The sequence below is a fragment of the Acidovorax sp. AC410 genome (assembly GCF_979253235.1).
The window spans coordinates 2,165,521-2,277,842 of sequence record NZ_CEEDCG010000001.1 but is presented as its reverse complement, the minus strand read 5'-3'; the positions used below and the strand labels follow the sequence as shown (position 1 = coordinate 2,277,842).

Below are 112,322 nucleotides of genomic sequence, written 5' to 3'. Positions count from 1 at the left end.
CCACAAGGCGGACAGCAGTGCCCCCAGCAGTGCCAATGCGGCAACGGCCACGAACAGGCGTTCGCGCCATGACGGGACGGGGCGTCGCGCCCTGGGCATGAATCGAGAGGCTTTTCGCATGGCACTTCTCTTCCAATGCTTGCTGATGAAGACGGTCCATTCTGCCAGCTCGGGTGCACTTCACACCCGCCTCACAAACTTCATCGCCCCCTCACACCCACCGCCAACACTGCCTGCACATTCATCACCTGTGGAGGATTTCTTGAAACACCCCTTGTTCATCAAACTGCTGGGGCTTGCGGCCATCGTGCTGCTGCTCATGGTCGGCCTGGGCCTGATCGAGGACGTGGTGCGCGACCGGCAGCGCTACCGCAGCATGACGGCGCAGAGCGTGGCCGACAGCCTGGCCGGTCCGCAGACACTGATGGGCCCGATGATCCACAGCGCCTGTGTGGAAAGCTGGGACGTGGAGACCGGCAAGGGCGAGGAGCGCCGCACGGTGGAGCAGCGCCGTGAGTTCCTGCTCACGGCCATGCCCGATCAGCTCAAGCTGCGCACCGGCGCCGCGATGGAAGAACGCGCGCGCGGGCTGCACAAGGTCAACACCTTCAACCTCAAGTCGCACATCACCGCGCAGTGGGGCGCGCTCGGCAGCCTGCAGCCGCAAAGCACCATGAAGGGCTCGCGCATGCACTGCGGCGCACCGATCCTGATGGTGGCTGTGGGCGACGCCCGCGGCATCCGCATGGCCCAGGTCACGCTGGGCGAGCAGGCGCTGCCGCTCAAACCCGGCACCTTCCACCCCACCTACACGCGCGGCCTGCACGCCAGCCTGCCCGAGTCGGTGCGCGGCCGGGCCGAGGGCCTGACCGCGACGCTGGACCTGGAACTGGTAGGCACCGAGCGCCTGTCCATCGTGCCCCTGGGCGGCAGCACCGAGGTGCAGATGACCAGCGGCTGGCCACACCCCTCGTTCTCGGGGCGGTTTCTTCCCTCCGAGCGCGAGGTGACGAAAGAGGGGTTCACCGCGCAGTGGCGCCTGTCGTCCCTCGCCACCACGGCCCAGCAGGACATCGCCAACAGCAAGCGCATCTGCGTGAATGGCCAGGACAGCCCGAACGAGTACGCGGCACCGGGCGGCGGCACCGCCAGCGACTGCGCCGACAGCTTCAGCGTGGCCTTCGTCGACCCGGTCAACCCCTACACGCTGGCCGACCGGGCCACCAAGTACGGCGTGCTGTTCATCGCGCTGACCTTTGTGGCCGTGGGCCTGTTCGAGCTCATGAAGAAGCTGCGCGTACACCCGGTGCAGTACCTGCTCGTGGGCAGCGCACTGTGCAGCTTCTTTTTGCTGCTGGTGAGCCTGTCGGAGCACCTGCCCTTTGGCATGGCCTACGGCATCGCGGCCACCGCCTGCGTGCTGCTGCTGGCCTACTACGCGAGCCACATGCTGGGCAGCCTGGCGCGCGGCATTCCGCTGGGCGCGGCCATCGCCCTGCTGTATGGCCTGCTCTACGTGCTGCTGCAGCTGGAGCAGACCGCGCTGGCGGTGGGCGCTATCGCGCTCTTCCTGGTGCTGGCGGCCGTGATGGTGCTGACCCGCAAGGTCAACTGGTATGGGCTGACCCCGCCCGCCAGCACGCCCCGCCCACCCGCCCAACCGGGACTGGCCACCGCCACCCAGCCGGGGAGCCCTTCGTGAACACGTCCGCCACACAGCCTCCCTCGGCCTGGGAGCAACACCTGGCAGCGCCTGTCGCAGAGCCGGCACGGCCTTTGTCGGGCGCTGAAGCCCTGCGTGTCCAACGCTACCGCGACCAGTTGCTGGCCGCCCTGCAGGCACACGACCGGGCCGCGCTGCAATGCGCCAAGCAGGCCGTGCTGCGGGCGGCCTACGGCCCCCAGGGCACATCCGGCCCACCGGCCTCGGCCGCACTGCGCGCGGCGCTGCGCGACCTGTCGTGGCACATGGCGATCCTGTTGCTGCCGCGCCATCCGGCGGGCCGGCTGGCGCACTGAGACAGGCGCAGCCGGCCGCTCAGGCAGCCACCGGCTGTGCCGAAGGCGTTGCAGGTACCGCAGGCGAGCAGCCCGCTGCGCCACAGCCATGCACCAGCCCGCCGGGCAGCGCCTCGGGTGCGTTCACCACGCCGGTGGACGCATCGAAGCCCACGCGGCGCAGGTGCAGCGCCAACGCCGCATCCATGGTCTGCGCATGCTGGGGAAACCACAGCGCCAGCTCGGCGGCCATCATGCGCAGTACCTGCAGGTCACCCTGCACGGCACGCAGCGCACCCTCTCGCATGACCTGCAGCACCACCTTGTGCTGCATGCTGTGGCAGTTGCCCGAAGCAAAGCGCGTGGAGGCCATCCACTGGTCCTCCATGCCGAAGTGCTGTTCGGTGTGGGCGACGAGTGCCTGCCAGCAGGCGAGCAACTGCGCGTCGTCCGAGCGCTCCACCCGGGCCAGGAGCGCGACGAACTCCTCATGGGTTTCATCCATCAACGGCAGGTCCAGTGCCAGTGCGTCCGACCATTCCAGTGCTGCCATGTGCCGTTCCGTTCTTGCAAGCCAATCGAGTGGCCAGCTTAGGCGGGTGCGGGCCGCAAGACTTTGATGCAGGTCAGCTCGCCGCGCAACGTGGCGCTGCCCATGAAAAAGCCCCGCACAGTGCGGGGCTCGGTGGCGCACCATCAGCACAGAGGCCGTGATGCAGGGGCGGGACCGATTTAGCTCTGGCCGTACATGCGCTTGGCGTCGTCCACACACTTGGACTTGGCGTCACCGCTCATGGCGTCGCAGCGCTCCTTGGCGGCCTTGTAGTTGGCTTCGTTCTTCTCGGCCGTGGCGTCCTTGCGGGCTTCGGCGACCTGGGCGCCCTTTTCGGCGGCGTTGTCGGCAGGCTTGGCTGCGGCCTTTGCCACCTTGGCGTTTTCCTTGGCGCTGGTATGGGCTGCCTTGGCATCCTTCACACACACGTCCTTGGCGTTGCCCTTGAGGTCATCGCACTTTTCCTTGGCCACGTCGTAGTCGGCATCGGCACGTGCCATGCGGGCCTTGTTCGTGGCCTTGTCGGAAGGCTTGTGCTGGGCGTCCAGTTCGGCCTTGGCGACGTTTTCGGCGCCCTTGGCTTCCTTGACGCAGATGTCCTTGGCATTGTCCTTCAGGGTGTCGCAGTTGGTCTTGGCGGCTTTGTAGTCGGCCGAGATCTTGTCCTTGGCCGTCTTGTACTCGGCGTCGGTCATGGCCATGGCGGAAGTAGCCAGCAGGCCGGCTGCGATGGAAGCGATCAGGGTACGGGCGAATTTCATGGTTATCTCCTCGGGTCTCAGGGTTGTCTTTTAGGGGGTGTTGAAAGCGCTATGGGCATCCGGTGGCCCGCCAACTGCAGGGCCGGGAGCCCTGGAGGGTTCTGGCAACCGGTGCGCCACGGACTTGTCAGTCGTTGAAGCGGAAGTCAGGATGGCGGCTCTGCCAGTCGCTGAGCTGCTTTTCGGCAGCATCGCGGGCAATGCCCTGGCGTTCCTGCAGCTTGCCCAGGAACTGTTCGCGCTTGCCATCGATGACGTCCAGGTCATCGTTGGTGAGCTTGCCCCACTGCTCGGTGATCTTGCCTTTGAACTGCTTCCAGTTGCCCTTGATGGTGTCTTCGTTCATGGTGTGCATCCTCGAAAAAATTCGCTTCAGCCATCCACTCGGATTGCGTGGAACACTTGCGTGATGCGATGGAGAGACTGTAAGAACGAGTCCGCCTGCAGCGCGTAGTCCGCACCGTGGAACCCACGTCGGCGCACGCCTACGGGCCTGCCGGACAAGCACCCGCTGGAGCGCTCAGGCCGTTTTTGATCGCCGGAAAAGCGGGTGTTGCGGCAATGCATCGAAAAAACGCCGGCTGCTCTCTGTGGCGGCATCTGCGCGTTTCTTTTGGTAACGCTTACTAGCATGTAGGGAATGCAACTTTTGTAGGAGGCTGCCTACACTTCTCTACAAATCTTCACAAAAGTCGCTATGACACACGCCCACGAAGCTTCCGATGCGGCGCTGGCAGCACCGTTGCCCGCCCACGCACCCTCTTCCTTGCCGCCTACCGATGCAGCGCACACGGCATCGGACCCCGTGGGTTCCCCCTGGCTCAAGCTGTCGGCGGCAGCCGCCGCCAGCGCCGCCCTCGCCGCTTGCGGCGGCGGTGAGGCTGAAGCCGAGGCGCCCCAGGCGCTACGGCAGGCGGACAACGCTCCCCACATGCCCTTGCTGGGCGACATGGGCGGCTCGGGCTCTTTCCGGTCGGACCAGGCGGCCAGCCGCACGCCCACACCCGACGAGCTGATGGACTGGGCGGAGATGGTGTTCCCGCAGTACTTCGACTCGCACCAGGCCAGCATCACCAACGGCGCGCTCGTCTTTCGCTACTACGGCGGCACACGCAACTACCTGGGGGTGTACCAGGGCAATGTCGTGGTGCTGGGCCCGCCCACCAACAACGCCGTGGTCAATGTCGGCACGCTGGCCAGCTTTGGCGACGCGGTCTTCTCCAGTGGTCGGCCGTTCAACGACCCGGAGGCGGCGCGCTTTCTGCTGCAGGCGGGCTTTGCAGCCACCACGCAGGACATCGCCACCGTTCGCTCCATCGGGTTCGACGCCTGGCTGAACGCGCAGTTCAACGCCCCCATCGGCATCTCCGGCTGGGAGTGGCTCAACCAGCGCGGGTACGCGACGGTCGACAACTCCACGGCCTACTACGACAACACCTACCCCGGCGATTGCATGATCTGGTCGCAGCTCATGACATCGCCCGACAGCCTGCGCAAGCGGGTGGCGCTGGCGCTGTCGGAGATCTTCGTGGTCTCGCTCTCGGGGCTGGACTTCAACTGGCGCAGCCACGCCATCGCGCACTACTGGGACACGCTGGTCTTTCATTCGTTCGGCAACTTCCGCAACCTGCTGCAGGATGTGTCGCTGAACCCGGCCATGGGCTACTACCTCAACACCCGCGGCAATCAGAAGGAGAACGCCGCCACGGGCCGCCAGCCCGATGAGAACTACGCGCGCGAGGTCATGCAGCTCATGTCCATCGGGCTGGTCATGCTCAACATTGACGGCACCGTGCGCCGCGACGGCGCGGGCCAGCCCATCGAAAGCTACAGCCAGTCCGACGTGACCAACCTGGCGCGCGTGTTCACGGGTTACGACTACAACCAGTCGCTCAACCAGCAGGGCACCGTGCCAGGCACCACCCGCACGGTGCCCAACACCGCCTTCACGCGGCTGCCCATGTCGCTCAATGCCTCGCTGCACTCCAGTCTGGCGGTGAATTTCCTGGGTACCAGCATCCCGGCCAATGCGCCCGGTGCTGCGGCCCTGGCCACGGCGATGGACACCTTGTTCTACCACGGCAACGTGGCGCCTTTCATTTGCAAGCAGCTGATCCAGAGGCTGGTGACCAGCAACCCCTCGCCGGCCTACGTGGCGCGCGTGGCCACGGTGTTCAACAACAACGGCGCCAGCGTACGCGGTGACATGAAGGCGGTGGTCCGCGCCATCCTGCTCGATGACGAGGCACGTTCCTCCGCCGGCCTCACGCAGCCGGGCTTCGGCAAGCTGCGCGAGCCCATGCTGCGCCTGGTACAGTGGGGGCGCACCTTCAACATCAGCTCCAGCTTCGGCAGCTGGAAGATCGGGGACACCAGTTCCGCCAGTTCGCGGCTGGGCCAGAGCCCGCTGCGTTCACCCTCGGTGTTCAACTTCTTTCGGCCCGGCTATGTGCCGCCGTCCACGGCCCTGGCCCAAAGCGGCGCCGTGGCGCCCGAGTTCCAGCTGGTCAACGAAAGCAGCGTGGGTGGCTACCTGAACTACATCCAGGGCGTGATCCGCAACGGCATCTACGTGAATGCACCAGATGTTCCCTTCAACAGCAGCAACGGCACCAACGGCTACGACATCAAGGCGCTGTACACCCATGAGATGGTGCTGGTCACCGACCCCGATGCCCTGGTCGCACGCATCAACCTGCTGATGTGCGCAGGCCAGCTGTCGGCCGCCACCGTGAAATTGATCTCCGACGCGATCAAGGCCACGCCGGTCACGGCCGCCAGCACCGACAACGTCAAGCTCAACCGCATCGCGGCAGTGATCTTCCTGGTCATGGCCTCGGCCGAGTACCTCATCCAGAAATAAGAGGACGCGCTGCCATGCACCTGCTCCAACCCGAACTCCACACCCGCCGGGCCTTCCTGCGCCGCTCCACGCAACTGGGCCTGGCCGGCACCGCCCTGCCCTTTGCGCTGAACCTGGCCGCCATGGGCGAGGCCGCCGCCTTCACCGCCACCGACTACAAGGCCCTGGTCTGCGTCTTCCTCTACGGCGGCAACGACTATGCCAACACCGTGGTCACCTACGACGACCCGAGCTACCTCAAGTACAGCGCCATCCGGGGCGGCAACGGCCTGGGGGGCGGCGGCATCGCCATCCCCAAGGACGCACTGGGTGCCACCCTGCTCAACCCCACGGCCGCCCTGCCCGGGGGGCGCCAGTACGCGCTGCACCCGGCCATGTCGGGCCTCACGGGCCTGTTCAACAACGGCAAGGCCGCCGTGCAGCTCAACGTCGGCCCGCTGGTGGTGCCGCTGACCCGCGCCCAGTACAACGGCTCCAACCGCAGCCTGTACCCGCTGCCGCCCAAGCTGTTCTCGCACAACGACCAGCAGTCGGTATGGCAGTCGTCCTCGCCCGAAGGCTCGACCATCGGCTGGGGCGGCAACATCGGCGACCTGGCCCTGTCGTCCAACGCCAACTCGCTGTTCACCTGCATCTCGGTCACGGGCAATGCGGTGTTCCTCTCGGGCGACTCGGCCCTGCAGTACCAGGTGAGCACCAGCGGTGCGATCCCGATCAACGGCGTCAAGAACAGCGTCTATGGCTCCACGGCCGTGCGCTCGGCGCTGACCAGCCTGATCCAGCAGACCAGCAGCCAGACGCTGGAGAACGAGTACAACCGGGTGACGACGCGCGCCGTGACGTCCGAGTCGCTGGTCACCACCGGCATCGCCGGCGTGAACCTGGCCACGCCCTTCCCCGCCAACAACGGCCTGGCGGACCAGCTCAGGATGGTCGCCCGCCTGATCGGCGCACGCGGCACCATGGGCACCAAGCGCCAGGTGTTCATGGTCTCGATGGGCGGCTTCGACCTGCACGACAACCTGATCTCCCAGCAGCCCGGCCTGATGCAGCGCCTGAGCGATGCGATGACCGCCTTCCACAGCGCCACGGTGGAGCTGGGCATCGCCGACAAGGTGACGGCCTTCACCGCCTCCGACTTCGGCCGTACGCTCAACTCCAACGGCGATGGCTCGGACCACGGCTGGGGCAGCCACCACCTGATGGTGGGTGGCGCCGTCAAGGGCAAGGCCTTCTATGGCTCGGCCCCGCCGGTCAGCAACACCAACACCGCCGCACCCGACGACCAGTGGCACGTAGGCCAGGGCCGCCTGCTGCCCAGCACCTCGGTGGACCAGTACGCCGCCACGCTGGCCAAGTGGTTCGGCGTGAGCAGCACCGAAATCGCCGGCGTGCTGCCCAACCTGAGCCACTTCGGCGGTGCCGAGTACCCCTTGGACCTGGGCTTCATGAACGCTTGAGCGGCCACGCCGCCACAACGCCCCGCACGCTGCAAAGCCTGCGGGGCGTGCCTTTCCGGGACCCCGCTGCAGACTGCCCATAATGCAGCCATGAGCAGCATTCCCAACACACCCATCCGCCCCCGGGTCGTCATCATCGGTTGCGGATTCGGTGGGCTCGAAGCGGCGCGCGCGCTGCACGGCAGCGCCATCGATGTCACGGTGGTCGACAAGACCAACCACCACCTCTTCCAGCCCCTGCTGTACCAGGTGGCCACCGCCGGGCTCTCGGCGCCGGCGATTGCCGCGCCCGTGCGCCACCTGTTTCGCAAGCAGCCCAACGTGACCACACTGCTCGGCGAGGTGGAGCGCATCGACGTCGCGGCACGCAGCGTGCTGCTGCAGGGTGGCGATGCCCTGCCCTACGACCACCTGATCGTGGCAGCTGGCGCCACCCACAGCTACTTCGGCCGCGACGACTGGGCACCCTTCGCGCCCGGCCTCAAGACCCTGGACGACGCCTTCGAGATTCGCCGCCGCATCCTGCTGGCCTTCGAAGCGGCGGAGCGCGAGGGCGATCCCGCCCGGCGCGCCGCCTGGCTCAACTTCGTGGTGGTGGGCGGCGGCCCCACGGGCGTGGAGATGGCCGGCACCCTGGCCGAGATCGCGCGCCACACGCTGCCCGGCGAGTTCCGCCGCATCGACCCGGCCAGCGCGAAGATCATCCTGCTCGAAGGCGGCACACGCGTGCTGCAGGCCATGCCCGAGGCCCTGAGCCAGCGCGCCAAGGAACAGCTGGAAAAGCTGGGCGTGGAAGTGCGGGTGAATGCGCGGGTGACGGCCATCGATGCCATCGGCCTCACGGTGGCAGGCCCCGCCCCGGGCGCTGACCCTACGGCCACCAGCTACACAATTCCCAGCCAGTGCATCGTCTGGGCTGCCGGAGTGGCTGCATCGCCCCTGGGCCGGTTGCTGGCCGAGGCCACCGGCTGCACCACCGACCGCGCAGGCCGTGTGGTGGTCGAGCCCGACCTCACGCTGCCCGGCCATCCCGAGATCAGCGTGGTGGGTGACCTGGCTGCCGCCAGGAGCCATGTGCCGGGCCAGGAGCCCACGCCCGTGCCCGGCGTCTCGCCCGGCGCCAAGCAGATGGGCCGCGCCGCCGCCGCCAACGTACTGCGCCGCCTGGCCCAGCAACCCGCCCAGCCGTTCCGCTACCGCGACTACGGCAACCTGGCCACCATCGGCCGCAATGCCGCCGTGGTGGACCTGACCTCTCCGATCGGCCCGGTGCGCTTTTCAGGCTACTTCGCCTGGCTGTTCTGGCTCTTCGCCCACGTCTACTTCCTGATCGGCTTTCGCAACCGCCTGGTCGTGCTCATGGACTGGGGCTGGGCCTACTGGAGCTTTGCGCGCTATGCGCGTGTGGTGACGGGCATCGAGGGCGCAGCGAAAAGAGTCCGTGAATGACAAACGGGCCCCAAGGCCCGCTCATGCAAACCAGCCTCGCCAGGCGGTACCTTTGCGCAGGAGCCTACCCTGCGCTGGTCGACGCCGCCTGGCGATGCCGGAACCGGATGCTCAGTATCCGGCGCCGGTGGCCAGCGGCAGGAAAGTGTCCACCGCCCCCAGCACAGCAGGCGCGCCGCCCACCTGGGTGTAGCTCAGCTGGCCATTGCTGATCGACAGGATGGTGCCCGTGTCGCGGTAGAAACGGTAGTACTGGTTGCCGTAGGTCAGCGAAGGCGAGAACGAGGGCTTGAACAGCGTGGGGAAGGTGTCTTCCGCGTAGTTGAACAGCCGGTCTTCCGAACGCGTGACCACCGCCTTGAACGGCGCCAGGCCGCCAGCTTGCCCCAGGCCCGTGAAGTCCATCACGTAGCTGATGGAGCCGGTCGACGGATCGACCTTGAACAGCTTGGTGAATGCCGCTCCATACAGGGTGTTGCTGTCGCCTTCGGCCAGGCCATAGACCGAGGTCGCCAGGCCGAAGCTGCCGACGTTGGCCGACTGCTGGTTGTTGCGCAGGTTGACGATGCCGAGCGAGTCGTTCTCGCCTGCAAAGAACAGACGGCCATTGAGGTAGGCCAGGTCACCCGCCGATTGTGCGGGCAGCGTGCCGACCACCGTGGACTGCGCGTTGGCGGGGTTGAGCTGGTAGAGGTTCTTGTTGACGGCGGACGCAGCGAACAGCTTGCCGCTGCCGTCGAAGGTCAGTGCATTGGCGGTGCTGATGCCGTGCTTGCCGAGCAGCACGGCACTGCCGTCGGCGGCCAGGCGGTACAGCGAGTTGAAGGTCAGCACGTACAGGGTGCCTGCGGCATCGGTGGCGATGTCGGTGATGGAGCCGTCCACCGTGGGGCGGGACACCAGGGTCAGGGACTTGGCGTCCACATCGACCAGCATGATCTTGCCGCTGTCCTGTACATAGAGCTTGTCACCGGCCCAGGCGGTGGTGGTGGCTGTGGCGGCGAGGGCGATGGTGGCGGCGCAGGCGGAGCGCAGCAGCGATGGCTTGAAGAACATACAGAAAATGACCTCGGCAATGAACGTGGATCGGAGCCTGTGGTGGCAGTACAGCGCAAGGTGCGCCGCCCAGCCACACGCACACAGGGCGGGAAAGAAAAAAGACAGACAGCTTCTCGCTGCGGCGAGCACGGGGCTGACCACAGCAGCGGGCACCGGCGCCTGTGCGCGCCGGGAACGTACTGACGACCCATGCGAAGCCGTGTCGGGCAGCGCCTGCGGTTGCTGCCCGACAAGGGACTTGCGCGGCCCCGAACAGATCGTCAACACGGTCCGGGCCATTATGGGAGAGGGTTGCGCACCGGGGCACCCTACCAAAGTAGGGTTTGGGCCGAATACACAAAGTGTTTCAATCGCGGCAGACCGCCCGCTGCGGGGGCTGGCGCCTCAACGCGCCTGCACCACCTGCTCCAGCCACTCGTCGATCTCGCGCGCGGCCTGCTGGGCCGCCTCGGCAAGCGCGCGGGTTCCCCCGGCCGCATCGGCCGTGGTGGCCGGCCGTTGCACGATGAAGACACGCTGGCCCACCAGGTTTTCGCCCAACTGGGTGGGCTCCGCAACGGTGGCACGCAGGCGCACCAGGCCGGCGCTTTCGGTTGCGCTGTTGAACACCTGGCTGAACTCTTCGAGCTCCAGGCGCAACACGGTGGGCCGCTTGTTCGCCACCCGGGCCTGCACCGCCGCATCGCTGGTGTTCAGGATGGCCCGGCGCAGGCCCAGGTGCTCGCGGATGCGCTGCTGCACCAGCACGGCCGGGGGCTGGCTCCAGCGCGCCGCGGCATAGGGGCGTGGCTGCTGCGCATCGGCGTAGGCCAGCCGGTAAAGCACCGAGGTGCTGCTCTCGGGCATGCCGGTGGCTTCCACGTCGGCCAGCGCCAGCGGCGGCAGCGGAGCGCGGCGGTCGCTCGGTGCCGTCGCCATGGCGCCAGGGCCGAAGTCATACTGCACCGCGCGCGTGGGTGGGCCAGGCAGGGCCGAACAACCGGCCAGCACGGCGGCGGCGCATGCCAGGGCGGCAACCTGGCGCCCCGGACGTCCCGGGACAATGCGTTGGATATCCAGCATGGCGATGTACTCCTTGAATTCGTCGGGCAGCGCCATCAGCGCGCGGCGCCGGGTGCGGCGAAACCCTCTTCGCCCGGCCCGGGCGGGATGCGGCCCGAGCCGTAGATGAAGGACTGCGGGTTGTCGCTCACGCTGTTGGCAGCCCGGCCGATCTGGCGCGCCGTGCGCGACAGTTCATCGGCCGCACGGGTGACGCGCGGCAGGGTGTTGCTGCCCAGCGCATCGGCCGCGCGCGTGAGCGCCTGGGTGCCCTGGGTGATCTGGTCGATGGGGCCGCCCTCGATGGTCAGGCGCTGGTTGGTGGCATTGATGCCCGCCGCCATGTCCGACACGCTGGTGCCAGCCTTCTGCAGTGACTGCAGCGTCTGGCGCGCATCGCCGGCCAGTGCGGGCAGCGACGCCAGGGCCGGATCGAGCCGGGTCTGCACCGTGGTGTCCAGCCGCTTGGTGAGGGCGTTGACGCTGCCCGCCGCCTCGCCGATGTTGCCGATGGCCTCGGTGAGCAGCTTCTGGTTGGTGTCCCCCAGCAGCTGGTTGATGCGGCGCGTGGCCTCCTCCACCTGGCCCAGGATGGCCGGCGCCTGCTCGGCCAGGCGGCCAAACGGCGAAGGCTTGAGCGGCAGGCGCGGCAGGCCGCTCGGGCCCGGGGGCAGCTCGGGGTACGGTGCGGCCGCATCGTCGAGCTGCACATGGGCCAGGCCGGTGACGCCCTGGTAGCCCAGCACGGCGAAGGTGTTGGGGCTGATGGGGGCCTGCTCGTTCACGGCAATGCGGATCAGCACATTGCCATTCACCTGGGGATCGAAGCCGATGCGCGTGACCTTGCCCACGGCCACGCCCTTGTAGCGCACGGTGGCCTGGGGCTGCAGGCCGCTCACGCCGTCCTTGGTGGACAGCTCGTACTGCTCGTAGTTGGCGTTGTCGCGCGTGAGCCAGATGGCCAGCCCCGCCAGCATGGCGGCCACCACGATGACGAAGATGCCGGCGGCGAGTGCGTGGGATTTGTTTTCCATCAGGCGTCCTTGGAAGTCTGCGTTGGGGCCGCGGGCGCTTGCCCGGGCAAGCCCGCCAGGGGGGCCATGGCGCGCTGGCCACGTTCACCCATGAAGAATTGCTCGACGAAGGGGTGTTTGAAACGCGCCACGTCAACAGGCGGGCCGGTGACGATGACCTTCTTGTCGGCCAGCACGGCCACCCGGGTGGACAGGGCAAACAGGGTGTCGAGGTCGTGCGTGACCATGACCATGGTGAGGCCCAGCGCCGCGTGCAGCTCGCGCAGCAATGCGCAGAACTCGTCGGCACTGCTCGGGTCCAGCCCTGCGGTGGGCTCGTCGAGCAGCAACAGCGGCGGGTCCATGATCAGCGCGCGCGCCAGGGCCACGCGTTTGACCATGCCGCCCGACAGGTCGGCCGGCATGCGGGTGGCGTGCTCGGGCTTGAGGCCCACCATCTGCAGCTTGACCAGCGCGGCATCGCGCACCAGATCGTCGGGCAGGGTGCCCTGCTCGCGCAGCGCGAAGGCCACGTTGTCGAGCACGTTGAAAGCCGAGAACAGGGCACCGTGCTGGAACAGCATGCCCACCCGACTGGCGGCCCCTTCACGCCCCATTTCGGAGGCCGGACGGCCGAGCACGGTGACCGTGCCACGCGCAGGCCGGGCCAGGCCCAGGATCTGGCGCAGCAGCACCGTCTTGCCGGTGCCCGAGCCCCCCACGAGCGACAGCATCTCGCCGCGCTGCACGGTGAACTCCAGGTCCTGGTGCACGGCAAAGGCTTCGCTGCCTTTGCCGAACACGCTCCACAGGCCCCGGACCTCGACCACGGGCGGCGTGCCCGGCGGGAGGGCCAGCGCCTGGGGCGCATTGCTGCCGGCGGTGGTGGGAGGCGTGGAAATGTCGGCGGTGCTCACGGCGTCAGATCCCGATGCTCTTGAAAGCGATGGCAAACAGCGCATCCACGATGATGACCATGGTGATCGAGGTGACCACCGAGGCCGTGGTGCCCTCGCCCAGGCTCTGGGTGTTGGGCTTGACGCGCAGGCCCCAGTGGCAGCCGATGAGCGCGATGCAGGCACCGAACACCACCGACTTGGTCATGGCCAGGGTGAGGTTGCCCACCTTCACGGCAGAGGGCAGGGCCTGCACGAAATACGCAGGCGAGATGTCCATGGCCACGTCGGCCGCGAGCATGCCGCCGGCCAGCGCAGCCAGCGTCGTCCACACGCTGATCAGCGGCATGGCCAGCGCCAGCGCAAGCGTGCGCGGCATCACCAGCCGAAAGCCGTGCGGGATTCCCATGACGCGCATGGCATCGAGCTCTTCGGTCACGCGCATCACGCCGATCTGCGCGGTGATGGACGAGCCCGAACGGCCCGCCACCAGGATGGCGGCCAGCATGGGCCCGAGTTCGCGGATGAGGGAGATACCCAGGATGTTGACGATGAACGACTCGGCACCGAACTGGCGCAACTGCAGCGACATCAGGTAGGCCAGCACCACACCGATCAGGAAGCCGACCAACGCCGTGATGGGCAGCGCCGTGGCGCCCATGCGGTACAGGTGGCCCGACACGTCGCGCCAGGGGCCGCGCTGGGGGGCACGCGCCAGGCGCAGCAGGTCGAGCACCAGTTGCCCCACCATCTGCAGCATGTGGCGTGCATGGTCCACGCCATGCAGCACCAGCAGGCCCAGGTGATCCACCTCCTTGGCCAGGCTCCAGGGCTCGGGCGGCGGCGGCTCGGCCACGGTGAACTCGGCCACGCGCTCCAGGATGTCGCGCTGGATGTCGGTGAGCGCCAGGCGCTCGGGCCAGGCACGGCCCCAGTGGTTCCACAGCAACTGTGCGCCCACGTGGTCCAGCCACTGCAGTTGGCGCAGGTCCCAGCCCAGCCCGGCGCCGCTGTGCTGCGCCTGGAACTGGGCCGACAGGGACTTCCACTGCCTGCGGGTACCCAGCTCTGCAGCACCCCAGCGGCCATGCAGCAGCACCCCCGGGCCTTCGGGGGTGTCGGTGCGGGCAATGCGCGGGGAAGGGTCGGTCATGAAACGGGCGGCGCAAGCCACCGGTAAGGGAGTAGGGGAAGCATGGTAGCGGAGCCGATGGCCCCCAGGTAGGACAAGCCCTTGCGTGCAAGCACGACACGGGCCCGAATGCTTGCAATTATTATCAAATTGCTTGCAGTCGCAAATCCTGCAAGCCATGCAAGCTACAAACTTGCTAGCAAGCCGCGTTTACCCCCTCGACACCACCAGCGCGGTCCGCACAATGGCGCCGACCCTTCCGATCAACCTGCGCCACCCTGCTTTGCCACACCGTACTTCCCATGAGCGACACCACGTTTGACCACATCATCATCGGCGGCGGCACGGCGGGTGCCCTGCTGTGCAACCGCCTGAGCGCCGACGGCCGCAAGCGCGTGCTGCTCATCGAAGCGGGCCGCAAGGATGATTACCACTGGATACACATTCCCGTGGGCTATCTGTATTGCATTGGCAACCCGCGCACCGACTGGCTCTACAACACCGAGCCCGATGCCGGCCTGAACGGCCGTACCCTGCGTTACCCGCGCGGCAAGACGCTGGGCGGCTGCAGCAGCATCAACGGCATGATCTACATGCGCGGCCAGGCGCGCGACTACGACCAGTGGGCCGAGCTCACCGGGGATGCCAGCTGGCGCTGGGACAACGCCCTGCCCTACTTTCGCCGCCATGAGGACCACTGGCGCCTGGACCAGCCCGGCGAGGTGAACGAGAACTTCAAGCGCCTGCACGGCAACAAGTCCACCGGCAGCACGGGCGAGTGGCGCGTGGAAAAGCAGCGCCTGCGCTGGGATGTGCTGGACGCCTTTTCCAAGGCCGCGCAGCAGGCCGGCATCCCGGCCACCGAGGACTTCAACGGTGGCAGCAACGAGGGCGTGGGCTACTTCGAGGTCAACCAGAAGAGCGGCTGGCGCTGGAACACGGCCAAGGCCTTCCTGCGGCCCACCTGCTACGGCCGGCCCAACTTCGAGATGTGGACCAACGCGCATGCCACAGAACTCCTCATCGAGACCCAGCCCGATGGCACGCGCCGCTGCACCGGTGTGAAGGTGTGGGATGGGCACGAGATGGTCACGGCCCACGCCACCGGCGAAGTGATCCTGAGTGCCGGGGCCATCAACTCGCCCCAGCTGCTGCAGCTGTCGGGCATCGGCCCGGCCGACCTGCTCCGACAGCACGGCATCGGCGTGGTGCAGGACCTGCCGGGCGTGGGCGCCAACCTGCAGGACCACCTGCAGATCCGCGCGGTGTTCAAGGTCAACGGCGTGCCCACGCTCAACACCATGGCCAGTTCGCTCTGGGGCAAGGCCAAGATCGGCATGGAGTACGCGATGAAACGCAGCGGCCCGATGAGCATGGCGCCGTCCCAGCTCGGCGCCTTCACGCGCAGCGATCCCGGCCAGCCCTGGCCCAACATCGAGTACCACGTGCAGCCCCTGTCGCTCGATGCCTTCGGCGAGCCCCTGCACAGCTTCCCGGCCTTCACGGCCAGCGTCTGCAACCTCAACCCCACGAGCCGGGGCACGGTGCAGATCAAGAGCGCGGACTTCAAGGCCGCGCCGGCCATTGCGCCCAACTACCTGAGCACCCCCGAAGACCGGCAGGTGGCCGCCGACAGCCTGCGCGTCACGCGCCGCATCGTCGCCCAGCCGGCGCTGGCGGGCTACCAGCCCGAAGAGTGGAAGCCCGGCGTGCAGTTTGAAAGCGACGAAGACCTGGCGCGCCTGGCCGGCGACATCGCCACTACCATCTTCCACCCCGTGGGCACGACGCGCATGGGCCGGGCCGACGACCCGATGGCCGTGCTCGATTCGCAGCTGCGCGTGCGCGGCATTGCCGGTCTGCGCGTGGTGGATGCCGGCGCCATGCCCACCATCACCAGCGGCAACACCAACTCGCCCACGCTGATGCTGGCCGAGAAGGCGGCCGAGTGGATCCTGGCGGCTCAGAAAGCGTGACGGCCGCTCGGCATCAACGGATACCGCCGACGTAGCGGGGCACCTCGACCACCGGAGCAGGCACCAGGCGCTGGCGCACCGCCTGGCTGGCGGTCTCCAGCAAGGGGCGGCGCTGCGGCGCGGGCGCCGGTTCATGCACGGCACGGTCGAGCCGGTCGGCCCATTCGGCCAGCTCGGGCACCCCGTCCTCCAGCGCATGCTGGCGTGCGAAGCGCACGATCTCCAGCGCGTACTCGGCGTTGACCGCCATCCACTCGGTGTCGGTCACGCGGCCGGTCTTGCGGCGCAGCAGCACGTGCAGGTGCGCTGCGATGGCGAGTTTGTCGCTGTCCTGCATGATGGTGAACTCCTCAGAACATTGGGAGGCCTACTGACCCAGGCGTTCCCGGTGCTGTGCAATATCCAGGCCCACTTGCTCGCTTTGCTCGTCCACGCGCAGGCCGAGCACGAGGTTGGTGATCCACAGCAGCAGTGCGGTGCCCACCAGGCTGAACGCCATCACGGCCCCCACGCCGATGGCCTGGGTCCAGAGGCTGCCTGCGACACCACCGACCGTGCGGCTGGCCAGCACACCTGTGAGCAGCGAACCCACGATGCCGCCGATGCCATGCACGCCAAACACGTCCAGCGAATCGTCGGCTCGCAGCAGGCGCTTGAGCCCCGTCGCGCCCCAGTAGCAGGCCAAGCCCGCCACCAGCCCGATGACCACGGCCGAACGCAGGGTGACAAAGCCGGCGGCGGGCGTAATGGCCACCAGCCCGGCCACCAGGCCCGAGCACAGGCCCAGCAAGGAGGGGCGCCCGCGCATGACCGCTTCGCCCAGCATCCAGGACAGCGCCCCTGCTGCTGCTGCCACGTGGGTGACGGCCATGGCCAGGCCGGCCCGGCCATCGGCCGCCACGGCCGAGCCCGCATTGAAGCCGAACCAGCCCACCCAGAGCATGCCCGCGCCCACCATGGTCAGCGCCAGGCTGTAGGGCTCGAAGGGTTCGCGGCCATAGCCGCTGCGCCGTCCGAGGAACCAGGCGCACACCAGGCCCGCCACGCCGGCATTCACATGCACCACGGAGCCCCCGGCAAAGTCGAGCGCCCCCATCTGCGCCAGCCAGCCGCCCGGCTCCCAGACCCAGTGCGCCACGGGCGCGTAGATGAACACCGTCCACAGGCTGATGAACAGCAGCATCGCGGAAAAGCGCATGCGCTCGACGACGGCCCCCACCAGCAGCGCCGCCGTGATGATGGCAAAGGTCAGCTGGAACATGGCGTAGACCGATTCGGGGATGGCCGGCGCCACGTGGCTCACCGACAGCTTGCCCGCGGCCAGCTGGAAGTCGAACCCGGCAAATGCCATGCGCTCGGTACCGCCCAGCCAGGCGCTGCCCGGCGTGAACGCCCACGAGTAGCCGATGGCAAACCACAGCAGGCTCACCAGCGCGGCAATGGCGACCACGCTGGCCATGGTGTTGAGTACGTTCTTGCGGCGCACCATGCCCGCGTAGAACAGGGCGATGCCCGGCAGTGTCATCAGCAGCACCAGGGCCGTGGAGGTCATCATCCAGGCGGTGTCGGCGGCATTGATGGTCTCCTTGGCCACCAGGCCGGGGCGCGTCAAGGGTGCGGGTGTCGGAGTGGCTGTGGCGGCCGATGCGGCGGCTTCGGGAGCCTGCGCCTGCGCCCAGACCGTTGCGGTGCAGAGCCCGAGACACAAGGCCACGACCGTGACGAACCCATGGATGACTGCCCGCATGTGGAAGCTCCCTTTTCGCAATTTGTTACATGGCACAACGCACAAGGCATGCCAAGCAAAACGCCCGATTTGGGGCGCTCCGGGCGTGTCGCCGCCCGAACTCCTCCCCCAAATGGGGGCGGGAAACCCCCAATGCACCAAGCGGGTGCCGCCGTTACAGTACCGTCACTCGAAAGCGCGCCCCGGTGTGCTGGACGAGGGGCCGAGGAGACATCCCTACAAGCACAACCGAACAAGCACCCAATGAGGTGCACCCCCTTTCAGGCGCTGGCGATCCCAGCGCCTTTTTTATGGCTGCGGCTCCAGCGGTTCGCTAGCAAAAGCGTAGCTATCGGGGTGCGACAATCATGGGATGGAATGGATTTTCATTACCTTTGCCTCGCTGCTGGCCGGCTTTGTGGATGCCATCGTCGGAGGCGGCGGCCTGGTGATGGTGCCGGCCCTGTTCGCGGCATTTCCCGTGGCACCGCCCGCCACGCTGCTGGGCACCAACAAGGCGGCCGGCGTCTGGGGCACGGCCATGGCCACCTGGCAGTACAGCCGCCGCGTGCAGATGCGCTGGGAAGCCCTGCTGCCGGCCGCGGCGGCCGGCTTTGCCGGCTCGTTCGCCGGGGCCTGGGCCGTGACCGTGGCATCGCCCGACTTCCTGCGCCGCCTGCTGCCGCTGGTGCTGCTGGGCGTGCTGGCCTACACCCTGGCCAAAAAAGACATGGGACGGCACCACGCGCCGCGCTTCGCCGGGCGCGCGGAAATCGCTGCGGCGAGCCTGATCGGCCTGGCCATCGGCTTCTATGACGGCTTCTTCGGCCCAGGCACGGGCAGCTTCTTCGTGTTCCTGTTCGTGCGCTGGCTGGGCTACGACTTCCTCAATGCCTCGGCCTCGGCCAAGCTGCTGAACACCGCCACCAACGTCGCGGCCATCGCCCTGTTTGCCGCCAAGGGCCATGTCTGGTGGCATTTCGCCGTGACGCTGGCCGTGGCCAACGTGGTGGGCAGCCTGATCGGCACGCACATGGCGCTCAAGCACGGCACGGGTTTCGTGCGCGGCATCTTCATCGTGGTCGTGGGCGCATTGATCCTGAAGACCGGCTACGACGCATTTTTGCGCTGAGCGCGCGCTGCAAAGGGCGCCCGCGCAATTACCAGCACTTGGGAAAGTTCGGGAGCCTTCTCTAAAACCTGTTGTGAATTGGCCTACAACCGGCTTTTGTAGGGCGCCCCCTGTGGCGGCAGAAAAAGACCCCTCCTTATAATTGGTGACTATTTCGTGACGCCAGACATCGCAATCCGCGATGGCTGCGGACGCATTTACCGAGCCTCCGGCCTGCCTACCCGCATGCCGGATTTTTTGTACCTGAAATACCCCGGACAGGACCCATCCCATGCAATTGTTCAAGGCTGTAGCCACCGCCCTCGCGCTCTGCGCCGCCTTCTCCGCCCAGGCCCGGACCCTGGACGAGGTGAAGAAAGACGGCAAGATCCTCATCGCGACCGAAGGACAGTTCGCACCCTTCAACTTCTTCAACGGCACCACGCTGACCGGTTTCGAAGTGGAGACGGCCGAACTCGTGGCCAAGAAGATGGGGGTCACCATCCAGTGGAAGACCCTGGGCTTCGACGCCCTGCTGACCGGACTGCGCCAGGACCGCTGGGATCTGGTGATCGCCTCCCACGGCATCACCGAAGAGCGCGCCAAGGCCGTGACCTTCACCGAGCCCCACTACTGCTCGGGCGGCATGATCATCGCCATGGACCCGGCCATCAAGAGCGCCAAGGACCTGGCCGGCAAGGTGGTGGCCGTGCAGACCGGCACCAGCTATCTCGAGAACGTGCAGAAGGTCTCGTCCATCAAGGAAATGAAGAACTTCCCCACCGACGTGGATGCCCGCAGCGCCCTGAACTCGCGCCGCGTGGATGCCTGGGTGACCGACCGCTTCGTGGCCAAGGCCGTCTCCGAGAAGAACCCCGGCGCCGGCTTCAAGCTCGGCGACATGCTGTTCATCGAGCGCATCGCCGCCGCCGTGGCCAAGGGCAACAGCTCGCTGGCCGGTGGCTGGAACAAGGCGCTGGCCGAGGTGATGGCCGACGGCAGCTATGCCGCACTGTCCAAGAAGTACTTCAACGAAGACGTTCGCTGCACGAACTGAGCGTCTGACCGGGTTTCTTCATGCTCACTGCCCTTTGGCCCGAGCGCTGGTCTCGCCAGCAGCGCAGCAACGCCACGCTCGTCTCGGCCGTCATCCTGATGGTCCTGGCGCTGGCGCTGCTGGGCACATTGCTCTCTTTCCTGCCCGAGCCTATCGGGCCCAACGCCCAGGCCTTCTCTGACGGCGCGCGCACCACGCTGTGGCTCACCCTGGTGAGCGGCAGTGTGGGACTGGTGCTGGGCACCGGTGCCGCACTGGCCCGCACCTCGCGCTTCATGGCGGTGCGCTGGGTGGCCAGCTTCTACATCTGGGTCATCCGCGGCACGCCGCTGTTGGTGCAGATCCTGTTCGTCTACTTCGCACTGCCGGTGCTGGTGCCTGGGCTGAACCTGCCTGACTTCGCGGCTGCCGTGCTGGCCCTGGGCCTGAACGTCGGCGCCTACAACGCCGAGGCCATCCGCGCCGGCCTGCTGGCCGTGCCGCGCGGCCAGACCGAAGCCGCCCGGGCCCTGGGCCTGGGCCGCATGCATGTGTTCGCCGACGTGGTGTTCCCGCAGGCGTTCAAGATCTCGCTGCCGCCGCTGGTCAGCAACTTCGTGGCCCTGCTCAAGGACTCGTCGCTGGCCTATGCCATCGGCGTGGTGGAACTCACCAACGTGGGCAACCGCATCCAGTCGGCCACCTTCCAGCCGATCGCCACGCTGTCCACGGTGGCCATCACCTATCTGTTGCTGACCACGCTGGTCACCCAGATCTCGAACGCCGTGGAGTACCGCTTCGACGTGGAAGGGCGCAACCAATCAGCCGTCCCACGCCTTTCATCGTGGTGAACCGCGTCTGCAAGTCCTTCGGCAGCCACCAGGTGCTGCGCGAAGTCTCCACCGTGTTCAACACGGGCGAGGTCACCGTGATCATCGGTGCCTCGGGCTCGGGCAAGAGCACGCTGCTGCGCGCCATCAACCGGCTGGAGCCGCACGACAGCGGCACCATCACCATCGGCGGCGAGCCGGTGACCGACGACCAGCACACGCTGCAAAAGCAGCGCAGCGAAGTCGGCATGGTGTTCCAGCAGTTCAACCTGTTCGGCCACATGAGCGTGCTGGACAACGTGACGCTGGCACCCCGGCGCATCCGCCACACGCCGCGCGCCAAGGCCAACGAGCAGGCCATGGCCCTGCTGCGCCGCGTGGGCATGCAGGACCATGCGCACAAATACCCCTGGCAGCTCTCGGGCGGCCAGCAGCAACGCGTGGCCATCGCGCGCGCGCTGGCCATGCAGCCCAAGGTGATGCTGTTCGACGAACCGACCTCGGCCCTGGACCCCGAGATGGTGCAGGAAGTGCTCGACGTGATGCGCGAACTGGCCCGTGGCGGCATGACCATGATCGTGGTGACCCACGAGATGGGCTTTGCCCGCGAAGTGTCCGACCGCGTGATGTTCTTCGACCAGGGGCGCATCGCCCACGACGCAGCGCCCGCCGAATTCTTCAACAACCCTGCCAACGACCGCATCCGCGCCTTCATCGGCCGCATGGGCGCCTGAGATCCAGGCACCCCCAGCGAAACAACCACAAGCCCCTACCGGAGTGACCATGAAACTGAACCACACGTTCCTCGCCCTGATGGCCGCCGGCCTGTGCAGCCTGCCACCCGCAGCCTTTGCCCAGACCGCCAAGGACTTCGAAGAGATGCGCAACGAGCTCAAGGCCCTGCGCGCCGAGCTCAACGCGCTCAAGGCCCAGCAGGCCCAGGCGCCTGCTGCGCCCGCCGCATCGGCATCGGCCTGGAACGACCGCATCGAGGCGGTCGAGCTCAAGCAGAAGGATGCCGTGGTGCTGGGCGACATCCCGGGCAGCTTCCGCCTGCCCGGCAGCGAGACCTCGATCCGCGTCTACGGCTTTGCCGAGGCCAACCTGGTCAAGGACTTCAAGGGCACGGCCCCCGGCGACACCTTCACCAACCTGATGGAGCAGCCCCTGGGCGACACGCGCGGCGGCAAGAGCAGCCTGACGGCACAGACCTCGCGCTTCGGCTTCGAGACTTCCACGCCCACGGCCATCGGCACCTTCAACACCAAGATCGAAGCCGACTTCTACGCCTACTGCGGCAGCGAGTGCAACCGCAACCGCCTGCGCCTGCGCCATGCCTATGGCGAATACGCCGGCTGGCTGATCGGCCAGACCTGGTCGACCTTCATGGACACGGACAACCTGCCCGAGACCGTGGACTTCAATGGTCCGCCCGGCGCCACCTTCCGGCGCCCCGCGCAGATCCGCTACACCTACAACAACCCCGATCTGGCCAAGTTCCAGTTCGCGCTCGAAGAGCCCACCGATGGCGCCAAGGGCCTGAACTTCGTGGCCCGCGTGGACAAGGCCTTCGACTGGGGCAACGTGAACGCGCGCCTGCTCTCGCACGAGCAGCGCATCGACGGCTTCAGCAAGCGCGGTCTGGGCTTCGGTATCGGCGCTGGCTACAAGATCACCGGCACCACCACGCTGATGGCCCAGTACACGCGCCTTGATGGCGATGGCGATGGCGCCTACCTGGTGGGCACGAACTACCCCGTGCTCGACGGCGGCACCGTGCGCCTGGACCGCTCGCACGGCGTCGTGATCGGCCTGAGCAATGTGTTCAGCGAAAAGATGCGCGGCACCGTGTCGCTGGGCGCCGTGCGCTCGCGCCACCGCCTGGGCGACGACTATGTGAACGCCTATGGCGGCGAAGGCAACCACAAGCTCTACCAGTGGCACGCCGGCATGTACTACCTGCCGATCAAGAACGTGGAACTGGGCAGCGAGCTGATCGGCGGCCGCCGCACCACCTTCGACGGCCAGAAGGGCGACATGCTGCGCCTGAACCTGCAGGCCCGCTACCTGTTCAACTGATCCGCGGCTTACCCTTTTTCAGCCTGATCGGGCTGGCCGGGAGACCGGCCAGCCTTTTCTTTTGGAGCGGCGCACATGCGCACTGAACGTTTTGGCCTCCTGGCCCTGCTGGTGGTGACCGTGGTGTGGGGCACCACTTTCCCCGCCATGAAGCTGCTCTCTGCCCAGCTCGATGCGCTGCAGATCATCTGGCTGCGCTTCGCGATTGCCCTGGCGGTGCTCGCGCCGCTATGGCGCGGCATGCTGCGCCCCGAGCGCCGCTGGGGCTGCGCCTTGGGCCTGCTGCTGTTCCTGGCGTTCTGGCTGCAGATCGAAGGGCTTGCGCGCACCAGCAGCAACCGCAACGCCTTCGTGACCGGCCTGAACGTGCTGGTGGTGCCGCTGATTGCCATGGCGCTGATGGGCCGGCGCTACGGCTGGCGCCTGTGGGCGGCCGGCGCCATGGCCTGCGCGGGCATGGCACTGATGTTCCACGAGAACGAACCCTGGAACCTGGGCGATACGCTGACGCTGGCCAGCACCGTGTTCTATGCCCTGTACATCCTGGCGCTGGAAGAATGCGCGCGCCGCACCGCGGCCCACCCCCTGAGGGCCACGCGCATGGCAGCGGCACAGGCCCTGGTGATGGCGCTGGCCTCCACACTGTTGTTGCTCGCGCGTGGCGGCGGCATGGACTGGCTGCCCCAGGCCGCCGACCGCCTGCCCACCGATGCCTGGGTGGCCCTGGTCTACCTGGGCCTGCTGGCCAGCGTGGTGGTGGTCACCCTGCAGGCCTGGGGCCAGCAGCGGGTGGACGCCATGCGCAGCGCCATCGTCTTCGGGCTGGAGCCGGTGTTCGCCGCCCTCACGGCCTGGGCCTTGCTGGGCGAGCGGCTCGGCTGGGCGGGATTGGGCGGCGCGACCTTGATCGTCGCTGCGCTGGTCTTCAGCCAGCTGGCGCCGCCGGTACGGGGCGCCAAGGCCTGACGAGGCTCAAGGTGCCGCCGGGCTGACGGGCACATCGGCCGCCAGGCGCGGCTTGCCGATGGGTGCCGCAGCCAGGCCCTTGCGCACGGCCGCCAGGTCCTCCTCGTTCGGGTACTCGCCCTGCAGCCAGTAGTCGAACACGCGCCGCGCGATGGGGCCGGCCGCGGCGGCGCCAAAGCCGGCGTTCTCCACGATGACGGCGAGCGCGATCCTGGGCTCATCGGCCGGCGCGAAGGCCGCGAACAGCGAGTGGTCGCGCTGGTGCTCTTCGAGCAGCTTGGCGTTGTAGCGCACGTTCTGGCCCAGGCTCATGGCCTGCGCGGTACCCGTCTTGCCGGCCGACGTGTAGGGTGCGCCGGCAAAGATGCGCGTGCCCGTGCCGCCCTTGTTCACCGCCACCAGCGCGTTGCGCACGATTTCCACGTTCTTGGGCAGGTAGCCGAGGTTCTCGCCCGGGGCTTGCACCACCGGTGTCACCGTGCCGGTCACCGTGTCGCGCACGGCCTTGATGAGGTGGGGCGCGTAGCGCATGCCGCCATTGGCCAGCGTGGCCTCGGCCTGCGCCAGCTGGAGCATGGTGAAGCTGTTGTAGCCCTGGCCAATGCCCAGGGACACCGTCTCGCCGGGGTGCCAGCGTTTCATCTCGGGGCGCTTGTAGGCATTGCGCTTCCAGGTGGTGCTGGGCAGCACGCCGCGCACCTCGCCGTTGAGGTCGATCCCCGTGCTCTGCCCCAGGCCCAGCGGTTTCATGAAATCGTGGATAGCGTCGACCCCCATCTCCACGGCCAGCGAGTAGAAATAGGTGTTGCTCGAGAACTGGATGGCGCGGTGCATGTCCACCCCGCCCAGCCCGCCCTCGTGGCTGCGGAAGGTGTGACCGCCAAAGGTGTAGAAGCCCGGGTCGTTGACCACCATGCTCGGCGAGCGCTTGCCCAGCTGCAGTGCCGCCAGCGCCATGAAGGGCTTGTAGGTCGAGCCCGGCGGGTAGGTGCCGCGCAGGGCGCGGTTGAGCAGCGGCTTGTCGATGGACTCGTTGAGCGTCTGCCAGCTTTCGCTGTCGATGCCTTCCACGAACAGGTTGGGGTCGAACGTGGGCTTGCTCACCAGCGCCAGCACTTCGCCGTTGCGCGGGTCGATCGCTACCAGCGCGCCGCGCCGGTCGCCGAACATGTCCTCGATCAGCTTTTGCAGCTTGATGTCCAGCGACAGCATCACCGTGTTGCCCGGCGTGGCCGGGTGGCTGGCCAGGCGGCGCACGGCATGCCCGCCGGCCGAGGTCTCCATGCGCTCCACGCCGGTCAGGCCGTGCAGCATGCCCTCGAAGCTCTGCTCCACGCCGAGCTTGCCGATGTACTCGGTACCGCGGTAGTTGGCCTCGTCTTCCGAATCCTGGATGCGCGCCTTCTCCGTCTGGTTGATGCGGCCGATATAGCCGATGGCATGGGCACCCACGTCGCCCAGCGGGTAGTTGCGAAACAGCCGGGCCTTGATGTCCACGCCCGGGAAGCGGTAGCGCTGCGCGGAAAAGCGCGCCACCTCCTGGTCGGTCAGGCGCGTGCGGATGGGCAGGGATTCGAAGTTGCGCGACTCTTCCAGCAGGCGCTTGAAGCGCCGCCGGTCGCGCTGCTGGATGTCCACCACCTTGGACAAGGCCTCGATGGTCTCCTCCAGGCTACCCACGCGCGACGGCGTGATCTCCAGCGTGTAGGCCGCATAGTTGGTGGCCAGCACCACGCCGTTGCGGTCCATGATCTGCCCGCGGTTGGGCACGATGGGCACCACGGCCGTGCGGTTGCTCTCGGCCTGTGCGGCCAGATCGTCGTGGCGCACCACCTGCAGGTACACCAGGCGTGAGACCAGCAGGCCGAAGGCCAGCAGCACCACGAAGGCGACGGTGAAGATGCGCGCGCGAAAGCGCGAGGAGTCCGCTTCGGCGTTGCGCAGTTCAGTCATGCTGCGCGCTCCCCACCACCGTGCGGCGGGCGCAGGCGGCTTGCTGGAGGGTCCACACCGGGGTCATAGCGGGCGATTCTGGTCGCGATCGGGCGGGCGGCGCTGCGGCGCCAGCAGCACCCAGCTGGCCAGCGGCCAGAGCAGCGCCTCCAGCACCGGCGCCACGAAAACCCACAGGCCGGGGAAGATGCCGCCCGATACCACGCGCACCAGCAACTCGATGGAATGCGCGATGAGGAACAGCGGCAGCACCTGCAGCGCCTGCGAGGGCACGCTGAACCACAGCAGGCGCCGGTGGATGGCGATGGCGCCGAAGGCCAGCACCGCGTAGGACAGCGCATGCTGGCCCAGCAGCGCGGACTGCTGCACGTCCATGCACAGGCCCAGCAAAAAGGCCGTGCCCATGCCGATGCGCAGCGGCTGGTGCACGCTCCAGAACACGATCAGCAGCATCAGCAGGTCGGGTGTCCAGACCACGCGCCCCAGGGGGAGCATGTTGATGGCCAGCCCCACCGCGAGGCTTGCGGCGATGAAGACGGGATTGACGGGCAGCAGCAGCGGCTGGCCGCGCGGCATGATCATTTGTGGCGCCCCTTCTTGCCCGCAGTGGGCGCCGGTGCCGGCTCGGGCCGCTCCGGGATGTGGCCTGACAGCGGCTTGAGCAGCATCACGTGGCGTGCGCCCTGCACCTGGGCCAGCGGTTCGCAGTAGATGCGCGCAAAGGCCGAGTCGGCCCGGCGCTCCACGCGCACGATCTTGGCCACGGGCAGGCCCGAGGGGTACAAGCCATCGACACCGCTGGTGGTCAGCAGGTCGCCTTCGCGCACGTCGGCATTCGCGGGCATGAAGCGCAGCTCCATGCCACCGCTGTTGCCCGCCACGGGATCCCCATAGGCCACACCGCGCGCACCGGTGCGGATGTTGAGCACCGGAATGGCCTGGTCGCGGTCGATCAACAGGGTCACCTCGGCGAGCAGCGGAAACACCCGCGTGACCTGGCCCAGCACACCGGCCTCGTCGAGCACGGGCGAGCCGAGCTCTACGCCGGCCATGTGGCCCTTGTCCACCACCACACGGCGGGTGTAGGGGTCGGCCGTGTCGTAGATGACTTCGGCCGCCTGGGCCGGCGTGTCCAGCCGCTCGCGTAGCGTGAGCAGCTTGCGCAGGCGCTCGTTTTCCAGCAGCAGCTGCTCGGCCTGGCTTGCGCGCTGCGACATCTGCGCCATCTTGCTGCGCGCGGTGTCGGCGTCCTGCTGCGCCGTCTGCAGGTTCTGGAAGTAGCCAGCCCCGCGCCCGGCGAACTCCACCGGCTGCAGCATGAGCCACTGCACGGGGTAGAGCACGGTGGACACGGCCTGGCGGAACGGGCCGGTCAGCTTGAAGCGCACGTCCGCCACCATGAGGAACAGGGCCAGCGCACTGTAGAGTGCCAGCCGTGACAAGGCCGAAGGTCCTTGCTTGAAGAAGGGAGGCGCACTGCGCTCCAGGGTTCCCAGAGGCATGGCGCTCAGCGATGGGTCTGCGAGGCGGCGTGCCAACGCGGCCAGGGGCACGGCTCAAAAAGCATCGGTGCGGTTGCGGTCATGCCATTTCAGCGCGATGGGTGCCTGCGCAGCGCGCAGGCACGGGGAACTTACTCGCTTGTAAAGATGCTGCCCTGGCGGTCCATGCGCTCCAGCGCAATGCCGCAGCCGCGCACCACGCAGGTCAGCGGGTCTTCAGCCACCAGAACCGGCAGGCCGGTTTCCTCGGCCAGCAGGCGATCCAGGTCGCGCAGCAGCGCGCCGCCGCCGGTCAGCATCATGCCGCGGTCGGCAATGTCGGCACCGAGTTCGGGCGGGGTCTGTTCCAGGGCGTTCTTGACGGCCGAGACGATCTGGTTGAGCGGATCGGTCAGCGCCTCCAGCACTTCGTTGCTGGAAATGGTGAAGCTGCGCGGCACACCTTCGCTGAGGTTGCGGCCCTTGACTTCCATCTCGCGCACTTCGGAGCCAGGGAAGGCCGAGCCGATGTTCTTCTTGATGGATTCGGCCGTGGGCTCGCCGATCAGCATGCCGTAATTGCGGCGGATGTAGCTGATGATGGCTTCGTCGAACTTGTCGCCACCCACGCGCACACTGCCCTTGTAGACCATGCCGCCCAGCGAGATCACGCCCACTTCGGTGGTGCCGCCGCCGATGTCCACGACCATGGAGCCGCTGGCTTCCGACACAGGCAGGCCGGCGCCGATGCCGGCGGCCATGGGCTCTTCGATCAGGTAGACGGCGGTGGCGCCAGCCGCTTCGGCCGCGTCCTTGATGGCGCGGCGCTCGACCTGGGTGGAGCCGCAGGGCACGCAGATGATGATGCGCGGGCTGGGGGTGAACAGCGTGCGCGGATGCACCATCTTGATGAACTGCTTGATCATCTGCTCGGTGATCACGAAGTCGGCGATCACGCCGTCCTTCATGGGCCGGATGGCTTCGATGTTGCCGGGCACCTTGCCCAGCATGGCCTTGGCTTCATGGCCTACGGCCTGGATGACCTTCTTACCGTGGGGTCCGCCTTCGTGGCGGATGGCGACGACAGAGGGCTCATCGAGCACAATGCCTTTGTCGCGGGCGAATATCAGGGTGTTGGCTGTGCCAAGATCAATGGCCAGGTCGGTGGAGAAGTACCGACGGAAAGCTCCGAACATTCAAGAATCCTCTCAGGCATGGCGTGCGCATCGGCCTGCCATCGCCGGGTTTACGGGGTCAAATTTCGCTTTTTTCGCACAATGACCGGCATGAGGGAGGGTATTGCGGCAAAGCCGGGATAATACCCTATCCCCTGTGAATAACTCCCCTGGCCCTACCCCCCATTTCAGCTTTACATCTGGTTTCTCCCGAATTTTTTCCCTATGGCACTGACATCCCTGGACATCGGTCGAATCGCCAACCTGGCGCGACTGGAATTGAGCGCGAGCGAAAGTGAGCGCATGCTCACGCAACTCAACGGCTTTTTCGACATCGTGGAGCAGATGCGCGCTGTGGATACCGGGGACTTGACACCCCTGGCCCACCCCGTTGCAGCCATCCGGGAAGTCGCCCTGCGCCTGCGCGACGACGTGGCCAGCGAACCGAACCAGCGCGAAGCCAACCAGCGCAGTGCCCCTGCGGTGGAGCGTGGCCTGTTCCTCGTGCCCAAAGTGATCGAGTGAGGCAGGCATGAACAAGCAAATAACAGACCTGCACGACCTGACAGTCACCGCCCTGGCCACCCAGCTGCGCGAGCGCCAGGTGTCCGCCGTGGAGGCAGCCCAGCATTTCCTCGCCCGCGCCAAGAGCCACCAGTCGCTGGGCGCCTACGTGGCGATCAACGAAGACGTCACCCTGGCCCAGGCCCAGGCGGCCGATGCGCGCCTTGCGGCCGGCACGGCCGGTGCGCTCGAGGGCGTACCCCTGGCGCACAAGGACATTTTCGTCACGCGCGACTTCCCCAGCACCGCCGGCTCGAAGATGCTGGCGGGCTACCAGTCGCCCTTTGACGCCACCGTGGTGCGCAAGCTGGCCGAGGCCGGCGCCGTGACCCTGGGCAAGCTCAACTGCGACGAATTCGCCATGGGCTCGGCCAACGAAAACTCGGCCGTGGTCCCCGTGGGCTTCGACGCACCCGCCCCGGTGCGCAACCCCTGGGACACCGCGCGCATCCCCGGCGGCTCCTCGGGCGGCAGTGCCGTGGCCGTGGCCGCGCGCCTGGCGCCGGCCGTGACCGGCACCGACACCGGCGGCTCCATCCGCCAGCCGGCCTCGTTCTGCGGCATCACCGGCATCAAGCCCACTTACGGCCGCGCCTCGCGCTACGGCATGATCGCCTTCGCCTCGAGCCTGGACCAGGCCGGCCCCATGGCTCGTACGGCCGAGGACTGCGCGCTGCTGCTGTCGACCATGTGTGGCCCCGACCTGGACCGCGACTCGACCTCGATCGACATGCCGGCCGAGGACTTCGGCCGCTCGCTGAACGACTCCATCGACGGCCTGCGCATCGGCATCCCGGCCGAATTCTTCGGCGAGGGCCTGGCGCCCGACGTACGCGCCGCCGTGGACGGCGCGCTCAAGGAGTACGAGAAGCTCGGCGCCAAGCTGGTGCCCATCAGCCTGCCGCGTACGGAGCTGTCGATCCCGGTGTACTACATCATCGCGCCGGCCGAGGCCTCGTCCAACCTGAGCCGCTTCGATGGCGTGAAGTTCGGCCACCGCGCCAAGGACTACGGTGACCTGGAGGACATGTACAAGAAGACCCGCGCCGAAGGCTTTGGCGACGAGGTCAAGCGCCGCATCATGATCGGCGCCTACGTGCTCTCGCATGGCTACTATGACGCCTACTACCTCAAGGCGCAGAAGATCCGCCGCATGATCGCCGACGACTTCCAGCAGGCCTTCACGCAGTGCGATGTGATCGCCGGCCCCGTGGCCCCCACCGTGGCCTGGAAGCTGGGCGAGCATGGCGCCGACCCGCTGGCCGACTACCTGGCCGACATCTTCACGCTGCCCGGCTCGCTCGCCGGCCTGCCCGGCATGAGCGTGCCCGCGGGTTTTGGCGAAGGCGGCATGCCCGTGGGCCTGCAGCTCATCGGCAACTACTTCCAGGAAGCGCGCCTGCTCAACGCAGCGCACCGGCTGCAGCAGGCCACCGACTTTCACCTCCGCCAACCCGGAGGTCTGTGACATGACGACGATGACAGCAAGCAAATTGATCCACGGCTACGAGGTCGTGATCGGCTTCGAGACCCACACCCAGCTCGCCACCCAGAGCAAGATCTTCAGCCGCGCCGCCACGGCCTTCGGCGCCGAGCCCAACACCCAGGCCTGCGCCGTGGACCTGGCCCTGCCCGGCACGCTGCCGGTGATGAACCGTGCCGCGGTGGAATGCGCGATCAAGCTCGGCCTGGCGCTGGGCTCGCACATCGCGCCCGAGAGCATCTTCGCGCGCAAGAACTACTTCTACCCCGACCTGCCCAAGGGCTACCAGATCAGCCAGTTCGAGATCCCCGTGGTGCAGGGCGGCGAGGTGCAGTTTTTCCTGGGCGACGAGAAGAAGACCGTGCGCCTGGTGCGCGCCCACCTCGAAGAGGACGCGGGCAAGTCGCTGCACGAAGACTTCATCGGCCAGAGCGGCATCGACCTGAACCGCGCCGGCACGCCGCTGCTGGAGATCGTGACCGAGCCCGACATGCGTTCGTCCGAAGAAGCCGTGGCCTACGCCCGCGAGCTGCACAAGATCGTGACCTGGATCGGCATCTGCGACGGCAACATGCAGGAAGGCTCGTTCCGCTGCGATGCCAACGTTTCGGTGCGCAAGCCCGGCGGGCCTTTGGGCACGCGCCGCGAGATCAAGAACCTGAACAGCTTCAAGTTCATGCAGCAGGCCATCGACTACGAAATCCGCTGGCAGATCGAGGAGATCGAGGACGGCCGCACCATCCAGCAGGCCACCGTGCTGTTCGACCCCGACACGGGCGAGACCCGCGCCATGCGCACCAAGGAAGACGCAGCCGACTACCGCTACTTCCCCGATCCGGACCTGCCGCCGCTGCAGATCTCGCGCGCGTGGGTGGACGAGCAGCGCGCCCTCATGACCGAGCTGCCGCGCGCCATGGCCGCGCGCTTCGTGGCCGACTACGGCCTGCCCGAGTACGACGCGACCACCCTGACCCAGAGCAAGGCCATGGCCGCCTACTTCGAGGCCGCAGCCCAGGCCAGCGGCCAGCCCAAGCTGGCCAGCAACTGGATCATGGGCGAGGTCTCGCGCCGCCTCAACGCCAACGACATGGCGCTCGACGCATCGCCCGTGACGGCCGCCCAGCTGGGCGCGCTGATCGGCCGCATCGCCGACGGCACGGTGTCCAACAACGCCGCCAAGCAGGTGTTCGAAGCACTGTGGACCGGTGAATCCAGCGACGTGGATGCCGTCATCGAGGCCAAAGGCCTCAAGCAGATGAACGACACGGGCGCGCTGGAGGGCATCATCGACGAGGTGATCGCCGCCAATGCCGACAACGTGGCCCAGTTCCGTGCCGGCAAGGACAAGGCCTTCAACGCGCTGGTGGGTCAGATCATGAAAGCGAGCAAGGGCAAGGCCAACCCGCAACAGGTCAACGACCTGCTGCGCGCCAAGCTGTCAGGCTGATACGGTCCTGCAGGCGCCTTCCACCCCCAGGAAGGTGTTTGCCGCAGGCCTCCCCGTCCAGGGGTCGCGGTTCAGCGTGAACCGCCGGTCGATGCCGGGGTGGCAGCGCCGGGCACCGCAACGCCCCGCTGCTCATCCCACAGCCTGCGCAGGTGCGCCAGTTCCGCATCGAAGCGCTGGTGTACCCGGCGCTTCTCGTCGCCCTGGCCGGCAATGAAGCGCTGCTGCTCGGCAATGCTGTCTTCGTTCTCGGCGATCCGCGTGCGCAGCACCATTGGCGCCTTGCTCGGGTCCTTCTTGTAGAACTCCATCTCGGTGTCCATGGTCTTGCGCTGCTGGCGCAACTCGACGATGCGCTTTTCTGCGGTGGCGGCAACGTCTTCGACCATCTGGATGGCGGCCTTGCGCTCCACGTCGTGGGCTGCCTTGTCGGGGTAGCGCGCCGTCAGCGCGCGCTCGCGGCGGCGCTCTTCCACGGCGCGGGCACGCTCCTCGGCTTCCTTGCGCTGGCGCGCCTCGACCACCGCACGCTCCTGCTCGGAGAGCACAGGGCCCACCTGGCGCCGCACCATGCCCGAAGGGGCCAGCTCACGCTGCTCGCGGTCCGCACACTCGGCAATCGGCCGGTCCGCCGTGAGCTTGCGCCCATTGCGGTCCGTGCAGGTGTAGATGCTGCCCACAGGACCCGCCTGCTGCGCCCACGCAGATGCCGTGGCCAGACCTGCCAATGCCAACTCACCAATGAGCCACGCCGTCTTGTGCAACTAGTTACCCTTCGTTCACCCCGTACCGCTCCCGGTATGCGGACACCCGCTCGTGGTGGGCGCGCATCTCCGCCCCCCCTGTTTGCGATAGGTACAGCAATAAGTCTGCCAGCTTGGCGATAGTGCAAACCTTCATGCCAAGCTGCTGGCGCACATACTGCACTGCACTGTGCTCCACGTCCAGTCCATTTTCGGTGGCTTTCTCCTGCCGGTCCAGCGCAATGGCCACCGCATGGGGGGTGGCGCCTGCGGCCTGGATGAGGGCAATCGACTCGCGTGCCGCAGTGCCGGCCGACATCACGTCGTCCACGATCAGCACCCGGCCCTTGAGCGGCGCGCCCACCAGGCTACCGCCCTCGCCATGGTCCTTGGCCTCCTTGCGGTTGTACGCAAAGGGTACATTGCGCCCCTGGCGCGCCAGTTCCACCGCCACGGTGGCGGCCAGCGGGATGCCCTTGTAGGCCGGGCCGAACACCATGTCGAACTCGATGCCGCTGGCGATCAGGGCTTTTGCATAGAATTCGGCCAGGCGCCCCATCTTGCCGCCATCGTCGAACAGGCCCGCATTGAAGAAATAGGGGCTCAGGCGCCCGGCCTTGGTCTTGAACTCCCCAAAGCGCAGCACGCCCGATTCGACGGCAAACCGTACAAAGTCCTGCGCCAGCTGGCCCTGCTCCGGGCCCTGGCTACCTACATCTACCATGGGAAATTCCTTGTTCAATTTGACCAGCCTCAACCTCAATGGCATCCGTTCGGCCACCACCAAAGGGGTGGAAAGCTGGATGGCTGCCACACGGCCAGATTGTATTTGCGTGCAGGAAGTCAAGGCGCAGGCCGCTGACATCGCCACACGCTTCGAGCGCCTGGCCGAGATGGACGGCCACTTCCACTACGCCCAGAAGAAGGGCTATTCGGGTGTGGGCATCTACACCCGCCACCAGCCCAGCGACGTGGTCGTGGGCTACGGTTCGACCGAGTTCGATGCCGAAGGCCGCTACCTCGAGCTGCGCTTTGACACCCCCAAGCGCAAGCTGTCCATCATCAGTGCTTACTTCCCGAGCGGCTCCTCGGGCGAGGAGCGCCAGCTCGCCAAATACCGCTTCCTCGCGGAGTTCCACCCGCACCTCATGCAGCTCAAGCAGGGGCGCGAACTCATCCTGTGCGGCGACGTCAACATCGCGCACCAGCAGATCGACCTCAAGAACTGGCGCAGCAACCAGAAGAACAGCGGTTTCCTGCCCGAGGAACGGGCCTGGATGACAAAGTTGTTGCACACAACTGATGAAGGCGGCGGCCTGATCGACGTTTACCGTCAGTTACAACCCACGGCCACCGACACGGCCTACACATGGTGGAGCAACCGCGGCCAGGCCTATGCCAACAACGTGGGCTGGCGGCTGGACTACCACCTGGCCACGCCCGCCATGGCGGCGCTGGCACGCACCGAGGCCATCTACAAGGATGTGAAGTTCTCGGACCACGCGCCGATCACCATCGGCTACGACTTCAAGATGTGATCCTGCGGGGATGCCCGCGTTCTGCTCAGTGTGGAAAGTGCAGCTCGAACCGGATCGTTCCCGATGCCGGGCACGAGGCCCGGACCTCGCCCCCATGCAGGTCCATGATGGCCTTCACGATCGCCAGGCCCAGGCCGCTGGACTCGGCGGGGCGTTCATGCACGGCCTCGGCCCGGTAGAAGCGGTCGAACAGCCGCTCCATCTGCGCGGGCGGAATCGGCAGGCCCTCGTTCTCCACCACCATCGTTGAAGACCCCTCCTGCGCGAAGGCTGCCAGGCGCACCACGGTCCCGGGCGTGCTGTAGCGCACGGCGTTGACCACCAGGTTGTGCAGCGCACGCAGGGCAAGTGGCGGGTTCACCCGTGCGGTGCCACTGGCCTGTACGGCAAAGCGCAGGCCCGCTTCGTCTGCCGGGCCCTCGAAGTAGTCGGCGATGCGCTGCAGCTCGGCCGCCATGTCCATCGGCGTGCGCTCGATCTGCAGCGTGGCGTGGTCGGCCTGGGCAAGGAACAGGATGTCATCGACGATGCGGTGCAGGCGGTTCAATTCCTCCAGGTTGGATTCGAGCACCTGCTGGTATTCCTCGGGGCTGCGCGTGCGGTTAAGCGCCACCTGCGTCTGCCCGATCAGGGCACCGACCGGTGTGCGGATCTCGTGCGCCAGATCGGCTGAAAACTGCGACAGCCGGCCATAGCCGGTGGCGATGCGCTCCAGCATGGCATTGAACACCGCCACCATCTGCTGCAGTTCCAGCGGCGCATCGTGCTCGGACAGGCGGATCGCCAGGTTGATCGGCTCGATCAGCGAGGCCTGCGCCGCCACCCGGTGCAGGGGCCTCAGGCCATGGCGCAGCACCCAGTACACCAGCAAGGAACAGGCAAGCACCGCCAGGAAGGTGCTGAACAGCACCTGGTCGCGGCTGCGCCGGATCATCTGCATCTCGCTGGCCAGCGCATGCCCGGCCAGCACCTCCACCATCCGCCCGTCGTGGCCCGAGCGGGCCGCGCCCGCGGCCCAGTGCATGCGGGGCATGCCCGGGGTCTCGCTGTGGCACACATCGGCGCGCGCCAGCGGCCTCTCGAAGGCGACGGGTACGGCACAGGCCGGTGGCGCCACCTGAGCCGGGTTGACTTCGACCAACGGTCCCTCGCCCGTGTGGCGCAGAACAAAGACATCGCCCGAACTGCCCGACAGGGCCTCGAGCAGCATCGCCTGGTCGCGCAGTTCCTGCACGCTGCGCGCATCGGCGAGCAGGCGGCGCAGCCGCTCCACCCGCATGATCAACTGCTCGTCGGCATGGGCGAGAATGGCGCTGCGCGCAGCAAAAAAGTAGTTGCCCCCCAGCATGCCGGTGACAGACACCGCGATCAGCCCGCACAGCAGGGTCACGCGAACGGCCAGCGAACGGGGCAACCAGCGCGACACCACCATCAATCGCCACCTCCGACCGGGTCCGAGGGCGGGTCGCCAAAGGCATAGCCGACATTGCGCACGGTATGGATCAGCGGCGTGGCAAACGGCTTGTCGACCTTGGCACGCAGGCGCTTGACCGCGACATCGACCACATTGGTATCGCTGTCGAAGTTCATGTTCCAGACCTCGGAGGCGATCAGCGTCCTCGGCAGCGCCTCGCCCTGCCGCTTCACCAGCAGGTGCAGCAGCAAAAACTCCTTGTTCGAGAGCGCGATCTCGTCCCCTTCGCGGGTGACCTTGCGCCGCAGCACATCCAGGCGCAGACCCGCCACCTGGTACACGTCGGCCTCGCGTGCTGGCCCGCGCCGCAGCAGGGTGCGGATGCGCAGCACCAGCTCGGTGAACGAGAACGGCTTTACCAGGTAATCGTCCGCGCCCAGTTCGAGCCCGCGGATGCGGTCGCTCAACTGGTCGCGCGCCGTGAGGAACAGCACGCGCATATCGCCCCTCTCGCGCAGCGCCGGCATGATCTGCCAGCCGTCGATGCCCGGCAGGCTCACGTCCAGCACCACCAGGTCGTAGGCATGGGCCAGCGCCATGCGCAGCCCGTCGGTGCCCGTGCGCGACAGGTCCACGCTGTAGCCGCTCTCGCGCAGGCCCTTCTTCAGGTAGTCCCCCGTCTTGGGGTCGTCCTCGATGACCAGGATCTTCATGCGGGTGATTCTGGGGCAAAGGCGCGCAGCAGGCGCTGGATGACAGCTTTGTCATGCACTTGTCACCCCCGCTCGTGGCGCGCCATCCTAGACTGCCCCGTCACCAGACAACACCCTCCACGAGACCCTTTTCCATGCCCAATCCCCTCTCCCTCCTCGGCATCGCCCACACCGCGATCAGCCTCGTGCCGTTGGGCGCGGCGCTCTACAGCTTTGCCCGCTTCGGCGGCATCGATCCAGGTACCCGCTCCGGCCGCGTGTACCTGGGCGGCCTGGTGCTCTCGGTGCTCACGGCCTTCGGCCTGTCGAGCACCGGTGGGTTCAACGCCGGGCATGCGCTGGGCATCCTGGCGCTGCTCGCGGTCTTCGGCGCCTGGCTGGCACCGAAACTCTCGTTCCTCGGGCGGGCCAGTGCCTACCTGGCGACTTTGGGATGGTCGTTCAGCGTCTTCCTGTTGCTGGTGCCTGGCATCAACGAAACGCTGACGCGCCTGCCGCCCGCGCAGCCGCTGGCATCCGGACCGGACTCGCCCCTCGTGCGCGGCGCGCTGCTCGCGTGGCTCGGGATCTTTGCCATTGGCTACGCAGCCCAGGCACTTATGCTGCGCGCGCGCCGACGGGCCGAAGCGGCGGCTCGCCGCTGAACGCTTGCGTCAGCGGCGTCCGCGCGTGCGGCTGTGCATGATCAGCGCGCCCAGCACGATGCCGGCCGCCAGGCTGGTGTGGCCGCTGTAGCTCACCAGCCCCATGCCCCAGCCCTGCGCCTGCACGATGATGGCCAGCGCCAGGGCCAAAGCGCCCCAGCCCAGCAGGCGCCACAGCCAGGTGGTGCGCGGCGCCAGCGGCTGGCCGAACAGCTCGTCCTGCTGGCGCTCGGTGCCCAGCGCCAGCGCCGCGAACGCGACGAGGCAGACCAGGAAGGTGGCTGCGTGGACCATCAGGCACCTTCCTTGGCCATGGCTGCGCCGGCGGGCAGGTTGGAGGCCGCGGGCGCGCGCGCCGCACGGCGCTTGGGCCCCTGGTGGCGCGCCGTGCGCACCGCCAGCCACACGTGCAGGCCGGCCAGCACCCAGAGCATGAGCTCGAAGCCGGCGAACACCCAATCCCCTTCGGCCAGGCTGCGCCACAGCGGCCGCTCGGTGGTCAGTGCGCTGACCACGGGCAGCAGGGCCAACGCGGCCGCGCCGATCCAGAACTGCTCGATCCAGGCGCGGCGCGAGGGGCGCAGCATGGCGTGCGCCAGCGTCAGCGCCCAGACGATGAAGAACACATGCACCTCCCAGGCGGTGCGCTCGGCCATGCCCTGCGGCAGCAAGCGGTTGCCCCAGAGAAAGCCGGCCATGGCGATGGACAGGCCCGCGATGCTGGCGATGTTGAGCTTTTCCACCAGGCGAAAGCCGAAATGCGGCCGCTCCGGGTTGCCCAGCTTCTGGCGGCGCTTGACGGTCCACATCACCAGGCCCGTGCCCACCATGGCCGTGCCCGCCAGGCTCACGATGAAGTACAGCCAGCGCATGTGCAGGTCGGAAAAGCGCCCCAGGTGCAGCGAGTACAGCACGCCACGCGTTTCGGCCGCAGGGCCCACACTTTCCTTCACCTCCAGCAGCTTGCCGCTCACGCCATCGAACAGCATGTACTGCGGGCTCATGGAGACCCGGCCCTCCTCGCCGCGCGTCACGCTCACACGCGCCGCGGAGTCGCCGGCATTCGTGGAGGTGAGGCGGCCCACGTTGCCCTCGCCCCAGCGCGCCTGGGCCTGTCGCACCATCTCGTCCACCGGTGCCAGCGGCGCCGGCTGGCCCGTGGCCTTGCCGGGCTGGATGAAGGCGCTGAGCTGGGAGGTCATCTCCTGCTTCTGCGCCGGTGTCTTGTACACCGCCTGCTCGCCGAACGGCATGTACAGCGCCATCAGCGTGATCAGGCCGGTGTAGGTGATCATGAAGTGGAACGGCAACCCGAACACCGACAGCGCGTTGTGCGCATCCAGCCACGAGCGCTGGCCCTTGCCCCAGCGGAAGGTGAAGAAGTCGGTGAAGATCTTCTTGTGCGTGATGACCCCGCTGACGATGGCCACCAGCATGAACATGGCGCAAAAGCCCGCGAGCCAGCGGCCCCAGAGCACGGGCATGTAGTGGAACTGGAAGTGGAAGCGGTAGAAGAACTCGCCCCCCACCGTCTCGCGCGATGCCACTTTCTCGCCGGTCAGCGGATCGAAGTTGGCGCTGCCGAAGTTGCGCCCGTTGGGCGCCGGGCCCTGCCCGCGCGGCAGGCGCCAGAAGCTGTCCACCGTGGTGTAGCGCTCGTCGGGCAGGCGCATGCTCCACTGCGGCGCATTGGGCACCAGCGCGATGAGCTGGTTGGCGATGCGCTGGGCCGACTCGGCCGCATCGGGCACCACCGCGCGGTGCGGCAGCTCGGGCCGCATCCACTGCGATATCTCGTCCTTGAAGTAGCTCACGGTACCCGTGAGAAACATCGCATACAGGAACCAGCCACACAGCAGGCCGGCCCAGGCGTGCAGGTCCGACATGGTCTGGCGAATGCCCGGCGCCTTGGGCTCATCCAGCGCTGCGTCGTTGTTGTTCGTCGTCATTGGGAAGCTCCTGCAGAGGACCACACGGTCCATGCGGCCAGCAGCAGCGGCACGGCCGCCACCACCAGCCCGGCCCAGGCGCGCCAGGCGCTGCGCACGGCAAACACCCAGATCACCGCACACGTATAGATGGCGAAGCTGGCCAGCATGCCCGTGATCACAGCCTGCGGCCGCGCCAGGGGCAATGCCAGCACGGCCACGCTGAACAGCGCCGCCAGCACATAGCCGCCGCCGATGGCCGCAACGATGCGCGACACCAGCGGCCCGGCGCGCCAGGCTCCGCGCAGCACGGCCATCATGGCAAGACTCCGGTCATGCACATACCTCAGAAGTCCACAGCGGCCGACAGCATCAGCGTGCGGGGCGCGCCCACGGTCACGTAGTTGCTGATCACCCAGTAGTTCTTGTCGGACACGTTCTCCAGGTTGGCGCGCAGCACCAGGGGCTTGCCGGCCACGTTGGTGGCGTAGCGGGCACCGATGTCCAGGCGCGTCCAGGCCGGCACGCGCAGGCGGTTGGTGGCGTCGGCGTACATGCCGGAGGTATTGATCACGCGGCCGTTCACGCTCAGGCCCTGCAGCGGCGTATCCCAGTCCAGGCCCAGGTTGAAGGTGCGGTCGGGCACGCCGGCCGCATCGTTGCCCTGGTTCACGCCACCGGCAGTGCGCGTGAGCTTGGCATTGTTGAACGAGGCGCTGGCCATGGCACGCAGGCCGCGCTGGATTTCGCCGTAGGCTGTCAGCTCGAAGCCGCGGTTGCGCTGCTCGCCGCCAAAGCTGTAGCGGTTGGTGGCCGGGTCGGTCAGGGCGCTCGGGCGCTTGATCTGGTAGACGGCGGCCTGGGTGGTCAACTGGCCCCAGTCCACCTTCACGCCGATTTCGTTCTGCGTGGACTTCTGCGGCGCGAAGGTCTCGCCCGCATTGGCCGTGCCCGGGCCGGCCGTGCCGCCACGGGTCAGGCCGGCGGTGTAGTTGGTGTACACCGAGATGTTCTTCGTCGGCTTGATCACCAGGCCCGCCAGCGGCGTCACGGCGCTGGCCTTGTAGTAGCTGGTGCCTGCGCCGGTGTTGACGTTGAAGCTGCCCTGCTCGATGGTCTGGTCACGCACGCCCAGCGTCAGCAGGTAGCGGCCGCTGTCGAAGGACATGGTGTCGGCCAGCGCCAGGCTGTGCTGCTTGAGCTCGCTGCTCTTGCTGGGGTTGCCACGCGGGAAGTTGATGGTCGGCAGCGGAGCAGGGTTGTAGATGTTGGACGGGGCGTAGGTGCTGGTCAGCTGGTAGAAGTAGCCGATCTCCTGGTCCAGGTAGTTCGTGGCCAGGGCCACGGTGTGGCCGATGCCGCCGGTCTGGAACTTGGTGCGCAGGCCCACGTCGGCCGAAGACGTCTTGTTGTAGGCGTCGTAGTAGCCGTTGGCCACCGTGAAGTTGCCCAGAGCGTCAACGCGCAGCCCGGCGGTCGGGAAGTGCTGCTCACTGGTGTTGTGGGTGTAGCCCACGCCACCGTACACGGTGGTGCTGTCGTTCAGGTCGTACTCCAGGCGCGACATCACGGTGCGCATGTCGTCCGTCAGGTTGGCGCCGGGGTAGATGCTGGTGCGGTTGTCCGGCGCCGCGGGCATCTGCGTGACGCCGGCGCGGAAGGCCGTCTGGGGGCGGAACTGTTGGGTCTTGCCCTCGGTGGCGAAGGCGTCCAGTGACCAGCGCAGGCGGCCGCCGGCGTAGTCCACGCCCAGCGCTGCCACGTCGGCACGCTGGCGGCCACCGTCCACATTGCCTTCGCCATTGCGCACCAGCGCGTTGGCGCGCACGCCCCACTGGTTGTCTTCGCCGAAGCGGCGGCCCACGTCCAGGTGGGCACCGAACTGGGCCTTGCCCATGTAGCTGGTGGTCAGGCGCGTCAACGGCGTATCGGCCGCGCGCTTGGTCACCAGGTTGATGCTGCCGCCCACGCTGCCGCCAGGGCCCACGCCATTGGTCAGGGCGCCGGGGCCTTTGAGCACTTCCACGCGCTCGATCATTTCCAGCGGAATGCGGGTCGAGGGGCTCAGGCCGAACAAACCGTTCAGGCTCACATCGGTGTTGGACACCGTGAGGCCGCGCACCTGGAAGTCGTCGCCATAGCCGCCGCGCGCCTGCAGGCTGCGCACGGAGGCGTCGTTCATCACCACGTCGGCCACCGTCAGGGCCTGCTGGTTCTGGATCAGCTCGTTCGTGTAGTTGGTGGTGCTGAACGGCACATTCATCTGGTCGGTTCGGCCCAGGATGCCCAGGTCACCGCCGCGCGCGAACTGACCGCCGTGATAAGTCTTTTGCAGGCCGCCGATGGCCTCGGCCTGCTCGCGCACCTTCACTTCATCCAGCGTGCTGCTGGAGGAGGTGCTGGTCTGCGCCGCCACGCCCACCGCGGCCACGGCCAGGCCGGCGCCCAGGCATTGGCACACCAGCAGGGCCAGGGGGTGGGGGGTGAAGCGCTGGGACGCACGGGTGGTCGTGGATTGCATGGTGTGGGCCGAGATAGAGAAATACAGGCAAAGACGAGCGAAAGCCCGGCCGTGGCCGGGTCGGTTGCATAGTGGGAAGTCGTACAACCGGGGCCGCGAGGGCCAGCCGGTTGCATTCGCTGAAACAAATCAGAACGACAACTATTCGCATTTTAATTTAGCAGCTGCGGGAGGGGTAGGCTCCACTCTGTAAATCCCTCAATCGGCCCCTTCGCACCGGGCCGGGAAAACCCGAATCGGCCGCAAGGCGCGACCGGTTGCTACAAAATTCGCAGCAAAGTAGTTATCGATCTGTTGCATCACTGCAACGAAAGCGGGCCTTCCAGGGCACACGCTGCCGCCCCATTGCGCACCCTCCCATCCCCAGACTGGTCCACCGTTCGCCGTTTTCCGGCCGGAGGTCGGAGGACCGGCGCCCGCCACCCCTCCCCTATTCCCCGCGGGAACCCAGGTCTCCATCCATCGTCATACTCACCCTGATGGAGGAACCCACCATGCTGCTGCAGCACCGACAACGCCCTTCCCGCCTGCTGATGCTGGCCGCCTGCTGCATCGCCGCCGGTACGGCCACCGCGTTCGCAGGCACCGCCAGCGTCGCCTTCATCGCGCCGGAAAAGTACACCGACGCCAGCTACGCCCACCCCGTGGCCAACGCACCCGACCGCGCCCAGGTGCTGCGCGATGTGGAGCAGCACCTGCAGCGCCTGGCCACGCGCGGCCTGGCAGCGAGCGACACGCTCAGGATCGAGGTGCTGGACATCGACCTGGCCGGCCACTTCCCGCCCCTGGGCGTTGGCGGCTCGGACGTGCGCGTGGTCACCGACATCACGGGGCCGCGCATCAAGCTGCGCTACAGCCTGGTGCGCGACGGCAGCGCCCCAGTTTCCGGCGGAGAAGACACGCTCAGCGACCTGAACTTCATGGTGCCCAGCAACAGGTACTCGAGCGGGGACCGGCTGCGGTATGAGAAGGCGCTGCTGGACCGGTGGTTTGAGAAGCGGTTTGGCAAGCTGTAGCCGCCAAGGCCTGCGCGGCAGGCACTGGCCGGGGCGCGGTCGATGTCTAATACCGACCAAAGAAATCCCCACCCATGCTCCACTACCTCACCGTCCCCGTCACCGCCTTCCAGCAGAACAGCTCCATCCTCTGGTGCGACGCCACGCGCAAAGCCACCATCGTCGACCCCGGCGGTGACCTCGACGTGCTGCTGGCAGAGGTGCAGCGCCTGGGCCTCACGCTCGACCAGATCTGGCTGACCCACGCCCACATCGACCATGCGGGCGGCACCGGCGAGCTGGCCGAGCGGCTGTCACTGCCCATCGTGGGGCCGCACCCCGGCGACCAGTTCTGGATCGATGCGCTGCCGCAGCAAAGCGCGATGTTCGGCTTTCCGCCGGCGCAGCATTTCACGCCCACGCGCTGGCTGGCCGACGGCGACACCGTGCAGATCGGCAACGAGACGCTGCACGTGCGCCACTGCCCGGGGCACACCCCCGGCCATGTGGTGTTCCACGCGCCGCAGATCGACCGCGCCTTCGTGGGCGATGTGCTGTTTGCGGGCAGCATCGGGCGCACGGATTTCCCGCAGGGCAACCACCAGGACCTGATCGACAGCATCACCGGGCGGCTGTGGCCCATGGGCGACCAGACGGTGTTCATTCCTGGCCATGGCCCGGAAAGCACCTTTGGCCGGGAGCGCAAGAGCAACCCCTATGTCGGCGGCACCTGATACCGCTACTCAGCGGCCTTCTTTCCCAACAACGCGGTGAGCCCCGTGGCGAGGGTGCCGCGCCAGTGCAGGTAGTCGTGCCCGGCCGCGTACTCGCGGTGCTGCACGGCATAGCCCTTGGCGCGCAGCACGTCGCGCAGGTGGCGCGTGGATTCGAGGATGCCGACCTGCCCGGTGCGGTTGCCCTCGAACAGGCCGGCCTCCAGGTAAAAGCGCACGGGCCGCACGGGGGCCTGCACGTAGTCGCGCGTGAGCGATGAGGGCTCCTGCCCCGGCGCGCCCCACCAGAATGAGCCGGACTGGCTGTACACGTTGCCGAACCACTCGGGGTGCTGCAGCCCCGCGTAGGCGGCGGCCAGCCCGCCGTAGCTGGCGCCCGCCACCACGGTGCGCGCGGGCGCAGCGGCCACGCCCTGGCTGCGGGCCCAGGGCATGAGCTCGGTGGCCAGGAAGCGGGCGAACGCCGGGTTGGGCGGCAGTTCGTCGCCGCGCGCCTGGCGGCTGGGGTTGCTGATGAGGATGGCGGCCATGGGCGGCAGTTCGCCGGCCGCGATCAGGTTGTCGAGGATGGTGGGCGTGGGCACCTCCTTCTGGTAGGTGTCGCCATCGAACAGCACCAGCAGCGCATTGCCGCTCGCACCCGGTTGCCAGCCCGCAGGGCGGTACAGCGCGACATCGCGCGTGTTGCCCAGGGCCTGGCTGGTGATGCGGTGCGGCTCGACCGTGCCCTTGGGCACGCCGGGGCGCTCGGCCACCCAGGGCTGGGGCGGTGCGTCGGGCAGCTCGAACACCGATTCGCCCGCATAGATGTCGATGGGCCGGTCCGGAAAGCTGTGCGCATTGAAGGGGTCACGCTGCGCCGTGGCGATGATGGCGCGGCGGCGCACCATGGGCGATGCATTGAGCTCGGGCACGTCCGGCGCGAGCTTGTAGCCCAGGCGCGTGCCGGTGGGCACGCGGTAGCTGCGGTACCAGACGTCGGAGTCGCCCAGGCGCATGAGCGGATCGTGGTTGCCCGAGGGCGCGCCGAACAGCCAGGCATTGCGCTGCGCGCCGCGCCACACAAAGGTGACCCGCACCGTGCCGTCCTTGGCGGGCTCGGCATCGGTCTCGACCAGGGGGGCACCGCGCCCCTGCACCTCGGCCCAGAAGGCATCGGTGCTGCCGCCTGCGGCCAGGGCCTGCTGCAGCGCGCGGATGCGCGGGCTCTCGATCACTTCGGGCGGCGGCACCTGCTGCGCGCGGGTGACGACCTCGGTCACGCGCAGGCCGTAGCTGCCGGCCACGGGGGCGCGTACCTCCAGCGCATAGGGCGGGTTGGGCCCGGCGACAAAGACGAACTCCTGCAGCTCACCCACGCCCGTGGCCAGCACGCGCTCGCGCTTGCCCTCGGCGTTGGTGAGCACCAGGCGCATGCTGGCGCCCGTGAGGTTGCCGCGCACCAGGTCGCCGGGCTGGGCCGTGATGCCATGGGCGCGTGTGGTCATGGCGGCGAGCGCGCCCTGCACCTGCCCGCCCGCACCGAGCGGCGCATCCGCAGGCGCCTGCGCACCGGCCGGAGTCATCAGCAGCAGCGCGCCCACCAGGACACACGCTGCCGCCGCAAAACTGCCACCACCCCTGGAAAAACGCCCCATGCAAAGACTCCCTCGTTAAAAATCGAATGCTGCCGACAGGCGTACGGCGCGCGGTGCGCCCACGTTCACGCGGCCTGCGCCCCAGATGCTGTCGTAGTAGGCCTTGTTGGCCAGGTTGGTGACCGTGGCGCGCAGCACCACGGGCTGGGCGCCCAGGCGCAGGGCGTAGCGTGCGCCCACGTCCAGCGTGGTCCAGCCGGGCAGCTTGACGCTGTTGTCGCCCGTGAGCCACTGGGCGCCGGTGTGGTTCACCCGGCCCGAGACGGCCAGACCCTGCACGCCGGGGATGGCCCAGTCGGCGCCCAGGTTCAGCGTGAGCTTGGGCACACCGAACTGGGCCAAGCCCTGGTTCACGCCCCGGGTGGTCTTGGTCTGCTGGGCGTCGGTATACGCCACACCGCCCAGCAGGCTCAGGCCCTGGGCCACCTGGCCAAAGATGTTCCATTCCACGCCGCGGTTGCGCTGCTCGCCATCGAGCAACTGGCGGTTGTTGGCCTCGATCAACGCGGGCTTGCTGATCTGGAACAGGCTCACGGTCTGCGTGATGCCGCCCGTGATCCACTTCACGCCGACCTCCATCTGCTTGCTCTTGTAGGGCTTGAAGGTTTCGCCCTCGTTGGCGTAGGGGGCCTTCACGGTGGTGCCGGCGCTCAGGCCTTCCACGTAGTTGCCGTACAGCGAGATGTTCTCGCCCCAGGGCTTGGCGACCACGCCGACCAGCGGGGTCACGGCGGTTTCCTTGTACCTGGCGAGCTTCTGGTGTACCTGCTGGGCGCGCAGGCCCAGGGTGAGCTGCAGCTTGTCGTCGGCGATGGACAGGGTGTCCACCAGACTCAGGCCGGTGAGCACGTCGTCGTTGTACCGGGTGAAGGTGGACGCTGCCGCCCCCGCCGGCATGGTGATGGGCGTGGGGTTGAAGAGGTTGCTGGTGATGTTGGCCGTGCCGTTGCCGCGGCTGCCGCCTTCGTAATCGAGCAGGTTGGCCGCCAGCGTGAGCTTGTGCGCCACGGCACCGGTGTTGAACTGGCCGCGCAGGCCCAGTTCGGCCGTGGTGGTCTCGTACTCGCCCCAGGAGTTGTAGGCCGTGCCCGTGGCATTGCCGCTGGCGGCGTTGGCCATGGTCCACACGGGGCGGGTGCCGAAGATGAACCCGTCGTAGGCGTGCTGGGCCCGGCCGGCCGAGGCGAAGGCCGTCCAGCCGGCGTTGAGCTGCGCCTGCCCGCGCACGATCAGGCCCTGCGTCTCGGTGTTGCTGAACACGCCCTCGCCGTAGAAGAAGTTGGTGGACCCATCGGGTGCGCGCGGCACCGTGGTCCAGCCGGTGATGATGGGCTGCATGGTCACGCCCTTGCGCACCTTGTTGGTCAGCGAATAGGCGTCGGCCTCCACGCTCCAGCCGGCGCCCTGGTAGTCCAGCGCCAGGTGGCCGATCTCGCGCTTCTTGGTCTGGTGGTCGAGCCAGGTCTCGCCGCCCGAGAGCACGCCGTTGACCCGCACACCCAGGCGCTGTTCCGGACCGAAGCGGCGCGCCACGTCGGCATGCACGCCCACGTTGGACTTCGTTGAATACGTGGTGGTCACCCGGGTCAGCGGGTCCTTGCCGGCGCGCTTGGGCACCAGGTTGATGGCGCCGCCCACGTCGCCTGCGGGCGGCAGGCCCATCATCATGGCGCCGGGGCCTTTGAGCACTTCCACGCGCTCGAACATCTCGGTGGGGGTGTTCTGCTCGGGCGCCAGGCCGTACACGCCGTTGATGGCCAGGGAGTTGGCCGACACGCCGAAACCTCGGATCACGAAGTTCTCCACCACATGGCCCTCGTTGGTGGAATTGCGCACCGAGGGGTCGTTCTTGAGCACGGCGCCGATGGTCTGCGCCTGCTGGTCGGCAATGCCTTCGGCCGTGTACGCGGTGGTGTTGAACGGCGTGTCCATCACGCCCACGTTGCCCAGGATACCGAGGCGCGCACCCTTGGCGACCTGGCCGCCGGGCGCTGCAGCAGGCAGGCTCTCAGGGGATTCGGGGGCGGCGTTCACGGTCACTTCCTTGAGCGAAGGCGCCGTGGTGGCCTGCTGGGCCATGGCAGCACCGCTGCCCGCGAGCAGGGTCCACGCGCAGGCCTGTGCGATCTGGCGCAGGGCGAAGGGCTGGGCTTGGAAAGTGCCCCGGGTCGGGCGGCGTGTGGTGTGCATGGTGGTCCTGGAAAGAAGCATGGAAGACGAAAACCAGGCTCCACCGGAGGCCGAGAGAAAGCGGAATGATTGTGATTCACCCCATGGGCCGCACCGGCGCCCTGTGGGCGCTGCGGCCCTGGAATCCGGCAGGCAACCTGGTTGCAAGTTGTGTCAACGATGATTCCACGCGGCCTGTGCGCCCGTGTTTGCGCGGGCAACAAAGATGTTTGCCGCAGCGCGGCGCCCCGGGCCCTCAAACCCTGCCGCGCGCCAGCTTGGGCGGCATGCCGAAGCGCTTGCGGTAGGCCGTGGCGAAGTTGGCGGCGCTGTTGTAGCCCGCCACCAGCGCCGCCTGGGCCACCGAACAGCCATCACGCTCCAGCGCCTGGCGCGCGCGCTGCAGGCGCGATTCGCGCACGAAGTCGAACACCGTCGTGCCGTACACCGCCTTGAAGTGCCGCTGCAGGGTATTGGCATTGGTGCCGGCCTGGCGCGCCAGCGCGTCGAGCGACAGGTCCATGGCGCCCTCGGTCTGCAAAAAGGCGTGCAGGTCGCGCATGCGCCGGTGCTCGTGCGGCAGCAGGCGCAGGGCCGATGGCACGGGCGCCGGGGCGGGCACGGGGGCCGGTGCCGGGCCGCTGGCCTGCTGGTCCAGGCTGGCAAGGGCTTCGCCCACCAGCTCCAGCGCGCGGCTTTCGAGGTACAGGTGCAGCAGCAGCGGGCTCAGGTCGGGCGCGCGGGTAATCTGTTCGGCCAGCGCGGCGATGCGCGCCGAGGGCTGCCAGTGGTGCATGGCCAGGTGCTGCCGGCGGAAGTCGTCGATGGCATCGGACGCCGATGGCCCGGCCACCTGCTCCAGCCACTCGGCACCGAGCCCCACGCTCACGCGCCGGGCATAGGAGCCGCCGCGCGCGCGCCGCTCGAAGCGCTCGGGCTGCGCCACCGACACCAGCAGGGCACGCGGCAGACCGGGCCCGGGACCATGGGAACGCGGCAGGCCCGTGTCGGCCCTGCTGGACAGGGCCACCCGGCGCGGGCCGTAGCTCACGTCCACCGAACCCTCGAGCAGCACCACGATGCGCAGGCCGGCCTCCATGTCGCCGCTGGCGCTGAAGTCCTGCGTGTCGGCCACGTCGTCGGCGTGCAGGTGCAGGCCCGGGCGCAGCACATGCAGGCGTTTCAGGTGGCGCTGCAGCGACGCCTGCATGCCAGCAGACGCAGGCGCCGCGGACGTGACGTTCAACGGGCTGACAACGGACATGGGTGGTCGGATGGAAAAGAAGGAAGAGCAGGGGCGCGGACGCAGGGCCGCTGGCGCAAAGGTTTTTCTTTGCGGGGCAAACACGGCGGGCCCGCAGGCATGGGATGCTAGCAAGCTGTCACAATAAATGCAAATGATTCTCAATAGTGAAATTCTTCACTTTGGGGGTTTCTCGCCACGTTTGCACGGACTGCCCGCCGACCATGCCCCTCTTCTTCCTGCGCGCCACGGCGCTGTTCGCCTTTTCCGGCCTTTTCTCGCTGCTGGTGCTGTGGTGCCCGCCCCTGCATGCGCAGCAGGCGCCCGCTGCCACCCAGACGGTGACGGACCTGGCGGGCCGCAGCGTGAAGCTGCCGGCCAGGGTGGAGCGCATCCTGCTTGGTGAAGGCCGGCTGCTGCCCGCGCTGGCCGTGTTCGAGCGCGACGACCCGGCCCGCCGCCTGGTGGGCATGATGGGCGACTACGAAAGCCTGGACGAAGCCGGCTACGCACAGTGGCGCGGCCGCTTCCCGCAGCTCGACAAGGTGCCGCGCGTGGGCCGCAACAGCGCCGGCAGCTTCAGCGACGAGCAGGCCATCGCGCTGCGCCCGCAGGTCGCCATCCTGGGCCTGGCGGGTGGCCACGGGCCGAGCAAGAACGACCGCGAGACCCTGGCGCGCCTGGAGGCGGCCGGCGTGGCCGTGGTGTTCATCGACTTCCGCCACGACCCGCTCAAGAACACGGTGCGCAGCATGGAACTCTTGGGCACGGTGCTGGGCAAGCGCAAGGAGGCCGACGAGTTCGTCGCCTTCTGGCGCGCCCAGCTCGAGCGCGTGGAGTCGCGCCTGCGCAACGCGCCGGCCAGCACCCGCCACCCCACGGTGTTCCTGGAGAACCGGGTGGGCCTGTCCGACGAGTGCTGCGCCACCATGGTCGGCCTGGTGGGCCTGCTCATGGATGCGGGCGGCGCGAACAACGTGGCGCGCGGCCTGATCCCCGGCGAGCACGGCACCCTCAACCCCGAGTTCCTGATCGCCACGCAGCCGCAGCTGTACATCGGCACGGGCATCGGCAGCATGGCCACGGCGCAGAAGTCGCCGCTGCGCATCGTGCTCGGCGCGGACGCCACGCCCGAGGCCGCGCGCGCCTCCCTGGTGCGCGCCACGCAGCGCCGCGGCATCGCCCAGCTGCAGGCCGTGCAGCAGCCGGGCCGCGCCCACGCCATCTGGCACCACTACTACAACTCACCCTTCAACGTGGTCGCGGTGCAGGTGTTTGCCAAGTGGCAGCACCCCGAGCTGTTCGCCGACCTGGACCCGCGTGCAACGCTGCAGGAGATGTTCACCCGCTTCCAGCCCATCCCGCTGACCGGCGTGTACTGGACCAGCCTCTGATGGGCGCCGATCCCCTGCACGGCAACACCCGCCGCGCGTTGCTGGCCTCTGGTGCCGGCCTGTGGCTGGCGGGCTGTGCCGCCACGCCATCGCAGGCCCTGCTGTTGCAGGCGCCCGCCGCGCAATTGCCCGGCACGCACCAGATGGACCTGCGCGACCCCGTGAGCGGCCACACCTGGCGCATCTGGGTGCAGCGCCCTGCCGGGCCCGCACCGTCCACCGGCCACCCGGTGCTGTACCTGCTCGATGGCAACGCCTCCTTCGCGCTGGCCGCGCAGTTGGCGCGCAATGGCGCGGGCCGGCCCGGCGAGATGCGCAGCGACGCGGCCATCGTGGTCGGCATCGGCCACCCCGGCGATGCGGTGATCCACCCGGCCGAGCGCCAGCGCGACTACACGCCCCCGGCGCCCGGCGCTGCGGCCACGGCCCAGGCGGGTGGGGCCGAGGTGCTGCTGGACTTCATCGCGCGCGAGCTGCAGCCGCGCGTGGCGGCGGCGCTGCCCGTGGACCCGCTGCGCCAGACGCTCAGCGGCCACTCCTTCGGCGGCCTGCTGGTGCTGCATGCACTGTTCACGCGGCCCACCCAGTTCACGCGCTATGCGGCGACGAGCCCCTCGGTGTGGTGGAACAACGGCCAGGTGATGGGCACGGCCGAGCGCTTCGTGCAGGCCTATGCCGGCGCGCCGCGCCCCTTCCGCGCACAGCTGCAGCTGCGCATCGGCAGCCTCGAGACAGCCGAAGCCGCTGCCACCCCGACCCGCGCCGCCGTGCAGCGCGAGCGCCGCATGCTGGAGCGCACGCAGGCGCTGGCGGCGCAGCTGGGCGCGCTGCAATGGCCCGAGCTTGCCGTGCAGATGCAGGTGCTGGCGGGCGAGGACCATGGCAGTGTGATGGCACCCGCGCTGAGCGACGCGCTGGCATTTACCCAGCAGCCGCGCTGAGCGCATCCCGTATCAGAGTCCCTTGCCGTGAATCCTTCCCTGCCCTCTTCTCCCAGCACAACGCTGGCCCAGCGCTACCGGCAGTTCGTGCGCCTGCGGCTGGTGCTGCTGGGCGCGCTGCTCGTGGCGCTGTGCGCAAGCGTGGTGGCCGACATCGCCATTGGCCCCTCGACCTTCGCCTTTGCCGACGTGCTGCGCGGCCTGTTTGCGCCGGCCAGCCTGCCGCAGGCACAGCAGGTCATTCTGTGGGAGGTGCGCCTGCCCTATGCCGTGATGGCGGTGCTGGTCGGCGCCAGCCTGGGCCTGGCCGGTGCCGAGATGCAGACGGCGCTCAACAACCCGCTGGCCAGCCCGTTCACGCTGGGCGTGTCGGCCGCGGCCGCAGTGGGCGCATCGGCCGCCGTGGTCAGCGGCTTCACTTTGCTGGCCTTTGGCGAAAACCTGGCCGTACCGCTGTGCGCCTTTGCGGGTGCGGCCTGCGCCACGGCGCTGATCCAGCTGTTGGCCTGGCGCCAGGGCGCGACGGTGGACACCGTGGTGCTGTTCGGCATCGCGCTGCTGTTCAGCTTCGAGGCCCTGCTGTGGCTGCTGCAGTTCATCGCCGACAGCAATGCGCTGCAGCAGATCGTGTTCTGGACCATGGGCAGCCTGGGCCGTTCCACCTGGACCAAGATCGCCATCGTCGGCACGGTGCTCGGCGGCTGCATGCTCTGGTCGGCCCGCCAGGCCTGGGCGCTCACGGCCCTGCGCGCGGGCGAAGACCAGGCGCGCAGCGTCGGCATCCCCGTGGAGCGGCTGCGGCTGGTGACACTGCTGCGCGTGAGCCTGATGGCGGCCACGGCCCTGTCCTTCACGGGCACCATCGGCTTCGTCGGCCTGGTGGGGCCGCACATCGCGCGCATGCTGCTGGGCGAGGACCACCGCTACTACCTGCCCGGCAGCGCGCTGGCCGGGGCGCTGATGCTGTCGCTCGCCTCCATCCTGAGCAAGGCGCTGATTCCCGGCGTGGTGCTGCCCATCGGCATCATCACGGCACTGGTCGGCGTGCCCCTGTTCATGGCGCTGGTGCTGCGCCAGAGGAGGCTGGCATGACGCAGGGCTTCGCGCTCGACAACCTGTCTGCCGGTTACCCCGGGCGACCCGTGCTGTCGCACGTGACTCTGGGCGGCATCCCGCCCGGCACGCTGGTGGCCGTGGTGGGCCCCAATGCCGTGGGCAAGTCCACCCTGCTCAAGGCCATTGCCGGCCTGCGCCCGGCGCAGGGGCGGGTGCTGCTGGAGGGCACCGACCTTGCGGGCCTGTTGCCGCGCGAGCGCCTGCGCCGCGTGGGCTACCTTCCGCAGGCCCTGCCGCAAAGCACCTCGCTCGTGGCCTACGAAACCTGGCAGAGCGCATTGCGCGCCGGCCGCAGCGAATGGAGCGCGGCGCGGCGCGAGGCCGCCATCGAGTCGGTGGTGGAATCCCTCGGCCTGCAGGCGCTGGCGCTGCGCCGGCTCGACGAACTCTCGGGCGGGCAGCGGCAGATGGTGGGCCTGGCCCAGGTCATCGTGCGCGCACCGCGCCTCTTGCTGCTGGACGAGCCCACGAGCGCGCTCGACCTGCGCTGGCAATTGCAGGTGCTGCAGGCCGTACGCGCCCTGGTACAGCAACAGGGCGCCATCGGCCTGGTGGCGGTGCACGACCTGAACCTGGCGCTGCGCTTTTGCCAGCAGGTGCTGGCGCTGGGCGGCGGTGGCGTTTTGGCCGCGGGCGACCCTGCGCAGGTGCTCACACCCGCACTGCTGCAGCGCGCCTACGGCGTGCAGGCACGGGTGGAGCGCTGCTCCCTGGGCAACCTGCTGGTGCTGGCCGATACCGCCCTGCCCCTCGATCACCCGCTTTCCATCCCAACGACGACCACGACCCAATGATGCGACGCCAGGGCCATGTGCCCACGCCCGAAGCCAGCCGCTACCTGCAGCGCCTGTGCTACCACTTCACGCGCAAGATCACCGTCACCTACGACGAGCACCAGGGCCAGGCCCACTTCCCCTGGGGCCTGTGCGTGCTGCGGGCCGACGACGCGGCCCTCCATTTCGACTGCAGCGCCGAGGACGGCGCCAGCCTGGCGCGCGTGCAGTTCGCCATCGACTCGCACGTGGAACTGTTCTCGCGCAAGAGCCCGGTGGCGGTGGACTGGCAGCCGGTGCAGTCGTTGTAGCCAGGACGGCCCGGCATCGAACGGGGACAACTGGCATACTTTGCCCAGCCTGATCCGCCGACCCGTAGCCTGCCAGCCTTCTAGGATGTGACATTCTGTTAACAATCCCGGCGGTCGGAGGAGCGCGCCGGGCACCGTCACGCCATGGCATCCCCCGCAAGCACCGTTCCCACCGCCCATCCCCCGCGCCCGTTCGCCATTCCACAGCGCGGCTCCAGTGTCGCTGGCAAGGCCTACTGGGCCATGGCGCAGCGGGTGGCGCTGACGGCCGCCGCCATCGACTGCGGCTACATCGTGCTGTTTCTCTGGCTGGGCTCGGTGCCGCTGGCGCTGGTCAACCTGGCCAGCATCGGCATGTACCTGGGCGCCTACCAGCTCATCCAGCGGCGCCGCAACACCGCCGGCATCCTGTTGATCTGGCTGGAAGTGATCATCCACTCCGCACTGGGTTCGCTGCTGGTGGGCTGGGACAGCGGCTTCCACTACTACCTGTGGCTGTTCATCCCGGCCATCGTGATCGCCAACTCGGGCCGCTACGCCATACCGATGGTGCTGGCATTGCTGGTCTATTACCTGGGCCTGCGCTTCGCCTGCGACCACTGGGGCGCCCTGGCGCCACTGGCCGGCAAGGGCCAGCAGGTGGTCAACGCCATCCATGTGTGCATCGTGTTCGGCATGTTCGCGGCCCTGGCGGCGTTCTACCGCCGCACCATCCTCATCGCCGAGAACCGGCTGCTCAAGCAGGCCACGCTCGACGCGCTGACCGGGTTGAACAACCGCGCGCATTTCCACACCCTGGCGGGGCACACGCTGACCCGCATCCAGCGCACGGGCGAACCGGTGGCGCTGCTGCTGTGCGACATTGACCATTTCAAGCAGGTCAACGACCGCCATGGCCACGCCATGGGCGACCGCGTGCTGGTCATGGTGGCCAGCGTGCTGGCGCGCAACCTGCGCGAGAGCGACGTGATCGCGCGCTGGGGCGGTGAAGAGTTCCTGGCGCTGATGCCGGCGAGCCCGCTGGAATCCGCCATGGAGGTGGCCGAGCGCATCCGCGTGGCGATGGAACGGATCGAGCTGGACTGCCAGGGCACGCCGGTGCCGCTGACCATGTCCTTCGGCGTGGCACAGGTCGCCGGCAGCGACGACCTGCAGGCCGCCATTGCGCGGGCCGACCAGGCGCTCTACCAGAGCAAGAACAACGGCCGCAACCGCGTGACGGCCGGTTAGATCCGGGCCGTCAGCCCTTTCGCGCCGCTTCGTACAGCTTTTGCACCTTGGGCACATTGAGCTCCAGCTGCTGGATGCGCGCCGGGCCCGACGGGTGGGTGGACAAGAAGGCCAGGCCGCCCTGCTTGCTGCCCGTGGCACTGCCCATCTTCTTCCACAGGCTCACCGAGGCATCGGGCTGGTAGCCTGCGCGCGCGGCCAGCTCCAGGCCCACCAGGTCGGCATCGCTCTCGTCCGAGCGGCTGAACTGCAGCGTGAGCAACTGGCCACCGAGGCTGGCCGCGGCATTGCCCAGGTCTCCGAGGCCGAGCAGCTGCGAGCCCAGGCGCAGGCCGATGTTGGTGGCCTGGGTCTTGGCCAGGCGCTCGCGTGCATGCTCGCGCAGCGCGTGGGCCATTTCGTGGCCCATGATCATCGCCGCCTCGTCGTCGGTGAGCTTGAGCTGGTCGAGGATGCCGGTGTAGAAGGCGATCTTGCCGCCGGGCATGCAGAAGGCGTTGATCTGCTTGCTGCCGATTAGGTTCACCTCCCAGCGCCACTGGCTTGCCCGCTCGTTCCAGGGCTTGGTGTGCGGAATCAGCCGCTGCGCAATGGTGCGCAGGCGCTGCAGCTGCGGAAAGTCATCGGGCGCGAGCGCGCGCTTGGCGCGGGCCTGCTCCATCATCTGCTGGTACTGCTGCGCGGCAGACCGCTCCAGCGTCTCGGCCGGGATCAGCTTGCGCAGCGTGGACGATGTGCCCACGTCCACCTGGGCAATGGCCGGGGCCACGGCACCCGCCCCCGCCGCCAGAAGAAACGCGCGGCGCGCGGACCACATCGATGACGGCGCGGCGGAAGGAGAGGGGCAAAGCATGCACATGCAGGAATAATAGACAAAAACCCAGGTACCCATGTCAGACACCTCCCCTATCCCGACCGCATCGACCGTATCCGCTGCGCCGACCGACGCCCCCCGCCCCACTTGGCTGCAGACGTTGCGCGTCTACCTGGAGCCTGCGAGCCTGCGCATGCTCACCCTTGGCTTCTCGGCCGGCCTGCCGCTGCTGCTGGTGCTGGGCACGCTGAGCTTTCGGCTGCGCGAGGCCGGCATCGACCGCAGCACCATCGGCTACCTGAGCTGGGTGGGCCTGGCCTACGGCTTCAAGTGGGCCTGGGCGCCCCTGGTGGACCGCATGCCCCTGCCCCTGCTTACCCGCTGGCTGGGCCAGCGGCGCAGCTGGCTGCTGTTGTCGCAACTGGTGGTTGCGGCCGGCTTGGTGGGGATGGCGGTGTCGGATCCACGCCTGGCTCTCGGGCCCATCATCTGGTGTGCATTGGCCGTCGCCTTCGGCTCGGCCACGCAAGATATCGCACTGGATGCGTTCCGCATCGAATCCGCCGATGCCGACCACCAGGCGGCGCTTGCAGCCTCGTACCAGACGGGCTACCGCCTGGCAATGATCTGGGCTGGCGCCGGCGTGCTCTGGATAGCGGCGCGAGCCGAAGTGGCAAACCCGGCTGCCAGCTACCAAAACGGTGCGTGGCAGACCGCCTACCTCGTGATGGCCGTATCCATGCTGGTTGGCATGCTCTCCTCGCTCCTTTCCAAAGAGCCCATGCCCCGCGACCTCGATCTTGAAAAGAAACGCCTGTCCGCATCCGCCGCCGTGTTCCAGGAGCAAGGCATGCGTTTTACCTGGCCGCTGGCAGTTGCAGCCTTGGGAGTGGCGGGCCTTTTGGGTTGCATGGTGCGGCTGGCCATCTCCACGCTTCCTTCGGTGGTACCCGTGGGCTTCGGCCTGTTGGCCATCGTGGGCTTCGTGGGGCTTGATCAATCCTGGGGACGCAGCGCGCTGATTCGCACCCCCGTCCACCGTGCGGTGGCCCCGGCGTTGGCGTGGCTGCACGCGGCTGTTTTCGAACCGTTTGCCGACTTCGTTCGCCGCTACCGCCGCCAGGCGGCGCTGATCCTGGCGCTGATCGCCGTGTACCGCATCAGCGACGTGGTGATGGGCATCATGGCCAACCCCTTCTACGTGGACATGGGCTACACCAAGGACGAGGTGGCCGCCGTGACCAAGATCTATGGCGTGGTGATGACGCTGGTCGGCGCCTTCGTGGGTGGGGTGCTGTCGATGCGCTTTGGCGTCATGCGCATCCTGATGCTGGGCGCGCTGCTCAGCGCGGGCAGCAACCTGCTGTTTGCCTGGCTGGCCGGCCACGGCCACGACGTGACGGCGCTGATCGCCGTGGTCTCGGCCGACAACCTGGCCAGCGGCATTGCCTCGGCGGCTTTCATCGCCTACCTGTCGAGCCTGACCAATGTGAGCTACTCGGCCACCCAGTACGCGCTGTTCAGTTCGCTGATGCTATTGCTGCCCAAGTACCTCGCGGGGTTTTCGGGCCACTACGTGGACCAGCATGGCTACGCTTACTTCTTCACGGCCACGGCGATGCTGGGCTTACCCGTGCTGATCCTGGTGTGGTTGGCATCCCGCTCGCACGCTACCGAGGTCGGCCAGAGGTGATCGATTTTTGCTATGCATTGCATAGCAAATTGCGGAGGGGGCCGTTGCCAGGTTTACGGAAGCTTTACAGGGGCTTCAACACGGCGTGACGCCTTTGCGCGAGCATAGGGATGTACCCAATACACTGAACCCATGAGCTCCCAACTGCTGATGATCGAAGACGACGCCCGCCTTGCCGAGATGGTGGGCGAGTACCTGGGCCAGTCCGGCCTGGTGGTGACGCACCGCGCCGACGGCAAGAGCGGCCTGGCCGAGCTGCAGGGGCCCGATGCGGCCGCGCTGCCCGACCTGGTGATCCTGGACCTGATGCTGCCCGACATGGACGGCCTGGAGGTGTGCCGCCGCATCCGCTCGCTGCAGGGCCCGGCTGCGCAGGTGCCGGTGCTGATGCTCACGGCCAAGGGCGACCCCATGGACCGCATCATTGGCCTGGAGCTCGGTGCCGACGACTACCTGCCCAAGCCCTTCGAGCCGCGCGAACTGCTGGCGCGCATCCGCGCCATCCTGCGCCGGCGCACCGATGGCGGCACGCCCACGGCCCAGGCCCTGCGCTTCGGCACGCTGGAGATCGACCGCGATGCGCGCACCGTCACCGTGGCCGGCCAGCCGGCGGACCTGACCTCCTACCAGTTCGACCTGCTGGTGGCGCTGGCCGAACGCGCGGGCCGTGTGCTCACGCGCGACCAGATCATGGAGGCTGTGCGCGGCCGCGAGCTGGAGGCCTTCGACCGCTCCATCGACGTACACATGGGCCGCATCCGCGCGGCCATCGAGGTGGACGCCAAGAACCCGCGCCGCATCCTGACCGTGCGCGGCGTGGGCTATGTGTTCGCCAAGCAGCAGGATTGAAGCCCGGTGAGCCTTTCCAACCCCTTCGCCCGGCGCCTGTACCTGCGCATCTGGCTCGCGGTGGTCGGCGGCATCGCGGTGCTCACGCTGGTCGTAGGCTGGGCCTGGCGCATTGCCGAGGAGCAGAAGGCGAGCAACAACCAGCCCTTCGTGCCGCCCTCGCGCGAGATGGTGCTGCGCGATGCCAAGGGCGACGTGGTCTTTCGGGGGCCCGCAGCGCGGCAGCCGTCGGAGCCCGGCGAAAATGTGGAGTTCCACATCGAATCCGACACCGGCCAGACCTTTGTGCTGCAGATGGCGCCGCGCCCGCAGAACCGGGGCGGCCGCCCGGGTGGTGGTGATGCGGCGTTCTGGACCCGCCCGCCCTTCGGCTTCCTGTGGCTGCTGGGCATCGTGGGGCTGGCCGTGGCGGTGGGCGTGTACCCCATCATCCGGCGCCTGACCCTCCGACTGGAGGCGCTGCAGCGCAGCGTCAAGCATTTTGGCGAAGGCGACCTGTCGGTGCGCGTGCCCGAGCAGGGCCAGGACGAAGTGGCCGACCTGGCACGCCAGTTCAACGCCGCTGCCGCACGTGTGGAAACCCTGGTCAAATCGCACAAGTCGCTGCTGGCCAACGCCTCGCACGAGCTGCGCTCGCCGCTCACGCGCATCCGCATGGGCATGGAGCTCATGGGCGGACAGCAGCCTTCGCCGACGTTCCGCGCCGAGATCCTGCGCAACATCGCCGAGCTCGACCAACTGGTCGACGAGATTTTGCTGGCCAGCCGCCTGGACGCGCGCGAGGCCGACGTGGGCACCGTGGAGACGGTGGACCTGGTGGGCCTGGCCGCCGAGGAATGCGCGCGCGTGGACGCCGACCTGGACGTGGGCGCCAGCCCCGATGCGGTGGACGTGCGCGGCGTCTCCAAGCTGCTGCGCCGCGCCATCCGCAACCTGCTGGAGAACGCCCGGCGCTACAGCACCGGCGAGATCAGCGTGGTCGTGCACCGGCGCCAGGGCCATGCAGAGGTGCGCGTGTGCGACCAGGGGCCGGGCGTGCCCAGCAACCAGCGCGAGCGCATCTTCGAGCCCTTCTACCGCCTGCCGGGCGCCAGCGAGCGCGCGGGAGGCGTGGGGCTGGGCCTGTCGCTGGTGCGCTCGATCGCCGGGCGCCACAACGGCATGGTGTTCTGCGAGGACCGGCCCGATGGCAGCAGCGGTGCCTGCTTCGTGCTGCGCCTGCCGGTCACTTCTTCCAGCGCCACGCCATGAAGGCGTAGAGCGCGGCGCCGAGCACCAGCACCGAGCCCGCCACGGCGAGCGCCCAATCAAAGCCCTGCGCGCGTGAGCCTGCCTGTGCCAGCAGCGCTGCCGCCATGGGCGGGCCGGCGATCTGGCCGATGCCGTAGAGCGCCGTGAGCAGGCCGGTGAAACCCGCCCCGGCTTGCGGCCACTGGTGGCGCGCCTCCTGCAAGGCAAAGAAGGTGATGGCGGTGAATGGCAGGCCCAGAAACAGGCTGCCGAACGCAAACCCCGCGGGCCCCGGCCATAGCAGACCGAGCGCAATGCCCCCCGCCTGCAGCAGGTAGGCGCCGGCCAGCAACCAGCGCCGGTCGCGGTGGGGTGCGATGCGCGTGGACAGAAAGGCGCCCAGGGCCACGCCGGCGCCGAACACCGGCCAGAACAGGTCGGGCCAGGCCGAGCCGGCCGGAAGCGCAGCGCGCGCGATGACAGGCAGGAAAGTGGCGGTGACGATGTAGCCCAGGCCCGCCAGGCCATACGCCACGGCATGCAGTGCCCGCAGCGCCGCCGGCGCAGGCACGGCAACGGCGGCGGGTGCCCCTGCCGGATGGGCCTGCGCCTCGCCACCCCGCAATACCTGCCAGATCCCGGCGCACAGCACCGCCGCCAGTGCGGCAAACGTGGCCCAGCCGGCTGCCGCACTCCAGCCCGCAGCAACCATGGCGCCAGTGGGCAGGCCCGTGACCACGATGCCCAGTCCCGGCCCACAGAAGATCAGGCCGGCGAGCTGGGGCCGCCCCAGCCGGGTGAGCTGGCCCATGCACCAGTTGGCCGTGCCCAGGAACACCAGGGCACTCGCGACACCTGCCAGAAAGCGCAGCAGCGGCCACGACGCGGGCCAGGGAAAGGCCAGCACTCCGGTCAGCAGCACCGTGGCCACCAGCCCGCCCCGCGCCAGGGCTGCATTGCCCGGGACTGCGCCCAGGCGGCGCCCGAGCCACGGCAGTGCCATGTACAGCAACGCCCCGGCAAGGTAGCCGGCGTAGTTGGCCGTGGCCAGCCAACTGCCCGTGGCGATGTCGACCACGCCGTCGTGCAGCATCATCGGCAGCAGCGGGGTGAAGGCGAAGCGGCCGATGCCCATGGCCACCGCCAGCGCGACCAGACCGGCCAGGGCGACCTGCAAGGGCGCCACCTCGGCGGCACGCGCGCGGGCGGGGGAAGGGGAAGAAGACACCTGGTCCATGCGGGAGATACCGGAAAGGATTGCCACGGCGAATGCCGCTGCGTATCATCTTACCAAGAGATTGAATTTTTGTAATTCATACTGTTTCAAGATGGATGAATCTTCTGCATCCTTGCTGGACCTTGCGGCCCTGGACATCTTTCGCACCGTGGCGGCCGAAGGCAGCGTCACGCGCGCGGCCGAGCGGCTGGGGCGCGTGCAGTCCAATGTGACGACCCGGGTGCGCCAGCTGGAGGCGGACCTGGGCACCCCCCTGTTCCTGCGCGAAGGCAAGCGCATGGCGCTCACGCCCGAGGGGCGGGTGCTGCTGGGTTTTGCCGACCGGCTGCTGGCACTGGCCGAAGAAGCACGCCAGGCGGTGCGCCCGGGCCCACCCGGCGGGCGGCTGCGCCTGGGTTCGATGGAAAGCACGGCGGCGAGCCGCCTGCCGGTACCGCTGGCGCGCCTGCACGGCCAGTGGCCGGGCGTGGCGCTGGAACTGTCGACCGCCCCCACCCGCGAACTGGTGGAGCGGCTGCGCGCCCACGCCCTCGACGCAGTGCTGGTGGCCTGGCCACCGGGCCATGCCCCGGATGCAGCGCTCGAAACCCGGCCCGTGTTCACGGAAGACCTGCTGCTGGTGCTGCCCGCCGGCCACCCTGCCGTGGCCGGACCAAAGGACGTACAGCCCGGCACGCTGGCGGTTTTCGAGCCGGGCTGCACCTACCGACGCATCGGACAGGACTGGTTCGCACCCCGGCCGCAGCCCATGCAGGTGCTGGAGCTGGGCTCGTACCACGCCATTCTGGCCTGCGTGGCCGCCGGCAGCTGCGCGGGCATCGTGCCGCGCTCGGTGCTGGCCATGACGCCCCACGCCGGGCTGCTGAGCCACCAGCCGATCACCCGCATCGACACCCTGCTCACCTGGCGCAAGGGCTACCGCTCCAGCGCGCTCGATGCCCTGCAGCAGGTGCTGTCCGCTGCCTGACCGTTATTTACTTTCCCCCGTTCCAGGAGTCCGCCATGACCGACCGCAGCCTTCGCACCGCCCTTTCATTGCGCCTGCCCATCATCCAGGGGCCGATGACCGGCTCCGACACGCCGGCCCTGGCGGCCGCCGTATCCGCCGCGGGCGGGCTGGGCTCCCTGGGCTGCGGCATGCGTTCTCCCGCCGCCATGACCGAGGCGGCCGCCGAGGTGCGCCGGCGCACCGACCGGCCTTTTGGTATGAACCTCTTCGTGCAGGACACGCCCGCGCCCGACGCGGCCACGGTGGACGCCGCCGTGGCGCGGCTCGCCCCGCTGTATGCCGAGCTCGGCCAGCAGCCTGCCGTGCCCGCACGCTGGTGCGAGGACTTCGCGGCGCAGTTCGACGCGCTGGTCGCCGCGCGCCCGGCGGTGGCCAGCTTCACCTTCGGCATCCTGTCTGCCGCGCAGGTGGCGCGCCTGCATGCTGCGGGCTGCTATGTGATCGGCACCGCGACCACGGTGGCCGAGGCCGTGGCCTGGGCCGACGTGGGGGCCGACGGGGTCTGTGCCTCGGGCATGGAGTCGGGCGGGCACCGGGGCACCTTCCTCGGTGATTTCGCCTCCTCGATGATCGGCACCATGGCCCTGGTGCCGCGCTGCGTGGATGTGCTGCAGCCACGCGGCGTGGCCGTGGTGGCGGCCGGCGGCATCATGGACGGGCGCGGCATTGCCGCCGCGCAGGCGCTGGGGGCCGAGGCGGTGCAGATGGGCACGGCCTTCCTCTCCTGCGATGAATCGGGCATCGGTGCGCCCTACCGCCAGGCGCTGGCCAGTGCCAAGGGCACTGACACGCGCACCACACGGGCCCTGACGGGGCGCCACGCGCGCGGCATCGTCAACGCGCTGATGGACCGGCTGCAGACCGATGAAACGGCCGTGCCGCCCTACCCGGTGCAGAACGCGCTGACCGGTGCGCTGCGCAAGGCCTCGAACGAGGCCGGTCGGGCCGACTACCTGTCGCTGTGGGCCGGCCAGGGCGTGGAGGCGGTGCGGCCCATGGCCGCAGGCGCACTGGTAGCGCTGCTGGAAGAGGAATGGAAGCAGGCCTGCGCGCGCGTGGGCGCGGCGCACTGAAAGGCGCTCAGCGCGTCCAGGGCAGGTCTCTGGCGGTACCTTGAATCACCGGATGCTCGCGGTGCAGCACCTCGCCGGCCAGCACCCGCTCGTAGTAGCGCAGGTAGCCACGCGCCATGGCCTCGGCGCTGAAATGCTGCTGCACATGGGCATGGCAGGCGCGCGGATCGGCCTTGTGGACACGCACGGCCTCGGCCAGTTCGCTGGCGCTGGCCGACAGGCTGCCGCACTCGGCCGGCACCAGTTCGGGCAGCGCGCCGTAGGGCGTGCTGAACACCGGGCAGCCGAAATACAGGCTCTCGATCACGGCCAGGCCGAAGGGCTCGTGCCAGCGCACCGGGAAGATCAGGCCGCGTGAAGCGTTGAGCAGCTCGTTCTTCTGCTGGCCGCCGACCATGCCGAAGAAGTGGACCTTGCGCGACAGCGTCCAGCGAAAGCCGCGCTTGAAGTTGATGCGCTCGCCGCCCAGCACGTCGAGCTCCACGCCCGCGAGCCTGGCCACCTTGATGGCGCCGGCCACGTTCTTCACGCCCCAGGCCGCCTTGCCCAGGAAGTGGTAATGGTCGCGCGGGCGCTCGAAGTCCACCGGGCCATAGGCCGACCAATCGAGGCCGTTGTAGACGAACTCGGTGGAGCCATAGCGCGCCGCGTGGTTGCGCGAGAGGAACACGGTGTTCAGTGGCAGCGGCTTGGGCTTGCGCGCATTGCCGTGCTCGGTGACGAGGTAGGGGCGCGAGGGCTCGCTGCGCGGGTTGAACTGGAAGTGGGTGATGTCCACGTCGGCCGGGATCTGGCCGTCCCAGGGCTCGTCGGGCTTGATCGGCAGCACCTGGGCAAAGTCGCAGCTGCTGCCTTCTGGCACGAGGTAGCTCACGCGGTGGCCCAGTTGCACCAGGGTCTTGCCCAGGTCCCAGATCACGCGCTCGGTGCCGCCGTAGCCGTACACCGGGATGGGAGAGTTGTTGACCAGCAGGATGTGCATGGAATGAAGGATACCTGTCGTCGTCAGAAGGGGCGGCCGCAGCCGATGCGCGCGCGCCGCTCATGCAGGGCCGCCAGCACCAGCGGACACATGAAGAGGTAGAACATGTTGCCGCTGTTGTGCGCCAGGAACACCTGGGTCAGGCCGAAGCCGATGTACGACAACGGCAGCATCACGCCGACCAGGCACAGCGAGAGCGATTCGCGGTCCATCTTGCCCGCGCCGTCGCGGATGCGCCGCTCCGTGGGCCAGAACATGACCAGCGGAATGCCATAGAACGCGAGCAGCAGGAGCACGCCGGGCAGGCCGCGCTTGGCGAACAGGTCCAGCACCTCGTTGTGCGCATGGCCGAATTCGAGCACCACGGGATGCGCAAGGCCAGCGGCGACGCGGCGCGCCTTCTCCTGCTCGTAGCCGGCCCGGCCCCAGCCGGTGAGCGGCCGGTCCCAGCCCATTTGCCAGGCCAGCTGCCAGTGGGCCAGGCGCTGGCCCACCGAGCTGCGGCCATCGCCGCGCTGCTGGTAGGTCTGCACCTCCTGGCGCGCTTCGTCCACGCGCTGCTCAACGGCCGGCACCTGCGACAGCCCCGCCGCCACCAGCGCCAGCACGCACAGGCCCCAGTACACGCGCCGCTGGCCGGTGGTACGCACCAGCAGCCAGGCGCACACCGGCAGCAGCAGCACCAGCGCCAGCCAGCCCCCGCGCGACTGCGACAGCACTGAGCCCACCGCTCCGAGCACGATGGCCGCCACCAGCAGCAGCCGCTGCCAGGCCACCCAGCGCCGCCATTGCACGACCAGCAGCAGGCCGCTCAGCACGGCCAGCAGCATGCTCAGGTTGCCGTACTGGATGGCGTTGGTGAAGCCACTGGCGCGCGGCAGGCCCAGCACACCGATCTGGTAGAGGCCCACGGCACCGCTGCCCACGGCACCGACAGCCACGCCCATCCACAACCAGGAGGCGCGCGGTTCAAAGCTCATGAGGTAGAAGATGCAGGGCAGCGCCAGCAGGTACTTGACCGCGCGGTCCATGCTGCCCCAGCCCCAGGCGGCGCCCACGTCGAGCAGCCACAGGGCGGCCATGCACGAGAAGGCCGCAGTGAGCCACCAGGCAGCACGCGGCGCCGGGCGCCGCCACCACACGGGCGCACTGGCCAGTGCCGCCAGCAGCAGCAACACCGCACCGTAGGAATAGCCCGAGGGCAGCCACAGCGCCAGGCCGGGCACCATGAACGCACCGGCACTTGCGCAGCGCCCGAACCAGCGGTAGTTCTTCACCATCACCGGATCACCCGGCCCGTGAGGCTGTCGCGGTCGTAGTGCAGTGCGGCATACCGGAAGAAACCCTCCAGCGCCACGAACAGGCAGTACAGGAAGCCCGCACCCCCACACAGGAAGCCCAGCCGGAACAGGTACAGGCGCAGGAACATCGAGCCGCCCGAGGCCAGCCCGCGCAGCACGCCGCCGCGCTTGCCCGCCTCGGCCCGTTTGGCGGCGCCCAGCATCACGTACTGGGTGAGCTTTTCGAGGCTGGTGCGCACGGAGTTGCGGGTGTAGTGCAGCAGGCGGGCGCGTACCAGGTGGCGCGGCACGGCCGTTCCATCGGGCTCGGGGTACAACTGCGCCTGCTCGTGCACCACGCCCGTGAACTCACGGACCATGGAGCGCACGAACAGCCGCTCGATGCGCGACTGCGACAGAAAATAGCGCAGCTCCTGGCCAAAGGCCACCATGCGCCAGCGGATGGTCCACACCCCGCGCGCGCCCGAGCGCACGATGGCCTGCAGCTCCTGCTGGAAGGCCGGGGTCATGACCTCGTCGGCATCAAGGAAGAACACGTAGTCGCCGCGCGAGTGGGCGAGCAGGCGGTTGCGCTGCACGGCAAAGCCCTGCCAGTCGGGGTAGGAATGGACCTCTGCACCCAGGCCCTGGGCCAGGGCGACGGTGTTGTCCGTGCTGCCGCTGTCGACGACCAGCACCTGGTCGGCGAAGGCGGCGCTGCGCAGGCAGGCTTCGATACGGTGCGCTTCGTTGTGCGTGAGCACCGCCACCGTGAGCGTGGGCGACGGTTTCGCGTCGCCAGCGGCCGCCGACATCCGTCAGTGGCCGGCGTGTACGTGCTCGCCCGCCTTCAGGCGGTAGACGGTGCCGCAATAGGGGCACTTGGCCTCACCGCCGCGGCCCACGTCCAGGTAGACCTTGGGGTGGCTGTTCCACAGCTTCATGTCCGCCTTGGGGCTGGGGCAGAAGACCCCGCCCTGGGCGTTCAGGTCCTTGGCCAGCAGTTCGATCACAGCTTGGGACATGATGGTTCAGACCTTTGCGAGCCAGTGGGCGTATTGGGGGTTGCGGCCGTTGACGATGTCAAAGAAGGCGCTCTGGATCTTTTCGGTGATCGGGCCGCGGCTGCCGTTGCCCAGCTCGATGCGGTCGAGCTCGCGGATCGGCGTGACTTCGGCGGCCGTGCCGGTGAAGAAAGCCTCGTCGGCGATGTAGACCTCGTCGCGCGTGATGCGCTTTTGCACGATCTCCAGGCCCAGGTCCTTGGCGATGTGGAACACGGTGTTGCGCGTGATGCCGTTCAGGGCGCCGGCCGACAGGTCGGGCGTGTAGATCACGCCGTTCTTGATCACGAAGATGTTCTCGCCCGCGCCTTCGCTCACGAAACCGCTGCTGTCCAGCAGCAGGGCTTCGTCGTAGCCATCGTCCAGCGCTTCCATGTTGGCCAGGATGGAGTTGGTGTAGTTGCTCACCGCCTTGGCCTGCGTCATCGTGATGTTGACGTGGTGGCGCGTGTAGCTGCTGGTCTTGACGCGGATGCCGCGCTTCATGCCTTCCTCGCCCAGGTAGGCGCCCCAGGCCCAGGCGGCCACCATCAGGTGGATCTGGTTGCCCTTGGGCGAAACACCGAGCTTTTGCGAGCCAATCCAGGTCAATGGGCGCAGATAGCACGATTCGAGCTTGTTCTCGCGCACCACGGCCTTCTGGGCCTCGTTCACTTCTTCCTTGCTGAAGGGGATCTTCATGCGCAGGATCTTGGCGCTGTTGAACAGGCGCTCGGTGTGCTCTTCGAGGCGGAAGATGGCCGTGCCATCGGCCGTCTTGTATGCGCGCACGCCTTCGAACGCGCCGCAGCCGTAATGCAGGGTGTGGGTCAGCACATGGATCTTGGCATCGCGCCAATCCACCATCTGGCCGTCCATCCAGATCTTGCCGTCACGGTCGGCCATTGAGGGAACTACGGGGCTCATGGGTATCCTTTGAATTGCTGTGGGTCGCAAAAGAGCGATTTTACGGGGCTGGCGGCAGCTCGGCCACCGGAGCCGGCGCCTGCGGCGCCCCATCCTCCTGTGCAGGGCGCACCAGTTCCCACTTCACGAGCTTGCCATTCTTGAACTCGCAGGTCACGAAAGAGCGGGATCCGTCGGTCCAGCGGTACAGCTCGGGCTGGGCACCGTCGTCGGACAGCAACTGGCCCAAAGAGCGCGTCATGGCCACCACATGCATGAGGTTCACCCCGGGGCGCAGCTTGGCATTGAGCATGACGGCGCTGCCCACATGCCCGATGGGCCGGTCTGCCGCTTTTTTCAGCACCGTCATGAGGCGCGTGAAATGCAGCAGCACCCACATCATGAGCCCGCCGCCCACCGCGGCCACGCCCGGCCATCCGTAGGACATGTAACCGAACACCAGACCACCGACCGCACCGAGCGGAACAAAGATATTGCGCAAATTCATGGGCGGTATTGTCATATGGCCAGCGCGCGCGGCCATAAGTGAAGACCGCAGACCTGCCGGGTCCTCCCGGCCTGCGGCCACCAAAAGCCCGCGCAGGCCGCGCCAGCATGGCTCGCATGGCTGTTTCGTTGTGCAAACGCTACATCAAATGGATGCCGGCGGCTGCCTATGGCGCAACTGCGCGCCGCGGTTTACGCTCGCCGGTTGATACAACCTGATACGCCGGGTGACGCCTGCAGGAACACAAGCCATGAAACTGGACAACATACGCCTTTCCCCCAAGCTGTGGGGGTCCATCGTGGGCCTGCTGGGTGCCATGCTGCTCGTCTCCATCTGGGCCCAGCACCAGACCTCCCAGGTCATGGCGCAGACACTTGCGTCGCTGGAATCCTACGAGCAGCGCATCACCCTGGCTCTGCAGTGGAAGGGCGCGACCGAAACCACGGGTGAGCGCGTGCTGGCCAGCAACTCCACCCCCGATGCCGACCTGACCACGCTGTTCGACGGCCGCGTGAAGGCCGGCGTGACCGGCATTTCGGCCATCCAGGCCAAGGTGGTGGAGCTGGCCACCAGCCCCGCGGACAAGGCCGCCCTGGAGCGCGTGGCGTCCGAGCGCACGGGGGTGCTGGCACTGAACAAGCAGGCCCGCGAGATCAAGCAGGCCGGTGATGCCGCCGCCTTCAAGTCCTTCGTGGAAACGAAATACCTGGCCGCCATCGGCCGCTACGTGGATTCGCTGGAAGCCTTCGTGCAGCTGCAGCAGTCGCAGCGCGAAACCGCCAAGCAGGAGGCCGCAGGCGCCCTGGGGCGCGCCCGCGCCCTGGCCTGGGCCATCCAGGCCATCGTCTTCATCCTGGGGCTGGTGCTGTCCTTCCTGCTGGTGCGCTCGATCACCCGGCCACTGAACGACGCGGTGCAGCTGACCGATGCGATCGCCGGCGGCAACCTCACGGTGCAGGCCAACGATGACCGGCAGGACGAGTTCGGCCACCTGCTGCGCTCGGTTTCGCAGATGGCGGCCAAGTTGCGCGGCCTGGTCTCGGAAGTGCGCAGCGGCGTGGACTCGATGTCCAACGCCTCGGTGGAGATCGCCACCGGCAACCACGACCTCTCGGCCCGCACCGAGCAGACCGCCGCCAACCTGGAGGAAACCGCCGCCAGCATGGAGGAGCTGACCGCCACCGTGACCCAGTCGGCCGACACCGCGCGCCAGGCCAACCAGCTGGCCAGCACCGCCGCCCAGGCCGCCGGCCGGGGCGGTGAGGTGGTGGCCCAGGTGGTGACCAGTATGCAGACCATCACCCACAGCTCGCGCAAGATCGCCGACATCATCGGCACCATCGACGGCATCGCCTTCCAGACCAACATCCTGGCCCTGAATGCCGCCGTGGAAGCGGCCCGGGCCGGCGAGCAGGGCCGGGGCTTTGCCGTGGTGGCCAGCGAGGTGCGCGGCCTGGCGCAGCGCAGTGCCGAGGCGGCCAAGGAGATCAAGGGCCTGATCACCGCCTCCGTGGAATCGGTGGAGACCGGCTCCGAGCAGGTCACCCAGGCCGGCCAGGCCATGGACGAGATCGTCAGCAGCGTGCGCCGCGTGTCGGACCTGATCGGCGAGATCACCGCCTCCTCGTCCGAACAGCGCGACGGCATCGCCCAGGTGAACGTGGCCGTGACCCAGCTCGACCAGATGACGCAGCAGAACGCCGCACTGGTGGAAGAATCCGCCGCGGCCGCCTCGTCGCTGCGCGACCAGGCGCAGCGCCTGGCCGAGGTGGTGTCGGTGTTCAATGTAGGCCACCAGCCTGCAGCCGCCGCGCCAGCGCCCCGGCCTGCACCGGCCCGTGCCCCGGCTCCGCGCCCGGCGGCACCTGCCAGCAAGGTCACGGCGTCCACCCATGCCACCCGCAAGCTGCAGGCCCCCAAACCGGCGCCAGCCGCCACCAGGTCTCCGGCGCCCGCCAAGCCCCCCGCAGCGGCTGCATCCAAGGCCAAGGGGTCGGACGATGACTGGGAGTCTTTCTGACCGGAGACCCGGGCGAGGCGTGCGCAGCGTGGGCTGGCGCTCACCTCATCCGGGGGATGGCCTGCCCGAATACTCCGCAGCCCAGCGCACCCGCCAGGCCGCGACCCACTCCAGAACCTTCTCGGCGGGCATGGGCCGCGCAATGAAGTAGCCCTGGGCCAGGTCGCAGCCCGACTTCTGCAGGAAACCCCAGTCGTCGGCGTCTTCCACGCCCTCGGCCACCACCTCCATGCCCAGCTCCTTGGCCAGGCCCAGGCTGGCAAGGAAAATGGCGCGCAAGGTTTCGTTGTGGTGGGCGCCATGCACAAAACTCTGGTCAATCTTGAGTTCGTCGAATGGAACATCGCGCAACTGCGCCAGGGACGAATGGCCGGTACCGAAATCGTCGATGGACAACCGGAACCGGCGCAAGCGCAGGCGCGTCAGGATTTCCAGCGGTGCGCGCAGGTCCTTCATCAGCTGGCTCTCCGTCACCTCCAGGACGATGGACTGCGGCTTGACCCCGGCAGCGGCAGCAGTGGTTGTGATCCTTTCGGGGAATTCCAGCGCATGGAGGTTGTCCATGGACACGTTGACGGCCACCTTGAGCGCCAGGCCCTCCCGCGCCCATGCGGCACTGTCTTGAAGCGCCTGCGCCAGCACCACCTGGGTGAGCGCATCGATCAGGCCATGGGCCTCGGCCATGCCGATGAACTGGTCGGGATACACCATGCCGTCTTCCGGATGGCGCCACCGCACCAGGGTCTCCATGCCGACGACCTCCCCGCTCAAGACCGAGACCTTGGGCTGGTAGTGGTTGAGCAGCTCTCCGGTCTGGATGGCCTGCGCCAGACGCTCGACGCCATAGCCTTTGCCTTGCAGGTGCTGGGCCAGCTGTCCCGAGGGCACCCATCTCTCCACCAGCTGGAACAGCGCCTGCGGTGGCACGGGCTTCTGCAGGCTGCCCAGCACTTCGATGTGGTGGGCCTGCACCAGCCTGCGTGCAGAGTGCAAGGTGCGTTCGTCCTCGCCACTGACCAGTATCAGGCTGCCCGCATACCCATGCTCCACCAGCTTGCGCACGAACTCCATGCCGTCCATGCCGGGCATGTTGAGGTCGCACAGGATGAGCTGCGGTGCCAGCACGGGATCGTCCACCCGTTCGAGAGCGGTCAGGCCGTTGTCGCAGGTATCGACCTGGGTGAAGCCCAGGTTGGCCAGCTGCCGGGCCAAGAGCATGAGCATGAAGGGCTCGTCGTCGAGCACCAGGATGCGGATGTCGGACCTGGCACTCATGGCGCACCGTCCCGCACGTCACTGGCCAGAATCTCGGCCAGATGCCGGTCGACGGTGGCCATCTCCAGCTTGAAATGCTCGAATGCCAGGGACAGGGCATCGATCTGCCCGGCAGCCCCCACCTGCTCCATGTCGGCGCACAGGTCGCCCAGCGCCATGGCACCCACCGAGCGCGCAGCCGATTTGAGCTTGTGTACCGCGGCCACAGTCTTGGCCGCGCTGCCGGCGCAGTAGGCCTGCTCCACCTCCTGCGCAATGCGCGCCGCACTGCTGCGAAAAGCCTGCAGGAATTCGCGTATGAGCTGGGGGTCTTCTCCCACCAGGCTGCGCAGGACCTGGACGTCCACCGGCCCCATGGGCAAGGCTGGAGCGTCGGTGCTTCTGGGCTCCCGGGGCTTGCGCTGCGGGTGAGGGCTTGGGCAACCAGCGCTCCAGCAGGTCCTGCAGGTCCGCCAGCGGAGCGGGCTTGCTCATGTAGTCGTCCATGCCGGCATCCCTGCAACGCTGGGCCTCCGTCTTGAGGGCATTGGCGGTCAGCGCCAGGATGCGCACCGGCGGCTCGGCCGCCTCGCCCGCGTGGATGCGTGCGTTGGCGCGCTCCTGCTCCTCGGCACGTACCACCGAGGCCAGCTGGTAGCCGTCCATGCCGGGCATGTGCAGGTCGGTCACGATCAGGGCATAGTCACCGCTGCGCCAGCGTATCAGGGCCTGCAGGCCGTCGCTTGTGAGGTCGGCGGTCAGGCCCAGCAGCGCCAGCTGCTGCATGATGACCTTCTGGTTGATCTCGTTGTCCTCCACCACCAGTATCAGCCGACGCTGCCGGCGCGCTTCTTCGCGTGACAGCGCGATCGGCCCAGGTGCATGGCGCGCAGGCAGCAGCGCGCTGTGCTCGTCCTCGTACGGAACCCGTCCGGCGGCAGCGGCCACCGCGCGCAGCAGGGCACTGCGGGTCAGCACGTTGCCGTCAACGGATACGCGGTCCGCGTCGAACTGCGGCGGATAGCGATGCGGGCCGTGGCCGATGACCACGAAGTGGTGCGCCAGCCCCGGATTGGAGCGCGCAATGGCACGCAGGCGGTCCAGCGAGGCGGGGCTGTCGGCTTCGGTGTTGACCACCCAGACCCAAGGCCCGGGCGCCAGGCCCGGAGCCAGCTGGCTGGCCTCGTCCAGGTTCGCCACGTGCCGGGTGTGTGCCCCCGCATTGGCCAGATAGGTCACCAGGTCGCCGGACAGCGTCTTCCCATTGCCAATGATGAGACAGGACAGGCCCGCGACGAGGGAGGGCGACGGCGGTGCCTCGCCTGGCGCGGGTGCGGCACAGGCCAGCGGCAGCCGCAGTGTGAAGGTGGAGCCGACCCCCGGCGCACTGACCACGGAGATGCGGCCCCCCATGCGCTGCGCCAGGCTGCCGGAAATGGCCAGGCCCAGGCCGGTGCCGCCAAAGCGCCGGGTGGTGGACACATCGGCCTGGGTGAAGGCCGTGAAGAGGGTGGCCAGTGTGGCCTCGCCCATGCCGATCCCGTTGTCGATGACCTGGAACTCCAGGGTGACGCCCTGCGCGCCTTTCTCCACCAGCACTGCGCGCACGGCCACCCTTCCGGCGACCGGCCCTCCGGCAGAAAACTTGATGGCGTTGTTGACCAGGTTGATCAGTATCTGGCGCAAGCGCAGGGCGTCGCCCAGCACGGTGGCGGGAATTTCGGGGTCGGTGAACAGCGTCAGTTCGACACCCTGTTTTTCAGCCAGGCGGTTGAGCATCACGCACACCTTCTCGACCACCTCCCCTACGGCCATGGACTCGGTTTCCACGTCGAGGTGGCCGGCCTCGATCTTGGAGAAGTCCAGGATGTCCTCGATGATGCTCAGGAGCGAGAACGCGGACTCGCGGATCAGGTCCACCATCGCCACCTGGGGGCTCTTCAGGCTGGAGCGCGCCAGCACGTCGATCATGCCGATGACACCGTTCATGGGGGTGCGGATTTCATGGCTCATCGCCGCCAGGAAGTTGGACTTGGCCTGGGCTGCCGCGTTGGCCTCATTGCGCGCCACCTCGAGTTCCGCGCTGCGTTGGCGTTCGCGCACGTTGGCGGTTGCCAGGTCGCCGTACAGGCGGCTGTTTTCCAACAACAGGACGATCAGCACGAACGACGATGCCAGCAGTCCGTAGACGCGCCCGCCATAGAAACCCAGGTCAAAGCGCGCACCGTTCAGAACCGATGCCAGGGCAATGTCCAGGAGCCAGGCCACCAGCGTCACCATCAGCCACAGGTCCAGCACACTGCGCGCCTTGCGCCACAACGCCAACAGCGCCACCAGCGACAAGGTCCATGTGCATACCGCCACCAGGAGCTTGCCCGAATCGTCCTGGTTGCCGCGCATCAGCACCGGCAGGGCATCGTGGCCCAGGGTGCTGAGCAGCAGCAACGCCAGCGCAAGCGCCATGGCACACAGGGTGGCCCATGCGATGCCGCGGCGCGCCGGGCGGCGCGCCTGTTCCTGGACACCCGATCCGGCGGCTGCCGGATCCTTCAGGCGCACATAGGCCAGGACGAACAGCGGGAAGCCGCCATGCCACAGGAAGTACAGCCAGGCCGTGGTTTGCGGCCCCGATCCCAGCATGCCGGCGGGTGCAAAAAGGCCAGGGAAGCTCAGGCCATGCGCCATCGCCATGAAGGCACAGAACAGGTAGCCAGCCCCCAGCACCAGCAAGGCACGGGAACGCAAAAAGCTGTACTGGCCGAACAGCAGCACGGCGGTGATCAGGTCATTGGTGACCAGGGCCGTCTGGTAGACGGGAATGAAGGCGCCCACCGGCGGCAAGGCCACGCGCGCGAAGGGCGCAATCGCCAGAAAAATCAGGAAGGACGCAACAATCGCGGCGGCGGCCATGCGCCGGTGGCGCGTGTCCGCAACCAGCGTGGACAGGAATGCCGAGCTGTTGCCAGACGGCGTCTCCAAAGAATGCTCGATGGCCACGACACAGCCTCCCTCTGCAATCGTTATCGACGCCGCAGGTGCCTCTGAAGCGGGCCTTGGCGGGCGCCGTGTAGGTTCCGTTTGTCCGGGCCAGCTTAGTGCAAGTGCCCGGTGGGAGCAAGAAAAAATGGCGCTGGGGTCTGTTGTCAGCAGCCCGGTCGCCAGCCCTCCCGAGCAAGCGCCCTGCATGCGGAACACGCGCTTTGCCCAGGCCAGGGCCCGCGCCAGGGGCTGGTTCAGCCCATCTCGCGCACGACGTTCATCGCCTCTTCCACGCGCTCCACGGCGTGGATGGTCAGCCCCTCAATGGGCTTCTTGGGCGCATTCGCCTTGGGCACCACGGCCACGCTGAACCCCAGCTTGGCGGCCTCCTTGAGCCGCTCCTGACCGCGCGGCGCGGGTCGCACCTCGCCCGCCAGGCCCACTTCGCCAAACGCCAGAAAGCCGCGCGGCAGGGCCTTGCCGCGCAGGCTGGAGGTGATGGCCAGCATGACGGCCAGATCGGCGGCGGGCTCGCTGATGCGTACACCGCCCACCGCGTTCACGAACACGTCCTGGTCCATGCAGGCCACACCCGCATGGCGGTGCAGCACAGCCAGCAGCATGGCCAGGCGGTCCTTGTCCAGGCCGACCGAAAGTCGCCGGGGACTGGGACCGCCGCTGTCCACCAGCGCCTGGATCTCCACCAGCAGCGGGCGTGTGCCCTCCAGCGTGACCATCACGCAACTGCCCGGCACAGGCTCGCTGTGCTGGCTCAGGAAGATGGCGCTGGGGTTGCTCACGCCCTTGAGGCCTTTTTCGGTCATGGCGAACACGCCGATCTCGTTGACCGCGCCAAAGCGGTTCTTGATGGCGCGCACCAGGCGGAACTGGCTGTGCGTATCGCCCTCGAAGTAGAGCACCGTGTCCACCATGTGCTCGAGCACGCGCGGACCGGCCAGCGCCCCTTCCTTGGTGACGTGGCCCACGAGCACGATGGCCACGCCCGAAGACTTGGCCGCGCGCGTGAGGTGGGCCGCGCATTCACGCACCTGGGCCACCGAGCCCGGCGCCGAGGTGAGCTGGTCCGAGTACACGGTCTGGATGGAGTCGATCACCGCCACCGCGGGTTGCATGGATTCGATGGTGGCCAGGATCTTGTCGAGCTGGATCTCGGCCAGCACATTGACCTGGCTGTGGTCCAGCCCCAGCCGGCGCGAGCGCAACGCCACCTGGGCGCCGCTTTCCTCGCCCGTCACGTACAGGGTGGGCAGACCGGCGCGCTGCAGCGCATCGAGCGCCTGCAGCAGCAAGGTGGACTTGCCGATGCCCGGGTCGCCGCCGATCAGCACCACGCCGCCTTCGACGATACCGCCGCCCAGCACCCGGTCGAGCTCGTCGATGCCGCTCGGTGTGCGCTCCACATCACTGGCCTCGATGGCCGACAGCGGCATCACCGCCTGGGCCTGGGCAAGGCCCGCGAACTGCGCACCGCTGTAGCGGTTCTTGCCCGGCCCGGCCTCGGCCACCTGCTCGATCAGCGTGTTCCAGGCGCCGCAGGCCGGGCACTTGCCCAGCCAGCGCGGGCTGGTGCCGCCGCATTCGGTGCAGGAGTAAACGGTCTTGTCTTTGGCCATGGCGTGGGATGGTGGAGCAGGAAGGGAGGCGGGCTGGTGACTATAGCGGCCGCAGCACGGGCCTGCAGCCCCGGCGCACAACCCGTACGATGGCGGCCTTGCACTTCGACGGACACGCACACCCATGCACACCCCCACCAACCCTTTCAAGCAGGCCATGGCCCAGGGCCGCGCGCAGATCGGCCTGTGGCTGGCCCTGGCCGACGCCTACAGCACGGAGATCCTGGCCGGCACCGGCTACGACTGGCTGCTGCTCGACGGCGAGCACGCCCCCAACGACCTGCGCTCACAGCTGCATCTGCTGCAGGCCGTGGCCAGCGCCAGCAGCGCCCTGCCCGCCGGCGTGCAGCCGCCCCACGCGATTGCGCGCGTGCCCGTGGGCGACACCGCACTGATCAAGCAGTACCTCGACATCGGCGCCACCACCTTGCTGGTGCCCATGGTGGACACGGCCGAACAGGCGCGCGACCTGGTGCGCGCCACACGCTACGCACCCGAGGGCGTGCGCGGCATGGGCAGTGCGCTGGCGCGATCGTCGCGCTGGCAGGCCTATCCGAACTACGTGCATGAGGCCAATGCCCAGGTGTGCCTGCTGGTGCAGGCCGAGACGGTGCAGGCCATGGACAACCTGGAGGCGATTTCCGCCGTCCCCGGTGTGGACGGCGTGTTCATCGGCCCGGCCGACCTGTCGGCATCGATGGGCCACCCGGGCAACCCCGGCCACCCAGACGTGCAAGCCGCCATCACCGAAGGCATCGCGCGCATCCTGCGCGCGGGCAAGGCGCCGGGCATCCTGGCCACCAACGAGGCGCAGGCCCGCCAGTGGCTGGCGGCGGGGGCCCTGTTTGTGGCCGTGGGAGTCGATACCATGCTGCTGGCCACTGCGGCCAGGCAACTGGTAGCGCGCTTTCGCACGGGGGAAGCCCCCGCGACCCGCCCGAACGGCTACTGAGCACGACAGAGAAAGAAAGCAAGGCAACGATGAAAGCATGTATCTACGGTGCCGGCGCCATTGGCGGCTGGATCGGCCTGGCGCTGGCCCAGGCGGGCAACGAGGTCAGCCTGGTGGCGCGCGGCGCCACGCTGGCGGCCCTTGAGGAGCACGGCCTGCGCCTGCGCCGCCCCGATGGGAGTGTGGTGCAGACGCCCGTGCAGACAAACGACAGCCCGGCCGCCCTGGGCGTGCAGGACCTGGTGGTGATTGCGGTGAAGGCGCCCGGCCTGCCCGAGGTGGCCCGCGCCCTGGCGCCGCTGATCGGCCCCCACACGGTGGTGCTGACGGCGATGAACGGCGTGCCCTGGTGGTTCCTCGACGGCTGCGGCGGCGCGGCCAGGGGGCGCACGCTGGAGTCGGTGGACCCCGGGGGAGCGATTGCCCGCGCCATCCCGGCCGGCCAGGTGCTGGGCAGCGTGGTGCATACCAGTTGCTCACTGGAGGCGCCGGGCTTCGTCAAGCAGCACTTCGGCAACCGGCTGATCGTGGGCGAGCCCGATGGCACCGCCAGCCCGCGGCTGCAGGCGCTGGCCGATGCACTGCAGCGCGGCGGCATCGACGTGGAGGTCTCCACGAACATCCAGAAGGACATCTGGTTCAAGCTCTGGGGCAACCTCACGGTGAACCCGATCAGCGCCCTCACCGGCGCCACCACCGACCGCATCCTGGACGACGAGCTGGTGCGCGGCTTCGTCTCGGCCGTGATGCTGGAGGCCAAGGCCATCGGCGAAAAGCTGGGCCTGCCCATCGACCAGCAGCCCGAGGACCGCCACGCCGTGACGCGCAAACTCGGCGCCTTCAAGACGTCCATGCTGCAGGACGTGGAGGCCGGCAAGCCCGTGGAGATCGACGCCCTGGTGGGCGCGGTGCATGAGCTGGGCCAGATCACCGATACACCGACCCCGCACACCGCCGCCCTGCTGGGCCTGGCGCGCCTGATGGCCCGCACCCGCGGTTTGTACTGATTTACTACTTCACCACGCAACCATGCTCAAGCTCTACTCCGCCCCCGGTACCTGCTCCCTCGCTGCGAACATCGCCCTGCACGAGGCCGACGCCGGCCATGAACTGGTGACACTGGACTTTGCCAACCAGCAGCAGCGCCGCCCCGAGTACCTGGCCATCAACCCCAAGGGCCGCGTGCCCGCGCTGGTCACGGAGCACGGCGTGCTGTCTGAAACGGTGGCCCTGCTGCTCTATATCGCCCAGCGCTTTCCCGCGGCCAAGCTGGCGCCGCTGGACGATCCCTTCGCGCTCGCGCGCATGCAAGAGTTCAACAGCTACCTGGCGTCCACCGTGCATGTGAACCATGCCCATGGCCGCCGTGCCGGGCGCTGGGCCGATGATGCGGCGGCCATTGCCGACATGCAGCGCAAGGTGCCGCAGACCATGACCGAGAGCTTCACACTCATCGAGGACCACTACCTGCAAGGCCCCTGGGTGCTGGGCGATGCCTATTCGGTGGCCGATGCCTACCTGTTCACCATCGCCTCGTGGCTCAAGTCGGATGGCGTGGACATTGCGCTGTTTCCCAAGGTGGCTGCGCACACCACGCGTATGCTGGAGCGCCCCGCCGTCCAACGCGCGCTGGCCTGATGAAAGAAGGCCCTCGCAGCCTGAATGGCTGCGAAGGCCTTTTCTGGTCAACCCGGCGCCGTCAGTTGACCTTCAGGATGCGCCAGTCGACGCGGTTGTCGGCTCGGTGCAAGATGTCCACCTTTTGCGTGGCCGCCCAGGGGATGATCTGGTTGTACAGCGGGATGTGCGAGATCAGCTCGTGGTCGGCGATCAGGGCTTTCTCGATAAGGCCGTTGCGCGTGGCGGTGTCGGTTTCCTTCTTGATGCGCTCGATCAGCGCGTCCTGCTGCGGGTTCGAAAAGCGGCCGAGGTTGAAGTTGCCGTCACCGCCGGCACCGCTGGAGCGGATCAGCGACTGCAGCGAGTAGAAGGCGTCAAACGTCGGCACGCCCCAGCCCAGCAGGTAGATGCTGGCCTCGTTGCGCTGGATCATCGGGAAGTAGGTGGCAAACGGCAGCGAGCGCAGCTTGGCCTTGATGCCGACCTTGGCCCACTGGGCGGTGATGGCCTGGCACAGCTGCTCGTCGTTGATGTAGCGGCCCGCACTGCAGGCGAAGTCCACCTCGAAGCCCTGCGGGTAGCCGGCTTCGGCCAGCAGCTTCTGCGCGGCGGCGGGGTCGAAGGGCCAGCGCGCGTCGGCCTTGGGCGTCCAGCCGTTGACCTGGCGCGCGATGATCGCGCCCGTGGGCTGGGCCAGACCGCGCAACACCACGCGCTGGATGGCGCTGATGTCGATGGCCTGGTAGAGCGCCTTGCGCACGCGCACGTCCTTGAGCGGATTCTTGCCCTTGACGTCGGAGCCCGGCAGCTCTTCGCGGAACTGGTCCAGGCCGAGGAAGATGGTGCGGTTCTCGGCCCCATCGAGCACCTTGAGGCCCGGCGTCTGGCGCACGCGCGGCAGGTCCTGCAGGCCCGGGTCGAGCACGAAGTCCAGCTCGCCCGAGAGCAGTGCGGCCGTGCGCGTGGCATCGGACTTGATCGGGGTGTAAACGATCTGCGTCACGTTGCCGCCGTACTTGCCCTTGCCCCACCAGGTGGGGTTGGCCTTGAGCACCAGGCGCTGGTCGGGCGTCCACGACTCGAGCACGAAGGGACCGGTGCCCAGCGCATTGCGGTGCGAGAAGGGCTCGTCCTTGGTCTTGATGTCCTTGGGGGTCGTGGCATGGTTCTTTTCGGCCCAGGCCTTGCTCAGGATGCGCAGTTCGGTGAGCTGGTTCACGAGCACCGGGTTGGGCACGTCCGAGAAGATGTCGATGGTGTGGGCATCCACCTTTTCCACGCGGTCGATGCCCTGGGTGTAGACCGCGAAGTTGGAGGTCTTGGCCTTGGCGCGCTCGAGCGAGAACTTGGCGTCGTCGGCCGTGAAATCGCTGCCATCGCTGAACTTGACGCCCTTGCGCAGGGTCAGGCGCAGCTGCGTGGGGCTCACGCGCTTCCACTCGGTGGCCAGCGAGGGCTCGGGCTTGAAGGTCTTGCTGTTGTATTCGACCAGGGTGTCGTACACCGAGGCATGCAGCGTGTTGTTCACGCCCACGTTCTGGGCATGGATGTCCCAGGAGGACAGGTCTGTGGAACGCGACCAGCGGAAGGTGCTGGCATGGCTGGCCAGGGGCAGCGCACCGGCCAGCGCAGCCGCCAGCAAGAGGGATTGGAATCGCATGAAAGGTAGGCCTGTACAGAAAGTCTTAGTGCGCTGCACTATGGACCGGGCCGCCCTCCAAGCGAACGAATTTCTCGTTGTAACCTTATGCGCCGCGCCCCCGGGGCGCCTGCCGGGTTTCAAGGCAGCAGCAACCCCACGGCCAGTGCGACCATCATGGCCGCGACCACGGCATCGAGCACGCGCCAGGCATGGGGCGATGCGAACAGCGGTGCCAGCCAGCGTGCCCCCCAGCCCAGCGAGGCAAACCACACCAGGCTGGCCAGGCTGGCGCCAGCCGCAAAGCCCATGCGCAGCGAAGGTGGGTAGGGGCTGGCGATGGCCCCCAGCAGCAGCACCGTGTCCAGGTACACATGGGGGTTGAGCCAGGTGAAGGCCATGGCGGTGAGCACCACGGGCTGCCATCCGGCTGGCGCTGTACCGTCGGTTGCTACCTGCATCGCGGCGGGCTTCCAGGCCCGCAGCAAGGCGCGCGCCGCATAGGCCAGCAGAAAGGCCGCGCCAAGCCAGCGAGCGGCCACCAGCAGCGTGGGGTGTGCCTGTACGGCCGACCCCAGCCCCCACACGCCGGCCTGCACCAGGATGGCGTCGGACAGCGCGCACACGAGCACCACGGGCAACACATGCTCACGCCGCAGGCCCTGGCGCAGCACGAAGGCGTTCTGTGCGCCGATGGCGATGATGAGGATGGCGGTCGAGGAAAAGCCGTTGGCGAAGGCCGAGGAAAGGTTCATGGGCCCGATGGTGCCCACGCCGGTATGGAAAGAAAAGCTATACTTTTTTGCTACCCGTAAGCAAAGCTGAATGCACCTCGACACCGCCCAATTGGCCGCCCTGGCCGCCGTTCTGGAAGAAGGCAGCTTCGAACGCGCCGCGCTGGCCTTGCACGTCACGCGCTCGGCCGTGTCCCAGCGTGTCAAGCTGCTCGAAGAGCGCGTGGGCCAGGTGCTGGTCCGCCGCGCCGCGCCCTGCACCCCTACCGAAGCCGGCCAGGCCCTGCTGCGCCATGCCCAGCAGATGGCGCTGAGCGAGGCCGATGCCCTGCGCAGCATTGCGGGCAGCAGCGCCGGTCTGGCTCCGGTGCGGCTGGCACTGGGGGTGAATGCCGATTCGCTGGCCTCGTGGTTCGTGGACGCCATGGCCCAGGCCGCGGAGCCAGGCGAAGGGTTGGCTCCACCCATTACCTTCGACATCCATGTCGAGGACCAGGACCATTCTTCCGATCTGCTGCGCCAAGGCCGCGTGATGGCGGCCGTTACCGCCGACCCGCAGCCCGTGCAGGGCTGCCAGGTGGTACGCCTGGGCACCATGCGCTACCGGGCGCTGGCCAGCCCCGCGTTCATGGACCGCCACTTCGCCCACGGCGTGACGGCGGCGGCACTGGCCCAGGCCCCGGTGCTGGTCTTCAACCGCAAGGACGCCCTGCAGGAGCGCTTCATGCGCCGCATCGCGCGGCGCGCTCTGGCGCCGCCGGTGCATTGGCTGCCCTCGTCCCAGGGCTTCGTCGCTGCATCGCTCGCCGGCCTGGGCTGGGGCATGAACCCCGACCAACTGGCACGCGAGGCCATCGACGATGGCCGCCTGGTGGAACTGGTGCCCGGCAAGCCCGTGGACGTGGCCCTGCACTGGCAGTTCTGGCGCCTGAACGTGCAGGCGCTGCAGCGCATGACGCAGGCGGTGCAGCAGGCCGCGACCGCGTCCCTGCTACCGTGACCGCAGGGGATCAGGCCGGCAGGTCTTCGTGGTGGTCGGCCACGCCCTTCTTCCAATAGGCAGCGATGCGCATGCGCTTGGGGTTCACGCCCGGCTTGGCCAGCACCACCTTGCGCAGGGCCGCCATGTCGGCGTGCTCGCCGGCCGCCCAGATATAGCCATCACCTTCGGGGATGCTCAGCGCCTGGGCCGCCTCCGGCAGCGAGGCCACCCACTGCAGGTCGAGTTGCGCGGCGCTGGCCAGGGGCCGCTGGTCGGCAGGGTTGCGCACCTGGATGCGCACGGTCGCCGCGGCCTCGGCCGGCAGCTCGGCCAGGCGGCGCACGATGGCGGGCACGGCAGTCTCGTCGCCCAGCAGCCAGTGCCACGCAAACGCCGTGGGCACCACCATGCTGCCGCGCGGCCCGGCCACGCCCACCCAGTGGCCCACGGCCGCGGCGGCGGCCCAGTCCGATGCGGGGCCGGCATCGTGCAGGGCCACCTCGATATCGAGCTCGCCGCGCGCCGCATCGTAGTGCGCGGGGGTGTAGTCGCGCAGCACGGGACGTGGCTCGGCCATCACCGGGCGGCCATCCTGCACCGTAGGCAGCGAGGCGCGCTCCTGGCCCGGGTGCGGCAGGATGAGTTTGATGTGGTCGTCGAAACCTGCGCTCACGAAGTCGGCCAGGTCCGGCCCACCCAGGGTAAGGCGCACAAAGCCCGGGCTGACCTCGGTGCGGCGCAGCACCTGCGCATGGCGCGCCTTCAGGGGGTGGCGGACACGGGTGATGGCCAGGGCGTCGGCCGGCGCGGCGGTGGAGAGAGTTTCAGTGCTCATAAATTACAATGTTGTTGATTCAATCAACCAAATCATCCGCCAACAAGTTGACTTTGTCAACCGGTTGGTTTTTGCCATGCACCGCAACCGCCCTCCCGCCGATGTCTTCGAAGCGATGCACGACCTGATGCATGTGTACCGCGCGCACATGGTGCGGGCCATGGCGGCCATCCACCCCGACCTGACGATGAACGAGGTGCGCGCGCTGGGCTTCATCGGCCGCCATCCGGGCGCGACGCAAAAGGACTTGGTGCGCCACAGCGGCGCCGACAAGGCCCAGGTGGCGCGCATGGTGGCCCAACTGGCCGAACGCGGCTGGATCACCAGCCACCCCAACCCCGAGGACGGCCGCAGCCGCATCCTGGCGCTGAGCCCCGAAGGCCAGACCCTGCAGGAGACGGTGCGCGGCCTGCGCCAGACCATGTCGGCCCGGCTGCTCGCCGGCTGCGATGCCGCCACCCAGGCACAGTTGTTGTCGCTGCTCGACAAACTGCGCGGCGAGCTGGACGCCTTGCCTGCGTGTGGACAGCGGGGCTGACGCTGGCGTCAAGGCGATCCAAACCCTTTACATGCAGGAGATTCGCCTGGGCGGCCACAGCGGCTTCCAAGCCATCGTTGCACCAGCCCGTAAAACTTTACGTGCAATCGTTAAAATTTGCGTGTAACTTCGAGCTTTCGCGGCCCCGGCGCCGCTGGCACAGCCTGCCCGCAAGGGCGGCAAGAAAGGTTTGGCAAGTGGGCGCGTCAACGGCGAAGCAGCAGCAGGCACTCGCGTTGCGTCCTGCGACGGAGCAGGACGCCGCATTCCTGTGCGCCCTGTACCGCTCGGTGCGCGAGCCGGAGTTGCAGACCATCGGCTGGCCGGACGCGCAGATCGAAGCCTTCTGCGAAATGCAGCACCGGTTTCGCACGGCGGGCTATGGACACTACCTGCCCCCTGTGGAAACGACGCTGGTGCTGTGGGAGGGCAACCCTGCCGGAATGCTCGCGGTGTGCCGCACTGCGGAACGCTGGGTGCTGGTGAACATCGAGCTGCTTCCCTCCGCACGGGGCAAGGGGATTGGAGCCGAGCTGATTGCCCGGCTCCAGCAGGACGCCAAGGCAGCCGGCGTGGGTCTGCGGCTGCAGGCCGCCAGCGCCAGCCCGGTGGTGCGCCTGTACGAGCGCTGCGGTTTTGCGAGCGTGGCCGATGACGGGATGGTGCGACAGATGGAATGGCCGCATGGCAAGCCACGGCGGGCATCCCCGAGGAAGCCCGGCAATCGTGGCACGAGCGAACAACAGACAGTGGACTGATTGAACCAGGAACAACGACCCATGGAATTCGAAGACACCGCGCCTTTGGCCCCACAGGCCCCGGAATCCGAAAGCCGCCGCCGGTTTGTGGCCGGCGCCGGGGTAGTGGCGGTTGCCGCTGCCCTGGGCGCTCCAGGGCTTGCAGGTGCGGCCCCCTCCTCGCCCCCGGGCACAAGTACCACCATGGGCACGGGCCGCCGCACGCTGCGGGTCGGCATGCTGCTGCCTGAAGGGCGCGCCTACCCCCTGCTCGGCGCACAACTGATGGACGGCGCCCAGGCGTTTGCGCAGCAGCAGACCGACGGGCCGCAACTGCGCTTCACACCGGTCACCTACGGAAACCGCGCTAGCCAGGCGCAACGTGCCGCAGAGGATCTGCTGGCGGCCGGGCAGGTGGATGTGCTGGCCGGCTTCGTCGACACCGGTGCGCTGGCCGCCCCGTGGGAGCCCCTGCTGGAGCGCTACCAGGTACCCCTGCTCGTGGGTGACACCGGTGCCAATGCGCTCAACCCTCAGACGCGCTCGCCCTGGGTGGTGCACAACAGCCTGGGCTACTGGCAAGCCGCCTGGGCGGCGGGCCGCTGGGCCGCCAAGGCGCTCGGCCCGCGCGCCATCGTGGCCGTCGGCCCGGCGGACAGCGGCTTTGACCACCTGCCCGCCTTCGAACGCGGTTTTGCCTCTGCCGGTGGCCGGGTGCAGGCCACGGTCTTCACCCGCGCGGCCGATGGCACCAGCCAATTGGACGCGCTAGCGCGCCTGGTGCGCCAGACACGACCCGATTTCGTGTTTGCGCTGGACTCCGGCGCGCGGGCGGCGGCCTTTGGGCAGTTCTGGACCCAGTCGGGCATTGCCAGCCAGGTGCCCCTGGTGGCGGGGGGCATGCTCGCGGAAACCATGGCGGCGGCCCACCAGCCCGCCTCGGTCATGCCGATCTGGGCCGCGCGCGCCTGGCGACCGCAGGCCGACGGCCCCAGCAGCGTTGCGGCCCTGCACGGCACGCACCAGCCCACGCCATTTCATCTGCTGGGGCATGAACTGGCCCAGCGCCTGCACGCTGCAGCCGCAGCCCCATCGAGTTCCCGTGGACTGCCGCTGGCCCAGGCCATGGAAGCCGCTGTGCTGCAGACGCCACGCGGACAAGTACGCCTGGATGCGATCTCTGGAGAAACGATGGCTGCTGCCTACTTGCACGGCCTGCACCTGCCGCAGGCCCTTTCCACGGTGACGCTGCCTTCCGTGCCGATGGCATCGTGCCAAGGGCTCTGCGAAGTGCTGTACAGCCGGGTCACGGGTCCCTACCTCGTGGCGTGATGGCATTCAAGATCAGATCAAGAACTCCTCAGAAAGCGACTGACGATGTCCGAACCATTCCTTGGCGAAATCAGCATGTTTGCCGGCAATTTTGCCCCCCGGGGCTGGGCCTTTTGCCAGGGGCAAATCCTGTCCATTGCGCAAAACAACGCTCTTTTCGCCCTGCTGGGTACCACCTACGGCGGCAATGGGCAAACAACGTTTGCCCTGCCTGACCTGCGTGGCCGTGCACCCGTACACTTTGGTCAGCTCTCTGGAGGGGCCTCCTATACCCAGGGGCAATCTGCGGGCGCAGAAGTCGTTACCTTGACCGAGGCCCAGATCCCCGCCCACAACCACACCCTGGCGGTGGGAGCCACGGGAACCCAGGCCTCGCCGTCGGGAGGCTTGCCCGGAACCACCCCGGCGCGCGACTTCCGTTACTCCGACGCGGCGACAGACGCCACGTTGCATCCGGGCACCATTTGGTCCGCCAACGCACAGCCGCACGAGAACCTTTCACCCGTGCTGGCACTGAACTTCATCATCGCGCTGGAAGGCATCTTCCCGTCGCGCAATTGAGCCAGAGGTACCCATGGCCGAACCACTTCTCGGAGAAATCCGCCACTTCGCTTTCAATTTCGCGCCCCGAGGCTGGATGGCCTGCCAGGGCCAGATACTGAGCATTGCGCAGAACACGGCCCTTTTTTCCATACTGGGCACCACCTATGGTGGCAATGGCCAGACCACTTTCGCACTGCCCAACCTGGCAGGGCGCACCCCGATCCAGCCAGGCCAGGGGCCTGGACTGAGCCCGTATGTCCTGGGCGAAGAACAGGGCACGGTGAGTGTGACTTTGACCGCTGCGCATATACCGCCACACGCCCACCTCGTATCTGCCGTGGCCGCCCTTGGTACCAAGGACACACCTGCCGGAAACTCCCTGGCGCAATCGAGCATCCGCAGCGATCTGTACGCAGCCGCACCGGATACGGCAATGTCCTCTATCGCAGTGAATGCTGCCGGCGGCGGTCAGCCGCACAACAACATGCCGCCCTACTTGGCGGTCGGTTTTTGCATCGCGACGGAAGGCATCTTCCCGTCCCGCAACTGAACGCGTCGCGCAGCCACACCATTGGAACACCCATGTCTGAACCCTTTCTCGGCGAAATCCGCATGTGCGGCTTCAACTATGCACCACGCGGCTGGGCACTGTGCAATGGGCAGGTGCTGTCCATCGCACAACACACGGCCTTGTTCTCCTTGATCGGCACCTACTACGGAGGCAATGGACAGACCACGTTTGCCCTGCCCGACCTGCGCGGACGGCGCGCCATCGGGACCGGCACAGGCGCGGGCGGCAACTACACGCATGGACAGGTGGGCGGAGCCGAGAGCCACACGCTGACCCTTTCGGAGCTGGCGATCCACAGCCATACCTTCATGGCATCCAGCACCTCGGGCGACCGGCCCTCGCCAAGCGGCAACGTACTTGCAGTCTCAACGGTGGATTCGCCCTACTCCACCAGCAGCAATGGAGCCCCGGCCGAGCCGGTCTCCATTGGCGGAAATGCCGCGCCCACCGCGCATAACAACCTCCCACCGTTTTTGGTCGTGAACTTCGTGATAGCGCTGGAAGGCGTTTTCCCGTCCCGCAACTGATCTCCACGAAAACAACAAACAGGGCGCCGAGGCGCCGCAAGGCCTGCGGGCCAACCAAGGAGTTGATTTCATGCAACGATGGATCCAAACCCTGAGACCAACCCGGTGGTTAGGCCTGGGGATGCTGCTACTGACACTGGGGTTGAGTAGCCACGTGCATTCGGCCATCGTCACTGTGGACACTTTGGGTGACGCGGCCGGAGCGACGGGATGTACCCTGCGCAAAGCGATTGTCAACACGAATGCCCAGAGTGGCATCTCTGCGGGATGCGACGCCGCCACTGCCGGCAGCAACGAAATCCGTTTCGCCACCGCCGCGCAAACCATTGTCCTGGAACCGGCGAGGGGGCCGCTGGTGATTGAGAAGTCCGTGACTATCACCGGTAACGGCAGCGCATCCACGAGCATTTCGGGTGCCAACGGTGTGCGTGTGCTCGACATAGTCCCATCGGGAGGCGCCGTCGTTTTCTCCATGAGTGGGCTGACAGTGCTCAGCGGCAAAGCCCTGCCCGCCAGCGGCATGAGCAATGCGGGCGGGCTGTTCATCCCGGTGGGCTCCAGCGCCACACTGAGCAACTGCGCCTTTCGCAACAACAGCGCCCTGTCGAGCGGGGGCGCCATCGAAAACCGCGGCGCCTTGACCGTCAATGCCTGTACCTTCGCGGGCAACACGGCGGCCGGTGAAGGCGGCGCCATCCGCAACATCGGCACGATGTCGGTGGGCACCTCTCTCTTCAACAGCAATACGGCTGACCGGGGCGGCGCGGTGTGGGTCAACCGCACTGCCATCACCACCATCGACCTCATCAGTTCGAGGTTCGGGGGCAACACAGGCGGAAGCACCGGAGGCACCGTGGTCCTGGACAGTTCGGTGATGAACGCCGCGAACAGCAACGCGACGCTGAACACAACAGGCAGTTCCTCCCAGGTGCAGGCCTATCCCGAGGTGCCACCCGCCATCACCATCCAGCCCACCGTCCCCGTCACCGTAGGCAGTGCCGCCACACTGTCCGTCACATTGACTGGCAGCAGTGGCACGCCCTCGGGCACCGTAAACCTGCTGTCCGGCGGGGCCGCCATCACGGGCTGCTCCAATCTGGCGCTGAACGGCAGTGGCACAGCCAGCTGCAACCCGACGACGCTGGAAATGGGCGTGCATACCATCACAGCCTACTACCCAGGTGACAGCGTCTATACGGCAGAAACCTCTTCCGGCGTGGCTCAGGTGGTCAACGGCTCCACCAACCAAGACACCAAGCAAGTCACCGTGACCGGCCCGCAAAACGCCGAAGTATGGGTAGAGGGTGCCAGCAATGGGACCATCGACGCCACCGGCAAGCTGACCGTCACACTGAATACACCAGCCCCGGATGGTGCCAAGAATTTCCTGGTCGAAACCAAGACCGCAGGCGGAGGCAGTACGCTGGTCAGCGGCACGCTCACGATCACGCGCGACGGCACACCGCCGGTGTTTTCCAACATCCTGCCGACCGACGGCGGCTTCCTGGGTGCCAGCAGCACGGTCGGCTACACGCTAAGCGAAGATCTGGTGGCCGGTGCGACCATCGTTTTTGAGCGCACCGACGCAGTCGCCGCCAACCAGACCTGCACGCTGCAGGGCACGGCGCTGAATGCAGGCCCTCAGCAGATCGGCTACGCGCAGAACGCCAATGGCTGCGCATCGGCCATCACGCTAGCCAGCGACGCGACCTACACGATCAAGTTCAGCGGCACGGACAAGGCTGGCAATGCATCGGCAACGCCGACCCAGGCCACCGGCGTGGTCTATGAGACAACGGCCCCCACCGCCCAGTTGACCCTGCCGACCAGTTCCACCAGCCTGACGCTCCCGGTGGGCGCGGCAGCCTTCAACGGCAGCACGGATGCAGGCTCGGGCATCGCCGCCGCAGGCTACTGCCTGCAGGAAAGCAATGTGCCAGCCGACTGCAACAACAAATGGGGCGCAGTGCCGACGAGCTATCAATTCGCCTCGGATGGCAACAAGACGCTGTACGGCTTCGTCAAGGACAATGCAGGCAATATTTCTGCCGGCACGCCCGCCGCTACGGCCAGCGTTCAGGTGGATTCGAGTGTGCCGACAGCTCCCACCTTGGCAACAACGCCCACCTACGCCATCGGCAACTCCACGGCGCTGACGGTCCAGAGCGCCGAGAATGGGCTCCAGGTCTGGGTCGGCAACACCAACACGAACCAGGTCATCGCAGGCGGCACGGCCAGCATCACCATCGACACCAGCGGTATCGCCAATGGCCAGCAAACCACCTTCCGGATCACGCTGCGCGATGCTGCGGGCAATGTGAGCGCGGAACTGGTACTGCCCCTGACGCGCGACAGCACCGCTCCGGTATTCAGCGCGACGACTCCGGCGAACAACGCCGCCATCAATGCCAACGCCACGCTGGGCTTCACGCTTAGCAAAACCGTGACCAGTGCATACATCACTGCGACCCGAACGGGCGGCATTGCCGACAGTTCGTCGCCCCGCACCTGTACCCTGCAAGGCACTGCCCTCCAAGCCGGGACCCATGCGGTGACGCTGACTACGGACGCCAACGGCTGCACTGCCCTGCTGGGCCTGGTCGATGGTGCGATCTACACCTTCGCGTTTGACGCGACCGATGCGGCCACCAACCCCGCCGTGACGGCTTCCATCACCGGCGTGACCTACGACACCAGTGCCCCACTGGCGCCGGTGGTGACCAGCCCTGCCAACAACGCATCGGCCGAAGGCAGCTCGGTGGTCATCAGCGGCACGGCAGAGGTCGGCAGCCGGGTGGAGGTCTACGAAGGCGCCACCCTGCTGGGCAGCGCCACGGCCACGGGCGGCAACTTCTCGGTCACGTTGGCAGGCCTGGGCTTCGCGGCGCACAGCTTCACGCTCAAGGCCGTGGATGCGGCTGGCAACGAGAGCGCCAATACCGCGCTGACCTATACGGCAGTGGTGCCCAGCAACCCCGGCGGTCCGTCAACCCCCACCCCTCCCACCGGTCCGATCGTGACCCAAGGCAGTGCGACCGTGACGCCAGGCTCTCCCATCACCGTGGGCGGCAGCGTCCAGGTCACCGCATCGCCAGGCAGCACGATCACGCTCAACCCGCAATCGGGCGGCTCCACCATCACCCTGCCTCCCGCAGGCAGCGGCGGTACCCCGGCGCCCGTGACCCTGGTGATCGGCGGCCAGACCTTCAGCATCCAGCCCCAGGCCGATACAGCCACGGTGCTCAGCGTGGTCACGCTGATCGGCGCCAATGGCCAGCCCCAGGTGGCCCTGGTGCTCAACCCATCGACCTCGGGCGACTCGCAGGTCACGCTCAGCGGCACGGTGAGCCAGGGCACGGTCGTGGCCTTGCTGTCCACCAGCACGGGCAACCTGCCCCTGACCGCCCAGGGCGATGGCGTGGTGTCGGTCACGCTCATCACCACCCCGCGCGCTGCTGCGGGCACGCCGCAGTCGTGGAGCGTGTTCGTGCGCACGGGCCGCGTGGCACTGCCACCGGCTGCCAGTGGGGCTGCCGCCGTGACGGTGTACAGCGGCGAGGTGGCACGGCTGGACGGCGCGGGCAAGGTGCAGAGCGTGCGCCTGGGCACCGTGGCCGGCAACGGCCTGGGCGACCCGGTGCAGCGCGGCGACCTGCCGGCCGGCATCAACGCCAACGTGGGCTTCGTGCGCCTGGCGGGCGTGCCGACCCGCACTGGCGGCAGCACGCCGCTGGAGGCCCTGGTCAACAACGGCCTGCGCACCGTCGGCATCACCAGCGCGGCGCAGTCCGCGGATGGCAGTGTCACCTGGAGCCTGGGCGGCGTGAGCTTCCCCGTGGTGCCGCTGGAAGTGCGCGTGGTGCCCGGCCGCGCCGATGGCGCCAGCGTGGCGGATGATGGCAGCATCGAGGTGGCCACGGCCGGCCTGGTGACCCGTTTCGGCCCGGCCCTGCAGTCCCTGCCCGCCATGGGCCAGGCCCTGACGGCACTGGGCGCAACGACGGTGATGCAACCCAATGGCGCCCTGCGCGTCTCCCTGGGCACCACCGTCTTCCACATGCGCGCGCAGTGGCTGCCAATGGGCCGCACGGGCAATGCCCCGGGCTTCGTCTTCAGCAGCACGACCGGCCTGGTCTTCACGGATGCGAATGGCGTGAGCCAGGCGCTGCAGGGCGACGTGGCCGACTACGAGGGCCTCACCAGCCTGCTGCAGGCGGTCCTGGGTACGACCACCATCCTGCGCACCGGCCTGGACCTGCAGACCGAGCTGATCGTGGGCAGCCAGCGCTTCCAGCTGGTTGCCGACCTGGCCCTGCTGCCAGCAGGCACCGGACCGGCCGACAGCAACTGGTGGTTCGAGGGCGGCAAGCTCTTCGTGCGCTACCCCGGTGGACTGGTACAGGGCTTTACCGTAACGGCACGCTGAGCGCACCCGCAAGGACCCGGTCCAACCGCGCAAAGCGGGGGGCGCCCAAGGCGCCCCCCGCCTTTTTTTGGGGCTAGACGGAACAGTGGCAGCTGGACGGCCCGAACCTGTACCGGTGGGGTGAACGTGCACCCGACAGGCGCAGCGCTCAGCGCGCCTTCACGCCCGATTGCATGGCCCGCACCGCTTCGGGCAGCGAATTCACATGCGGCAGGAAGTGGTCGATGGCCGCACCCAGGGCCACGGCGCACACCACGGCACCGAACATGGGTTTCCAGGTCAGGCGCACGGCGGCGCTGAGCCAGCCTTCGCGTTCCACGCCCATGGCGGCGCGCGCCGTCACCACCGAAAAGGCCAGCTCCACCGCCACGGTGAGCAGCACGTCCCAGCCGAAGAACAGCATGGCCAGCGCACCCGCGCCGAAGACGATGGCCGCGCCGATGAGGAAGATGGCCACGATGGGGATGACCACCACCGCACCCTCGTCGGCGCCCGACACCGCGTCGGCCGCGCCGCTGGCCAGATCGCCCAGGCCGGAACCCGCATCCGACAGGCCGGAGCCGAAGTCACCCGAGCCGCTGCTGGTGTGGACCGTGCCGCCCGAGCGCGGCATGGGCATGCCCTGCCCGCCCCCTCCACGCCAGGAGACGGCGTCGAGCGCCATGTCCGCCACATCCCCGGCGGCCTCGACCGCGTCCCCGGCGCCGCTGTCGGAATCGTCGTCATCGCGCTGCACCAGGCGGGCCGCCCACAGGCGCAGCACCAGCAGGTACCCGATGTAGCCCACCGACAGGGTGATGAGGTAGCGCAGCGCCAGCGTTTCCATGCCCAGCAGCATCTGCACATGCGAGGCACACCACATGATGAGCAGCGTGAAGCCGCCGATCAGAAAGCCGTGCAAGCGCAGGCTGTAGCGTTGCTGCAGGGTGCTCGCCAGCTGGTGCTGGGGCTGCATGCGCACGGAGCGCCAGTTCGAGGTCTTTTTACGGGAACTGCTGCGCTTGTTGTCGGCCATGGGTGGCACTCCTGTCAGAGCGGATGGTCAGGCGCGCAGCGTACCCCATCCCACCAGCTTCACGGCGTTGCCCACGGGGCAAACCGTGAACAGATGCTCACTCCACGGCAACGGGCACACGCTGGGCCAACGCACACATCAGCTCCCAGGACACGGTACCTGCCGGTTGGGCCACTTCATCGATGGTCAGCACGGCCCCGTTGCTGGCGCGGCCCCAGAGCGTGACCTCGCTGCCGAAACCGATGTCCGTGCCCAGCGCCATGCCCGACTGCAGCAGCGGCGTCAGGTCCACGGTGACCATGTCCATGCTCACCCGGCCCACGATGCGCGTGCGCATGCCGTTGACCAGCACCGGCGTGCCGGTGGGGCAGTGGCGGGGATAGCCATCGCCATAGCCGCAGGCGGCCACACCGATGGTCAGCGGCCCCTCGGCGGTGAAACTCGAACCGTAGCCCACGGTGTCGCCCGTCTGCAGCTGCTGCACGGCGAGCAGCTTCGTGGACAAGGTCATGGTGGGCGCCAGCCCCCAGTGGCCGGCCGTATTTTCTGGGTGATCGGGCGCGTTGCCGTACAGCACGATGCCCGCGCGCACCCAGTCGGCGCGCACACCCGCGTCGTTGCTGTGGCGCAGTGTGGCGGCACTGTTGGAGAGTGTGCGCTCACCCGGCAGGTCTGCGGCGGCGGTGTTGAACGCGGCCATCTGGTGGGCGATGCCGCGCGGGCCGTCGGCGTCGCTGAAATGGGTCATGAACGAGATCTCGTCCACCTGAGGAAGCGCGTTGAGCCGTGCCCAGGCGGCGCGGTAGCGCTGGGGCGTGAAGCCCAGGCGGTTCATGCCCGAGTTCATCTTGAGGAACACGCGGTGCGGTACCTGGGTCTTGTGGGTGGCCAGCATGTCGATCTGCTCGTCGCAATGCACGGCATGCCAGAGCCCCAGGCGCGAGCACAGCTCCAGGTCGCGCAGTTCGAACACGCCTTCGAGCAGCAGGATGGGCCCCCGCCAGCCCAGCTGGCGCACGCGCTCGGCTTCGGCCAGGTCCAGCAGGGCAAAGCCGTCGGCCCCGCGCAAGCCCTCGTACGCCCGCTCGATGCCATGGCCATAGGCATTGGACTTGACCACGGCCCAGACCTTGGCGTCGGGAACGCTGCGGCGCACGCGCTCCAGGTTGTGGTGCAGGGCGGCGGTGTGGATGGTGGCTTGTATCGGGCGGGGCATGGGGTTTGACCGGGTGGGATGTCCAGGATTCTGGCACCGGGGCCGTTTACCCGCGTGATATAACCATCTGTCGGCCAACAGGCTCCCCATATTTAACAGGGCATCAGTCCAACTGATGCAGCACCAGCCATTCGATGAAGCGCGGTTTCTACACCATCATGTCGGCGCAGTTTTTCAGCTCGCTGGCCGACAATGCGCTGTTCGTGGCCGCTGTCGAACTCCTCCGTTCGGAAGGTGCTCCCGAGTGGCAGCGTGCCGCACTGGTGCCCATGTTCGCGCTGTTCTACGTGGTGCTGGCGCCCTTCGTGGGCGCTTTTGCCGACGCCCTGCCCAAGGGCAAGGTGATGTTCGTGAGCAATGCCATCAAGGTGGTGGGCTGCCTGATGATGCTGTTCGGCTCGCACCCGCTGATCGCCTATGCGGTGGTCGGGCTCGGCGCTGCGGCCTACTCGCCGGCCAAGTACGGCATCCTGACCGAACTGCTGCCCGCCTCGCAGCTGGTCAAGGCCAATGGCTGGATCGAAGGACTCACCATCGCCTCGATCATCCTCGGGGTGCTGCTGGGCGGGCAGCTCGTGGGGCACAACCTCTCGGGCATGATGCTCAACATCGACATCCCGATGATCGACACGGGCGTGGACACCCCCGCCGAGTCGGCCATCGCCGGGTTGATCCTGATCTACGCACTGGCGGCCTGGTTCAACACCCGCATCCCGCACACCGGCGTGGAAATGCGCCCCATGCGCGCCGACCCGTCGCGCAGCATCCTGGCCAACACCATGGCGCTGCTGCCCGACTTCTGGGCCTGCAACAACCGCCTGTGGCGCGACAAGCTGGGCCAGATCTCGCTGGCCACCACCACCCTGTTCTGGGGCGCGGGCGGCAACCTCAAGTTCATCGTGCTGGCCTGGGCCGGTGTGGCCCTGGGCTACAACACCACGCAGGCCTCGGCCCTCACAGGCGTGGTCGCCATCGGCACGGCCGTGGGCGCGGTGGTGGCCTCCATGCGCATGCGGCTCGATATGGCCACCCGCGTCATCCCGCTGGGCATCGCCATGGGCCTGTTGCTGATACTGATGGTCTTCATCAAGAACATCTGGCTGGCCATTCCCTTCCTGATCCTGCTGGGCGGCCTGGGCGGCTACCTGGTCGTGCCCATGAATGCGCTGCTGCAGCACCGCGGCCACAACCTGATGGGCGCCGGCCGCTCCATCGCCGTGCAGAACTTCAACGAGCAGGCCTGCATCCTGGCGCTGGGCGCCTTCTACAGCCTGTCGCTCAAGTTCGGCCTGTCGGTGTTCGGAGCGATCACCATCTTCGGCCTGGTGGTCGCGGGCATCATGTGGATCATCCGCCGCTGGCACCAGCGCAACTGCGTGAACCACCGCGAAGAGGTCGAGCACCTGCTGCACATCGCCCGCCAGGACGCGCACCACTAGGCTCCCCCTGAGGCGCTGCGCGCCATCCCCCTGAGGGGGACGCCACCCGTGCGGCGGGGCGGCCCTTGCACGGTGGCACTGGCATGGGCGCGCCATCGCACAGTTCGCGCCGCAAACGGCTACCATGGCTTCTTGATCCACCGAGGAGCCCTGCATGCCCGACAGCATCTACGATTTCGAAGCCCAGCAGATGGATGGCCAGAGCGTGCCGCTCGCGCAGTACCAGGGCAAGGTGATGCTCATCGTCAACACGGCCAGTGCCTGCGGGTTCACGCCGCAGTTCGGCGGGCTTGAAGAGCTGCACAAGGCGTATGGCGACAAGGGGCTGGTGGTGCTGGGCTTTCCCTGCAACCAGTTCGGCAGCCAGGACCCGGGCAGTAATGACGAGATCGCCAGCTTCTGCCAGCTCAACTACGGCGTGAGCTTTCCGATGATGGCCAAGATCGACGTCAACGGGGCCAACGCATCGCCCCTGTACCAATGGCTCAGCGCAGAGGCCCCGGGCCTTCTGGGCAGCAAGGCCATCAAGTGGAATTTCACCAAGTTCCTGGTGGGCAAGGACGGCAAGGTGATCCGCCGCTATGCGCCCCAGGATGCGCCCAAGAAGCTGGCCGGAGACATCGAAGCCGCCTTGGCCTGATGGGCTACTGCGCCTGCCAGCGGCAGAGCACGCGCTCGCGGCCCGTGGCCGGATGGCGGTCGTGCTCCCGCTCCTGCAGGCCGCAGCGCGCATAGAAGCGGCGCGCCCGCAGGTTGCTGCTGGCCACATGCAGCGACCAGCCCTGCGGGCAGAGCGTACACACCCGGGCCACCAGGGCAGCGCCGATGCCGCCCCCTTGCATGCCGGGCTCGACGAACAGCTGGTGCAGGTGGGCCGCCTCCACGTCCAGCACCAGGAACGCCGCGATGGTTTCCTGGCGCTCACCGACCAGCGCAAGGCAGGGTGGCCCCCATTCAGCCTGCACCCGCGCCAGCCAATGCGCCAGGGGCGCCACCTCGGCCACCGAAGGATTGGCCGAGGCCCAGGCGCGGCGCCACAGGGCGGCCAGCACCGGGGCATCCGCCTCGGTCGCGGGCCGCAGCGCTGAAAGTCCGGCAAGGTCCGGTGGGGTGGATTCCATGGGTGTGGGATGGCCAGTATCGCGGCATCATGGCATCTGCGGTGAGCTCGGGGGCAGGACCGCATCGCCGGTCCGCCTTCCACCCTTGCTTCGCGCAGGCAACCCGAACAGCGGCCGCAGCCACCAGACCCGCTGCACCACCCCCGTCACAGCCCAGCAAGCCAGCACCGTGCCGGCCAGCAGGAGCATGGGCTCCAGCACCGGGCCGAGCTGCCACCGCGCCAATGCCACCGCCAGCACGATGATCGCGCTTTGGTGCAGCACATACCAGGGGTAGACCGCCTCCTGCGCCCAGCGCAGCCAGGGCCATGGCCGGTTGAGCCGGTGGTGGGCCCAGCCCAGGATGGTCAGCAGCGTGCTCCACAGGTACAGGTCGGCCAGCACGCGCACGGCGGTGCGCGCCAGCCAGCCGCCCTGCTGCACGGCCACGCCACGCAGCGCGGTGAACAGCACCAGCACAAGCAACGCCGCGACCAGGGTGCGCCAGCGCAGACGCACCAGCTCGGCCCACAGGCCGGCATCGAGCCCGATCCAGTAGCCATACAGGAACAGAGTGAAGTACACCGCATGCAGCCAGGCATCGTGGATGAGGTCGTGCGTGGGCGGGAAATGCCGCCACAGCAGCACCGAGTACAGCGCCAGCGGCAGCACGGGCACGGCCAACAGCGCCGAGCCCCGCAGGCCCGTGAAGGCCTGGCGCAGCCGCTGGCCGGCAGCCGACTCCAGCCAGGGCAGCAACAGGGCCAGCACCAGGGTGTACGCCCACAGGTAGGCCAGGTACCACAGGTGGTTCCAGGTGACCCCGGCCTCCCAGCCATCGAAAGCCCCGGCCGGCCAGGTGCCGCCGCCGTAGTAGCGCAGCAGGAAGGCACCGAAACCCGGGGCGATGAGCCCGTTGGCCACGCCCTGCACGTAGGGCTGGTAGGGCACGACCACCGCCATGCCAAAAGCCAGGGGCAACAACAGGCGCATGCTGCGCAGCCGGACCATCCCCGCCACCGTTTGACCCCGGCGCACCAGACCGACCGCCAGGCCGGAGACCAGGAACACCAGGTCCATGCGCCACAGGTTCAAGGCCCGCATGGGCGCCTGCAGCCATTCGGCCGCGTGCGGGCTCTTGATGTGCCAGTGCCAGTCGGCCACGTAGTACATGGCGACGTGGTAGACGATGACCAGGGCGAAGGCCAGGGTGCGCAGGGCGTCGATGTCGTGGCGCCGGGAGGTGGGGGGGATGGAGCGGTCATGGACACATGCTCGGGCGCTTCGGTGGCACGACGCACCTCCCCGGGACGGAAACAACCCGCTTTGGGACGAGCGGTGGCCGGCTGGGACGGAGCCAGGGTGCTGATTTCCCAAGCTGCTGCGCGCCTTGCCTACACTGGCGGCATGTCCCGCCCCGCCCTGCCCTGGCCCGAACGCTACCGCCCCCTGCGCCGCCGTGTGGAGGTGGCGTTCTGGGCGGTGCTGCTGCTGGTGCAGGCGGCCTTCAACAGCGTGGTGACGCTGATCGACCTGCGCTCTGCCGGCCGTCCGGTGGCCGCCTGGGAACCGGCGCTGTGGGAGCTGTCCAGCGTGCTGGTGGTCGGGCTGCTGATCCCGGCCATCGTGGCCTTCGAGCGGCGCTTTCCGCTGCACTGGGACACGCTGCGCCGCCACTTGCCCTGGCACCTGGTGGGCAGCGTGGCCTACTGCAGCATCCACCTGGCGGGAATGATGGCCCTGCGGCACCTGGCCTATTCCTCCATGGGCGCCGAGTACCGGCTGAACGGACCCTGGTGGGCGCAGTGGGGCTACGAGTACCTCAAGGACGTGCGCACCTATGCGCTCATCGTCAGCAGCCTGGTGGGCTACCGCTTTTTGCTGCTGCGGCTGCAGGGCGAGGCCCGGGTGCTGGACCGGCCGGAAGAAGCCACCGCCACCCCGGTGCCCTCGCCCGCCAAGGGGCCGGCGGCGCAGGAGCCGCCACCACCCCTGCCTGCGCAGCGCCCCGAACGCTTCCTGGTGCGCAAGCTGCGCCGCGAGTTTTTGATCGCCGCCAGCGACATCGCCTGGCTGCAGGCCGAAGCCAACTACGTGGGCCTGCATGTGAACGGGCACGATTACCTGGTGCGCTCCACCCTGGCGGACTTCCTCACGCAACTGGACCCGGCGCGCTTCGTGCGCGTACACCGCAGCTATGCCGTCAACCTGGACGCGGTGGCCGAGATCGAGCCGCTGGACAGCGGCGATGCCCGCCTGCGGATGAGGGATGGCAGCACCGTGCCGTGCAGCCGGCGCTACCGCAGTGCGCTGGCCCAGCCGGGCACAGCCACCTGATCAGCAGGCGGCAGGAGCGCTGCGCACCCGCTTGAAGTGCTGCGTCAGAACGCCATTCGGATACGCCTGGTGCGCCTGCAGCGTCCAATGCTGCTGCACCATTGCCTGCGGTGCGCCCCACAGCGGCAGGCCAGCCCCCAGCGTCACCGGAATGGTGGCCAGCATCAGGTGGTCCACCAGCCCCGCGCGCAGGAACTGCCCTGCCAACTGGCCGCCGCCGACCAGCCAGACCTGCCGCAGCCCATGTTCCACCCACTGGGCCATGAGCTGCTGCGGCTGCGCGGCCCCCCAGCGCACGCTGGGCGGGAGCGTCCCATCCGAGGGGGCTTGCTGGTGGCTGAGCACCCAGGCCGGCCGCTCGCCATAAGGCCAGTCGCCAAAAGAGCGGGCCACGGCATAGGTCGTGCGTCCCATGACCAGGGCGTCCACGCCAGCCATGAAGTCGGCCAGCCCGTAGTCGGTGCCCGCCTGCTCGAAAGGGTGCAGCCAGTCGAGTTCGCCGCCGGGGCCAGCGATGAAGCCGTCCAGGGTGGCGGCCACATAGTAGGTGACCTCGGTCATGCGCAGGGGGCCTCGTCGTTCAAGGATGGGGGGCGCGAGGCCATCTCGGCCTCGATCTGGCGCAGCATGTCGGCCAGGGTCTTGCCGGGCTCCTGGCGGAACTGCTCGGGCAGCACGGTGAGTGTCGCGATGCGGTCGATGCGAAAGCCGCGGAAATCGTCGCGCAGCTCGCACCAGGCCGACAGTGTCCAGACCTTGCCCCAGTAGAAGCAGCCCAGGGGCCGCAGGCGGCGCACGCTGGGCCGGCCCTGCACGTCGGCGTAGTCGATCTGCACCACATGGCGGCTGTGTACCGCCTCGCGCAGCGTCTGCAGGGTGGCCTGGGCACGCGGCCCCAGGCCGACCGACGGGGCATAGAGCGCCTGCGCCTCGGCCGCCACGCGCGCCTCGGGCGGCAGCACCGAGAGGATCTTGCCCAGCGCCCCTTCCACCTCGCGCGCCAGCCCCGCGTCGAGCCAGGCCTGGGCCAGCCGCGCGGCGGCCACCAGGGCATTCGCCTCGCCCTGGCTGAACATCAGCGGCGGCAGGTCGAAGCCCGCCCCCAGGCGGTAGCCCACCCCGGCCTCGCCTTCGATGGGCACCCCCTGGTGTTGCAGGTCGGCCACGTCCCGGTAGATGGTGCGCTGCGACACCTCCAGCCGTTCGGCCAGGAAGGCGGCGGTGGACAGACGCCGGCCACGGATGAGCTGGACGATCTGGAACAGGCGGTCGGCACGGCGCATGCGGGGTGAGAAGGAAGGGGCCTAGACGCCGATGTGGATGGCCACGCGATCGGGGCCCGCATAGGCCTCGAAGTCGGTGGTGAAGCGGCGCTGGATCTGCGGGTTCTCGCCAAAGTAGCGCCAGACCTCGCCCCAGGCATCGATCACCATCTGCGGCATGGTGCCCTGGCCGTGGAAGACCAGGTAGTCGCCAGCCTCGATGGCGATGGTCGAGGCCCCGCCCACGACCTGCGCGCCCTCGGGCGCAGCCACGCCGGCCGTGACGTCGAAAGCGCCGTGTTCGTTGGACTCATAGGCGCTGTAAACGCCGAAGATGCGGCCGTCCGCCCCGGGCCGGGGCAGCTTGTGCTCCCAGCTTTCGCTGAAAAAGCGGTCCCACAGGCCGCCGATGCGGGAGGTTGCGGGGTTCATCTCGTCGCTGTTGCGGGTGCGCACGGCAATGCCGGCAACGCGGAAGGCAGGAATCTTTTCAGAAACGGGTGGCATGCGGATCTCTCACTCTCTCTCGTTGGTTGTCGGGAGCCGTGATGGTGCCGGCCTGCTGCTGACAACCTGGTGTCAGCAGGATGGCCTGGCCCCCGGCAAATTGCAACCGAAAGTGAGAGGGAAAGCCGCCGCATGGGCCACGCCCCCCTGCTGCCAACATTGTGTCAGCAGGGAGCCACAGCGCTACCGCCTGGTGCGCAGGGGCGGGCGGCCAGCCGCCCGGCAATGCCCGGCGCGGCGACCGGCTCAGTCGGCCGTGGGGGGGGCGGCTGCTGCTGCCGTGGCCAACACGCTGCGGTAGCGGCGCGCGCGCTCCAGCGTCTGGCCTGCGGCGCGGGCCGCCATGCCATACATGTCGGCAAAGGTTTCCAGGGTCTGGCCGCTCGCCTCGAAGGCGCGCAGCAGCGCTTCGTCACGGGCATTGCGCGCCGACCATTCGGCAAAGGCTTCTTCGAGCAGGGCGTTGGCCTCGTCGTCACGGCCACTCACCAGTTCGGTATAGGCCTCGCGCGTCAGGCCCGATGCCTCGAAAGCCTGGACCATGCGGCTGCGCAGCTTGGGCAGCAGGTCTTCGCTGGCGCGGGCCTTGCGGCGGCGGTAGACCTCCAGCAGGGCGTGGTGTACATGCTCGGGGGCCATGGCCTCGACGGGCTGGCCCGCCAGGTCATGGCGCTTCTCGCCGGCGGCCACGCTTTGCAGGTAGCGGGTGGAGCGGGTGTGCAGCCCCAGGGCCACCTTGAGTGCATCGCGCTCGAACTGCTCGGGATGCGCGGCCAGGATGTCCTGGAAGATGCCGCGCTTGAGCGGGCGGAACACCGCTCCAAACAGCTGCGGGTACAGGCCGGCCAGTTGCTCCAGCGCCGGATGGGTGCGCAGTGGCGCACGGGCACCCGCTGGCGCAGCAGTGCCGGGCTGGCCTGCTGCGGCCGGTGCGCCGGCTTCGCCGCGCGGACGAGCACCGCGGCGGTTGTTGTTGTTGTTGCCGTTATTGTTGTTGCGGCCACCACGGCCTTCACGGCGGGGGGCTGCAGCGGCGGCAGGGACTGCTGCTGGCGCACCACCACCCTCCCCTGCTTCCCCAGGAGCCACGGCGGGGGCCGGTGCCGCGCTGGCGGCCACGGGGGCAGCGGCGGGCGCGGCGGTCTGTTCTTGTTCTGGCACGTTGTCGGTCATGGCGTAGCGAAGGAAGGGGGCAACAAAACCCTCAATCATGCCAGCCTTGGCGCCAGGCGCCTAATCCAAGGCTTCCTGCCACCCCCTCTTGGGGCTGGCCCCATCCCCCCGGATGGAGGCACACGCCATCAGCGCGCAGCGGCCAGGGCGTCGTCCAGCACCTCGATCCAGTGGCGCACGGGCGTCGTCGTGCCGCTCTGCAGGTGCGTGATGCAGCCGATGTTGGCCGACAGGATGGCATCGGGCGGCTGTTCGCCAAAGGCCTCGCCCAGGGCGCCGAGCTTGCGGTCGCGCAACTGGTAGGACAGGCCAGGATTGAGCACCGAGTAGGTGCCCGCCGAGCCGCAGCACAGATGCGACTCATTGCGTGCCACGCGCAGCTTGAAGCCCAGCCTTGCGAGGTGCATCTCGACCCCGCCACGCAGCTTTTGCCCGTGCTGCAGCGTGCAGGGAGGATGGTAGGCGTACAGCACGTCGGCCGGCAGGCTGACGCGCCCCGCCAGGCGCTCGGCGAGCTCGGGCAGCAGGTCCGGCAGCAACTCGGACAGGTCGCGCGTGAGGGCGCTGATGCGCTCGGCCTTGGCGGCGTACTGCGCGTCGTCCCGCAGGATGTGGCCGTATTCCTTGACCGTGACACCGCAGCCCGAGGCGTTCATGACGATGCACTCCACGCCGCCCGCTTCCACCAGCGGCCACCAGGCGTCGATGTTGGCGCGCATCTCGGCCTTGCCGCCCTCCTGGTCGTTGAGGTGGAACTTGACCGCGCCGCAGCAGCCGGCCTTGGGCGCCACCAGGGTCTGGATGCCCGCGGCGTCGAGCACGCGCGCCGTGGCGGTGTTGATGCCGGGCATCATCGCGGGCTGCACGCAGCCGGCCAGCATGAGCACCTTGCGCGCATGCTCCCGGGTAGGCCAGGCGCCCGGGTTCTGCGGTGCCGGCACCTTGGCCTTGAGGGCTTTGGGCAGCAGGCCGCGCACCATCTGCCCGGCCTTCATGGCGGGCGCGAACAGGGGCGAGGGCAGGCCTTCCTTGAGTGCCCAGCGCAGCGCCTTTTCCCCCGTGGGGCGCGGCACCTTCTCGTCCACGATCTTGCGGCCGATGTCCACCAGGTGGCCATACTGCACGCCGCTCGGGCAGGTGCTTTCGCAATTGCGGCAGGTCAGGCAGCGGTCCAGGTGCATCTGGGTGGCGCGCGTGGGTGCCTGCCCTTCAAGCACCTGCTTGATCAGGTAGATGCGGCCGCGCGGGCCGTCGAGCTCGTCGCCCAGCAGCTGGTAGGTGGGGCAGGTGGCGGTGCAGAAGCCGCAGTGTACGCACTTGCGCAGGATGGCCTCGGCCTCCAGGCCATCGGCGCGGGCGCGGTATTCAGGGGAGAGTTGGGTTTGCATGGTGCATGCCTGGACGGTGAATGGGGCGCCGCGCGGTGCGGCGCGCAGGGGCTGTCTACCAGCCCGGGGCCATGCGCCCGGGGTTGAAGATGCCGGCCGGGTCGAAGCTGTGCTTGAGGCGCGCGTGGATCTGCTCCAGCGCGCGCGAAGGCAGGGCCGCATGACCCGCCCCGCCCGGTTCGCGCGCCAGGGGCGCCCGGAACATCGCCGCGCTGCCGCCTGCCGCCCGCGCCGCCTCGCGCAAGGCATCGCCCGCGGATTCGGGTGCCTGCACCCAGCGCAGCGCGCCATGCCACTCGACCAGTGGCGATGCACCGCCGGAGAGGGCCATCACGGGGGCCGTGGCCGGCAACGACAGGCGCCACAGGGCCTGGTCAGGCGCGCGCGCGGTGAACCAGGGCAGGGACTGGTCACGGCAGGCGCTCCAGTCGGCGTTCACAGCGGCAGCATCCAGGCGCTCGCCGCCCATGGTGCGGCAGGCGGCCTCCACGGCCGCCACGGCGCCGCGCAGGCGCACCTGCAGCATGCCTGTGTGGCCCCCGCCCACCCAGCGGCTGGCGTTGAGTGGCAGGGGCTGGCCGCCCCAGGCATGCAGCCGGCGCAAGGCATCGGCCTGGCTGCATTCGAACCCCAGCGTGGCCTCGCCAGGCGCCACGGGCAGTACCTTGAGGCTGACTTCGGTGAGCAGGCCCAGCGTGCCCCAGGAGCCGGCCATGAGGCGCGAAGCGTCATAGCCCGCCACGTTCTTCATGACCTGGCCGCCAAAGCTCAGCAATTCGGCCCGGCCGTTGAGCAGCACCACGCCCAGCAGATAGTCGCGCACGGCGCCTGCGCTGGCACGCGCCGGGCCGGACAGGCCCGCCGCCACCATGCCGCCGACCGTGGTGGCCTGCGGCTGCGCACCGAAGTGCGGGGGCTCGAACGGCAGACACTGCCCCTGGGCGGCCAGGGCGGCCTCCAGCTCGGCCAGCGGCGTGCCGGTGCGCACGGTCACGACCAGCTCACTGGGCTCGTAGTCCACGATGCCCTGGAGCACGCGGGTGTCGAGCACCTCGCCATGCAGGGCCAGACCATGAAAGTCCTTGCTGCCCCCGCCGCGGATGCGCAAGGGGGTCTGGTCGGCCGCGGCGGCACGCACACGTTCGGTGATCTGGGCAAGGGCGAAATCCATGCTGTGCATCGTAGCGGCTGCACCCCGTCCGGGCCGCCGGCCCTGCCGTGAATTTTTTGAACGGCCGGCGTGAGGCCGGCGATGGACCCCGCGCAGCCCTGCAATGAAAAACCCGCCGAAGGGCGGGTTGCTCAAAAAGAAGCCCGCCGGGTGGCGGGCCAAGGGATCCGAGGAGGATTCCGAGGAGACTCTCGCAGAAAAACAAACAATCAGAAAATCAGGGCCGGCCGGGCTGCGGCACCACCAGACACCGCAGCCTCCGGCCCATCCATCAACGGTTGTAGGCCGTTTCGCCGTGGGACGTGATGTCCAGGCCTTCGCGTTCGGCTTCTTCCGAGACACGCAAGCCCACCAGCAGGTCAGCGATCTTGTAGGAGATGAAAGCCACGACGCCGGACCACACGATGGTGAACAGCACGCTCTTGACCTGGATCCACACCTGGGCACCCATGGCGAAGGTGTCAGGCGTCAGGCCGCCCGTACCACCCAGGCCCTTGGAGGCGAACACACCGGTCAGGATGGCACCCAGAATGCCGCCGACACCATGCACGCCGAACACGTCGAATGCGTCGTCCACGTTGAGCATGCGCTTCAAGCCACCCACACCCCACAGGCAGACGACACCGGCGATCAGGCCCAGCACGATGGAACCCATGGGGCCCACGAAGCCGGCAGCCGGCGTCACCGCCACCAGGCCCGCCACGGCACCCGAGGCAGCACCCAGCATCGAAGCCTTGCCCTTGTGCAGCGCTTCACCGGCGATCCAGCTCAGCGTGGCAGCAGCAGTGGCCAGCACGGTGTTCACGAAGGCCAGGCCGGCACCCGAGTTAGCAGCACCGGCGGAGCCGGCGTTGAAGCCGAACCAGCCCACCCACAGCAGAGAAGCACCCACCATCGTCAGCGTCAGGCTGTGGGGCGTCAGGGCTTCCTTGCCGAAGCCGATGCGCTTGCCCACCATGTAGGCGCCCACCAGGCCAGCGACACCGGCGTTGATGTGAACCACGGTGCCGCCAGCGAAGTCCAGCGCGCCGTCTGCGCCCAGCAGGCCGCCGCCCCACACGATGTGGGCCATGGGCACGTAGCTGAAGGTGAACCACAGCACCGAGAAGATCAGCACGGCAGAGAACTTGATGCGTTCGGCAAAGGAGCCGACGACCAGCGCCACCGTGATGGCCGCGAACGTGCCCTGGAAGGCGATGAACACGTACTCGGGGATGGTGATCAGGGCACCGAAGGTTTCCTGCGTCACGCCCTTGAGGAAGATCTTGTCCAGGCCGCCGAAGAACTTGCCTTCACCCGAGAACGCCAGGCTGTAGCCGTAGATGGCCCACAGCAGGGAGATCAGCGAGAAGACCACGAAGACCTGCATCAGCACGGACAGCATGTTCTTGGAACGACCCAGGCCACCGTAGAACAGTGCCAGGCCGGGGATGGTCATCAGGATGACCAGCAGTGTGGAGGTCAGCATCCAGGCGGTATCGCCGGAGTCGACCTTGGGTACGGGTGCGGCAGGAGCCGCTTCGGAGGCCGCCGCAGCAGGTGCCGGTGCGGCCGCTGGGGCAGCAGCCGCAGCAGCTGGCGCGGCTTCTGCCGGTGCCGATGCCGCGGCATCGGCCGCAGGTGCCTGGGCCAGCGACAGTCCACCGACCGACAGCAGGCTCAACCCCAGGATGAAGGAAGCAAGCAATTTTTTCATGGCTTTTTTTCTCTTGTGTGTGATGCGGCGTGCCTTAGAGGGCTTCCTTGCCGGTTTCGCCGGTGCGGATGCGCACCACCTGCTCGAGGTGCGTCACGAAAATCTTGCCGTCGCCGATCTTGCCGGTGCGTGCAGCGGCCTCGATGGCTTCGATCACCCGGTCCACCAGTTCGTCCGCCACGGCGGCTTCGATCTTGACCTTGGGCAGGAAGTCGACCACGTACTCCGCACCGCGGTACAGCTCCGTGTGGCCCTTCTGGCGCCCGAAGCCCTTGACCTCGGTCACCGTAATCCCCTGGACCCCGATGTCCGACAGGGCTTCACGCACCTCGTCGAGCTTGAAGGGCTTGATGATGGCTGTCACCATTTTCATTTTTGGTTCCTCCGGGAAGGGGCGCACCATGCGCCCCTGAAAGATTTACAGGGTTTTGGTCAGCGAGACGATCACGCGCGACTTGTTGACGGGGCCGAAGAAGTCCTTCTTGGTGGCGCCCACCACGGCAGCGCCCAGCGACAGGCCCGAACCGAAGTCATAGGCACCACCGACGCTGTAGTCCAGATAGTTGGGGGCAGCGATATCGCCACCAAAGCGCGTGTAGCCCACCGAGGCCTTGGCGGTGATCTTGGGCGCCACTTCCTGCGCGAAGGCCAGGTTCAGGTAGCCGGTGTTGCGGCCCTTGAAGCCGGGACCGGCGTAGGCGAAGTAGTCCTTGGACAGGGTGTGCGAGTACTTGGCCGTCACCGGGCCGAAGGTGGCCGCGCCGTAGACTTCGGTGGTGTTGCCGTTGCTGTTGCCGGGGTAGATGTAGGTCAGCAGGCCCACGTCCAGGTCCACCGAGCCGGCCTTGAACTTGTAGCCGCCATAGATGTCGGACTCGATGGAGTTGCCCGAGAGCCAGTCGACGCTGGAGTTCCAGTTGCCGACATAGAAACCGGACTCGCCGAAGGCGTAGTCGAAACCGCCCTGGATCGCGGGCTTGACGGCCTTGACCTTGGAGACATCCTGGTCCTGGCCACGGAACTTGTAGTTGGTGGTCAGGCTGACGTTGCCAGTCAGCTGGGCGCTGGCCAGCAGGGGCAGGGTTGCGACAAGGGCAGCGCCCAGGAACTTGATGGATGCGCGGGTCATGTTTCCTCCGGTTGGACAAAGTAGGGACAAGCGCTTTAAGCATGGACCGTGCCACGCGCTACCAACGCGCCGTGGCACCTGGGGGCGGGACAGATGGGGATTCCCTATTAAAGTGAGGGTTGAGGGGATGGCACGACCGCACTGCGATGGTGCAACCGTGACGCATTTCACGCAAGTCCGCTGTAGAACGCACCCATCTGGGGAGAAAGTCATCCATGAGTCTTGCTTTGGTGCAAAGCCGCGCCCTTCTGGGGCTGCAGGCACCGGCCGTCACCGTTGAAGTGCACCTGGCCAATGGCCTGCCCAGCTTCACCCTGGTGGGCCTGGCCGAGGTGGAGGTGAAAGAGGCACGCGAGCGGGTGCGCTCGGCGCTGCAGAACGCCGGGCTGGAGTTCCCCCACAACAAGCGCATCACGGTGAACCTTGCCCCCGCCGACCTGCCCAAGGACTCGGGTCGGTTCGACTTGCCCATCGCGCTGGGCATCCTCGCCGCGAGCGGGCAGATCGATGGCAGCCGTCTGGCGGGCCATGAGTTTGCCGGGGAGCTCTCGCTCTCGGGTGAGTTGCGCCCCGTACGCGGCGCGCTGGCCACCAGCCTGGCGCTGCAAACCCAGCAGATCAGCGCCCAACTGGTGCTGCCCCCTGGCAGTGCCGAGGAAGCCGCCCTGGTCCCCGACGCCCAGGTGGTGCGCGCGCGCCACCTGCTCGACGTGGTGCGCGCCTTTCTGCCGCCGGGCACGCCCGCCCCGGAAGGGGACGACGACGGTTTCACGCGCCTGCAGCCCACACCCATGGTCACCGGGCTGCAGGGCCCCGACATGGCCGACGTGAAGGGCCAGGCCATGGCCAAGCGCGCGCTGGAGATCGCCGCGGCCGGCGGCCACAGCGCCCTCATGGCCGGCCCACCGGGCTCGGGCAAGTCCATGCTCGCACAGCGCTTTGCCGGCCTGCTGCCGCCCATGACGGTGCAGGAGGCACTGGAGAGCGCCGCCATCTCCAGCCTGGCCGGCCGCTTCAGCCCCGAACACTGGGGACTGCGTCCCACGGGGCAACCTCATCACACGGCCAGTGCCGTGGCGCTGGTAGGGGGAGGTTCGCCGCCACGGCCTGGCGAGATATCGCTGGCGCACCATGGTGTGCTCTTCCTCGACGAATTTCCCGAGTTCACCAGGGCTGCGCTGGAGGCGCTGCGCGAACCCCTGGAAACCGGCCACATCACGATCTCCCGCGCGGCGCAGCGCGCCGATTTTCCGGCCCGCTTTCAGATGGTGGCGGCCATGAACCCCTGTCCCTGCGGTTTTCTCGGATCCACCCAGCGCGCCTGCCGCTGCACGCCCGACCAGATCTCGCGCTACCAGGGCAAGCTCAGCGGCCCGCTGCTGGACCGCATCGACCTGCATGTGGAGGTGCCCGCCGTGCCTTCGGAGCAATTGCTCAAGGCGCCGCCCGGCGAATCCAGCGCCGCCATCCGCGAGCGCGTGGTGCAGGCCCGGGCCCGGGCGCTGGCACGCCAGGGCAAGACCAACCAGGCCCTGCAGGGCCAGGAGATCGACGAACACCTGCACCTCGACGATGCAGCCGCCAAGTTCCTCAATACCGCGGCCGCGCGCCTGGGCTGGTCGGCGCGCAGTACGCACCGCGCGCTCAAGGTGGCGCGCACCATTGCCGACCTGGCCGGTGCCGAGGCCACCGCTGTCGGCCACGTGGCCGAGGCAGTTCAATACCGCCGTGTGCTGCGCAGTCAGACGTGAAGACCCCCTGAGTCGCTTCGCGCCTTCCCCCTGGAAGGGGGACGCCCCCAGCGCGGCGGGGCGGCCCTTGCGCGGGGGCACTGGCCCAGGCCATGCCAACTTCCAAGGCCGCGGGAAACGCAAGGCAGATGTCTTCGGGGACGCCGTTATAGTTCTCATCCAGCCCTTCCAGCATCATTCCCATGGCCAGCGCTTCCTCCCCCACCCTCGCACCCACCGCCACCGACGTGGTCGACAACAGCTACCTGCGCACCCTGGTGGGCTACAACGCGCGCCGCGCGTCGCTGTCCATCATCGAAGTGTTCATGGAGCGCATGGCGGTCTATGGGCTCAAGGTGGTGGATTTCTCGGTGCTCTCGCTGGTGGCGCACAACCCCGGCATCACCTCGCGCCAGCTGTGCGCCACGCTGGGCGTGCTGCCGCCCAACCTGGTGGGCCTGATCGCGGCGCTGGACCGGCGCGGCCTGATCGAGCGCCGCCCGCACCCGAGCGACGGGCGCGCCATGGGCCTGCACCTGACGCCCGCCGGCGAGGACCTGTGCGCGCAGGCCGAGCAGACGGCGGCCACGCTGGAGATCGACGCCACCGCGCGCCTGACCGCCACCGAGCGCAAAACGCTGATCCGGCTTCTGCAAAAAGTCTACGACTGACGGGCCCGCGCCGGCCCGCCTGGATCAGGCTGCCGCTGGCGTGGCCTTGGCCGCCTTGTCCAGCCCCAGCAGCCGCACCGCATTGCCCTTGAGGATGCCGGGCATCACCTCGGGCTTGAAGCCGGCCTCCTGAAAATCCTTCATCCAGCGCTCGGGCGTGATCAGCGGGTAATCGCTGCCGAACAGGATGCGGTCCTTGAGCAGCGTGTTGGCGTACTGCACCAGTTGCTTGGGGAAGTACTTGGGGCTCCAGCCCGAGAGGTCGATCCAGACGTTGGGCTTGTGCGTGGCAACCGAGAGCGCCTCGTCCTGCCACGGGAAGCTCGGGTGCGCCATGACGATCTGCATGTCGGGGAAGTCGATGGCCACATCGTCCAGGTGCATGGGGTTGCTGTATTCCAGGCGCAGGCCACCGCCGCAGCGCATGCCGCTGCCGATACCGCTGTGCCCGGTGTGGAAGATGGCCGGCAGGCCGTACTCGGCGATCACCTCGTAGATCGGCCAGGCCATCTGGTCGTAGGGGTGGTAGCCCTGCACCGTGGGGTGGAACTTGAAGCCCTTGACGCCATGCTCCTCGATCAGGCGGCGCGCCTCGCGCGCGCCCATCTTGCCCTTGTGCGGGTCGATGCTGGCAAAGGCCATCATCATGTCGCTGTTGGCTTTGGCGGCCTCGGCGATCTCTTCGTTGGGGATGCGCCGGCGGCCCATCTTGGACTCGGCGTCCACGGTGAACATCACCAGCCCGATCTTCTGCTCGCGGTAGTAGGCCACCGTCTCGGCGATGGTGGGCCGGCGGCCATTCTTGAAGTATTTGTCGGCGGCGCGGTCGTACTCCTCACCGTAGTTGTCGAACGGGTTCCAGCAGCTCACCTCGGCGTGCGTGTGGATGTCGATGGCAATCAGGTTCTCGTGGTCCATATCTGTCTCCTATGGTGACCGGTCTTTCACGGTGTGCCTGTCAGCATGCACCACGGCACATGGCGCAGATCAAGGGTAACTACTGATGAAAAATCGGTCTGGCTTGCTTGAATTGGTTATGAACTATAACCACAATTCACGTATCAAGAAAGCCACCATGACCCATCCAGACATCCATTTCGAGCTTGCCGGCGACGAGCAGGAAGTTGCCGTGATCCGCCTCACGCGCAGCGCCAAGCGCAATGCGCTGAACGACGGCCTGATCCTGGCCCTGCGCGACCTGTTCGAGAAAATGCCCGCCAGCGTGCGCGCCGCCGTGATCGACGGCGAAGGCCCGCACTTCTGCGCCGGGCTCGACCTGTCCGAACTCAAGGAGCGCGACGCAGGCCAGGGCCTGTACCACTCGCGCATGTGGCATGCAGCGCTGGAGCGCGTGCAGTACGGCCCCGTGCCCGTGATCGCCGCGCTGCACGGTGCGGTGGTGGGCGGCGGGCTGGAGCTGGCCAGCGCCTGCCACATCCGCGTGGCCGACGAATCCACCTTCTACGCGCTGCCCGAGGGCTCGCGCGGCATCTTCGTGGGCGGCGGCGGCGCGGTGCGCATCCCCAAGCTGATTGGCGCGGCGCGCATGGCGGACATGATGCTCACCGGCCGCGTCTACAACGCGCAGGATGGCGAGAAGGTCGGCTTTGCCCAGTACCTGGTGCCCGAAGGCCAGGCCTTCGACAAGGCGCTGGAACTGGCCAAGCGCGTGGCGCAGAACGCACCGCTGACCAACTACGCGCTGATGCACGCCCTGCCGCGCATCGCCGAGCAGCCGGCGGACCAGGGCTTCTTCACCGAGGCCATGATGGCCGCGATCGCCCAGAGCGCACCCGAGGCCAAGTCACGCCTGGCGGACTTCCTGGAAGGCCGCGCCGCCAAGGTCCGCAAGGACTGAGACGGTGTGAACAAGTCCTTCTGAGCCCCCTGCTCCGCATCTCTACCTGCACCTGCCGGACATCCACCCATGAGCGATCTCTCCACCCCCCTGGCCCCGCCGCGCTACCGCCCGGTGCCCTTTGGCGTCACCCGCGTCAACCTGCGCGAGGGCGCACCCGGTGTGCGCTACCTGCAGGCCGACCTGCCCCTGGGCGCCTACGCGCGCCGGGTCACGGACTACCTGGTGCACTGGGCCGAGGCGGAGCCTGAGCGCAGCTTTCTCGCGCGCCGCGTGCAGCAGGCCAACGGCAGCAGCGGCGACTGGCAGCACGTGACGTATGCGCAGGCGCTGGACGCCGCGCGCAGCATCGGCCAGGCGCTGCTGGACCGGGGGCTGAACGCCGAACGCCCGGTGGTGGTGCTCAGCGAAAACAGCCTGGAGCATGCGCTCATGGCACTGGGCTGCATGTATGCCGGCGTGCCTTACTGCCCCGTGTCGCCGGCCTACGCCACGGTGAGCCAGGACTACGACAAGCTGCGCCACGTGCTGGACACGCTGACGCCCGGCCTGGTGTTTGCGGCCGATGGCACACGCTTTGGCCGGGCCATCGAGGCCACCGTGGCGGCGGACGTGGAAGTGGTGCTCGCCCAGGGCGCCATCGCCAGCCGCAAGGCCAGCACCTTCCAGAGCCTGCGCAACACCGTGGCCACGCCGGCCGTGGATGCGGCCATGCATGCCACGGGCCCCGGCACCATCGTGAAATTCCTGTTCACCAGCGGCTCCACCAAGATGCCCAAGCCGGTGATCAACACCCAGCGCATGTGGTGCGCCAACCTGCAGCAGATCACCCTGTCGCTGCCCGTGCTGGCCGAAGCCCCGCCCATCCTGGTGGACTGGCTGCCGTGGAACCACACCTTCGGCAGCAACCACAACTTCGGACTCACGCTGCAGCACGGCGGCACGCTCTACATCGACGACGGCAAGCCCACGGCAGCGCTGATCGGCGAGACCCTGCGCAACCTGCGCGAGATCGCGCCCACGGTGTACTTCAACGTGCCCACCGGCTTCGAGATGATCGCCGACGCGATGAAGACCGACGCCGTGCTGCGCCGCACCTTGCTGTCGCGGGTGCGCATGTTCTTCTACTCGGGCGCCGGCCTGGCCCAACCCATCTGGGACAGCCTGCACGCAACGCAGGAGGCCGAGCTCGGCGAGCGCATCGTCATGTCCACGGGCCTGGGGATGACCGAGTCGGCCCCCTCGGCCATGTTCTGCAACAGCCCCGACGTGCGCTCGGGCCACATCGGCGCGCCCGTGCCGGGCATGACGCTCAAGCTGGTGGACGTGGACGGCAAGACCGAGGTGCGCTACCGCGGCCCCAACGTGACGCCCGGCTACTGGCGCTCGGACGCCGCCACGCGCGAGGCCTTCGACGACGAGGGTTACCTGTGCACCGGCGACGCGGTGCTGTGGATCGACGACAACGACATCCACCGCGGCCTGCGCTTCGATGGCCGCATCGCCGAAGACTTCAAGCTCTCCACCGGCACCTTCGTGAGCGTGGGCCCGATGCGCGCCAAGATCGTCGTGGCCGGCGCCCCGTACATCCAGGACGCGGTGCTCACCGGACTGAACCGCAAGGAAGTGGGCGCCCTGCTGTTCCTCTCACCCGCCTGCCGTGAGGTGAGCGGGCTGGATGCCGACGCCCCCTGGGCCGAGGTCATCGCCAGCACCGGGGTGCGCCAGCGCATCCAGGCCGTCATCGACCACCTGGCGCGCGAATCCACGGGCAGCGCCAGCCGCGTGGCGCGCGCACTGCTGATGGCCGAGCCGCCCTCGCTCGACAAGGGCGAGATCACCGACAAGGGCTCCATCAACCAGCGCGCCGTGCTCAAGCACCGCGACGCCCTGGTGCAGGCCCTGCATGACGGCAACGCCCCCGACACCATCGTGCCCGCGGCCTGAAACGCACTACCCAAGGAGCCATCCATGCAGATCCAAGGACAGACCGCCCTCGTCACCGGCGCCGCATCGGGCCTGGGCGAAGCCACCGCACGCGAGCTGGCCCGCCTGGGCGCCAAGGTCGCGGTGCTCGACGTGAACACCGCCCTGGCCACCCAGGTGGCCGAGAGCATCAACGCACAGCATGGCGCCGGCACGGCCGTGGCCTGCACCTGCGACATCACCCAGACCGAGAGCGTGGCCGCCGCCCTGACCCAGGCCGAGGCGGCCCTGGGCCCGGCGCGCATCCTCATGAACGTGGCCGGCATCGGCAGCGCCAAGCGCGTGGTGCAGCGCGACGGCAGCGCAGCGCCGCTCGAAGACTTCGCGCGCGTGGTGGGCATCAACCTCATCGGCAGCTACAACATCAGCCGGCTGTTCGCAGCCGCCTGCGCCAAGCTGGCGCCGCTCGACAGCGGCGAACGCGGCGTGATGATGTTCACCGCCTCGGTGGCGGCCTTCGACGGCCAGGTAGGCCAGCAGGCCTACAGCGCCTCCAAGGGCGGCCTGGTGGGCATGACGCTGCCCATGGCGCGCGACCTGGCGCAGCACGGCATCCGCGTGTGTACCGTGGCGCCGGGCCTGTTCGCCACGCCGCTCATGA

The 112,322-nt window shown here is 68.1% G+C and carries 103 protein-coding genes and 2 pseudogenes (2 of these 105 only partly in view); 50 read left to right on the top strand and 55 right to left on the bottom strand.

What is annotated here, in order from left to right:
- Positions 1-120, bottom strand: the beginning of a protein-coding gene (locus tag AC0IZS_RS10545) for a hypothetical protein (protein ID WP_471635593.1). 423 nt of this gene lie to the left of the window's left edge; only the first 120 of its 543 coding nucleotides appear in the window; its start codon is at positions 118-120; the stop codon falls past the left edge of the window.
- Between the two features lie 142 nt (positions 121-262).
- Between AC0IZS_RS10545 and creD the strand changes: the two genes are divergently transcribed.
- Positions 263-1,702, top strand: coding sequence for a cell envelope integrity protein CreD (gene creD / locus AC0IZS_RS10540; RefSeq protein ID WP_471635592.1), 1,440 nt, complete (start codon positions 263-265; stop codon positions 1,700-1,702).
- The gene (locus tag AC0IZS_RS10535) at positions 1,699-2,019 is read left to right on the top strand and encodes a hypothetical protein (RefSeq protein WP_471635591.1); all 321 of its coding nucleotides are present in this window, start codon (positions 1,699-1,701) and stop codon (positions 2,017-2,019) included. Before creD ends, AC0IZS_RS10535 begins: the two co-directional genes overlap by 4 nt.
- Before the next feature lie 19 nt (positions 2,020-2,038).
- On the opposite strand, the gene AC0IZS_RS10530 is transcribed toward AC0IZS_RS10535, so the two are convergent.
- The 3 genes from AC0IZS_RS10530 to AC0IZS_RS10520 all read right to left on the bottom strand — a co-directional run bounded on the left by AC0IZS_RS10530 (position 2,039) and on the right by AC0IZS_RS10520 (position 3,658).
- Positions 2,039-2,551 carry a hemerythrin domain-containing protein gene (locus AC0IZS_RS10530; RefSeq protein ID WP_471635590.1) on the bottom strand — a complete coding sequence of 171 codons (513 nt, stop codon included), beginning with the start codon at positions 2,549-2,551 and terminating at the stop codon, positions 2,039-2,041.
- Between the two features lie 179 nt (positions 2,552-2,730).
- Positions 2,731-3,312 (bottom strand): hypothetical protein, encoded by a 582-nt coding sequence (locus AC0IZS_RS10525; RefSeq protein ID WP_471635589.1) that lies wholly within the window; start codon positions 3,310-3,312, stop codon positions 2,731-2,733.
- 127 nt (positions 3,313-3,439) lie between these two features.
- A complete protein-coding gene (locus AC0IZS_RS10520) occupies positions 3,440-3,658 on the bottom strand; it encodes a CsbD family protein (RefSeq protein WP_007851196.1) in 219 nt (72 codons plus the stop codon).
- Positions 3,659-4,009: 351 nt separating this feature from the next.
- On the opposite strand from AC0IZS_RS10520, the gene AC0IZS_RS10515 reads away from it, so the two are divergent.
- The 3 genes from AC0IZS_RS10515 (at position 4,010) to AC0IZS_RS10505 (ending at position 9,084) form a co-directional block, all read left to right on the top strand.
- Entirely contained in the window at positions 4,010-6,175 is a 2,166-nt protein-coding gene (locus AC0IZS_RS10515; protein WP_471635588.1) for a DUF1800 domain-containing protein, read from the top strand.
- Between the two features lie 14 nt (positions 6,176-6,189).
- A complete protein-coding gene (locus AC0IZS_RS10510; protein ID WP_471635587.1) occupies positions 6,190-7,635 on the top strand; it encodes a DUF1501 domain-containing protein in 1,446 nt (481 codons plus the stop codon).
- A 90-nt stretch (positions 7,636-7,725) separates the two neighbouring features.
- Positions 7,726-9,084, top strand: coding sequence for an NAD(P)/FAD-dependent oxidoreductase (locus tag AC0IZS_RS10505; protein ID WP_471635586.1), 1,359 nt, complete (start codon positions 7,726-7,728; stop codon positions 9,082-9,084).
- Positions 9,085-9,195: 111 nt separating this feature from the next.
- Here AC0IZS_RS10505 and AC0IZS_RS10500 read toward each other — a convergent pair whose 3' ends face one another.
- From AC0IZS_RS10500 to AC0IZS_RS10480, 5 genes are all read right to left on the bottom strand, one after another.
- Positions 9,196-10,140: an NHL repeat-containing protein gene (locus AC0IZS_RS10500; RefSeq protein ID WP_471635585.1), complete on the bottom strand. Its 945-nt coding sequence runs from the start codon at positions 10,138-10,140 to the stop codon at positions 9,196-9,198.
- Positions 10,141-10,527: 387 nt separating this feature from the next.
- The gene (locus tag AC0IZS_RS10495; protein ID WP_471635584.1) at positions 10,528-11,205 is read right to left on the bottom strand and encodes an ABC-type transport auxiliary lipoprotein family protein; all 678 of its coding nucleotides are present in this window, start codon (positions 11,203-11,205) and stop codon (positions 10,528-10,530) included.
- A gap of 35 nt (positions 11,206-11,240) precedes the next feature.
- Positions 11,241-12,218, bottom strand: a complete 978-nt coding sequence (locus AC0IZS_RS10490) for an MlaD family protein (RefSeq protein ID WP_145694405.1) — start codon at positions 12,216-12,218, stop codon at positions 11,241-11,243.
- Positions 12,218-13,114, bottom strand: a complete 897-nt coding sequence (locus AC0IZS_RS10485) for an ABC transporter ATP-binding protein (protein WP_471635583.1) — start codon at positions 13,112-13,114, stop codon at positions 12,218-12,220. Before AC0IZS_RS10485 ends, AC0IZS_RS10490 begins: the two co-directional genes overlap by 1 nt.
- Before the next feature lie 4 nt (positions 13,115-13,118).
- On the bottom strand, positions 13,119-14,246 hold the full coding sequence (locus AC0IZS_RS10480; protein WP_471635582.1) for an MlaE family ABC transporter permease: 1,128 nt from the start codon (positions 14,244-14,246) through the stop codon (positions 13,119-13,121).
- A 281-nt stretch (positions 14,247-14,527) separates the two neighbouring features.
- Between AC0IZS_RS10480 and AC0IZS_RS10475 the strand changes: the two genes are divergently transcribed.
- Positions 14,528-16,201, top strand: a complete 1,674-nt coding sequence (locus tag AC0IZS_RS10475; protein ID WP_471635581.1) for a GMC family oxidoreductase — start codon at positions 14,528-14,530, stop codon at positions 16,199-16,201.
- Positions 16,202-16,214: 13 nt separating this feature from the next.
- Here AC0IZS_RS10475 and AC0IZS_RS10470 read toward each other — a convergent pair whose 3' ends face one another.
- A complete protein-coding gene (locus AC0IZS_RS10470) occupies positions 16,215-16,538 on the bottom strand; it encodes a hypothetical protein (protein WP_471635580.1) in 324 nt (107 codons plus the stop codon).
- A gap of 30 nt (positions 16,539-16,568) precedes the next feature.
- The gene (locus tag AC0IZS_RS10465) at positions 16,569-17,948 is read right to left on the bottom strand and encodes an ammonium transporter (protein ID WP_471635579.1); all 1,380 of its coding nucleotides are present in this window, start codon (positions 17,946-17,948) and stop codon (positions 16,569-16,571) included.
- A 352-nt stretch (positions 17,949-18,300) separates the two neighbouring features.
- Here AC0IZS_RS10465 and AC0IZS_RS10460 point away from each other — a divergent pair, with 352 nt between their 5' ends.
- From AC0IZS_RS10460 to AC0IZS_RS10435, 6 genes are all read left to right on the top strand, one after another.
- Positions 18,301-19,059: a sulfite exporter TauE/SafE family protein gene (locus AC0IZS_RS10460; RefSeq protein ID WP_471635578.1), complete on the top strand. Its 759-nt coding sequence runs from the start codon at positions 18,301-18,303 to the stop codon at positions 19,057-19,059.
- A gap of 271 nt (positions 19,060-19,330) precedes the next feature.
- A complete protein-coding gene (locus AC0IZS_RS10455; protein ID WP_471635577.1) occupies positions 19,331-20,095 on the top strand; it encodes an ABC transporter substrate-binding protein in 765 nt (254 codons plus the stop codon).
- 20 nt (positions 20,096-20,115) lie between these two features.
- Positions 20,116-20,925 carry an amino acid ABC transporter permease gene (locus tag AC0IZS_RS10450; RefSeq protein WP_471635576.1) on the top strand — a complete coding sequence of 270 codons (810 nt, stop codon included), beginning with the start codon at positions 20,116-20,118 and terminating at the stop codon, positions 20,923-20,925.
- The gene (locus tag AC0IZS_RS10445; protein ID WP_471639499.1) at positions 20,895-21,638 is read left to right on the top strand and encodes an amino acid ABC transporter ATP-binding protein; all 744 of its coding nucleotides are present in this window, start codon (positions 20,895-20,897) and stop codon (positions 21,636-21,638) included. The genes AC0IZS_RS10450 and AC0IZS_RS10445 overlap by 31 nt, the downstream gene beginning before the upstream one ends.
- Before the next feature lie 49 nt (positions 21,639-21,687).
- On the top strand, positions 21,688-22,983 hold the full coding sequence (locus AC0IZS_RS10440; protein ID WP_471635575.1) for a DcaP family trimeric outer membrane transporter: 1,296 nt from the start codon (positions 21,688-21,690) through the stop codon (positions 22,981-22,983).
- Between the two features lie 75 nt (positions 22,984-23,058).
- On the top strand, positions 23,059-23,949 hold the full coding sequence (locus AC0IZS_RS10435; RefSeq protein ID WP_471635574.1) for a DMT family transporter: 891 nt from the start codon (positions 23,059-23,061) through the stop codon (positions 23,947-23,949).
- 6 nt (positions 23,950-23,955) lie between these two features.
- Here AC0IZS_RS10435 and mrdA read toward each other — a convergent pair whose 3' ends face one another.
- The 4 genes from mrdA to AC0IZS_RS10415 all read right to left on the bottom strand — a co-directional run bounded on the left by mrdA (position 23,956) and on the right by AC0IZS_RS10415 (position 28,579).
- Positions 23,956-25,902 carry a penicillin-binding protein 2 gene (gene mrdA, locus AC0IZS_RS10430; RefSeq protein ID WP_471635573.1) on the bottom strand — a complete coding sequence of 649 codons (1,947 nt, stop codon included), beginning with the start codon at positions 25,900-25,902 and terminating at the stop codon, positions 23,956-23,958.
- A gap of 63 nt (positions 25,903-25,965) precedes the next feature.
- Positions 25,966-26,484, bottom strand: coding sequence for a rod shape-determining protein MreD (mreD, locus tag AC0IZS_RS10425; RefSeq protein WP_322594204.1), 519 nt, complete (start codon positions 26,482-26,484; stop codon positions 25,966-25,968).
- A complete protein-coding gene (gene mreC / locus AC0IZS_RS10420) occupies positions 26,481-27,404 on the bottom strand; it encodes a rod shape-determining protein MreC (RefSeq protein WP_471635572.1) in 924 nt (307 codons plus the stop codon). The genes mreD and mreC overlap by 4 nt, the downstream gene beginning before the upstream one ends.
- Before the next feature lie 131 nt (positions 27,405-27,535).
- The gene (locus tag AC0IZS_RS10415) at positions 27,536-28,579 is read right to left on the bottom strand and encodes a rod shape-determining protein (protein WP_007858125.1); all 1,044 of its coding nucleotides are present in this window, start codon (positions 28,577-28,579) and stop codon (positions 27,536-27,538) included.
- A 204-nt stretch (positions 28,580-28,783) separates the two neighbouring features.
- On the opposite strand from AC0IZS_RS10415, the gene gatC reads away from it, so the two are divergent.
- Genes gatC through gatB form a run of 3 tightly spaced genes read left to right on the top strand, consistent with a single transcriptional unit; the run spans position 28,784 to position 32,052 of the window.
- Positions 28,784-29,083 carry an Asp-tRNA(Asn)/Glu-tRNA(Gln) amidotransferase subunit GatC gene (gatC, locus tag AC0IZS_RS10410; protein ID WP_322594206.1) on the top strand — a complete coding sequence of 100 codons (300 nt, stop codon included), beginning with the start codon at positions 28,784-28,786 and terminating at the stop codon, positions 29,081-29,083.
- Positions 29,084-29,090: 7 nt separating this feature from the next.
- Positions 29,091-30,590: an Asp-tRNA(Asn)/Glu-tRNA(Gln) amidotransferase subunit GatA gene (gene gatA / locus AC0IZS_RS10405; protein ID WP_471635571.1), complete on the top strand. Its 1,500-nt coding sequence runs from the start codon at positions 29,091-29,093 to the stop codon at positions 30,588-30,590.
- A gap of 10 nt (positions 30,591-30,600) precedes the next feature.
- A complete protein-coding gene (gatB, locus tag AC0IZS_RS10400; protein ID WP_471639498.1) occupies positions 30,601-32,052 on the top strand; it encodes an Asp-tRNA(Asn)/Glu-tRNA(Gln) amidotransferase subunit GatB in 1,452 nt (483 codons plus the stop codon).
- Positions 32,053-32,123: 71 nt separating this feature from the next.
- Here gatB and AC0IZS_RS10395 read toward each other — a convergent pair whose 3' ends face one another.
- Together AC0IZS_RS10395 and pyrE are read right to left on the bottom strand one after the other, a co-directional pair.
- A complete protein-coding gene (locus AC0IZS_RS10395; protein WP_471635570.1) occupies positions 32,124-32,816 on the bottom strand; it encodes a DUF4124 domain-containing protein in 693 nt (230 codons plus the stop codon).
- A 4-nt stretch (positions 32,817-32,820) separates the two neighbouring features.
- Positions 32,821-33,519 (bottom strand): orotate phosphoribosyltransferase, encoded by a 699-nt coding sequence (pyrE, locus tag AC0IZS_RS10390; protein ID WP_471635569.1) that lies wholly within the window; start codon positions 33,517-33,519, stop codon positions 32,821-32,823.
- 10 nt (positions 33,520-33,529) lie between these two features.
- Between pyrE and AC0IZS_RS10385 the strand changes: the two genes are divergently transcribed.
- On the top strand, positions 33,530-34,333 hold the full coding sequence (locus AC0IZS_RS10385; RefSeq protein ID WP_471635568.1) for an exodeoxyribonuclease III: 804 nt from the start codon (positions 33,530-33,532) through the stop codon (positions 34,331-34,333).
- A gap of 25 nt (positions 34,334-34,358) precedes the next feature.
- Here AC0IZS_RS10385 and AC0IZS_RS10380 read toward each other — a convergent pair whose 3' ends face one another.
- Both AC0IZS_RS10380 and AC0IZS_RS10375 read right to left on the bottom strand, forming a co-directional pair.
- Positions 34,359-35,765, bottom strand: a complete 1,407-nt coding sequence (locus AC0IZS_RS10380) for a heavy metal sensor histidine kinase (protein WP_471635567.1) — start codon at positions 35,763-35,765, stop codon at positions 34,359-34,361.
- The gene (locus AC0IZS_RS10375) at positions 35,765-36,460 is read right to left on the bottom strand and encodes a heavy metal response regulator transcription factor (RefSeq protein ID WP_471635566.1); all 696 of its coding nucleotides are present in this window, start codon (positions 36,458-36,460) and stop codon (positions 35,765-35,767) included. The genes AC0IZS_RS10380 and AC0IZS_RS10375 overlap by 1 nt, the downstream gene beginning before the upstream one ends.
- A gap of 134 nt (positions 36,461-36,594) precedes the next feature.
- Between AC0IZS_RS10375 and AC0IZS_RS10370 the strand changes: the two genes are divergently transcribed.
- The gene (locus AC0IZS_RS10370; protein WP_471635565.1) at positions 36,595-37,104 is read left to right on the top strand and encodes a hypothetical protein; all 510 of its coding nucleotides are present in this window, start codon (positions 36,595-36,597) and stop codon (positions 37,102-37,104) included.
- A 9-nt stretch (positions 37,105-37,113) separates the two neighbouring features.
- Here AC0IZS_RS10370 and AC0IZS_RS10365 read toward each other — a convergent pair whose 3' ends face one another.
- Genes AC0IZS_RS10365 through AC0IZS_RS10350 form a run of 4 tightly spaced genes read right to left on the bottom strand, consistent with a single transcriptional unit; the run spans position 37,114 to position 41,553 of the window.
- On the bottom strand, positions 37,114-37,398 hold the full coding sequence (locus AC0IZS_RS10365) for a DUF3325 domain-containing protein (protein WP_471635564.1): 285 nt from the start codon (positions 37,396-37,398) through the stop codon (positions 37,114-37,116).
- Positions 37,398-39,053 (bottom strand): PepSY-associated TM helix domain-containing protein, encoded by a 1,656-nt coding sequence (locus AC0IZS_RS10360; protein WP_471635563.1) that lies wholly within the window; start codon positions 39,051-39,053, stop codon positions 37,398-37,400. The genes AC0IZS_RS10365 and AC0IZS_RS10360 overlap by 1 nt, the downstream gene beginning before the upstream one ends.
- Complete coding sequence (locus AC0IZS_RS10355; RefSeq protein WP_471635562.1) at positions 39,050-39,352, bottom strand: DUF3649 domain-containing protein; 303 nt, start codon at positions 39,350-39,352, stop codon at positions 39,050-39,052. Before AC0IZS_RS10355 ends, AC0IZS_RS10360 begins: the two co-directional genes overlap by 4 nt.
- 26 nt (positions 39,353-39,378) lie before the next feature.
- Positions 39,379-41,553 (bottom strand): TonB-dependent receptor, encoded by a 2,175-nt coding sequence (locus tag AC0IZS_RS10350; protein WP_471635561.1) that lies wholly within the window; start codon positions 41,551-41,553, stop codon positions 39,379-39,381.
- A gap of 494 nt (positions 41,554-42,047) precedes the next feature.
- On the opposite strand from AC0IZS_RS10350, the gene AC0IZS_RS10345 reads away from it, so the two are divergent.
- Both AC0IZS_RS10345 and AC0IZS_RS10340 read left to right on the top strand, forming a co-directional pair.
- Positions 42,048-42,569 (top strand): DUF3016 domain-containing protein, encoded by a 522-nt coding sequence (locus tag AC0IZS_RS10345; RefSeq protein ID WP_471635560.1) that lies wholly within the window; start codon positions 42,048-42,050, stop codon positions 42,567-42,569.
- A 74-nt stretch (positions 42,570-42,643) separates the two neighbouring features.
- Positions 42,644-43,282, top strand: coding sequence for an MBL fold metallo-hydrolase (locus tag AC0IZS_RS10340; RefSeq protein ID WP_471635559.1), 639 nt, complete (start codon positions 42,644-42,646; stop codon positions 43,280-43,282).
- Between the two features lie 5 nt (positions 43,283-43,287).
- Here the strand turns inward: AC0IZS_RS10340 and fes are convergent, their stop codons facing one another.
- The 3 genes from fes to AC0IZS_RS10325 form a co-directional block, all read right to left on the bottom strand.
- Positions 43,288-44,919 (bottom strand): enterochelin esterase, encoded by a 1,632-nt coding sequence (gene fes, locus AC0IZS_RS10335; protein ID WP_471635558.1) that lies wholly within the window; start codon positions 44,917-44,919, stop codon positions 43,288-43,290.
- Positions 44,920-44,934: 15 nt separating this feature from the next.
- A complete protein-coding gene (locus AC0IZS_RS10330) occupies positions 44,935-47,109 on the bottom strand; it encodes a TonB-dependent receptor (RefSeq protein ID WP_471635557.1) in 2,175 nt (724 codons plus the stop codon).
- A 235-nt stretch (positions 47,110-47,344) separates the two neighbouring features.
- The gene (locus tag AC0IZS_RS10325; protein WP_471635556.1) at positions 47,345-48,352 is read right to left on the bottom strand and encodes a helix-turn-helix transcriptional regulator; all 1,008 of its coding nucleotides are present in this window, start codon (positions 48,350-48,352) and stop codon (positions 47,345-47,347) included.
- Between the two features lie 203 nt (positions 48,353-48,555).
- On the opposite strand from AC0IZS_RS10325, the gene AC0IZS_RS10320 reads away from it, so the two are divergent.
- The 6 genes from AC0IZS_RS10320 (at position 48,556) to AC0IZS_RS10295 (ending at position 54,096) form a co-directional block, all read left to right on the top strand.
- Positions 48,556-49,725 (top strand): ABC transporter substrate-binding protein, encoded by a 1,170-nt coding sequence (locus AC0IZS_RS10320; RefSeq protein WP_471635555.1) that lies wholly within the window; start codon positions 48,556-48,558, stop codon positions 49,723-49,725.
- Positions 49,725-50,666, top strand: a complete 942-nt coding sequence (locus tag AC0IZS_RS10315) for an alpha/beta hydrolase (RefSeq protein WP_471635554.1) — start codon at positions 49,725-49,727, stop codon at positions 50,664-50,666. Before AC0IZS_RS10320 ends, AC0IZS_RS10315 begins: the two co-directional genes overlap by 1 nt.
- Positions 50,667-50,693: 27 nt before the next feature.
- Positions 50,694-51,758: a FecCD family ABC transporter permease gene (locus tag AC0IZS_RS10310; protein ID WP_471635553.1), complete on the top strand. Its 1,065-nt coding sequence runs from the start codon at positions 50,694-50,696 to the stop codon at positions 51,756-51,758.
- Positions 51,755-52,576 (top strand): ABC transporter ATP-binding protein, encoded by an 822-nt coding sequence (locus AC0IZS_RS10305; protein WP_471635552.1) that lies wholly within the window; start codon positions 51,755-51,757, stop codon positions 52,574-52,576. The genes AC0IZS_RS10310 and AC0IZS_RS10305 overlap by 4 nt, the downstream gene beginning before the upstream one ends.
- On the top strand, positions 52,573-52,866 hold the full coding sequence (locus tag AC0IZS_RS10300; protein ID WP_471635551.1) for a DUF2218 domain-containing protein: 294 nt from the start codon (positions 52,573-52,575) through the stop codon (positions 52,864-52,866). Before AC0IZS_RS10305 ends, AC0IZS_RS10300 begins: the two co-directional genes overlap by 4 nt.
- A gap of 144 nt (positions 52,867-53,010) precedes the next feature.
- Complete coding sequence (locus AC0IZS_RS10295; RefSeq protein ID WP_471635550.1) at positions 53,011-54,096, top strand: GGDEF domain-containing protein; 1,086 nt, start codon at positions 53,011-53,013, stop codon at positions 54,094-54,096.
- Positions 54,097-54,106: 10 nt separating this feature from the next.
- On the opposite strand, the gene AC0IZS_RS10290 is transcribed toward AC0IZS_RS10295, so the two are convergent.
- Positions 54,107-54,949: a M48 family metallopeptidase gene (locus AC0IZS_RS10290; protein ID WP_471635549.1), complete on the bottom strand. Its 843-nt coding sequence runs from the start codon at positions 54,947-54,949 to the stop codon at positions 54,107-54,109.
- A gap of 37 nt (positions 54,950-54,986) precedes the next feature.
- Between AC0IZS_RS10290 and AC0IZS_RS10285 the strand changes: the two genes are divergently transcribed.
- From AC0IZS_RS10285 to AC0IZS_RS10275, 3 genes are all read left to right on the top strand, one after another.
- Complete coding sequence (locus AC0IZS_RS10285) at positions 54,987-56,603, top strand: AmpG family muropeptide MFS transporter (RefSeq protein WP_471635548.1); 1,617 nt, start codon at positions 54,987-54,989, stop codon at positions 56,601-56,603.
- Between the two features lie 132 nt (positions 56,604-56,735).
- Positions 56,736-57,452 (top strand): response regulator, encoded by a 717-nt coding sequence (locus AC0IZS_RS10280; RefSeq protein WP_471635547.1) that lies wholly within the window; start codon positions 56,736-56,738, stop codon positions 57,450-57,452.
- A 6-nt stretch (positions 57,453-57,458) separates the two neighbouring features.
- A complete protein-coding gene (locus tag AC0IZS_RS10275; protein WP_471635546.1) occupies positions 57,459-58,703 on the top strand; it encodes a HAMP domain-containing sensor histidine kinase in 1,245 nt (414 codons plus the stop codon).
- Here the strand turns inward: AC0IZS_RS10275 and AC0IZS_RS10270 are convergent.
- Entirely contained in the window at positions 58,678-59,919 is a 1,242-nt protein-coding gene (locus tag AC0IZS_RS10270) for a YbfB/YjiJ family MFS transporter (protein ID WP_471639497.1), read from the bottom strand. The genes AC0IZS_RS10275 and AC0IZS_RS10270 overlap by 26 nt on opposite strands.
- A gap of 91 nt (positions 59,920-60,010) precedes the next feature.
- Here AC0IZS_RS10270 and AC0IZS_RS10265 point away from each other — a divergent pair, with 91 nt between their 5' ends.
- Entirely contained in the window at positions 60,011-60,886 is an 876-nt protein-coding gene (locus tag AC0IZS_RS10265) for a LysR substrate-binding domain-containing protein (protein WP_471635545.1), read from the top strand.
- 35 nt (positions 60,887-60,921) lie between these two features.
- Positions 60,922-62,001, top strand: coding sequence for an NAD(P)H-dependent flavin oxidoreductase (locus AC0IZS_RS10260; RefSeq protein ID WP_471635544.1), 1,080 nt, complete (start codon positions 60,922-60,924; stop codon positions 61,999-62,001).
- Between the two features lie 7 nt (positions 62,002-62,008).
- On the opposite strand, the gene AC0IZS_RS10255 is transcribed toward AC0IZS_RS10260, so the two are convergent.
- The 6 genes from AC0IZS_RS10255 to AC0IZS_RS10230 are packed head-to-tail and all read right to left on the bottom strand — an operon-like array spanning position 62,009 to position 66,720.
- Positions 62,009-62,983, bottom strand: coding sequence for a glycosyltransferase (locus AC0IZS_RS10255; RefSeq protein WP_471635543.1), 975 nt, complete (start codon positions 62,981-62,983; stop codon positions 62,009-62,011).
- 23 nt (positions 62,984-63,006) lie between these two features.
- On the bottom strand, positions 63,007-64,263 hold the full coding sequence (locus AC0IZS_RS10250) for an O-antigen ligase family protein (protein ID WP_471635542.1): 1,257 nt from the start codon (positions 64,261-64,263) through the stop codon (positions 63,007-63,009).
- Positions 64,263-65,078, bottom strand: coding sequence for a glycosyltransferase family 2 protein (locus AC0IZS_RS10245; RefSeq protein WP_471635541.1), 816 nt, complete (start codon positions 65,076-65,078; stop codon positions 64,263-64,265). The genes AC0IZS_RS10250 and AC0IZS_RS10245 overlap by 1 nt, the downstream gene beginning before the upstream one ends.
- 3 nt (positions 65,079-65,081) lie before the next feature.
- Complete coding sequence (locus AC0IZS_RS10240; RefSeq protein ID WP_471635540.1) at positions 65,082-65,288, bottom strand: zinc-finger domain-containing protein; 207 nt, start codon at positions 65,286-65,288, stop codon at positions 65,082-65,084.
- A gap of 6 nt (positions 65,289-65,294) precedes the next feature.
- A complete protein-coding gene (locus AC0IZS_RS10235; RefSeq protein ID WP_471635539.1) occupies positions 65,295-66,233 on the bottom strand; it encodes a branched-chain amino acid transaminase in 939 nt (312 codons plus the stop codon).
- A gap of 40 nt (positions 66,234-66,273) precedes the next feature.
- Complete coding sequence (locus AC0IZS_RS10230) at positions 66,274-66,720, bottom strand: glycerate kinase (protein ID WP_471635538.1); 447 nt, start codon at positions 66,718-66,720, stop codon at positions 66,274-66,276.
- A gap of 250 nt (positions 66,721-66,970) precedes the next feature.
- Between AC0IZS_RS10230 and AC0IZS_RS10225 the strand changes: the two genes are divergently transcribed.
- The gene (locus tag AC0IZS_RS10225; protein ID WP_471635537.1) at positions 66,971-68,740 is read left to right on the top strand and encodes a methyl-accepting chemotaxis protein; all 1,770 of its coding nucleotides are present in this window, start codon (positions 66,971-66,973) and stop codon (positions 68,738-68,740) included.
- 45 nt (positions 68,741-68,785) lie between these two features.
- On the opposite strand, the gene AC0IZS_RS10220 is transcribed toward AC0IZS_RS10225, so the two are convergent.
- The 4 genes and pseudogenes from AC0IZS_RS10220 to radA form a co-directional block, all read right to left on the bottom strand.
- Complete coding sequence (locus AC0IZS_RS10220) at positions 68,786-70,015, bottom strand: EAL domain-containing response regulator (RefSeq protein ID WP_471635536.1); 1,230 nt, start codon at positions 70,013-70,015, stop codon at positions 68,786-68,788.
- Positions 70,012-70,371: an Hpt domain-containing protein gene (locus AC0IZS_RS10215; RefSeq protein WP_471639496.1), complete on the bottom strand. Its 360-nt coding sequence runs from the start codon at positions 70,369-70,371 to the stop codon at positions 70,012-70,014. The genes AC0IZS_RS10220 and AC0IZS_RS10215 overlap by 4 nt, the downstream gene beginning before the upstream one ends.
- A 136-nt stretch (positions 70,372-70,507) precedes the next feature.
- Positions 70,508-72,904 (bottom strand): annotated as a pseudogene (locus AC0IZS_RS10210) (MASE4 domain-containing protein); the annotation flags it as partial.
- Between the two features lie 323 nt (positions 72,905-73,227).
- Positions 73,228-74,607, bottom strand: a complete 1,380-nt coding sequence (radA, locus tag AC0IZS_RS10205; RefSeq protein ID WP_471635535.1) for a DNA repair protein RadA — start codon at positions 74,605-74,607, stop codon at positions 73,228-73,230.
- A 124-nt stretch (positions 74,608-74,731) separates the two neighbouring features.
- On the opposite strand from radA, the gene AC0IZS_RS10200 reads away from it, so the two are divergent.
- From AC0IZS_RS10200 to AC0IZS_RS10190, 3 genes are read left to right on the top strand one after another with little or no spacing between them, the layout of a single operon-like run.
- On the top strand, positions 74,732-75,559 hold the full coding sequence (locus tag AC0IZS_RS10200; protein ID WP_471635534.1) for an aldolase/citrate lyase family protein: 828 nt from the start codon (positions 74,732-74,734) through the stop codon (positions 75,557-75,559).
- Positions 75,560-75,588: 29 nt separating this feature from the next.
- The gene (locus tag AC0IZS_RS10195) at positions 75,589-76,566 is read left to right on the top strand and encodes a 2-dehydropantoate 2-reductase (RefSeq protein ID WP_471635533.1); all 978 of its coding nucleotides are present in this window, start codon (positions 75,589-75,591) and stop codon (positions 76,564-76,566) included.
- A gap of 22 nt (positions 76,567-76,588) precedes the next feature.
- Complete coding sequence (locus AC0IZS_RS10190; RefSeq protein WP_471635532.1) at positions 76,589-77,197, top strand: glutathione S-transferase family protein; 609 nt, start codon at positions 76,589-76,591, stop codon at positions 77,195-77,197.
- 61 nt (positions 77,198-77,258) lie between these two features.
- On the opposite strand, the gene AC0IZS_RS10185 is transcribed toward AC0IZS_RS10190, so the two are convergent.
- Both AC0IZS_RS10185 and AC0IZS_RS10180 read right to left on the bottom strand, forming a co-directional pair.
- Positions 77,259-78,839, bottom strand: a complete 1,581-nt coding sequence (locus AC0IZS_RS10185; RefSeq protein ID WP_471635531.1) for an ABC transporter substrate-binding protein — start codon at positions 78,837-78,839, stop codon at positions 77,259-77,261.
- A 119-nt stretch (positions 78,840-78,958) separates the two neighbouring features.
- Complete coding sequence (locus AC0IZS_RS10180; protein ID WP_471635530.1) at positions 78,959-79,573, bottom strand: LysE/ArgO family amino acid transporter; 615 nt, start codon at positions 79,571-79,573, stop codon at positions 78,959-78,961.
- Between the two features lie 70 nt (positions 79,574-79,643).
- Between AC0IZS_RS10180 and AC0IZS_RS10175 the strand changes: the two genes are divergently transcribed.
- Entirely contained in the window at positions 79,644-80,552 is a 909-nt protein-coding gene (locus tag AC0IZS_RS10175) for a LysR family transcriptional regulator ArgP (protein WP_471635529.1), read from the top strand.
- 10 nt (positions 80,553-80,562) lie between these two features.
- Here AC0IZS_RS10175 and AC0IZS_RS10170 read toward each other — a convergent pair whose 3' ends face one another.
- Entirely contained in the window at positions 80,563-81,369 is an 807-nt protein-coding gene (locus AC0IZS_RS10170) for a siderophore-interacting protein (protein ID WP_471635528.1), read from the bottom strand.
- 76 nt (positions 81,370-81,445) lie between these two features.
- Here AC0IZS_RS10170 and AC0IZS_RS10165 point away from each other — a divergent pair, with 76 nt between their 5' ends.
- From AC0IZS_RS10165 to AC0IZS_RS10135, 7 genes and pseudogenes are all read left to right on the top strand, one after another.
- Positions 81,446-81,907 carry a MarR family winged helix-turn-helix transcriptional regulator gene (locus tag AC0IZS_RS10165; protein ID WP_471635527.1) on the top strand — a complete coding sequence of 154 codons (462 nt, stop codon included), beginning with the start codon at positions 81,446-81,448 and terminating at the stop codon, positions 81,905-81,907.
- A 236-nt stretch (positions 81,908-82,143) separates the two neighbouring features.
- Positions 82,144-82,665: a GNAT family N-acetyltransferase gene (locus AC0IZS_RS10160; RefSeq protein WP_471635526.1), complete on the top strand. Its 522-nt coding sequence runs from the start codon at positions 82,144-82,146 to the stop codon at positions 82,663-82,665.
- A 21-nt stretch (positions 82,666-82,686) separates the two neighbouring features.
- Positions 82,687-83,976, top strand: a complete 1,290-nt coding sequence (locus AC0IZS_RS10155) for an ABC transporter substrate-binding protein (RefSeq protein WP_471635525.1) — start codon at positions 82,687-82,689, stop codon at positions 83,974-83,976.
- A 45-nt stretch (positions 83,977-84,021) separates the two neighbouring features.
- Positions 84,022-84,537 (top strand): phage tail protein, encoded by a 516-nt coding sequence (locus AC0IZS_RS10150; protein WP_471635524.1) that lies wholly within the window; start codon positions 84,022-84,024, stop codon positions 84,535-84,537.
- A gap of 13 nt (positions 84,538-84,550) precedes the next feature.
- Positions 84,551-85,069, top strand: coding sequence for a phage tail protein (locus tag AC0IZS_RS10145; protein WP_471635523.1), 519 nt, complete (start codon positions 84,551-84,553; stop codon positions 85,067-85,069).
- 32 nt (positions 85,070-85,101) lie between these two features.
- Entirely contained in the window at positions 85,102-85,617 is a 516-nt protein-coding gene (locus AC0IZS_RS10140) for a phage tail protein (protein ID WP_471635522.1), read from the top strand.
- A gap of 70 nt (positions 85,618-85,687) precedes the next feature.
- Positions 85,688-88,558, top strand: a pseudogene (locus AC0IZS_RS10135) (beta strand repeat-containing protein); the annotation flags it as partial.
- A 1,633-nt stretch (positions 88,559-90,191) separates the two neighbouring features.
- Here AC0IZS_RS10135 and AC0IZS_RS10130 read toward each other — a convergent pair.
- On the bottom strand, positions 90,192-91,058 hold the full coding sequence (locus tag AC0IZS_RS10130) for a hypothetical protein (protein ID WP_471635521.1): 867 nt from the start codon (positions 91,056-91,058) through the stop codon (positions 90,192-90,194).
- A gap of 97 nt (positions 91,059-91,155) precedes the next feature.
- A complete protein-coding gene (alr, locus tag AC0IZS_RS10125) occupies positions 91,156-92,274 on the bottom strand; it encodes an alanine racemase (protein WP_471635520.1) in 1,119 nt (372 codons plus the stop codon).
- A 134-nt stretch (positions 92,275-92,408) separates the two neighbouring features.
- Between alr and lplT the strand changes: the two genes are divergently transcribed.
- On the top strand, positions 92,409-93,713 hold the full coding sequence (gene lplT / locus AC0IZS_RS10120) for a lysophospholipid transporter LplT (protein ID WP_471635519.1): 1,305 nt from the start codon (positions 92,409-92,411) through the stop codon (positions 93,711-93,713).
- A 154-nt stretch (positions 93,714-93,867) separates the two neighbouring features.
- Entirely contained in the window at positions 93,868-94,353 is a 486-nt protein-coding gene (locus tag AC0IZS_RS10115; RefSeq protein WP_471635518.1) for a glutathione peroxidase, read from the top strand.
- 4 nt (positions 94,354-94,357) lie between these two features.
- Here AC0IZS_RS10115 and AC0IZS_RS10110 read toward each other — a convergent pair whose 3' ends face one another.
- Positions 94,358-94,834: a GNAT family N-acetyltransferase gene (locus tag AC0IZS_RS10110; protein WP_471635517.1), complete on the bottom strand. Its 477-nt coding sequence runs from the start codon at positions 94,832-94,834 to the stop codon at positions 94,358-94,360.
- A gap of 27 nt (positions 94,835-94,861) precedes the next feature.
- Positions 94,862-96,067 (bottom strand): acyltransferase family protein, encoded by a 1,206-nt coding sequence (locus tag AC0IZS_RS10105; RefSeq protein ID WP_471639495.1) that lies wholly within the window; start codon positions 96,065-96,067, stop codon positions 94,862-94,864.
- A 153-nt stretch (positions 96,068-96,220) separates the two neighbouring features.
- Between AC0IZS_RS10105 and AC0IZS_RS10100 the strand changes: the two genes are divergently transcribed.
- Complete coding sequence (locus AC0IZS_RS10100) at positions 96,221-97,150, top strand: LytTR family DNA-binding domain-containing protein (RefSeq protein WP_471635516.1); 930 nt, start codon at positions 96,221-96,223, stop codon at positions 97,148-97,150.
- Here the strand turns inward: AC0IZS_RS10100 and AC0IZS_RS10095 are convergent, their stop codons facing one another.
- The 9 genes from AC0IZS_RS10095 to AC0IZS_RS10055 form a co-directional block, all read right to left on the bottom strand.
- Complete coding sequence (locus tag AC0IZS_RS10095) at positions 97,151-97,711, bottom strand: dihydrofolate reductase family protein (protein ID WP_471635515.1); 561 nt, start codon at positions 97,709-97,711, stop codon at positions 97,151-97,153.
- The gene (locus AC0IZS_RS10090; RefSeq protein ID WP_471635514.1) at positions 97,708-98,433 is read right to left on the bottom strand and encodes a helix-turn-helix transcriptional regulator; all 726 of its coding nucleotides are present in this window, start codon (positions 98,431-98,433) and stop codon (positions 97,708-97,710) included. Before AC0IZS_RS10090 ends, AC0IZS_RS10095 begins: the two co-directional genes overlap by 4 nt.
- Positions 98,434-98,454: 21 nt before the next feature.
- The gene (locus AC0IZS_RS10085; RefSeq protein ID WP_471635513.1) at positions 98,455-98,919 is read right to left on the bottom strand and encodes a GyrI-like domain-containing protein; all 465 of its coding nucleotides are present in this window, start codon (positions 98,917-98,919) and stop codon (positions 98,455-98,457) included.
- A gap of 246 nt (positions 98,920-99,165) precedes the next feature.
- Entirely contained in the window at positions 99,166-100,092 is a 927-nt protein-coding gene (locus AC0IZS_RS10080) for a ProQ/FINO family protein (protein WP_471635512.1), read from the bottom strand.
- A 128-nt stretch (positions 100,093-100,220) separates the two neighbouring features.
- The gene (gene glcF / locus AC0IZS_RS10075; protein ID WP_471635511.1) at positions 100,221-101,480 is read right to left on the bottom strand and encodes a glycolate oxidase subunit GlcF; all 1,260 of its coding nucleotides are present in this window, start codon (positions 101,478-101,480) and stop codon (positions 100,221-100,223) included.
- Positions 101,481-101,535: 55 nt separating this feature from the next.
- Positions 101,536-102,660 carry a glycolate oxidase subunit GlcE gene (gene glcE / locus AC0IZS_RS10070; protein WP_471635510.1) on the bottom strand — a complete coding sequence of 375 codons (1,125 nt, stop codon included), beginning with the start codon at positions 102,658-102,660 and terminating at the stop codon, positions 101,536-101,538.
- 262 nt (positions 102,661-102,922) lie between these two features.
- Positions 102,923-104,347, bottom strand: a complete 1,425-nt coding sequence (locus tag AC0IZS_RS10065; RefSeq protein ID WP_471635509.1) for an ammonium transporter — start codon at positions 104,345-104,347, stop codon at positions 102,923-102,925.
- A 34-nt stretch (positions 104,348-104,381) separates the two neighbouring features.
- Positions 104,382-104,720: a P-II family nitrogen regulator gene (glnK, locus tag AC0IZS_RS10060; RefSeq protein ID WP_007851823.1), complete on the bottom strand. Its 339-nt coding sequence runs from the start codon at positions 104,718-104,720 to the stop codon at positions 104,382-104,384.
- 45 nt (positions 104,721-104,765) lie between these two features.
- Positions 104,766-105,476: a TorF family putative porin gene (locus tag AC0IZS_RS10055; protein WP_471635508.1), complete on the bottom strand. Its 711-nt coding sequence runs from the start codon at positions 105,474-105,476 to the stop codon at positions 104,766-104,768.
- 215 nt (positions 105,477-105,691) lie between these two features.
- Between AC0IZS_RS10055 and AC0IZS_RS10050 the strand changes: the two genes are divergently transcribed.
- Together AC0IZS_RS10050 and AC0IZS_RS10045 are read left to right on the top strand one after the other, a co-directional pair.
- Complete coding sequence (locus AC0IZS_RS10050; RefSeq protein ID WP_471635507.1) at positions 105,692-107,227, top strand: YifB family Mg chelatase-like AAA ATPase; 1,536 nt, start codon at positions 105,692-105,694, stop codon at positions 107,225-107,227.
- A 182-nt stretch (positions 107,228-107,409) separates the two neighbouring features.
- On the top strand, positions 107,410-107,877 hold the full coding sequence (locus tag AC0IZS_RS10045; RefSeq protein WP_471635506.1) for a MarR family winged helix-turn-helix transcriptional regulator: 468 nt from the start codon (positions 107,410-107,412) through the stop codon (positions 107,875-107,877).
- A 24-nt stretch (positions 107,878-107,901) separates the two neighbouring features.
- Here the strand turns inward: AC0IZS_RS10045 and AC0IZS_RS10040 are convergent, their stop codons facing one another.
- Positions 107,902-108,795, bottom strand: a complete 894-nt coding sequence (locus AC0IZS_RS10040; RefSeq protein WP_471635505.1) for an amidohydrolase family protein — start codon at positions 108,793-108,795, stop codon at positions 107,902-107,904.
- 157 nt (positions 108,796-108,952) lie between these two features.
- Between AC0IZS_RS10040 and AC0IZS_RS10035 the strand changes: the two genes are divergently transcribed.
- From AC0IZS_RS10035 to AC0IZS_RS10025, 3 genes are all read left to right on the top strand, one after another.
- Positions 108,953-109,735, top strand: a complete 783-nt coding sequence (locus tag AC0IZS_RS10035; RefSeq protein ID WP_471635504.1) for a crotonase/enoyl-CoA hydratase family protein — start codon at positions 108,953-108,955, stop codon at positions 109,733-109,735.
- Between the two features lie 69 nt (positions 109,736-109,804).
- Positions 109,805-111,682 carry a feruloyl-CoA synthase gene (locus tag AC0IZS_RS10030; protein ID WP_471635503.1) on the top strand — a complete coding sequence of 626 codons (1,878 nt, stop codon included), beginning with the start codon at positions 109,805-109,807 and terminating at the stop codon, positions 111,680-111,682.
- Between the two features lie 24 nt (positions 111,683-111,706).
- Positions 111,707-112,322, top strand: partial view of an SDR family NAD(P)-dependent oxidoreductase gene (locus AC0IZS_RS10025; RefSeq protein ID WP_471635502.1) — the 5' portion only. It continues 170 nt past the right edge of the window; only the first 616 of its 786 coding nucleotides appear in the window; its start codon is at positions 111,707-111,709; its stop codon lies off the right edge, out of view.

Bases quoted from the DNA above. Each gene is read 5' to 3' on its own strand.
- AC0IZS_RS10300 (WP_471635551.1), top strand. From the start codon at position 52,573: ATGATGCGACGCCAGGGCCATGTGCCCACGCCCGAAGCCAGCCGCTAC.
- AC0IZS_RS10150 (WP_471635524.1), top strand. From the start codon at position 84,022: ATGTCCGAACCATTCCTTGGCGAAATCAGCATGTTTGCCGGCAATTTT.
- glcF (WP_471635511.1), bottom strand. From the start codon at position 101,480: ATGCAAACCCAACTCTCCCCTGAATACCGCGCCCGCGCCGATGGCCTG.
- AC0IZS_RS10240 (WP_471635540.1), bottom strand. From the start codon at position 65,288: ATGTCCCAAGCTGTGATCGAACTGCTGGCCAAGGACCTGAACGCCCAG.
- AC0IZS_RS10250 (WP_471635542.1), bottom strand. From the start codon at position 64,263: ATGGTGAAGAACTACCGCTGGTTCGGGCGCTGCGCAAGTGCCGGTGCG.
- AC0IZS_RS10525 (WP_471635589.1), bottom strand. From the start codon at position 3,312: ATGAAATTCGCCCGTACCCTGATCGCTTCCATCGCAGCCGGCCTGCTG.
- AC0IZS_RS10055 (WP_471635508.1), bottom strand. From the start codon at position 105,476: ATGACCCGCGCATCCATCAAGTTCCTGGGCGCTGCCCTTGTCGCAACC.
- gatA (WP_471635571.1), top strand. From the start codon at position 29,091: ATGAACAAGCAAATAACAGACCTGCACGACCTGACAGTCACCGCCCTG.
- AC0IZS_RS10100 (WP_471635516.1), top strand. From the start codon at position 96,221: ATGTCCCGCCCCGCCCTGCCCTGGCCCGAACGCTACCGCCCCCTGCGC.
- AC0IZS_RS10165 (WP_471635527.1), top strand. From the start codon at position 81,446: ATGCACCGCAACCGCCCTCCCGCCGATGTCTTCGAAGCGATGCACGAC.
- AC0IZS_RS10180 (WP_471635530.1), bottom strand. From the start codon at position 79,573: ATGAACCTTTCCTCGGCCTTCGCCAACGGCTTTTCCTCGACCGCCATC.
- AC0IZS_RS10320 (WP_471635555.1), top strand. From the start codon at position 48,556: ATGCCCCTCTTCTTCCTGCGCGCCACGGCGCTGTTCGCCTTTTCCGGC.
- AC0IZS_RS10200 (WP_471635534.1), top strand. From the start codon at position 74,732: ATGCACACCCCCACCAACCCTTTCAAGCAGGCCATGGCCCAGGGCCGC.
- AC0IZS_RS10470 (WP_471635580.1), bottom strand. From the start codon at position 16,538: ATGCAGGACAGCGACAAACTCGCCATCGCAGCGCACCTGCACGTGCTG.
- AC0IZS_RS10285 (WP_471635548.1), top strand. From the start codon at position 54,987: ATGTCAGACACCTCCCCTATCCCGACCGCATCGACCGTATCCGCTGCG.
- AC0IZS_RS10270 (WP_471639497.1), bottom strand. From the start codon at position 59,919: ATGGACCAGGTGTCTTCTTCCCCTTCCCCCGCCCGCGCGCGTGCCGCC.
- AC0IZS_RS10475 (WP_471635581.1), top strand. From the start codon at position 14,528: ATGAGCGACACCACGTTTGACCACATCATCATCGGCGGCGGCACGGCG.
- AC0IZS_RS10175 (WP_471635529.1), top strand. From the start codon at position 79,644: ATGCACCTCGACACCGCCCAATTGGCCGCCCTGGCCGCCGTTCTGGAA.
- AC0IZS_RS10355 (WP_471635562.1), bottom strand. From the start codon at position 39,352: ATGATGGCCGTGCTGCGCGGAGCCTGGCGCGCCGGGCCGCTGGTGTCG.
- AC0IZS_RS10080 (WP_471635512.1), bottom strand. From the start codon at position 100,092: ATGACCGACAACGTGCCAGAACAAGAACAGACCGCCGCGCCCGCCGCT.
- AC0IZS_RS10490 (WP_145694405.1), bottom strand. From the start codon at position 12,218: ATGGAAAACAAATCCCACGCACTCGCCGCCGGCATCTTCGTCATCGTG.
- AC0IZS_RS10050 (WP_471635507.1), top strand. From the start codon at position 105,692: ATGAGTCTTGCTTTGGTGCAAAGCCGCGCCCTTCTGGGGCTGCAGGCA.
- AC0IZS_RS10365 (WP_471635564.1), bottom strand. From the start codon at position 37,398: ATGGTCCACGCAGCCACCTTCCTGGTCTGCCTCGTCGCGTTCGCGGCG.
- AC0IZS_RS10290 (WP_471635549.1), bottom strand. From the start codon at position 54,949: ATGCTTTGCCCCTCTCCTTCCGCCGCGCCGTCATCGATGTGGTCCGCG.
- AC0IZS_RS10155 (WP_471635525.1), top strand. From the start codon at position 82,687: ATGGAATTCGAAGACACCGCGCCTTTGGCCCCACAGGCCCCGGAATCC.
- AC0IZS_RS10110 (WP_471635517.1), bottom strand. From the start codon at position 94,834: ATGGAATCCACCCCACCGGACCTTGCCGGACTTTCAGCGCTGCGGCCC.
- AC0IZS_RS10345 (WP_471635560.1), top strand. From the start codon at position 42,048: ATGCTGCTGCAGCACCGACAACGCCCTTCCCGCCTGCTGATGCTGGCC.
- AC0IZS_RS10170 (WP_471635528.1), bottom strand. From the start codon at position 81,369: ATGAGCACTGAAACTCTCTCCACCGCCGCGCCGGCCGACGCCCTGGCC.
- AC0IZS_RS10330 (WP_471635557.1), bottom strand. From the start codon at position 47,109: ATGCACACCACACGCCGCCCGACCCGGGGCACTTTCCAAGCCCAGCCC.
- AC0IZS_RS10090 (WP_471635514.1), bottom strand. From the start codon at position 98,433: ATGCGCCGTGCCGACCGCCTGTTCCAGATCGTCCAGCTCATCCGTGGC.
- AC0IZS_RS10455 (WP_471635577.1), top strand. From the start codon at position 19,331: ATGCAATTGTTCAAGGCTGTAGCCACCGCCCTCGCGCTCTGCGCCGCC.
- AC0IZS_RS10190 (WP_471635532.1), top strand. From the start codon at position 76,589: ATGCTCAAGCTCTACTCCGCCCCCGGTACCTGCTCCCTCGCTGCGAAC.
- AC0IZS_RS10280 (WP_471635547.1), top strand. From the start codon at position 56,736: ATGAGCTCCCAACTGCTGATGATCGAAGACGACGCCCGCCTTGCCGAG.
- glnK (WP_007851823.1), bottom strand. From the start codon at position 104,720: ATGAAAATGGTGACAGCCATCATCAAGCCCTTCAAGCTCGACGAGGTG.
- AC0IZS_RS10145 (WP_471635523.1), top strand. From the start codon at position 84,551: ATGGCCGAACCACTTCTCGGAGAAATCCGCCACTTCGCTTTCAATTTC.
- AC0IZS_RS10370 (WP_471635565.1), top strand. From the start codon at position 36,595: ATGCCCAATCCCCTCTCCCTCCTCGGCATCGCCCACACCGCGATCAGC.
- alr (WP_471635520.1), bottom strand. From the start codon at position 92,274: ATGCCCCGCCCGATACAAGCCACCATCCACACCGCCGCCCTGCACCAC.
- AC0IZS_RS10230 (WP_471635538.1), bottom strand. From the start codon at position 66,720: ATGAATTTGCGCAATATCTTTGTTCCGCTCGGTGCGGTCGGTGGTCTG.
- AC0IZS_RS10195 (WP_471635533.1), top strand. From the start codon at position 75,589: ATGAAAGCATGTATCTACGGTGCCGGCGCCATTGGCGGCTGGATCGGC.
- AC0IZS_RS10215 (WP_471639496.1), bottom strand. From the start codon at position 70,371: ATGGGGCCGGTGGACGTCCAGGTCCTGCGCAGCCTGGTGGGAGAAGAC.
- pyrE (WP_471635569.1), bottom strand. From the start codon at position 33,519: ATGGTAGATGTAGGTAGCCAGGGCCCGGAGCAGGGCCAGCTGGCGCAG.
- mreD (WP_322594204.1), bottom strand. From the start codon at position 26,484: ATGATCATGCCGCGCGGCCAGCCGCTGCTGCTGCCCGTCAATCCCGTC.
- AC0IZS_RS10325 (WP_471635556.1), bottom strand. From the start codon at position 48,352: ATGTCCGTTGTCAGCCCGTTGAACGTCACGTCCGCGGCGCCTGCGTCT.
- glcE (WP_471635510.1), bottom strand. From the start codon at position 102,660: ATGCACAGCATGGATTTCGCCCTTGCCCAGATCACCGAACGTGTGCGT.
- AC0IZS_RS10040 (WP_471635505.1), bottom strand. From the start codon at position 108,795: ATGGACCACGAGAACCTGATTGCCATCGACATCCACACGCACGCCGAG.
- AC0IZS_RS10065 (WP_471635509.1), bottom strand. From the start codon at position 104,347: ATGAAAAAATTGCTTGCTTCCTTCATCCTGGGGTTGAGCCTGCTGTCG.
- AC0IZS_RS10515 (WP_471635588.1), top strand. From the start codon at position 4,010: ATGACACACGCCCACGAAGCTTCCGATGCGGCGCTGGCAGCACCGTTG.
- AC0IZS_RS10315 (WP_471635554.1), top strand. From the start codon at position 49,725: ATGGGCGCCGATCCCCTGCACGGCAACACCCGCCGCGCGTTGCTGGCC.
- AC0IZS_RS10225 (WP_471635537.1), top strand. From the start codon at position 66,971: ATGAAACTGGACAACATACGCCTTTCCCCCAAGCTGTGGGGGTCCATC.
- AC0IZS_RS10265 (WP_471635545.1), top strand. From the start codon at position 60,011: ATGGATGAATCTTCTGCATCCTTGCTGGACCTTGCGGCCCTGGACATC.
- AC0IZS_RS10035 (WP_471635504.1), top strand. From the start codon at position 108,953: ATGACCCATCCAGACATCCATTTCGAGCTTGCCGGCGACGAGCAGGAA.
- AC0IZS_RS10360 (WP_471635563.1), bottom strand. From the start codon at position 39,053: ATGACGACGAACAACAACGACGCAGCGCTGGATGAGCCCAAGGCGCCG.
- AC0IZS_RS10350 (WP_471635561.1), bottom strand. From the start codon at position 41,553: ATGCAATCCACGACCACCCGTGCGTCCCAGCGCTTCACCCCCCACCCC.
- AC0IZS_RS10235 (WP_471635539.1), bottom strand. From the start codon at position 66,233: ATGAGCCCCGTAGTTCCCTCAATGGCCGACCGTGACGGCAAGATCTGG.
- AC0IZS_RS10435 (WP_471635574.1), top strand. From the start codon at position 23,059: ATGCGCACTGAACGTTTTGGCCTCCTGGCCCTGCTGGTGGTGACCGTG.
- AC0IZS_RS10095 (WP_471635515.1), bottom strand. From the start codon at position 97,711: ATGACCGAGGTCACCTACTATGTGGCCGCCACCCTGGACGGCTTCATC.
- AC0IZS_RS10085 (WP_471635513.1), bottom strand. From the start codon at position 98,919: ATGCCACCCGTTTCTGAAAAGATTCCTGCCTTCCGCGTTGCCGGCATT.
- gatB (WP_471639498.1), top strand. From the start codon at position 30,601: ATGACAGCAAGCAAATTGATCCACGGCTACGAGGTCGTGATCGGCTTC.
- radA (WP_471635535.1), bottom strand. From the start codon at position 74,607: ATGGCCAAAGACAAGACCGTTTACTCCTGCACCGAATGCGGCGGCACC.
- AC0IZS_RS10115 (WP_471635518.1), top strand. From the start codon at position 93,868: ATGCCCGACAGCATCTACGATTTCGAAGCCCAGCAGATGGATGGCCAG.
- AC0IZS_RS10450 (WP_471635576.1), top strand. From the start codon at position 20,116: ATGCTCACTGCCCTTTGGCCCGAGCGCTGGTCTCGCCAGCAGCGCAGC.
- AC0IZS_RS10140 (WP_471635522.1), top strand. From the start codon at position 85,102: ATGTCTGAACCCTTTCTCGGCGAAATCCGCATGTGCGGCTTCAACTAT.
- AC0IZS_RS10245 (WP_471635541.1), bottom strand. From the start codon at position 65,078: ATGTCGGCGGCCGCTGGCGACGCGAAACCGTCGCCCACGCTCACGGTG.
- AC0IZS_RS10340 (WP_471635559.1), top strand. From the start codon at position 42,644: ATGCTCCACTACCTCACCGTCCCCGTCACCGCCTTCCAGCAGAACAGC.
- AC0IZS_RS10045 (WP_471635506.1), top strand. From the start codon at position 107,410: ATGGCCAGCGCTTCCTCCCCCACCCTCGCACCCACCGCCACCGACGTG.
- gatC (WP_322594206.1), top strand. From the start codon at position 28,784: ATGGCACTGACATCCCTGGACATCGGTCGAATCGCCAACCTGGCGCGA.
- AC0IZS_RS10520 (WP_007851196.1), bottom strand. From the start codon at position 3,658: ATGAACGAAGACACCATCAAGGGCAACTGGAAGCAGTTCAAAGGCAAG.
- AC0IZS_RS10510 (WP_471635587.1), top strand. From the start codon at position 6,190: ATGCACCTGCTCCAACCCGAACTCCACACCCGCCGGGCCTTCCTGCGC.
- AC0IZS_RS10415 (WP_007858125.1), bottom strand. From the start codon at position 28,579: ATGTTCGGAGCTTTCCGTCGGTACTTCTCCACCGACCTGGCCATTGAT.
- AC0IZS_RS10505 (WP_471635586.1), top strand. From the start codon at position 7,726: ATGAGCAGCATTCCCAACACACCCATCCGCCCCCGGGTCGTCATCATC.
- mreC (WP_471635572.1), bottom strand. From the start codon at position 27,404: ATGCCTCTGGGAACCCTGGAGCGCAGTGCGCCTCCCTTCTTCAAGCAA.
- AC0IZS_RS10440 (WP_471635575.1), top strand. From the start codon at position 21,688: ATGAAACTGAACCACACGTTCCTCGCCCTGATGGCCGCCGGCCTGTGC.
- AC0IZS_RS10500 (WP_471635585.1), bottom strand. From the start codon at position 10,140: ATGTTCTTCAAGCCATCGCTGCTGCGCTCCGCCTGCGCCGCCACCATC.
- AC0IZS_RS10480 (WP_471635582.1), bottom strand. From the start codon at position 14,246: ATGACCGACCCTTCCCCGCGCATTGCCCGCACCGACACCCCCGAAGGC.
- AC0IZS_RS10530 (WP_471635590.1), bottom strand. From the start codon at position 2,551: ATGGCAGCACTGGAATGGTCGGACGCACTGGCACTGGACCTGCCGTTG.
- AC0IZS_RS10260 (WP_471635544.1), top strand. From the start codon at position 60,922: ATGACCGACCGCAGCCTTCGCACCGCCCTTTCATTGCGCCTGCCCATC.
- AC0IZS_RS10380 (WP_471635567.1), bottom strand. From the start codon at position 35,765: ATGGTGGTGTCGCGCTGGTTGCCCCGTTCGCTGGCCGTTCGCGTGACC.
- AC0IZS_RS10375 (WP_471635566.1), bottom strand. From the start codon at position 36,460: ATGAAGATCCTGGTCATCGAGGACGACCCCAAGACGGGGGACTACCTG.
- AC0IZS_RS10460 (WP_471635578.1), top strand. From the start codon at position 18,301: ATGGAATGGATTTTCATTACCTTTGCCTCGCTGCTGGCCGGCTTTGTG.
- AC0IZS_RS10030 (WP_471635503.1), top strand. From the start codon at position 109,805: ATGAGCGATCTCTCCACCCCCCTGGCCCCGCCGCGCTACCGCCCGGTG.
- AC0IZS_RS10465 (WP_471635579.1), bottom strand. From the start codon at position 17,948: ATGCGGGCAGTCATCCATGGGTTCGTCACGGTCGTGGCCTTGTGTCTC.
- AC0IZS_RS10495 (WP_471635584.1), bottom strand. From the start codon at position 11,205: ATGCTGGATATCCAACGCATTGTCCCGGGACGTCCGGGGCGCCAGGTT.
- AC0IZS_RS10295 (WP_471635550.1), top strand. From the start codon at position 53,011: ATGGCATCCCCCGCAAGCACCGTTCCCACCGCCCATCCCCCGCGCCCG.
- lplT (WP_471635519.1), top strand. From the start codon at position 92,409: ATGAAGCGCGGTTTCTACACCATCATGTCGGCGCAGTTTTTCAGCTCG.
- mrdA (WP_471635573.1), bottom strand. From the start codon at position 25,902: ATGACTGAACTGCGCAACGCCGAAGCGGACTCCTCGCGCTTTCGCGCG.
- AC0IZS_RS10185 (WP_471635531.1), bottom strand. From the start codon at position 78,839: ATGCGATTCCAATCCCTCTTGCTGGCGGCTGCGCTGGCCGGTGCGCTG.
- AC0IZS_RS10255 (WP_471635543.1), bottom strand. From the start codon at position 62,983: ATGCACATCCTGCTGGTCAACAACTCTCCCATCCCGGTGTACGGCTAC.
- AC0IZS_RS10220 (WP_471635536.1), bottom strand. From the start codon at position 70,015: ATGAGTGCCAGGTCCGACATCCGCATCCTGGTGCTCGACGACGAGCCC.
- fes (WP_471635558.1), bottom strand. From the start codon at position 44,919: ATGGGGCGTTTTTCCAGGGGTGGTGGCAGTTTTGCGGCGGCAGCGTGT.
- AC0IZS_RS10130 (WP_471635521.1), bottom strand. From the start codon at position 91,058: ATGGCCGACAACAAGCGCAGCAGTTCCCGTAAAAAGACCTCGAACTGG.
- AC0IZS_RS10305 (WP_471635552.1), top strand. From the start codon at position 51,755: ATGACGCAGGGCTTCGCGCTCGACAACCTGTCTGCCGGTTACCCCGGG.